General features: G+C 56.2%; 71 protein-coding genes and 2 pseudogenes. 35 read left to right on the top strand and 38 right to left on the bottom strand.

Annotation, left to right across the window (positions count from 1 at the left end; all coding sequences use genetic code 11):
• Nucleotides 1-730 (top strand): annotated as a pseudogene (locus tag ACRBB0_RS15370) (glutamate dehydrogenase); the annotation flags it as partial.
• A 12-nt stretch (nucleotides 731-742) separates the two neighbouring features.
• Nucleotides 743-1,645, top strand: coding sequence for a LysR family transcriptional regulator (locus tag ACRBB0_RS15375; RefSeq protein ID WP_431375329.1), 903 nt, complete (start codon nucleotides 743-745; stop codon nucleotides 1,643-1,645).
• Here ACRBB0_RS15375 and ACRBB0_RS15380 read toward each other — a convergent pair.
• Both ACRBB0_RS15380 and ACRBB0_RS15385 read right to left on the bottom strand, forming a co-directional pair.
• The gene (locus ACRBB0_RS15380; protein ID WP_431375330.1) at nucleotides 1,642-2,655 is read right to left on the bottom strand and encodes an aldo/keto reductase; all 1,014 of its coding nucleotides are present in this window, start codon (nucleotides 2,653-2,655) and stop codon (nucleotides 1,642-1,644) included. The two genes, ACRBB0_RS15375 and ACRBB0_RS15380, sit on opposite strands and share 4 nt — an antisense overlap.
• Nucleotides 2,652-3,431: an IclR family transcriptional regulator gene (locus ACRBB0_RS15385; protein ID WP_431375331.1), complete on the bottom strand. Its 780-nt coding sequence runs from the start codon at nucleotides 3,429-3,431 to the stop codon at nucleotides 2,652-2,654. Before ACRBB0_RS15385 ends, ACRBB0_RS15380 begins: the two co-directional genes overlap by 4 nt.
• A gap of 151 nt (nucleotides 3,432-3,582) precedes the next feature.
• Here ACRBB0_RS15385 and ACRBB0_RS15390 point away from each other — a divergent pair, with 151 nt between their 5' ends.
• The 13 genes from ACRBB0_RS15390 to ACRBB0_RS15450 all read left to right on the top strand — a co-directional run bounded on the left by ACRBB0_RS15390 (nucleotide 3,583) and on the right by ACRBB0_RS15450 (nucleotide 17,746).
• Nucleotides 3,583-4,905 (top strand): extracellular solute-binding protein, encoded by a 1,323-nt coding sequence (locus ACRBB0_RS15390; RefSeq protein WP_431375332.1) that lies wholly within the window; start codon nucleotides 3,583-3,585, stop codon nucleotides 4,903-4,905.
• Between the two features lie 96 nt (nucleotides 4,906-5,001).
• Nucleotides 5,002-5,895: a carbohydrate ABC transporter permease gene (locus ACRBB0_RS15395; protein WP_431375333.1), complete on the top strand. Its 894-nt coding sequence runs from the start codon at nucleotides 5,002-5,004 to the stop codon at nucleotides 5,893-5,895.
• A gap of 3 nt (nucleotides 5,896-5,898) precedes the next feature.
• Nucleotides 5,899-6,762, top strand: coding sequence for a carbohydrate ABC transporter permease (locus ACRBB0_RS15400; RefSeq protein WP_431375334.1), 864 nt, complete (start codon nucleotides 5,899-5,901; stop codon nucleotides 6,760-6,762).
• A gap of 4 nt (nucleotides 6,763-6,766) precedes the next feature.
• Entirely contained in the window at nucleotides 6,767-7,858 is a 1,092-nt protein-coding gene (locus ACRBB0_RS15405) for an ABC transporter ATP-binding protein (protein WP_431375335.1), read from the top strand.
• Between the two features lie 3 nt (nucleotides 7,859-7,861).
• A complete protein-coding gene (locus ACRBB0_RS15410) occupies nucleotides 7,862-8,971 on the top strand; it encodes a mandelate racemase/muconate lactonizing enzyme family protein (protein ID WP_431375336.1) in 1,110 nt (369 codons plus the stop codon).
• Entirely contained in the window at nucleotides 8,971-9,300 is a 330-nt protein-coding gene (locus tag ACRBB0_RS15415) for an L-rhamnose mutarotase (RefSeq protein ID WP_431375337.1), read from the top strand. Before ACRBB0_RS15410 ends, ACRBB0_RS15415 begins: the two co-directional genes overlap by 1 nt.
• 3 nt (nucleotides 9,301-9,303) lie before the next feature.
• Nucleotides 9,304-10,053: an SDR family oxidoreductase gene (locus ACRBB0_RS15420; protein ID WP_431375338.1), complete on the top strand. Its 750-nt coding sequence runs from the start codon at nucleotides 9,304-9,306 to the stop codon at nucleotides 10,051-10,053.
• A 25-nt stretch (nucleotides 10,054-10,078) separates the two neighbouring features.
• The gene (locus tag ACRBB0_RS15425; protein ID WP_431375339.1) at nucleotides 10,079-10,921 is read left to right on the top strand and encodes a fumarylacetoacetate hydrolase family protein; all 843 of its coding nucleotides are present in this window, start codon (nucleotides 10,079-10,081) and stop codon (nucleotides 10,919-10,921) included.
• On the top strand, nucleotides 10,921-12,207 hold the full coding sequence (locus ACRBB0_RS15430) for an L-fuconate dehydratase (protein WP_431375340.1): 1,287 nt from the start codon (nucleotides 10,921-10,923) through the stop codon (nucleotides 12,205-12,207). Before ACRBB0_RS15425 ends, ACRBB0_RS15430 begins: the two co-directional genes overlap by 1 nt.
• Before the next feature lie 274 nt (nucleotides 12,208-12,481).
• Nucleotides 12,482-14,062 carry an ABC transporter substrate-binding protein gene (locus ACRBB0_RS15435; RefSeq protein WP_431375341.1) on the top strand — a complete coding sequence of 527 codons (1,581 nt, stop codon included), beginning with the start codon at nucleotides 12,482-12,484 and terminating at the stop codon, nucleotides 14,060-14,062.
• A 122-nt stretch (nucleotides 14,063-14,184) separates the two neighbouring features.
• Nucleotides 14,185-15,159, top strand: coding sequence for an ABC transporter permease (locus tag ACRBB0_RS15440; protein ID WP_431375342.1), 975 nt, complete (start codon nucleotides 14,185-14,187; stop codon nucleotides 15,157-15,159).
• Nucleotides 15,156-16,061, top strand: coding sequence for an ABC transporter permease (locus tag ACRBB0_RS15445; RefSeq protein ID WP_431375343.1), 906 nt, complete (start codon nucleotides 15,156-15,158; stop codon nucleotides 16,059-16,061). The genes ACRBB0_RS15440 and ACRBB0_RS15445 overlap by 4 nt, the downstream gene beginning before the upstream one ends.
• A complete protein-coding gene (locus ACRBB0_RS15450) occupies nucleotides 16,061-17,746 on the top strand; it encodes a dipeptide ABC transporter ATP-binding protein (RefSeq protein ID WP_431375344.1) in 1,686 nt (561 codons plus the stop codon). The genes ACRBB0_RS15445 and ACRBB0_RS15450 overlap by 1 nt, the downstream gene beginning before the upstream one ends.
• A gap of 25 nt (nucleotides 17,747-17,771) precedes the next feature.
• On the opposite strand, the gene ACRBB0_RS15455 is transcribed toward ACRBB0_RS15450, so the two are convergent.
• Genes ACRBB0_RS15455 through ACRBB0_RS15465 form a run of 3 tightly spaced genes read right to left on the bottom strand, consistent with a single transcriptional unit; the run spans nucleotide 17,772 to nucleotide 20,899 of the window.
• Nucleotides 17,772-18,527 (bottom strand): maleate cis-trans isomerase family protein, encoded by a 756-nt coding sequence (locus ACRBB0_RS15455; RefSeq protein ID WP_431375345.1) that lies wholly within the window; start codon nucleotides 18,525-18,527, stop codon nucleotides 17,772-17,774.
• 7 nt (nucleotides 18,528-18,534) lie between these two features.
• A complete protein-coding gene (locus ACRBB0_RS15460) occupies nucleotides 18,535-19,701 on the bottom strand; it encodes a M24 family metallopeptidase (RefSeq protein WP_431375346.1) in 1,167 nt (388 codons plus the stop codon).
• Nucleotides 19,694-20,899, bottom strand: a complete 1,206-nt coding sequence (locus tag ACRBB0_RS15465) for a diaminopropionate ammonia-lyase (protein ID WP_431375347.1) — start codon at nucleotides 20,897-20,899, stop codon at nucleotides 19,694-19,696. Before ACRBB0_RS15465 ends, ACRBB0_RS15460 begins: the two co-directional genes overlap by 8 nt.
• Before the next feature lie 123 nt (nucleotides 20,900-21,022).
• On the opposite strand from ACRBB0_RS15465, the gene ACRBB0_RS15470 reads away from it, so the two are divergent.
• Nucleotides 21,023-21,472, top strand: coding sequence for an Lrp/AsnC family transcriptional regulator (locus tag ACRBB0_RS15470; protein WP_431375348.1), 450 nt, complete (start codon nucleotides 21,023-21,025; stop codon nucleotides 21,470-21,472).
• Entirely contained in the window at nucleotides 21,469-22,188 is a 720-nt protein-coding gene (locus ACRBB0_RS15475) for a 4'-phosphopantetheinyl transferase family protein (RefSeq protein WP_431375349.1), read from the top strand. The genes ACRBB0_RS15470 and ACRBB0_RS15475 overlap by 4 nt, the downstream gene beginning before the upstream one ends.
• A gap of 7 nt (nucleotides 22,189-22,195) precedes the next feature.
• Here the strand turns inward: ACRBB0_RS15475 and ACRBB0_RS15480 are convergent, their stop codons facing one another.
• The 3 genes from ACRBB0_RS15480 to ACRBB0_RS15490 form a co-directional block, all read right to left on the bottom strand.
• Nucleotides 22,196-23,596 carry a TRAP transporter large permease gene (locus ACRBB0_RS15480; RefSeq protein ID WP_431375350.1) on the bottom strand — a complete coding sequence of 467 codons (1,401 nt, stop codon included), beginning with the start codon at nucleotides 23,594-23,596 and terminating at the stop codon, nucleotides 22,196-22,198.
• An 11-nt stretch (nucleotides 23,597-23,607) separates the two neighbouring features.
• Nucleotides 23,608-24,240 carry a TRAP transporter small permease subunit gene (locus ACRBB0_RS15485; RefSeq protein WP_431375351.1) on the bottom strand — a complete coding sequence of 211 codons (633 nt, stop codon included), beginning with the start codon at nucleotides 24,238-24,240 and terminating at the stop codon, nucleotides 23,608-23,610.
• Between the two features lie 79 nt (nucleotides 24,241-24,319).
• The gene (locus ACRBB0_RS15490; protein ID WP_431375352.1) at nucleotides 24,320-25,330 is read right to left on the bottom strand and encodes a C4-dicarboxylate ABC transporter substrate-binding protein; all 1,011 of its coding nucleotides are present in this window, start codon (nucleotides 25,328-25,330) and stop codon (nucleotides 24,320-24,322) included.
• Nucleotides 25,331-25,599: 269 nt separating this feature from the next.
• On the opposite strand from ACRBB0_RS15490, the gene ACRBB0_RS15495 reads away from it, so the two are divergent.
• A complete protein-coding gene (locus ACRBB0_RS15495; protein ID WP_431375353.1) occupies nucleotides 25,600-27,189 on the top strand; it encodes an ATP-binding protein in 1,590 nt (529 codons plus the stop codon).
• A gap of 85 nt (nucleotides 27,190-27,274) precedes the next feature.
• Here the strand turns inward: ACRBB0_RS15495 and ACRBB0_RS15500 are convergent, their stop codons facing one another.
• Entirely contained in the window at nucleotides 27,275-28,615 is a 1,341-nt protein-coding gene (locus ACRBB0_RS15500) for a sigma-54-dependent transcriptional regulator (RefSeq protein ID WP_431375354.1), read from the bottom strand.
• A complete protein-coding gene (locus ACRBB0_RS15505) occupies nucleotides 28,612-30,336 on the bottom strand; it encodes a sensor histidine kinase (RefSeq protein ID WP_431375355.1) in 1,725 nt (574 codons plus the stop codon). The genes ACRBB0_RS15500 and ACRBB0_RS15505 overlap by 4 nt, the downstream gene beginning before the upstream one ends.
• Nucleotides 30,337-30,568: 232 nt before the next feature.
• Here ACRBB0_RS15505 and ACRBB0_RS15510 point away from each other — a divergent pair, with 232 nt between their 5' ends.
• Nucleotides 30,569-32,407, top strand: a complete 1,839-nt coding sequence (locus ACRBB0_RS15510; protein ID WP_431375356.1) for a diguanylate cyclase domain-containing protein — start codon at nucleotides 30,569-30,571, stop codon at nucleotides 32,405-32,407.
• Nucleotides 32,408-32,490: 83 nt separating this feature from the next.
• On the opposite strand, the gene ACRBB0_RS15515 is transcribed toward ACRBB0_RS15510, so the two are convergent.
• Complete coding sequence (locus tag ACRBB0_RS15515) at nucleotides 32,491-33,915, bottom strand: aminotransferase class V-fold PLP-dependent enzyme (RefSeq protein WP_431375357.1); 1,425 nt, start codon at nucleotides 33,913-33,915, stop codon at nucleotides 32,491-32,493.
• Nucleotides 33,916-34,013: 98 nt separating this feature from the next.
• Here ACRBB0_RS15515 and ACRBB0_RS15520 point away from each other — a divergent pair, with 98 nt between their 5' ends.
• The gene (locus tag ACRBB0_RS15520) at nucleotides 34,014-34,475 is read left to right on the top strand and encodes an Lrp/AsnC family transcriptional regulator (protein WP_431375396.1); all 462 of its coding nucleotides are present in this window, start codon (nucleotides 34,014-34,016) and stop codon (nucleotides 34,473-34,475) included.
• Here ACRBB0_RS15520 and ACRBB0_RS15525 read toward each other — a convergent pair.
• Both ACRBB0_RS15525 and ACRBB0_RS15530 read right to left on the bottom strand, forming a co-directional pair.
• Nucleotides 34,472-34,819, bottom strand: a complete 348-nt coding sequence (locus tag ACRBB0_RS15525) for a type II toxin-antitoxin system RelE/ParE family toxin (protein WP_431375358.1) — start codon at nucleotides 34,817-34,819, stop codon at nucleotides 34,472-34,474. The genes ACRBB0_RS15520 and ACRBB0_RS15525 overlap by 4 nt on opposite strands.
• Nucleotides 34,820-34,826: 7 nt before the next feature.
• Entirely contained in the window at nucleotides 34,827-35,090 is a 264-nt protein-coding gene (locus tag ACRBB0_RS15530) for a type II toxin-antitoxin system ParD family antitoxin (RefSeq protein ID WP_431375359.1), read from the bottom strand.
• Between the two features lie 127 nt (nucleotides 35,091-35,217).
• Between ACRBB0_RS15530 and uxuA the strand changes: the two genes are divergently transcribed.
• Nucleotides 35,218-36,417, top strand: a complete 1,200-nt coding sequence (uxuA, locus tag ACRBB0_RS15535) for a mannonate dehydratase (RefSeq protein ID WP_431375360.1) — start codon at nucleotides 35,218-35,220, stop codon at nucleotides 36,415-36,417.
• Here uxuA and ACRBB0_RS15540 read toward each other — a convergent pair.
• The 8 genes from ACRBB0_RS15540 to ACRBB0_RS15575 form a co-directional block, all read right to left on the bottom strand.
• Nucleotides 36,414-37,298, bottom strand: coding sequence for an FAD:protein FMN transferase (locus ACRBB0_RS15540; protein ID WP_431375361.1), 885 nt, complete (start codon nucleotides 37,296-37,298; stop codon nucleotides 36,414-36,416). The genes uxuA and ACRBB0_RS15540 overlap by 4 nt on opposite strands.
• A complete protein-coding gene (locus ACRBB0_RS15545) occupies nucleotides 37,295-37,816 on the bottom strand; it encodes a nitrous oxide reductase accessory protein NosL (protein ID WP_431375362.1) in 522 nt (173 codons plus the stop codon). The genes ACRBB0_RS15540 and ACRBB0_RS15545 overlap by 4 nt, the downstream gene beginning before the upstream one ends.
• Nucleotides 37,813-38,634 (bottom strand): ABC transporter permease, encoded by an 822-nt coding sequence (locus ACRBB0_RS15550; protein ID WP_431375363.1) that lies wholly within the window; start codon nucleotides 38,632-38,634, stop codon nucleotides 37,813-37,815. Before ACRBB0_RS15550 ends, ACRBB0_RS15545 begins: the two co-directional genes overlap by 4 nt.
• On the bottom strand, nucleotides 38,631-39,536 hold the full coding sequence (locus ACRBB0_RS15555; RefSeq protein ID WP_431375364.1) for an ABC transporter ATP-binding protein: 906 nt from the start codon (nucleotides 39,534-39,536) through the stop codon (nucleotides 38,631-38,633). The genes ACRBB0_RS15550 and ACRBB0_RS15555 overlap by 4 nt, the downstream gene beginning before the upstream one ends.
• On the bottom strand, nucleotides 39,526-40,791 hold the full coding sequence (locus ACRBB0_RS15560; RefSeq protein ID WP_431375365.1) for a nitrous oxide reductase family maturation protein NosD: 1,266 nt from the start codon (nucleotides 40,789-40,791) through the stop codon (nucleotides 39,526-39,528). The genes ACRBB0_RS15555 and ACRBB0_RS15560 overlap by 11 nt, the downstream gene beginning before the upstream one ends.
• A gap of 3 nt (nucleotides 40,792-40,794) precedes the next feature.
• Nucleotides 40,795-42,735 carry a TAT-dependent nitrous-oxide reductase gene (gene nosZ / locus ACRBB0_RS15565; protein WP_431375366.1) on the bottom strand — a complete coding sequence of 647 codons (1,941 nt, stop codon included), beginning with the start codon at nucleotides 42,733-42,735 and terminating at the stop codon, nucleotides 40,795-40,797.
• 13 nt (nucleotides 42,736-42,748) lie between these two features.
• The gene (locus ACRBB0_RS15570) at nucleotides 42,749-44,896 is read right to left on the bottom strand and encodes a 4Fe-4S binding protein (RefSeq protein WP_431375397.1); all 2,148 of its coding nucleotides are present in this window, start codon (nucleotides 44,894-44,896) and stop codon (nucleotides 42,749-42,751) included.
• A gap of 62 nt (nucleotides 44,897-44,958) precedes the next feature.
• On the bottom strand, nucleotides 44,959-45,438 hold the full coding sequence (locus ACRBB0_RS15575; RefSeq protein WP_431375367.1) for a DUF2946 family protein: 480 nt from the start codon (nucleotides 45,436-45,438) through the stop codon (nucleotides 44,959-44,961).
• A 404-nt stretch (nucleotides 45,439-45,842) separates the two neighbouring features.
• Between ACRBB0_RS15575 and repA the strand changes: the two genes are divergently transcribed.
• The 3 genes from repA (at nucleotide 45,843) to repC (ending at nucleotide 49,216) form a co-directional block, all read left to right on the top strand.
• Nucleotides 45,843-47,018, top strand: coding sequence for a plasmid partitioning protein RepA (repA, locus tag ACRBB0_RS15580; protein WP_431375368.1), 1,176 nt, complete (start codon nucleotides 45,843-45,845; stop codon nucleotides 47,016-47,018).
• Complete coding sequence (gene repB / locus ACRBB0_RS15585; protein WP_431375369.1) at nucleotides 47,018-47,983, top strand: plasmid partitioning protein RepB; 966 nt, start codon at nucleotides 47,018-47,020, stop codon at nucleotides 47,981-47,983. Before repA ends, repB begins: the two co-directional genes overlap by 1 nt.
• A 162-nt stretch (nucleotides 47,984-48,145) precedes the next feature.
• Nucleotides 48,146-49,216 (top strand): plasmid replication protein RepC, encoded by a 1,071-nt coding sequence (gene repC, locus ACRBB0_RS15590; protein ID WP_431375370.1) that lies wholly within the window; start codon nucleotides 48,146-48,148, stop codon nucleotides 49,214-49,216.
• Between the two features lie 483 nt (nucleotides 49,217-49,699).
• Here the strand turns inward: repC and ACRBB0_RS15595 are convergent, their stop codons facing one another.
• From ACRBB0_RS15595 to ACRBB0_RS15620, 6 genes are all read right to left on the bottom strand, one after another.
• Complete coding sequence (locus ACRBB0_RS15595; RefSeq protein WP_431375371.1) at nucleotides 49,700-51,055, bottom strand: hypothetical protein; 1,356 nt, start codon at nucleotides 51,053-51,055, stop codon at nucleotides 49,700-49,702.
• Nucleotides 51,056-51,099: 44 nt separating this feature from the next.
• Nucleotides 51,100-52,107 (bottom strand): ABC transporter ATP-binding protein, encoded by a 1,008-nt coding sequence (locus ACRBB0_RS15600; protein ID WP_431375372.1) that lies wholly within the window; start codon nucleotides 52,105-52,107, stop codon nucleotides 51,100-51,102.
• 6 nt (nucleotides 52,108-52,113) lie between these two features.
• Nucleotides 52,114-52,941: a carbohydrate ABC transporter permease gene (locus ACRBB0_RS15605; protein ID WP_431375373.1), complete on the bottom strand. Its 828-nt coding sequence runs from the start codon at nucleotides 52,939-52,941 to the stop codon at nucleotides 52,114-52,116.
• The gene (locus ACRBB0_RS15610; protein WP_431375374.1) at nucleotides 52,938-53,909 is read right to left on the bottom strand and encodes a carbohydrate ABC transporter permease; all 972 of its coding nucleotides are present in this window, start codon (nucleotides 53,907-53,909) and stop codon (nucleotides 52,938-52,940) included. The genes ACRBB0_RS15605 and ACRBB0_RS15610 overlap by 4 nt, the downstream gene beginning before the upstream one ends.
• A gap of 73 nt (nucleotides 53,910-53,982) precedes the next feature.
• Nucleotides 53,983-55,251, bottom strand: a complete 1,269-nt coding sequence (locus ACRBB0_RS15615; RefSeq protein ID WP_431375375.1) for an ABC transporter substrate-binding protein — start codon at nucleotides 55,249-55,251, stop codon at nucleotides 53,983-53,985.
• Between the two features lie 134 nt (nucleotides 55,252-55,385).
• Entirely contained in the window at nucleotides 55,386-56,429 is a 1,044-nt protein-coding gene (locus ACRBB0_RS15620; RefSeq protein ID WP_431375376.1) for a substrate-binding domain-containing protein, read from the bottom strand.
• A 155-nt stretch (nucleotides 56,430-56,584) separates the two neighbouring features.
• Here ACRBB0_RS15620 and ACRBB0_RS15625 point away from each other — a divergent pair, with 155 nt between their 5' ends.
• Both ACRBB0_RS15625 and ACRBB0_RS15630 read left to right on the top strand, forming a co-directional pair.
• Nucleotides 56,585-58,459 (top strand): cation:proton antiporter, encoded by a 1,875-nt coding sequence (locus ACRBB0_RS15625; RefSeq protein ID WP_431375377.1) that lies wholly within the window; start codon nucleotides 56,585-56,587, stop codon nucleotides 58,457-58,459.
• A complete protein-coding gene (locus tag ACRBB0_RS15630; RefSeq protein WP_431375378.1) occupies nucleotides 58,456-59,859 on the top strand; it encodes an MATE family efflux transporter in 1,404 nt (467 codons plus the stop codon). Before ACRBB0_RS15625 ends, ACRBB0_RS15630 begins: the two co-directional genes overlap by 4 nt.
• Before the next feature lie 22 nt (nucleotides 59,860-59,881).
• Here the strand turns inward: ACRBB0_RS15630 and ACRBB0_RS15635 are convergent, their stop codons facing one another.
• The 9 genes and pseudogenes from ACRBB0_RS15635 to ACRBB0_RS15675 form a co-directional block, all read right to left on the bottom strand.
• A complete protein-coding gene (locus ACRBB0_RS15635; protein ID WP_431375379.1) occupies nucleotides 59,882-60,331 on the bottom strand; it encodes a CoxG family protein in 450 nt (149 codons plus the stop codon).
• 137 nt (nucleotides 60,332-60,468) lie between these two features.
• Complete coding sequence (locus ACRBB0_RS15640) at nucleotides 60,469-61,284, bottom strand: XdhC family protein (protein WP_431375380.1); 816 nt, start codon at nucleotides 61,282-61,284, stop codon at nucleotides 60,469-60,471.
• Nucleotides 61,281-62,462 (bottom strand): vWA domain-containing protein, encoded by a 1,182-nt coding sequence (locus ACRBB0_RS15645; protein ID WP_431375381.1) that lies wholly within the window; start codon nucleotides 62,460-62,462, stop codon nucleotides 61,281-61,283. Before ACRBB0_RS15645 ends, ACRBB0_RS15640 begins: the two co-directional genes overlap by 4 nt.
• Entirely contained in the window at nucleotides 62,459-63,334 is an 876-nt protein-coding gene (locus tag ACRBB0_RS15650; RefSeq protein WP_431375382.1) for an AAA family ATPase, read from the bottom strand. Before ACRBB0_RS15650 ends, ACRBB0_RS15645 begins: the two co-directional genes overlap by 4 nt.
• Before the next feature lie 51 nt (nucleotides 63,335-63,385).
• Nucleotides 63,386-65,801: pseudogene (locus ACRBB0_RS15655) on the bottom strand (aerobic carbon-monoxide dehydrogenase large subunit).
• Nucleotides 65,798-66,325, bottom strand: a complete 528-nt coding sequence (locus ACRBB0_RS15660) for a (2Fe-2S)-binding protein (protein ID WP_431375383.1) — start codon at nucleotides 66,323-66,325, stop codon at nucleotides 65,798-65,800. The pseudogene ACRBB0_RS15655 and the gene ACRBB0_RS15660 overlap by 4 nt, the downstream one beginning before the upstream one ends.
• A 10-nt stretch (nucleotides 66,326-66,335) precedes the next feature.
• Nucleotides 66,336-67,190, bottom strand: coding sequence for an FAD binding domain-containing protein (locus ACRBB0_RS15665; RefSeq protein WP_431375384.1), 855 nt, complete (start codon nucleotides 67,188-67,190; stop codon nucleotides 66,336-66,338).
• Between the two features lie 143 nt (nucleotides 67,191-67,333).
• A complete protein-coding gene (locus tag ACRBB0_RS15670) occupies nucleotides 67,334-68,461 on the bottom strand; it encodes an MHYT domain-containing protein (RefSeq protein WP_431375385.1) in 1,128 nt (375 codons plus the stop codon).
• Nucleotides 68,462-68,545: 84 nt separating this feature from the next.
• Nucleotides 68,546-70,981, bottom strand: coding sequence for an FAD-dependent oxidoreductase (locus ACRBB0_RS15675; RefSeq protein ID WP_431375386.1), 2,436 nt, complete (start codon nucleotides 70,979-70,981; stop codon nucleotides 68,546-68,548).
• A 175-nt stretch (nucleotides 70,982-71,156) separates the two neighbouring features.
• On the opposite strand from ACRBB0_RS15675, the gene ACRBB0_RS15680 reads away from it, so the two are divergent.
• On the top strand, nucleotides 71,157-72,683 hold the full coding sequence (locus ACRBB0_RS15680; protein ID WP_431375387.1) for a trimethylamine methyltransferase family protein: 1,527 nt from the start codon (nucleotides 71,157-71,159) through the stop codon (nucleotides 72,681-72,683).
• A 3-nt stretch (nucleotides 72,684-72,686) separates the two neighbouring features.
• Here ACRBB0_RS15680 and ACRBB0_RS15685 read toward each other — a convergent pair whose 3' ends face one another.
• On the bottom strand, nucleotides 72,687-73,652 hold the full coding sequence (locus tag ACRBB0_RS15685) for a LysR family transcriptional regulator (protein WP_431375388.1): 966 nt from the start codon (nucleotides 73,650-73,652) through the stop codon (nucleotides 72,687-72,689).
• Between the two features lie 209 nt (nucleotides 73,653-73,861).
• Between ACRBB0_RS15685 and ACRBB0_RS15690 the strand changes: the two genes are divergently transcribed.
• Complete coding sequence (locus tag ACRBB0_RS15690) at nucleotides 73,862-75,310, top strand: FadR/GntR family transcriptional regulator (RefSeq protein ID WP_431375389.1); 1,449 nt, start codon at nucleotides 73,862-73,864, stop codon at nucleotides 75,308-75,310.
• Here the strand turns inward: ACRBB0_RS15690 and ACRBB0_RS15695 are convergent.
• Nucleotides 75,293-76,465, bottom strand: a complete 1,173-nt coding sequence (locus ACRBB0_RS15695; RefSeq protein WP_431375390.1) for a DUF4147 domain-containing protein — start codon at nucleotides 76,463-76,465, stop codon at nucleotides 75,293-75,295. The two genes, ACRBB0_RS15690 and ACRBB0_RS15695, sit on opposite strands and share 18 nt — an antisense overlap.
• 168 nt (nucleotides 76,466-76,633) lie before the next feature.
• Between ACRBB0_RS15695 and ACRBB0_RS15700 the strand changes: the two genes are divergently transcribed.
• From ACRBB0_RS15700 to ACRBB0_RS15730, 7 genes are all read left to right on the top strand, one after another.
• Nucleotides 76,634-77,446 carry a DeoR/GlpR family DNA-binding transcription regulator gene (locus ACRBB0_RS15700; protein ID WP_431375391.1) on the top strand — a complete coding sequence of 271 codons (813 nt, stop codon included), beginning with the start codon at nucleotides 76,634-76,636 and terminating at the stop codon, nucleotides 77,444-77,446.
• On the top strand, nucleotides 77,439-78,521 hold the full coding sequence (locus tag ACRBB0_RS15705; RefSeq protein WP_431375392.1) for an ABC transporter ATP-binding protein: 1,083 nt from the start codon (nucleotides 77,439-77,441) through the stop codon (nucleotides 78,519-78,521). Before ACRBB0_RS15700 ends, ACRBB0_RS15705 begins: the two co-directional genes overlap by 8 nt.
• A 16-nt stretch (nucleotides 78,522-78,537) precedes the next feature.
• A complete protein-coding gene (locus tag ACRBB0_RS15710) occupies nucleotides 78,538-79,821 on the top strand; it encodes an ABC transporter substrate-binding protein (RefSeq protein ID WP_431375393.1) in 1,284 nt (427 codons plus the stop codon).
• A gap of 61 nt (nucleotides 79,822-79,882) precedes the next feature.
• Nucleotides 79,883-80,752, top strand: coding sequence for a carbohydrate ABC transporter permease (locus ACRBB0_RS15715; RefSeq protein WP_431375394.1), 870 nt, complete (start codon nucleotides 79,883-79,885; stop codon nucleotides 80,750-80,752).
• 8 nt (nucleotides 80,753-80,760) lie between these two features.
• Nucleotides 80,761-81,570, top strand: a complete 810-nt coding sequence (locus ACRBB0_RS15720; protein WP_431375398.1) for a carbohydrate ABC transporter permease — start codon at nucleotides 80,761-80,763, stop codon at nucleotides 81,568-81,570.
• A gap of 9 nt (nucleotides 81,571-81,579) precedes the next feature.
• The gene (locus ACRBB0_RS15725) at nucleotides 81,580-82,401 is read left to right on the top strand and encodes a sugar phosphate isomerase/epimerase family protein (RefSeq protein WP_431375395.1); all 822 of its coding nucleotides are present in this window, start codon (nucleotides 81,580-81,582) and stop codon (nucleotides 82,399-82,401) included.
• Between the two features lie 147 nt (nucleotides 82,402-82,548).
• Nucleotides 82,549-83,757: a lytic murein transglycosylase gene (locus ACRBB0_RS15730; protein WP_431375399.1), complete on the top strand. Its 1,209-nt coding sequence runs from the start codon at nucleotides 82,549-82,551 to the stop codon at nucleotides 83,755-83,757.
• The last annotated feature ends 144 nt before the right edge of the window (nucleotides 83,758-83,901 follow it).

Consider the following 83,901-nt stretch of genomic DNA (forward strand, 5'->3'; position numbering starts at 1 on the left):
CCCCAGCCGGAGCAGACCCCATGTTGGCTATCACGCCGCCAAATTCCTGCAACAGGATGGCGCGATAATTGTCGGCATCGTCGAACATGACGGTGCCATCTTTGATCCGCTTGGCCTTGATGTCGAGGCCGTGGTCAAACACCGCAATCAGACCGGTTCGATCACTCATCTGCCCGGCGCCGAAACCACCAACAGCGAAGATGGCCTGACATATATGGCCGCTGACATTCTGATCCCGGCGGCCAAGGAAAACGCGATCACTGCGGACAATTGCGAACAGGTGAACTACCAGTTGATCGTTGAAGCCGCCAATGGCCCGATCACTGCCGATGCCGAAGATTGCCTGAACCGGCGCGGTATCACCGTCTTGCCTGATCTCTATGTCAACGCTGGCGGCGTGGTGGTGAGCTATTTTGAATGGGTCAAAAACATCACGCATCTGCCCTTTGGCCTGATGGACAAACGCCAAACGGCCAATTCCGGTCAGGCTGTTGTGGCCGCGCTGGAAGAGGTCGCGGGCCGCCGGCTTGATGACAAACAGCGCAACCAAATTGCCCGTGAAACCAGCGAAATTGACGTTGTGCGCTCAGGTCTTGAAGAAATCATGACCCGCGCCTTCGACGATATCATGGAGCGCAAGTCCCTGTTGCCCGACGCCACCTTGCGCACCGCCGCATATGTTGTCACCATCACGCGTATTGCCGATTATTACCGGGCAATTGGCTTGTAAGGAAAAAACGCGATGGACGTTCGGTGGCTCGAAGACTTCTTGGCTCTGGTTGAGCTGAGAAATTTCACCCGAGCCGCCGAATTTCGCAATGTTTCACAGGCGGCCTTTTCGCGCCGCATTCAATCGCTCGAACAATGGCTCGGCACGGCGTTGGTGGTCAAAGGCGCTTCGCCGGTGCGCTTGACCGATGCCGGGGATCAGTTCCGCGACAGTGCCAAAATTGCGGTCGAGCGCTTGTTTGAAGCCCGCTCGTCGATCCGCTCTAGCCAGTTTGATGTCATGTCCCAGGTCCGTCTCGCGATGCCTAGCGTGCTGGCCCGGTCGGAATTCAAACATATCCTCAAGGCCTTTGGGGAAAAGAACCGCAGCTCATTTTCCGTAATTGTCGGCACAACAAGCGACGTGGTCGCCCGGTATCTCGCCGGGGATGCCGACATCCTCTTTGCCCATGATTGCCCCGCCAGTCCGACCCATGAAAACCTTGACCAACATCAGCGTTTGGTGATCCGCGAAGACGTGTTTCAACCCTATGCGCCTAATGATCCGGCACGCCGCCAAGCCATTGGGTTTCCCGGTTCGGCGACGGCTCCGGTGCCTTTGGTCGCCTATTCGCAACGGGTGTATTTTGCCCGCCTGTTTGAACATGTGCTCGAACGCTCGGACCAGCCCTTGCCCTATAAGGTGCGGGTTCAATGCGATATGTCCGATGTCCTCAAAGAGGTAATTGCCTCGGGCTATGGTGTCGGATGGCTCCCGCAAAGCACCGTTGATCCGCGCGCGGACACCGGCATTTCACCGATTGGCGGGGCTGAATGGCAATTATCGGTGCCGATCTGCGCCTTTCGGCCCAATCAGAAACTTAGCCCGAATATCGAAGCAATTTGGCAGGCCTTGGTTAATCGACAGCTTGCCTAATCCGCCCGGTACGGGTTGGACAGCGGCACTGGCGCATCCGCAGCCATCAATCCCTTGTCCTTCAATTCGGCCCAAAGTTCTTGGGGAATATCGTGGGAAATCCAAGTCTGTGTTGCGGCCAATTCGTCCCGCGTGCGCAGGCCCGGAATAACAGATGCCACCGCATCATGCCCCAATGGAAATTGCAAAGCCGCCGCCGCAAGCGGTACGTCGTAAGTCCGGCAAACCTCTGTTAACGCGCGGGTTTTGGCGATCACATCGCCCGGTGCCTCGTCATAATTCCAAGTGGTCCCACCAACAAGGATGCCAGAGTTAAATGGCCCTCCCAGCACAATGGACATCCCGCGATCCAAACAAATTTTCATCAACCCGTTCAAAGGCGCCTGTTCCAACAACGTGTACCGCCCAGCCAATAAGAAAACGTCCCAATCGCCGATCTCCAGCGCATCCAAACAGGCTTGTTCTTCGTTAACGCCAAGTCCAATGGCCTTGATCACTCCGGCGCGGCGCAGCTCCTCCAAGGCCCGATAACCTCCGGCTTGCAGGTCGTCGAAATGCCGTGTGTTTTCTGCGCCATGGGTCACCTCTCCGATGTCATGCACATATAGAATGTCGATGCGATCAAGCCCAAGCCGTTGAAACGACCCTTCGACACTCCGCATCACCCCCTCATAACTGTAGTCATAGATCGGGTGAAAAGGCAGCGGATCGGGCCAGCCCATTGCTGCCGGATCCGCCGCATGTCCGGGTTTTAACAGCCTGCCGACCTTGGTCGATACAGTGTAATCGCGCCCGCGCACCCCATCCCCGACCAAACGTTCTGAGCGTCCAAACCCATAAAACGGTGCCGTGTCGACATAGGTCATGCCAAAATCAAAACCGGCACGCAGCGTTTCCGCCGCCTCCTGTGGATCAATGGCATTCATCAAGCCACCCAACGGCGCCCCGCCAAATCCAAGCGTCGGCACTTTGAGATCTGTCGACCCAATCTGGCGGGTTGTCAGTTTCATCGCGCGGGCCCTCCGTAAAGCGCCGTCAAATCAGCGGCCAAAGCGCCATACATCTCAAGGATTTCATCCTCTGATGGCACAACATGATCATCCACGCGTTCCAAAAATGGACAGCTCAACGCCGCCACAATTTCCCCAGACGGGCCAAATACCGGAAAGGAAATGTTGGTCACCCCGACCGTCGTCGCCGATGGCATTTTCTCATAGCCAAGCTTGCGAATCCGGTCGAGATGCCCGTCAAATTCGGACCGATCCAGCGCGGGCTCACCAATCGCGTGGCGGTGCAGTGCTATCAGATCGTCAACCTCGTCGCGGGACCGATACGCCGCCAAAACCCGCCCGGTTCCGGTGTTCCAAAGGCCAACGACGCTGCCGGGTTTTAGGGCCAGCCCCCAATTTCCCGGCGATTCCGCCGAAGCCACAATGACAATATCGCCATTGCTTTCCATGCCCAAATGGCAAGATTGCCAAGCCTTGCGCGTTATCGCGCGCATCATCGGCAAGGCCAGCTCAATCACCCGCCCAATCGGTGAATGCCGTTGGCTGATCGAAAACATTTTGAGGCTGAGCGTATACCGATCTCCGGCGGCAGAGCGGCTCACATAGCCCCTGCGCACCAGTGTCGACAGCATCCGGTAGATCTCGCTCTGGGACCGGTTGAGCGCTTTGGCGACCTCGCCTTGGGTCATTCCTTCCCCATGCTCAGCCAGTAACTCGATGATATCCAACCCTTTTTCTAATGCCGGGGCACGATATTTTTCACCGGTATCGTCCATGTGTCTCACTTTGTCCGTGTGTGGGTGCCGCCAAAACTCTCCAAAACAAAGCGCGCTGTCAAGGTTGATTTATTTTTGAATAATTGATTTATATTCAAATATCGCGCTAGCGAGAACACGTGGAAACCAGCCACGGATTTGGGAGGAAGTGATGAAAAATTCTAATATTATGAGGGGCTTGATGGCCGCCACGGCGATTGTAACCGTCGCCGAATCGGCCCACGCTGCGGATTACGGAAGCTTTGATGGCGTCACCATCGAAGCCAAATTGATCGGCGGTCAGCAATATGAAGGCCTCTATGCCCGCATCGCCGATTGGGAGGCGGCGACCGGTGCCAAGGTCAATATCATTTCAAAGAAGAGCCACTTTGAAATCGACAAGGAAATCAAATCTGACATGGCCGCCGGCACCACAGATTGGTGTGTTGGCTCCAACCATTCGTCCTTCGCCCCGCAATATGAAGGGCTCTACGCTGATCTGACCGGCAAAGTCGCGGCTGACACAATCGCCGAATTTGTCCCCGGCAATATCAAGGCGTCTACCGTAGGTGGCGAATTGCTGATGTTGCCGCGCGCGCAATTTGACGTCTCAGTCCTGTACTATTTGAAGTCCAACTACACGGATGAGGCCAAAGCCAAGGCCTTCAAAGCCGAATATGGCTACGATCTCGCGGTGCCCGATACATGGGACCAAGTCAAAGATCAGGCGATTTTCTTCTCTGACGCTCCGACATTCTATGGCACCCAATACGCCGGCAAGGACGAAGCCATCGTCGGCCGTTTCTATGAAATGGTGGTTGCTGAGGGCGGCAACTATCTGGACGAAAACAAAAAACCGATTTTCAATTCAGATGCGGGCCAACGGGCTTTGCAGTGGTTTGTTGATCTCTATGCCGCCAAAGCGGTTCCGGCTGGCACCACCAGCTATGTTTGGGATGATCTCGGTCAGGGCTTTGCGTCGGGCACCGTTGCGCTCAACCTTGATTGGCCGGGCTGGGCCGGGTTCTTTAACGATCCAGAATCGTCCAAAGCGGCGGGTAATGTCGGTGTTGCCGTTCAACCCAAAGGCTCGGTCACCCGCACCGGTTGGTCGGGTCATCACGGCTTTTCGGTCACCAATGACTGCGCCAACCAAGACGCGGCCGTCTCGCTTGTCACCTTCCTGACCAGCGAAGAGAGCCAGTTGGCGGAATCTGCCGGTGGCTCACTCCCCACCCGCAGCGCCGTATGGGATGCCAATGTTGCCGCAGCCCAAGCCGGTGATGATGCGTTCCGCGCCGAATCCCTTGCCGCCTTTGCCAAGGGGGCGGAATTCGCCTTTGCCGTGCCGCCGATCCCCGAATGGGGCGAAAGCACCAACATCGTTTTCCCTGAGCTTCAGGCGGCGATCGTCGGCGATAAAACCGTCAAGGAGGCGCTTGATGACGCCGCCGAAGCGGTGGACGAGCTGATGCGCGAATCCGGCTACTACTAAGTCCGGATAGCACTGGCCGGAGGGGATTTTGTCTCCCGATTGCCCCTCCGGTCCCGGCCTTTTGGCCATGAAGTCAACGACCCCGATAGGTGACATATGCCCCGCCGCCGCGTGCCCGAGTGGTTTCTCTTGCTATTGCCTGCGATCATCGTCATCGCAGCCGTGGTTTTGATCCCGCTCATTTTCTCGCTCTATTCAAGCTTTACGCCCTACAAGCTGACCCGGCCCTCGACGCTGTGGAAATGGATCGGAACCTATAACTACGAAAAAATCCTGACGGATGCGAAATTTTGGGCCGCTTTTGGGCGCACGGTTTTGTTCCTGACCATCGCGCTCAACCTCGAAATGTTGCTCGGGCTTGGCATCGCCTTGATGGTGAACAAGGTCACATGGGGCCAACGCACCCTGCGCACCATTCTCATGTTCCCGATGATGTTTTCGCCCATTCTCGTGGGGTTTCAGTTCAAGTTCATCTTTAACGACAACATCGGACTGGTGAACAACGCCTTGCAATCTATGGGCTTTAACGTAGCCCTGCCGTGGCTTGTCGACGGAAAACTTGCGATGTTCTCCATCGCTTTCGCCGAAATCTGGATGAGCACATCGGTCTTTGCGATCCTCATCCTCGCCGGTCTTTTCGCGATGCCGCGCGATCCGCTTGAGGCCGCCAAGGTCGATGGTTGCACCCCATGGCAAAGCTTTCGCCACATCACCTTGCCCTTCCTGATGCCCTTCATCTACATCGCTATGACGATCCGAAGCCTCGACGTTGCCCGCGCCTATGACATCGTGCAAATCATGACCGGCGGCGGCCCCGCACGGCGCACCGAACTGCTTTGGACCCTGATGAGCCGCACCGGATATGTCGATGCGCGCATGGGGCTGGCCAATGCCATGGGCTATGTCTCGATCCTCCTGTCGATCTTCTTCACCGTGTATTTCTTTCGCAAACTCAGCGCCGCGCGCGCCGAAATCGGGATGGGATCATAAGCCATGGATCGCAATCAAACCCACCGCAATCGTCGCCGCGCGCTCAAGGTGCTGCACTTTTCGGCGCTGTTCGTAACCATGGCGATTATCTGCATCCCAGGTCTGTGGATCGTGCTGAACTCGTTCCGCCCCACCGTTGAGATCATGGCCAAACCACCGGTTTGGACACCCAGTTTCACCCTGGACCACTACCGCGCCATGTTCGGTGGCGCAGGCCAAGGCGGCGTGCCGGTCTTTAGCTATTTCCGCAACTCGCTTATCGTTTCCGTGGTCTCAACCTTCATCGCCATCCTGATCGGCATGTCGGGCGGCTATGCCTTTGCTCGCTATCGCTTCAAAGGCAAATCTGGCTATTTCGTTGGGCTGATGCTGTTTCGCGCCGTCCCGGGCGTTGCCCTGTCGCTGCCGCTGTTCATCGTCTTTGCCAAGGTCGGCATCATCGACACCCATTTGGGGTTGATCCTCGTCTACGTCGCGATGAACGTGCCCTTTACCATCTGGCTCACCGATGGGTTCTTTCGCCAAATCCCCAAGGAATTACACGAAGCCGCCGAAATCGACGGTTGCACCCGATGGCAAGCCTTTTGGAAGGTTGAATTCCCGGTCGCCAAATCCGGCGTCGCCTCGGCCGCGATCTTTGCCTTTCTCACCTCGTGGAACGAATTTGCACTGGCGTCCCAACTCACCCGCTCGGTCGGCTCCAAGACCATGCCGGTTGGCCTGCTCGATTTCACCGCCGAATTCACCATCAACTGGGGCGGCATGTGCGCGCTTGCGGTGCTGATGATCATCCCGGCGCTGATCCTGACCTTCCTCGTGCAAAAACACCTGATTGCCGGCCTGACCTTCGGCGGCGTCAAAGGATAAGACAATGACAGAAGTAACCCTTTCCAATGTCGTCAAGAAATACGGGGCGCATCAGGCGGTCCACGGCATTGATCTCAACATTGCAGACGGAGAATTTGTGGTTTTGGTCGGCCCGTCCGGTTGTGGCAAGTCCACAACCCTGCGGATGATTGCCGGGCTTGAGGATATCTCTGGCGGTGAGGTGTCTATTGGCGGGCGTGTGGTTAACGACCTGCCCCCGCGCGAACGCAACATCTCGATGGTGTTCCAAAACTACGCGCTTTATCCGCATATGACCGTGCGCGAAAATCTCGGGTTTTCACTGCATATCGCCAAACAAGACCCTGATCAGATCAAAACAGCCGTGGATGACGCCGCCGCCATTCTTGGCCTTGATGAATTGATGGATCGCAAGCCCGCCGAGCTTTCGGGGGGGCAACGCCAACGCGTCGCCATGGGCCGCGCCATTGTGCGTCATCCAGATGTGTTCCTCTTTGACGAACCTCTGTCGAACCTTGACGCCAAGCTGCGCACCCAGATGCGCGCCGAGATCAAAAAACTGCACCAACGCATTGGCAACACGATTATTTACGTGACCCATGATCAGGTCGAAGCCATGACCCTTGCTGACCGGATTGTCTTGATGCGCGACGGCCATATCGTTCAGGTCGGCACCCCGCTTGAGCTTTTCAACGCGCCCGTTGATACATTTGTTGCAACCTTTATCGGTTCGCCGCCGATGAACCTCGTTGAGGGGGTGATCACCGGGGGCAACATCCAACTGACGGATGGTCACATCCTGCCCATTCCAACCAGTGCGCGCGGCTTGGTGCGCGACGGTCAGCCCATTCACTTTGGCTTTCGTGCCGATAACCTGATGCCTGTGGGCCACGCGGTGGACGAAGCGAGCGAAACTGTTCCGCTTGATCTCACCATTACCTTGACCGAACCGCTTGGCACTGAAACCTTGCTGTTTACCCATTTTGGTGGTGCCGAAGTCCAGGCAAAAATGTTCAACCCCCGCCCCGTCGCGCCGGGCGAACAGATGACGTTCCAGCTCGTGCTCGACAAATGCCATGTCTTTGACGCCAACAGCGGCCTCGCGCTCAGGAGTTAACACATGGCCTCAATCACCCACATCGAATTACGCATGGTTGATCTCGCGCCCAAGGTGAAACGCGTCGATGCGATCCAAAGTTTCGTCAGCCAGGAAACCCCGATTGTCACCATCTATGACAGTGATGGCGCCTCTGGCACCGGCTATTCCTACACCATCGGCACCGGCGGGCCGTCGGTAATGGCGCTGCTTGAACACACTCTTGCGCCCCAGCTCATCGGGCGCGATCCGTCTCGTATTGATGGCATCTGGCGCGACCTGATGTTCTCAACCCATGCCACCGCTGTGGGCGCAATAACTTCGCTGGCATTGGCTGCCATTGATACCGCGCTTTGGGATTTGCATTGTAAGAAAACCAACCTGCCTTTGTGGAAGGCCGCAGGGGGCAATCGTGATCGCATCCCGCTTTATTCCACCGAAGGCGGTTGGCTTCATCTAGACCAACAGGCCTTGGTCGATGACGCTTTGGCGATGCAGGAACAGGGCTTTCGGGGCTCGAAAATCAAGATCGGCTCTGATCATCTGTCCCAAGACGCGGCCCGGCTTTCGGCGGTGCGCGCTGCGGTCGGCGACAGCTATGAGATCATGACAGACGCCAATCAAGGCTTCACCCTGTCCGAAGCAATCCGCCGCGCCCGCGTGCTGGAAGACAACGGCATTGGATGGTTCGAAGAACCGCTGCCCGCCGATGATGTGGCCGCCCATGTGGAGCTAGCCAAACGCACCAGCGTACCCATCGCCGTGGGTGAAAGCATGTATTCCCTCAGCCAGTTCAAAGACTATTTGCAACTGGGCGCGGCCAGCATCATTCAGGTCGATGTGGCCCGCATAGGCGGCATCACCCCTTGGCTCAAAACCGCGCATCTGGCCGAAGCATTTAATGTCATGGTCTGCCCCCATTTCCTGATGGAGTTGCACTTGCCATTGGTCTGTGCCATCCCAAACGCCAAGTGGTTGGAATATATCCCACAACTCGACACGATTACCTGCGAAACCATGCATATCGACAAGGGCTATGGCGTGCCCTCCGACGTGCCAGGCCTTGGCATCGCGTGGGATTGGGAGGCGATCAATCGCCTTGGTCCGACCCAAACGATCAAAGGGGAAAACTAATGCAACGTATGGGAATGATGATCGGCCTAAGACCCGATAAAATCGACGATTACAAACGCTTGCACGCGGCTGTTTGGCCCGAGGTTCTGGCGCAAATCGCCGCCAGTAATATCCGCAATTACAGCATCTTTTTGCGCGAACCGGAAAACCTGCTCTTTGGGTACTGGGAATATCACGGCAATGACATCGCGGCCGATCTGGCCCGCATGGCCGAGGATCCAAAAACCATTGAATGGTGGACCTTGACCGATCCTTGCCAAGAACCGCTAAGCACCCGTGCTCCGGGTGAACAATGGTCTATGATGACCGAAGTTTTTCATGTGGATTAAGTAATGACACAAACATCAGGCCGATTGGCCGGAAAACAGATTCTAATCACCGCCGCAGGCCAAGGGATAGGCCGCACCACAGCCGAGCTTTTCGCCCGCGAAGGCGCGCAGGTCATCGCCAGCGACATCAACACAACCGCGCTTGATGAATTGGCGCAAATTCCGGGTATCACGGCCCTCAAACTGGACGTCACCGATGCCGATGCCGTCGCCAAAGCCGTGGCAGACATGCCGACTTTGGATGTGCTGTTCAACTGCGCCGGGTTCGTGGCCCATGGCACGATTTTGGATTGTTCTGACCGCGATTGGGACTTTAGCTTCGAGCTCAACGTCACCGCCATGTACCGGTTGATCAAACTGACCCTACCGGCGATGATCGAGAACGGTGGCGGATCCATCATCAATGTGTCCTCTGTCGCGTCCTCAATGATCGGCGTGCCCAACCGATTTGCCTATGGCGCCTCCAAGGCTGCGGTGATTGGCCTGACCAAAGCCGTTGCCGCAGATTTCATTTCTAAAGGCATTCGCTGCAACGCAATCTGCCCGGGCACTGTCGACAGCCCATCCATGCATGACCGGCTTCGCGCCACAGGCGATTACGATACCGCCCTCGCTGATTTCATTGCCCGCCAACCCATGGGGCGCATTGGACGACCCGAAGAAATTGCCGCCCTCGCGCTTTATCTAGCCAGCGACGACAGCACTTTTACCACTGGTCAAGCCCACGCCATTGATGGCGGGTGGACCATTTAAACGATCAAAGAAACAGGATAACCTCATGAAACTTTTGCGTTATGGCGCGCTTGGCGCTGAAAAACCCGGCCTGATGGACGACGAAGGCACAATCCGCGACCTTTCCGATGTGATTGACGATGTGACCGGTGACACGCTGGGCGATGCGGTTCTGGATAAACTGCGCGGCGTTGACCCGAAAACCCTTCCCGCCGTCGAGGGCACGCCGCGTATTGGTGCCTGTGTTGGCAATGTGGGCAAGTTCATCTGCATTGGTCTCAACTATGCTGATCACGCCGCCGAAAGCGGCCTTGATCTGCCCGAAGAGCCGGTGATTTTCTTCAAAGCGACGTCGGCCATTTGCGGCCCCAATGATGACATCGAAATCCCGCGCACCTCCGTCAAAACCGATTGGGAGGTCGAGCTGGGCGTGGTGATCGGCAAACACACCAAATATGTCTCAAAAGAAGAGGCTTTGGGACATATTGCTGGTTACTGTGTGGTTAATGACCTGAGCGAGCGGGATTTTCAGCTGCACCGGTCCGGCCAATGGGTCAAAGGCAAATCCTGCGATACATTCGGCCCCATTGGCCCCTGGCTTGTCACCCGTGATGACATTCCAGATCCGCAAAACCTCGGCATGACCTTGGACGTTAATGGCCATCGCTTTCAAAACGGCTCGACCGCCACGATGCATTTTGATGTGGCCACTGTCATCTCTCATCTGTCGCAATTTATGTCCTTGCAGCCAGGTGACGTGATCTCAACCGGGACCCCGCCCGGCGTTGGACTGGGGCAAAAGCCAGAAGTCTACTTGAAGCCCGGCGACAAAATGGAACTTGAAATTCAAGGGCTTGGCACCCAACGGCAGACCGTGGTCGCGGGCTGATGGTGACGATTACGGGGCTGAGCACCCATGATTTGCGTTTTCCGACCTCGGCGTCTTTGGCGGGGTCGGATGCGATGAATCCTGACCCTGATTACTCGGCCGCCTATGTGATCTTGCACACCGACGGAGGGCATCAGGGGCACGGGTTGACCTTCACAATCGGGCGCGGGAATGAGATTTGCATCGCGGCAATCAATGCCGTGCGCCACCTTGTGGTCGGGCTCGATCTTGATTGGATTCGCGAAGATATGGGCCGGTTTTGGCGCCACATCACCGGCGACAGTCAACTGCGCTGGATCGGCCCCGACAAGGGCGCGATCCATCTCGCCACTGGCGCTGTCGTCAATGCAGTTTGGGATTTACTGGCCAAGGACGCAGGCAAACCCGTCTGGCGGTTGGTCGGCGAAATGACACCCGAAGAGATCGTGAAGCTGGTTGATTTTCGCTATATCACAGATGTGCTAACCCCCCAAGAAGCCTTGGAAATTTTGCATCGCGCCGTGCCCGGAAAAGCCGAGCGTATGGCGAAATTGCAGGCCGAAGGATACCCCTGTTACACCACATCCGCCGGGTGGCTGGGCTACTCTGACGACAAACTGCGCCGCCTGTGTCGTGAGGCCCGAGACGCCGGGTTTACCCACACGAAATTCAAGGTCGGCCAGAACCTGGAAGACGATATTCGCCGCCTGAAAATCGCGCGCCAAGAACTTGGCCCAGACATGAACCTCATGATCGACGCCAATCAGGTTTGGGAGGTCGATCAAGCCATTGATTGGGTCAAGGAACTCAGCTTTGCCAAGCCTCTCTTCATCGAAGAACCCACCAGCCCGGACGATGTGATCGGCCATGCAAAAATCCGCAAAGCTATCGCTCCGATCAAGGTTGCGACGGGTGAGATGTGTCAAAATCGCATTCTTTTCAAACAGTTCATCGCCAATGACGCCATCGACATGGTCCAGATCGATTCCTGTCGATTGGGTGGCTTGAACGAGGTGCTTGCGGTGCAATTGATGGCGGCCAAGTACAATTTGCCTGTTTGGCCACATGCAGGAGGCGTGGGTCTTTGCGAGTATGTGCAACACCTGTCGATGATTGATTACCTGGCAATTTCGGCGGAAAAAGACAGCAAACGGATCGAATTTGTCGACCATCTACACGAACATTTTGTCGATCCCTGTATTGTTCGCGATGGCGCTTATATGGCCCCTACCGCGGCTGGGTTTTCGATCGAAATCAAACCAACGACCCTGCAGGACTTTGAATTTCGGATGGAGATCGCGTCCTAGGGTTCGCAACGTTGCCGTGGCCCATTGAACTGGCAATTTGTACAATTCTTGCCGAGTCTGGTACAGATTGCCCATCATGGCCCGCGCGGGCTCTGGTGGAACATGCCTTGCAATCGGGATGCAGGTTTCCTTGGTTTCCATTGGGTGATCACGCTGATGTGACCCCGCAATTGACCGTTTAGTCAGAAAACAGGCATTTCTCAGGTAGGTTAACCTTGACCTGTGGGGAATTTCCGCCACGCTGTTCGCCTGAACTTGGTCAAGGGGAGACGTCATGAAACACCGTATCTTTAGAAACTCTGTCTTTGTTGGCAGTGCGTTGATGTTCACCGCAGTCGCGGCATCGGCGGAAAGTCTTCGGTGGGCCTCAACCACTGACCCACAAACAATGGACCCACATGCGGTGAACTCCGCACCGGTTTTATCCTTTCTAAACAACATCTACGAAGGATTGGTCCGTCGCGGCCAAGACATGTCGATAGAGCCATCCCTAGCTGCATCTTGGGAACCTTTGGACACAGAAAACGGGTGGCGCTTTCACCTGCGTCAGGGTGTAAAGTTTCAGGACGGATCGGATTTCACCGCCGAAGACGTGATGTTTTCGTATCAGCGCGCCTCTGACGAAGCGGCGGATGTGCGCAGTTGGTTTGCTCCGGTCTCCGAAGTGCGGGTTGTCGATGACCACACGATTGATTTCGTGACCAAAGCACCGAACCCATTGTTCCCTGATTCCATTGCCAATTTCATGATTTTGGACAAAGGCTGGGCCGAGGGCAATGACGCCGCCCTGCCCGCCCGTGACGCCGAAAACTTTGCGACAATGAACGTCAACGGCACCGGCCCCTTCACCCTGGTAAGCCGCGACCCCGGTGTCAAAACCGTGTTGGCCCCGCACGCGGGATGGTGGGACGAGGTCGGGCACAACTTGACCGAAGCGACATTCACTCCGATTGGAAATTCCGCCACCGGATTGGCGGCGTTGCTATCTGGTGAAATTGACTTCATCCAACCGATCCCCCTTCAGGATGTCGCCCAAGTCGAAAGCCGCGATGGTTTCAAAGTGCTTGAGGGCGAAGAGACGCGGGTGATCATGTTTGGCTTTGGGCATGAGCATGAAAAGCTGCTGTATTCCAGCGACGTGGACGGCAAAAACCCCTTTGCGGACCCCAAGGTTCGCCTCGCGGCGGCCCATGCAATCGACATCGCCTCAATTGATCGGGTGTTGTTCCGGGGCAAGATCGAAGCCGCGTCGCAATTGGTGCCGGCTGATATTTCCGGCTATTCCGATGCCAATTCAAGCCGCCCCGAATACAATCAGGAACGAGCCAAGGAATTGTTGGCCGAAGCGGGCTATCCCGATGGATTTTCCTTTGGGTTAAAATGTCCAAACGACCGCTATATTAATGACGAAGCCGTCTGCCGCGCGGCCTCTTCGATGTTCGCAGCCGTTGGTTTGAAAGCAGACCTCAGCACAGGGCCGGTGCGCGATTACTGGCCACAGCTTCGGGAAGACGACTTTGATATGTACCTGCTGGGCTGGTCACCGGGCACGTTTGATATGGAGCATCCGATCCGGTTCTTGATGCACAGCCAAGACAACGACAAGAAGTTGGGATCATGGAATTTTGGCGGCTATTCAAACGCCCGTGTTGATGAGCTCTTGCCGATGATCCAGCAGGAAATAGATGCGGATAAACGCCAAATGTTGGTCGATGAAGTGGTGAAAATCACCCAATCCGAGGTCGCGTATATCCCGCTTTATACCCAACCTCTTATTTGGGCTGCCAAGGACAATGTTGAGCTGACACAGCGCGCGGACAACTTCTTTATGCTGCGTTGGGTGACGGTCAACTAAGGGGCGGATCATCCTCCCCTGACACGCTTTTGGCCCATTGGACCGGCACGCGATCAAACGCTCGCGTGGGCACCCGATGGGCCAATTTTTCTTTTCTAAAATGATCTGAGATTCCAAAGCCGATGGTCTATTTCATTCTCAAACGGCTGGTGCAGTCGCTTTTTGTGATGCTGGCTGTCGCCTTTTTGGCGTTTTCACTGTTTCGCTTTGTCGGCGATCCGGTGAGCCAAATGACCGGTGTCGAAACCTCTATCGAAGATCGCGAACGGCTGCGCGAGGATCTGGGGTTGAATGACCCGTTTGTGCTCCAGTTTACCCGGTTTACCGGTGACTTGTTGCGCGGCGACTTTGGTTTTTCCTATCGGACCCGCCAACCCGTGGCGGACATGATTGCCAACCGCATTCCGGCGACGCTGGAGCTTGGGATTGTGGCTTTGCTCATTTCGCTGATCGTAGGCATTCCTGCGGGGGTTTATACGGCTCTAAAACCCCGTGGATTGGTAACACAAACGATCCTCATGACCACATTGGTTGGCGTTTCCATACCGACCTTTGTCATTGGAATCGTTTTGATATTCCTGTTTGGCGTGCAATTGGGCTGGCTTCCGACCTTTGGCCGTGGAGGAACCGTGCAACTGGGCGGCTGGGAGAGCTCATTTTTCACTCTGGATGGGTGGCGGGCGCTTATCCTCCCGGCCATAACGCTGGGAGTTTATCAACTTACCCTGACCATGCGATTGGTCCGGGCTGAAATGATGGAGGTTATGCGATCGGATTATATTCGGTTCGCCACGGCGCGCGGTGTCCCGATGGGGCGGCTCTATTTTCGCCATGCGCTGGCCAATACGATGGTCCCGGTGATCACCATCATCGGGCTGCAATTTGGCGGCGTTATCGCCTTTTCCATCGTCACCGAAAGCGTGTTTCAATGGCCGGGCATGGGCCTGTTGTTCCTTGAATCGATCCGGTTTGTCGACATCCCGGTGATGGGGGTTTACCTCGTGGTGATCGCGTTTTTCTTTGTGCTGGTGAACCTGATTGTTGACCTGCTTTATGTCGCGATTGACCCGCGTCTGCGCATCAAGGACGTGTCGTGATTGAGTTTCTGAAACGCTCCGAAGGGCTTTGGCTCTTCTCTCGCTCCCCTGCGGCGATCCTTGCGGCATTGGTGGCGATCGTCATCTTTCTGGGCGCAGGGTTTGCGCCGTGGATTGCTCTGGTAAACCCCTATGACCTTGGATCTTTTAGCCTTTTTGACGGGTTGCTGCCGCCGGTTTGGCAAGACGGGGCCAATCCAAAGTTTGTTTTGGGCACCGACGATCAGGGCCGTGATATGGTCTCTTCGATCCTCTACGGGGCGCGGCTGTCGCTGATCATCGGGTTGTCGGCGATGGCGATCGCGACAGTGTTAGGGGTCGGTCTTGGGCTGGCAGCCGGGTTTTATGGTGGGCGGCTTGATGCTATTGTGATGCGCATTGCTGACATACAGTTGGCCCTGCCGGCCATTCTGACCGCGTTGCTGATTGACGGAATAGCGCGCGGAATTTTACCCAGCGACATGCAACAAGACTTGCGGATTGTGGTGCTGACATTGGCAATTGCCTTGTCGCTTTGGGTCAACTTTGCCCGGACCGCGCGGGCATCGACCTTTGTGCAGATGCAAAAGGAATATGTCCAAGCGGCGATGATCATGGGCCAACGCCCGACGCGGGTGATGTTTGTGCATATCCTGCCCAACATTCTTGGGCCGCTACTGGTGATCATGACGGTCGATCTTGCCTCGGCGATTTTGCTTGAGGCAACCCTGTCTTTCCTGGGCATCGGATTGCCCGCCGACAGCCCGTCGCTTGGCACACTGATCCGGATCGGTATGCAGTTTATGCTGTCAGGGGAATGGTGGATTTTGTGGATTCCGACTCTGTTTCTGGTGGCGCTGGTGGTGTCGATTAACATTCTTGGCGACTTTTTGCGCGATGTCTTTAACCCGAGGTTGCGCTGATGCTGAACGTTCAGAATTTGACCGTCAAATTCCCGTCTCGCTTTGGCGATGTCACCGCCATTTCAGAGGTCTCACTGCGCATTGCACCGGGTGAAATTCATGGTTTGGTCGGCGAAAGCGGCGCAGGGAAAAGCACCGTTGGTGCCGCGATTATCGGGCTTTTGCAAACGCCGGGATATATCGCGGACGGGACGATCACCTTGGGCGACACCGATTTGCGGGCCTTGGACCCAATCGAGGCCCATCGGCTGCGCGGCAAGCGCATCTCGATGATCTTTCAAGATCCACAAACCAGCCTGAACCCGCTGATGACCATCGAAGATCAACTGATCGAAACCATTCAGGCCCATGAAGACATCGGACGCACAGCCGCCCGGCACCGCGCTGTTGATTTGCTCGAAGAGATCGGCATCACCGGCGCGTCTGAACGGATCAAATCCTATCCGCATCAGTTTTCCGGCGGCATGCGTCAGCGCGTTGTTATTGCGCTGGCGCTGTGTACAAACCCCGAGCTGATCATCGCCGATGAGCCGACGACGGCGCTTGATGTTGCGGTGCAAAGTCAGGTGCTTGATCTGATCCGCGATCTGGCCAACACCCGGAAAATTGGTTTTCTTCTGATCACCCATGACATTGGCGTCATTGCACAAATCGCCGATAGTGTCACAGTGATGCGGCGTGGTCGGGTGGTGGAAACCGGGGCCACCGAACAGATTTTGGGGCACCCGAGCCAAGCCTATACGGTGGGTTTGATGGATGCTGTGCCGCCGCTCGACCAAAAGGTGCATCGCTTTCGGGTGCCCGAGGCCGAGCAGGCCGATAGCATGGCGGCAAAACGGGCGGAAGACTGGCTTTTGGCAGGCAAGGCGCAGGACCCCATCGGGTTGCGGGTCGAAAACCTAGAGGTGCAATTCCCCGGCACGCGAACCTCGCTTTTTAAGCGTCCGCTGGCTTTTACCGCGCTTCATGCCGCAAGTTTCACCGTCGAACCCGGGCGTATTCTTGGCCTTGTTGGTGAAAGCGGGTCAGGCAAATCGACCCTGGCCAAAGCGATCACCGGGCTGGTTGCGCCAAGCGCCGGACAGGTGGTTTTGGGCGATGAGGCTTTGCCAATTGGCAAGGCCCGCGGACGTCACCATCCGTCGCGCCAGCTGATCCAAATGGTGTTTCAAGACCCCTATTCCAGCCTCAACTCCCGTCACCGTATTGGCGACATTCTGTCGGAACCCTTGTGGCTTTATGATCTGGTCAAAACACGAGAAAAGCGGCGCGAGTTGGCGGCTGATATGCTTGATCTGGTTGGCATGAACGCCGATGCGATCGACAAATACCCCCACCAGTTTTCTGGCGGACAGCGCCAACGCATCGCGGTGGCCCGCGCCTTGTTGGCCCGGCCCCGGTTTTTGATTTGCGATGAGCCGACGTCAGCGCTTGATGTTTCGATTCAGGCGGAAATATTAAACCTTTTGAAAGACCTACAAGAAAAATTCGGCCTCACCATTTTGTTTATCAGTCACAATTTGGCCGTGGTCCGACAGATGGCAGACGACATGGTTGTGCTGCGCAACGGCCATATCGAGGAGGCGGGCACAACCGAAGCTGTGTTTGAAAACCCGCAGGCCGATTATACACGCAAGTTGCTGGACCTAACGCCCGTCATGCCAAAGGAGTGGCGCGCGGGGTAGGCCCTTGGAGGAAAGGCACCACATCCTAAATGGCGAGTTTCGTTTCAAAAAGCCGCCCGAACTGTGGCTGAACCTCGTCAACGCCAGCCAAACGTAACATGTGCCAGGCCAGGGCTTGGTTGCTGGAAATCACAGGCAGGCCCAGCTGATGTTCGATTGCCGGTATCACCGACAAACAGCGTAGATTGGTGCATGAAATGACAATTGCATCGCAAGGCGATTGCGCGGCGATGTGCAAGGCGGCAGCGCTGATCGAGGCGGGGGTGATACGGGCGACAACGCGGTCATCGCCTTCTTCGAACGATCCCAAACCCGTTATGTCAAACCCCGCATCGGACAGTTTGTTGCGCAATCTGTCAGAAACCGACGGGATATAGGGCGTGATAAAACCCAATCTCTTGGCCCCGAGGCTCTGACAGGCAGCGATGATTGCGGCCATGGGATCTGTCACTTGTGCTGTTGGGAACACCGATTGGATGGCGGCGGCAACCCGGTCTGATCCGATCACAGTTGACGCCGAGGTACAGCCGTAACCGATCACATCGAATTGCAGCGACGACGGCAAAAGACGGGCCGAGGCGGGCAGATCGGCTTCCATTTCTGCCAAGGTTTCGGGCTGAATACTGGGCACCATGGGAATGCGGCTGTGATAGAGCGCGAGGCCCTCCCCCGCCATCATCCTGGCGAATTCCGGCTCTAGCGTTTCATCGGTTGCCAGAACGATTGCGCCTAGGGTGGCGCGGGTTCCAATGCCTTTGTCAGTGTCAAAATCCAGTTTCATGTCGCCCTCATATCACCGGTAACTCGGGGGCCGCCCGTGTCGATAACAGCTCCGGGCCATCGGCTCGGATCACGATGTTTTCCTCGTGAACCATAATGCGCCCGTCGCCATAGCTTAGCGATGGCTCCAGCGTGAGCACCATGTTTTCCAACAGGATCGTGTCGTCAAACGCGGCATGCGACGGCCATTCGGTTAGCTGCATCCCGAGCCCATGACCAAGGCGCCCTACGTCTCCGCCACTGTCATCCATTTCGCTGATAACCTTGGACATCGCATGGAACAGGTCGCGACATGTGGCGCCGGGGCGGGCGGTTTCGAGGCCAGCCTGCGTCGCCCGCCAAAGCACATCATAGGCCCGGCGCGACGGATCATCCGCCCGGCCAATGGCATAGTTCCGATCAAAATCGCAAAAATACCCATCCCATGTGGCCCCGGTGTCGAGCATGACAATATCACCGTCCTGCAAAGGCGTCGGCGTCGGTGGTGAAATCACATCAACATACCCGCCCTGCGCCGCACCGCCGACCAGATAAGGCACATCATCCGCACCTTGGGACAAGGCTTCGCGGCGAAAGGCCCGGAACAGATCGTCAAAGGGCAGACCGGCATGAGCGAGGCGCGGCAAAGCATCAAAACTGCGCGATCCGATTGCGCAGATATGGGCGAGCTTGTCGATTTCGGCCGGCGATTTGACCATGCGCAAGCGACGGATCAGCCCGGTGGCATCGGCAATCTGAAGTCCGGGAAGGGCCGCACGCAACCTTTCGTAATCTCCCAGCGGCATGCGCAGGGTGGTCTCGGGGCCCTTGAGCATACCTATTGTGCCACCGATTTGGGACAGCGGCGTCAGAAGATCGCGCAACAGGCTGATGCCATCATCCTCAGGGGCCGGGGCGCTCCAGGTGCGGATGTCTTCAATCCAGGTGCTGCGCATCAAGGCGGCCCCGATTTCCGGGATCACTGCAATCGGTTTGCCACTGACCGGAACAAAGAGAAACCACGGACGGGTTGGGCTTTGCCAAAACAGGGTGTGAAAGCCGGTGAAATAGCGGATTTCGGCCTCGGTCATAAGCAGGAGACCGCTGAGACCCTGATCAGCCATTTGGGTTTGGGCGGCCCCCAGCCGCGTGACGAATTCGATCTCAGGAAAACCGCGCGGCGGGGTTTCAGACATGATCCGCCCCTGTCATGATGGCCGCGAAAATATCGGGATCGGTGACGCCTTCGGAGCCAATGACTAAAACACGGGATGTGTCGCTCAGGCCCAGCTTTTCGGATAGATCGGCATCTTGGCGGGCCACGATGAGCGCTGCGAGACCGGCCACCGCGCTTTCCCCGGCTTCGACAACCGGGTCGCCAAAGGGGGGCGTGGCCAAGAGGCGGACGGTTGGGGCGACGGTGCCGTCAGGGATGGTGACAAAATCGGTGGCCTCTTGCGAGAGGATCGACCAAGCCATTTCAGACGGTTCACCACAAGACAGGCCGGCCATGATGGTTTCCTCGGCGATGTTGACCGTGGTCGCGGTGCCAGCGCGCGCGCTTTCAAACAGACAAGCGGCGCGGTCGGGTTCGACAATGACGACACGCGGGGAGGTGGCACCATAAAACTGGCGCAACCCCGCAGCCACGGCAGCGGCAAGTCCCCCGACCCCGCCTTGCAAAAACACATGGGTCGGCGGCTGATCCAAGCTGTCGCAAATCTCGGACGTCATGGTGCCATAGCCAGCCATCACATCGCGCGGAGGATCGCTATAGCCGGGCCAAGACGTGTCGGACACCACAAACCAGCCATTTGCATCGGCTTCCTGTTTGGCGAGATGAACCGATGCGTCATAATCGCCTTCAATGCGGATCACATCGGCGCCAAGGGCCTGCATGGCTTGGGCGCGGCCTTCGCTGACTTCGGCGTGAATGTAAATCCGGCACGGCGCGCCAACCCGCTGACATCCCCACGCCAAGGAGCGACCATGATTTCCATCGGTCGCCGATACCAAGGTGATTTTGGCACAGGCATCCCGATAACGCCCTTCGCGAATGTCAGACAGAGTGACAGCTTGACCGGTTTGGGCGGCAACCTGGCGCTGCAACACCCGCATCGCCGCATAGGATCCGCCAAGCGCCTTGAAGCTGCCAAGACCAAAACGCGGACCTTCGTGTTTATAGGCGATTTGATCGACATTCAGTTGCGCGGCAAGGCCGGACAGCATCACCAAAGGGGTCGGGGCATAGCCGTCCCAAGCCGTGATCTCGGCCCGAGCGGTCGCAAAATCATCAGCAGACAGCACCTCATACGCCGCTTTGGCCAGATTTTTCGTCTGGTTTTCAGCGTGGGTTGCATGCTGGGTCGTGGCAGTGGCAAAGGCAGTGAACATCGGGAATCCTTGGCATTGGTTTTGACCACGGTAACGCAAGATTTGCGGCGGGTTTCGCCAAAATTGCCGCAAACCGGGTGGAAAAAGATTGCCAAGCCTTCAAATTGCGATGATTTTCCGCTCATGGATGACAAAGACCTCGAAATTCTCAAACAGGTGCAGGGCGATGCCCGATTGACGGCGGATGCGATGAGCCAAGATCTCGGCCTGTCGCCCCCGGCCGTGCAAAAACGGCTGAAGAAGCTGCGCGACACCGGCGTGATTGAACGTGACATTGCGGTGCTATCGCCGGGCAAACTCGGTCGGGATATGACCATCATTGTTGAGGTCATTCTGGAACGTGAAAGCCGTGCGCACCTAGAAGAATTCAAACGCAAAATGCGCAACGCGCCCTGTGTGCAACAGTGCTATTACACCACCGGAGAAGCGGATTTTTTGATGATCCTGACGGTGACCGATATTAAGGAGTATGAAGCATTTACAGAGCGGTACTTCTTTGATGAATCCAATATCAGCCGGTTTAATACATCGGTTGTCATGGACCGGGTCAAAGTATCTTTGGACGTTTTATGACTGATCTCTCCGACTTTCTGGCCCCGCCGGTCATCCGTCGCATCGAAACCGGCATCATGGTCACAAGCACCTATACTGCGGCTGCGTTTTCCACTGAGATGTTTGAGCAGTTTGGCATTGAGCGCCCGGACCGGCTTTGCCGCGCGGTGGACAAGCGTCTGGCTGAGTTCCTAGCCGGACGGCTTGTCGCGCAGATCGCGCAAAAGGCTTTGGGGCGAGAACCGCAAGAGATCGGGATTGCTCAAAGCCGGGCGCCGGTCTGGCCTTCCGGATTGGCCGGATCAATCAGCCATGCCCGAAGTTTTTGTGCCTGCTATGTGGTGCCGAAGTCCGCAGGGCATCCGGGCATTGATATTGAGGCCATTGCCTCAGGAAATGCACTGAAATCTATCCAGCAAATGGTGCTTGGGGCGGCGGACCACACGCAACTGGAGAAGAGCGATCTGTTCCCGGACATTGCTGGAACTCTTGGCTTTTCGGCCAAGGAAACGCTGTTCAAGGCGCTGTTTCCAACTGTGCAGCATCATTTTGGGTTTGCCTGTGCAGAGCTACGTGAGCCGCCCAAAAATGGGGTGATCCGGCTCTATCTGACGCAAGACTTGCATCGGGATCTCCCTGCAGGGGCCGGGTTTGATATTCACTATGAGATTGGCCCCAAAGCCGTGCTGACATGGATGTTGCACACATCAAGCAGCACGGCTTTGGGCGCGATTTAGGCACCGATTACGCGAGGGACGGCAACCAAAGCACGATGGATGGGAAGGCAATCAGCAAAGCGATTGTCGCCGCATCCGCGAGGAAAAAGGGTGTCACACCTTTGAAAACATCCTGCACGCTCAGATCATCGCGCACCCCAGCAACCACAAAACAGTTGAGACCGATGGGGGGGGTGATCAGGCAGAACTCGGCCATTTTGACCACCAAAATCCCGAACCAGATCGCACACATGGGCCCCGACATGCCGAATGCGCTGTCGGCTGCGGCCACGGCTTCGCCGCCGTTCAGGGCCATGACCGCCGGGTAGACAACCGGGAGCGTCAGGAGCAGCATTCCGATGGCGTCCATGAACATGCCGAGCACCGCATAGGCGAGCAGGATACAGATCAGGATCAGCATGGGCGAGTATTCAAGGCCAGTGATCCAGTCAGAAAACGCCGCTGGCAGTTGGGCAAAACCAAGGAAGCGCACATAGATCAACACGCCCCAGATGATGGTAAAGATCATCACGCTAAGCTTGGCGGTTTCGAGCAGCGCGTCTTTGAATTCTGACCAACGCATGCCCTGGTACAGCGCCATGAGGAACACAACAAAGGCCCCGATTGCGCCACCTTCGGTCGGCGTCCCCCATGCGTCGCCGCCAAACGGGTTGTAGACGAACAGGATGATGGTGAAGACGACGATGACGATGGGCAGCGCCGGGGGGAGTGCCTCAAAACGTTGTTTCCAAGTGAAGCCTTTGACGGGGGGGCCAAAGTCTTTGATGACCAATGCCATGCCGACGATCAACCCGCCGTAGATCACCGCAGAGAAGGCACCGGGGATGAAGCCCGCCAGAAGGAGCTTGCCGACGTCTTGTTCAACGATGATCGCATAGATCACGAGGATCGCCGAAGGTGGAATAAGCGAGGCCAAAGTACCGCCCGCCGCAACAACACCGGCGGCAAAGCGCTTGTCATAGCCGATTTTGAGCATTTCCGGAATTGCGATGCGGGCAAAGACCGCCGAAGTGGCAACCGACGCGCCGGACACCGCCGCAAACCCCGCCGTTGCAAAGACGGTTGAGACAGCAAGGCCGCCCGGCACCCAAGCCAGCCAGCGTTTTGCGGCCTCAAACAGGGCTTTGGTGAGACCGGCGTAGTAGGCGAGATAGCCGATCAGGATGAAGGTCGGGATAAGGCTCAGCGCTTGGGATGAAATTTTGGAATGAGGCACCTGCCCTGCGGTTTTCACCGCGATGGTCACGGCTTTGGTAAAACGGTCAGGGTCATAGCCGAATTTGGCCCAGAAGATCCAAACAAGACCAATCAATCCGGCGGCGGCGGCAGCAAAAGCCACGCGCATACCCAAGACCACCAAGAGCAGCATGCCGCCTGACACAATCAAGCCAATATCAATAGGTTCCATGTCAGCAGTCCTTAATTATCATGGCCCGAGACATGCTCGGCTTCCATGGCGGCTTGGGTTGCGGCATCGGCAACCAATGGCACGGCGACGGGTTTGACGGCGTTGCTGAGAATAGCGCGGCCATAGGCCCAGAGTTGCAGGCAAAGGCGCAGACACAGCACGCTAAACGCCACGGGCGCAAGCAATTTGGCAGGCCACAGCGGCAGGGAAATATCCATGGAGCTGTCGCGGCTCCACATCGGGGCAGAGAAATCAAAGCTGCGATCAAAATGCGCCCACGACCCCCAAACGAGCAGAACCATGACCAGCAGGATCACCGCCGTGGTGATGAACTCGACGATATAGAGGCTTCGGCCGCGCAGGGCACCGACCAGCATATCCATGCGAATATGACCGCCATCTCGTTGGGCGAAAGCGATACCCATAAAGGCAATCAGCGGCATGGCTTGTTCGATCCAGTCAACATAACCGGGAAGCGGTTGGTTGATGAGATTACGCCCACCGACGGAAAACACCGCCATCACCATAAGCGAAAACACCGCAAGGCCACTGACAAGGGCAAGCACGCTTTCAAGGCGATACAGAGACTGATCGAGCTTGCTCAACCGGCTGTCATCGGACAGCACAAGGGAAGACCCGGCCATGGCTGGTTCTCCTGCATTTGAAATTTCGGGAAGAGGGAAATCTGCGCCCCCGGATGATCCAAGGGCGCAGGGGTCAGGCTTATTTTGCCTCGGCAATCATGCCGGTGACCAGATCATAGAGTTCTTGCGCAGGCAGACCGCGTGCGGTGTTGTCTTCGATCCAAGCCGCGGCGGCAGGTGCAGCAGCAGCGTCCTTGAAGGCTGCCAGTTCATCGTCGGTGAAGGTGACCGACGTGATGCCGCGCTCTTCCAGAGCGGGGCCCCAGGCATCCATGGTTTTGGTCTCATAAGACGTGATGTAGTGCTCAAGCGCCTCGTCGACCGAGCCAAGCAACGCATCGCGGTGTTCATCCGACAGATCGGCCAGCGCGTCATTGTTCACAACAACCGGGCAGTTCACGGTGCCGGGGTTGAGGTTGGTGGTCCACCATGTACCATTTTCGACGGTGCCAAAGGACATGTGGGCATGGGGGGCAAAGCTCACCGCTTTGACAATACCGCTATCCATGGCCTGACGCACTTCCGAGGCCGACATAGATGTTGGCACGGCGCCGATGGTTTCCATGGCTTTGCCGATGCCGCCGGTGGCGCGCACGCTCAGGCCTGCGAAATCCGCCAATGTTGACGGCGCATCGCCCACACCAACCAAGTTGTACTGAGGCAGCGGCGATGGCATCAAAAGGGTGGCTTCCCAACGGCCCAGGTCTTCGATGACGGCGGGGTGCTGATACACGGCCATCGACAGCTCGACCTCTTGGCGCAGCGATGTCACGCCCAGGAAAGGCAATTCGAGAACGGTGATCGATGGGTTTTTGTCGCGGTGATACCCAGCGCAGAACTGAGCCATTTCGAACGCACCAATTGAGATGCCATCAAGGTTCTCTTTGTTTTTGGACAAACCGCCATAAGAGATGTTCAGCGTGAATTCACCGTTGGTCTTTTCGTTGACCAGCTCGGCCAGCTTTTCGACATGCTCGGTGAAAGCGCGGCGTTTGCCCCACAGGGAAACGTTCCATTCTGTGGCCATCGCTTCGGTGGCAAAGGCAAGGGTCAGGGCGGCGACGGCCGTCCGGGTCATAAGGGTGCGCATGTGTGGCTCCTCCCAGATACATACGTTGATGATGCGCCAGAGCATCGTGGATGTTGCGAGCCTTGCCTATGAAGGAAAATGCGCATCGTTTACCCCCTGCCCTGCGGATTTCCGCAGAGCTGCGCGGGCCCCCAAAGCCCGGCCAGTCTGAGCCTCAGGGGCGGTGGTCTTCAGGATTGGTTAGGAGTGATCCGGTATTACACTTGGACAGGAACATGTTTTGAGCTTCGCCAGTCAGGCAACCTTCCTGTGGGCAAAGGAAGCAGAGAGTGAAACAACTAGGGCCGCACGACCTATATGCCATTTTGGATGCTGTGGGCATGGCGGTTATCGTCCTAGAGGTCGGCGACGATGGGATTCCCCGGTATATCGCCATGAACAAACGGTCGCGTGAGGTCACCAAACTGCCGCGCGACAGCTGGTTTGGCAAAACAGCCCTGGAAATATTTGGCGGCACGACGGGTGAAACCGGGTTTGCATTGCACATGGAGGCGGTGAAGGCCAAACAGGCAACGACTTATGAGGTTGATTTGCCGTCAATTCACAAGACACGGCATCTTCGCACAACGCTGACTCCGATCTTTGATGCAGATGGCACATTGACCCATTTGGTGGGGTCGTCAAAGGACGAGACGTCGGAACGCGAACGCGATGCGGCCTTGGAGCTGACCAGAATTGCCAAGGAACAAGCCGAGGAAGCGGGGCAAGCCAAGGAGAAATTTCTTGCCAATATGAGCCATGAAATTCGGACTCCGATGAATGGCATTCTTGGGATTTGCGAGCTGTTGCGCGAGACAGAGTTGACCGAAGAACAGACCTTGTTTGCGAATACAATTTTCAATTCAACCAACGCTTTGCTTGAGGTGGTCAACGAAGTTTTGGACTTTTCGAAGATTACCGCCGACAAGGTGTCAGTGAGTTACAAGCCGTTTTCACTGCGTGATCTGGTGGAGGAAATCGCGGTCCTCTTGTCGTGTAAGACATCTTACAAGGGGGTGGGTTTTCTGGTCGATTACCCGGCAAGCGCCCCATCTGAGTTTATCGGCGACGCCAGCAAAATCCGTCAGGTCTTGTTGAATTTGCTGGGCAACGCGATCAAGTTCACGGAGCAGGGGCATGTTTCGATCTCGGTCGCTTTTGAGGAGAGTGTCTCTGGCGGGCAGGTGCAGTTTGAAATCTCAGATACGGGCTGTGGCATCGCGCCGGATCAGATTGACCTCATTTTCGCAGCCTTTGAACAGGCCGACGGCCCGCTATCGGCCCGTGCTGAGGGCACGGGTCTTGGCTTGGCAATCTCACAGGCATTTGTTGAGCGGATGGGCGGGGAAATTTCTGTTCGCTCGGAGCCGGATAAAGGCACAACATTTACCGTTCGCCTGGACCTTGCGCCGCAAACGGCCATGGTCGGACAACCCAAATCAACCGTTCAGAACAACACAAAGATCGGGGTTCCGCCCGTTCTAAGTGACCCCCAATTGGCGCGCACCCAAGGGCTGAAAATTCTTGTGGCCGAGGACAACAAGACCAACCAGTTGGTGATCGAGAAAATGCTGCAAAAGACCGGAGCGAAGTTGTGTTTTGCTGAGAATGGGTGCCGTGCCGTTGAGGCCTACCAGAACGCAGAATACGACTTGGTCTTAATGGACCTGTCCATGCCGATCATGGGCGGCATTGAAGCAGCGCAACTGATCAGGCGCTTTGAGCAAGACACCGGGCGGCGAAAATGCCGGATTTTGGCGGTGACGGCAAACACACAGAAAAGCGACGAAAAGGCGTGCAAAGCGGTAGGCATGGACGGGTTTCTCACAAAACCGTTTCGAAAAAGCGCGCTTTGGGCCGAGCTCGAACATTTTATGTGAGTGCGTCGTTTCATTTGACCCTGCCTGCGAACCAAGTTGGCTTGGCTCTACGAACGTCGTTTTCACGCGGTTGACATGGCCCCCGTCACATCAAAGCATCTTTATCCAGCCCCAGCTTGACGATCTTTTCGTTCAAGGTGCGCCGCCCGATGCCAAGCGCTTCGGCGGCGGCATCCATACGACCTTGGTGGGCGCGGATGGCTTTGGCTATCAGCTCACGTTCGAAACTGGCGACGGCTTCGCGCAGGGTGTCGGGTACGTCGTCAAAGAGGCTGTCATTTTGCAAGGCCTGTACCATCGACCCACCGCCGCGCCGGGCCGCCAAGATGCGTCGTTCACAGACGTTGCGCAGCTCACGGACATTTCCGGGCCAGTCATGCGCGAGCAAAGCGGCCAGATCGTCCTGGCTCAATTCCGGCATGGCGATTTCGTAGATGCGGGCGTATTCGGCCAAAAAATGCGTACTGAGCAGGGTCAGGTCATCGCGGCGTTGCCGAAGCGGCGGCAAGGTGAGCACAATCGTGTTGATGCGAAACAAAAGATCTTGGCGCAATCTGCCATCCGACACCGCCAGCGCGACCTCTTCGTTGGTGGCCGACACCACCCGCAACGTGACCGGAACCGGCTGGGTTGCGCCAACGGGCAACACGGTTTTGTCCTCAAGTACCCGCAGCAATTTGGCCTGCACCGGCAAGGGACAGGAACAGATTTCGTCCAAAAACAAGGTTCCACCGGATGCCGCGACCAAGCGGCCTTGGGTCTGGCCCGAGACGCCAAACATCTCGGCTTCAAAGGTATCAGGCGACAACACCGCACAGTTCAGCGCGAGAAAAGGCGCGTCAGGGTCGGAACCCAGATCATGCAAGGCGCGGGCGACCAGCTCTTTGCCGGTGCCGGTTTCGCCCGAGATCAGAACCGGCACGCCGGTCTCAGCAAGGTCAAGGATGTCCCGGCGTAGATCGGCAACGATGTCAGTTTGCCCCAACAGAACCCGATCAAGCCCAGAGAGCTGATAGAGCCGTTGCCGCAAGCGGACATTGCTCACACGCATCCGCGATTGCTGGGCGGCATGGGTCAAAACCGTCAACAGGCGGCGCGGTTCATAGGGCTTTTCGATAAAACTATATGCGCCATCCTGAATGGCCTGCACTGCCATCGGAATATCGCCATGCGCTGAGATAAGCACAACGGGGGGGGCTTGGGATGTGTCGAGGCTGGCCAAAAGCTCAAGACCGGACATGCCCGGCATGCGCACGTCAGAGAGGATGACATCAGCGTGGAAATGCCCAAGGGTTTCGGCGACAAGGGCAGCGCGCGGCAAGGCTTGGACGTGCCAGCCCGAGGCCTCCAGCAGGTCGACCAATGACAGGCGCATAGATTTGTCATCGTCGACAACCAAGACCTTGAAGGCAGTTTGGGGGCTCATGATGTTTCGCTTTCGTCGGGCGGCTTGGGAAAGGTGACACGGAAAATGGCCCCGCCGTCGGGATGATTTTGAGCGGTCATGGTGCCGCCGTGATCTTTGACAATGCTGGCGGAAATAGCGAGGCCAAGCCCCATACCGCGCCCGCTTTCGCGTGTGGTCACAAAGGGTTCCTGCAGCTCTTCCAAGGTTGATTTACCAAGGCCGTGGCCATTGTCGCGCAGATCAAACCAAACATCCGATTGGCCTGTTCCAATTTGGATCGTGAGTGTCGGGGGGGCGGCATCTTCGGCCGCGTCCAGCGCATTGCGCAGCAGGTTTGTCAGCACCTGTTCGATCCTCAAACGGCTGCCGCGTGTCAAAACCGGTTCGTCGGGCTCAGTGACGTGAACCTGCGCGCCCATTGCAACGACATTCGGATCAACCAGCGCCAAGGCGGCCCGACAGGCATCGCGCAGATCAAGGTCTTTGAACGCATCGCTATCAGATCTGGAGAAGAACTTTAACTGGCGGGTGATGCCTTCCATCCGATCCACCAAACCGGTGATCTTGCCCAATAGTTTCGGCGAACCCTGCCCACCGATTTCGGCGGCAACCAAATGGTTGCGCATGGCCGCGATCGGCTGACCAAGCTCATGGGTGACGGAGGCCGACAATTGCCCCAGAGCCGCCAACCGGCTCGCGCGTTCAAGCTCTCCTTGGGTCCGTTTCAAACGACGTTCCGCCGTAGTCCGGTCTTGGATTTCAACCGCCAAGCGTTCATTGGCACGCCGCAGTTCGGCTTCCTCTTGCTCAGAGCGCTTCAACGCAGCCCCGACCCGGCGTGCCCGTTGAATTTGCGTCACGATCAACGCCAGACCCGCCGCGAAAATCACAATCGCGGTGACAAGCCAGCTGCGTGTGAGCGCCCGATCATCACTTGCAAAATAATGCAATTGCCAGCCGTGCTGTAACGCATGTGTAGACAGGTGAATCCGACGATCGGCCCCTATACGCGCTCTGGAATTCGCCTCGGCTGACCAATCCAAAACATCCAAGGTTTGCCCTGGAAATTGACGGGCCTCGGTGATCCGATCCCGCTGCGCCGCGCTCAGCGGGGCCAACACCCGATAGCGCCAAGCGGGATCAGATGCCAGCAAAACAACCCCGTCTTCGTTGGCCAAAAACACCTGTTCCCCAGAGTTGCGCCAACTGTCCTCCAAATCCGAAAAGTCAATCTTGATCGCAATAACACCGACAGGGTCGAGCCCGCTTTGAACAAGATCAGCGATGAAGTATCCGGGCAGGCCCGTGGTTGTGCCAATGGCATAAAACCGCCCCTGTTGCCCGTCTAACGCGTCGCGGAAATAGGGCCGGAACGCATAGCTTTGACCGATAAAACTTGACGGGCTTTGAAAGTTTGACGCGGCAATCGCCACACCATCGGTCGCCATCAAATAGATTGCCCCAAGCCCCGCCTGGCGTGAGAAATCATGGAAACGTTGATTGAGTTCCCCCGTTGATCCCCCTTGGGCCGTTGCGCGCACATGGCTGTCGCGGGCCAACACATAGGTCAGGTGAGAAAACCGATCAATTTCTGCCGAAACCGAGCTTTGATACAGCGATAATCGCCCTTGCGCCTTGGACAGCTCTTCGGATTGAAAATACCCGTACGAGACCCGAAACACCAAGGTCGCCACAACGAGTGTCGCTAAGATTGGTAAGAGGTAAGACAGCGGGCGCATGGCTTGGAATTGACCCGAATTCGCATAAAAGGCAAGCAAATCTCTGTTGTTCGGAGCTTCCGTTAAAGGTTCAGTAATTTGTTTACCAATTTCACTTAGACGTGAACGCTAAGCTGACATTTGCCAGTTTGGTTGTGTTAGATTATGTTTTGTTACTCGAGGTTGAGGAACTATGCACCGTCAAACGCCAAGGACCGATATTGATAGTAGTGTGTGTAAAAGGCAGACCGGTATGATTGCCCCTCCGACCGATAACGAGTCTGAACGGCTCGAATATCTAGAATGGCTACAGCTTGTCCGCTCGCCTCGGACACCGGAATTCGATGCCATTGTCGCCTTGGCAGCTGACATTCTGGACTGCCCGATTGCGCTGGTTTCTATTGTCGGAGAGACGGAACAATGGTTCAAGGCCAAACACGGGCTTGAGGCCGATGCCACGTCACGCGATGTCTCCTTTTGTGCCCATACAATTCACGGCGACGATGTTTTCATTGTCGAGGATGCGCATTTAGACGACCGGTTTCGGGATAACCCGCTGGTGACAGGCGATCCGAATATTCGCTTTTATGCAGGCTATCCATTGTCCACCGATGGCTCGACAAAGCTTGGGTCTTTTTGCGTTATTGATCGCAAACCGCGGGTTTTGACGGAAAAACAAAAAGAGCGTGTCAAACTTCTGGGCATCGCAGTAGAAGGGCTTTTGCGGACGTTCGAAAGCGAACGCATGGCCATCGATACGGCCAAATCTGTGAATGACAAGGCCAAGATCGCCCAACGAACAGCGACGTTGCTCGACCGTATAACAGCAGTATCGGGTGTTGGTGGCTGGCAACTGCGGCTCGACACTCAAGAGCTTTTCTGGACCGATCAAACCAAACGCATTCACGACGTCCCTCCAGATTATGTACCCGACCTCGAAACGGCATTGAGTTTTTACACCCCTGAAGCCGGAGACATCGTTTCCGCCGTCGTCGGTGATGCTATCGAGAACCAGACGAACTGGGATATCGAAGCCGAAATGATCACCGCCAAAGGGCGGCAGATCTGGGTGCATACAGTTGGGGAACCGATTTTCGAAGACAATAACATGGTCGGCTTAATCGGAACATTTCGAGACATCACCGAGCAAAAAGAGTTTGAGCTCAAGCTCAAGGAGTCTGAGGCTTTCTCTAAGAAAACAAGCGCCGAATTGCGCACCATTCTAGATCGGATGGAGCAAGGGGTTTCTGTTTTTGACAGCGATGCGCGGCTGACGACTTGGAATCAGAACTACATCGACATTTTCGACAAACCTGAGGGTGAGATCCGCGCTGGTGTGACGTTGCAAGAGCTTCTTGAAGCCGAAGAGTCGCGCGGTGATTTCAAACCCGACGTGCATGAGCACCTTGAGCGCTTGTATTCCCAACTCGCCAAAGGGGAGCCAGTTTCAGTAGAATTTACTCTGAGCTCGGGCCGAATTGTTGCAACCACACATGCGCCAATGCCGGACGGGGGATGGGTTGGGACGCATACGGATATCACTGAGAAGGCAACCGCCGTGGAAAAAGTGCGCCATGCCTCGTTGCATGATGCCCTGACCGGCCTGCCCAACCGGATGAAGCTTGAGGAAGAGTTCGAGGCCTGGGCCAAAAACGCTCGGGGCGAAGAGATCGCCTTGGTGATGTTGGACCTCAATGAATTCAAATCGGTCAACGACACCTTTGGGCATCATGTTGGTGACAAACTGCTGCAACAGGTCTCTCGGCGCCTCAAGGCATCGGTGCGATCTGGCGATTTGGTGGCCCGTTTAGGCGGGGATGAATTTGCTATTCTGCTGAAATGCTCCGAAGATAATGCGGTTGTCGTGCTCGAACGGCTGGGGACAGTTGTGGTTGAGACATTGACCACACCCTTTGCGGTAGAAGGGCGGAGTTTGAAGATCGGATGCAGTGTTGGCATTTCATTGGCCAATGGTCCAACCCCTGACTATGAAACGCAGATGCAACAGTCAGACGCTGCGATGTATCGCATCAAGCGATCTGGTCAGAGCGGATATGGCTTTTACCTCCACGAGCAGTGCGTCCCAAACTAGGCCATTGCGCGCCGCGGCGTTTTACAGGAACCAACAACTGCAGGCACTTCCAGATCAGTGGTAAGCGGCTAGGCTCGAACAGGTTAAGCCGCCTTTGGACTAAACCGCGCGGTTTGAGGATCCATTTGGTACACCCCGCTAAAGGCATGCGGATCGCGGGCCAATTGATCGACCGCAGCAATGAGCGTATCGGCTTTGATATCCGTCATCAGCGGTGAGAAGCCAAGCCGGGTCCAACCCGGTTTTTCAACTTCATGCCCCGCCAAAATCTCTGCGCGCAATTGCTCTGATTGCACCGCTTGAATACCAAGCAACCGGTGCGCATATGGTCCGGCGCAGGCACAGCCGCCGCGGGCCTGAATGCCAAAGACATCTGAAAGCATCCGCGTCACCAATTGCTGATGCACCATCGCGCCATCACGATCCTGCACCTGAAACGAAAAAATCGGCAGAGACGGCGCGTTCGGATGACCGATGAGGCGTAAACCGGGGGTTTTCTGCCAAACCTTCAAAGCACGCGCGCGCAGAGTGTCTAGCCGCTCGGTGATGAACTCTTGGCCAATGGCGTCTTTGACCAGAAACGCCAAGGCGGCGCGAATATCGCCAATCACATTTGGTGTGCCAGCCTCTTCGCGCGTGGCAAGATCGCCGGAATAATCATGCGCCCAAGGCGATACAAAGGCGACGGTGCCGCCCCCTGGCAGGCTCGGCCTTTGTGTGCGCACCGCGTCTTTGCGCAGGATCATCACACCCGACGCGCCCGGACCACCGATAAATTTGTGAGGCGACGTGACAATCGCATCAGCATGACGCATGCGCATTGGCATATATGGGCCGCCGCCCGCGTAATCCCAAACCGCCAGCGCCCCAAAGGCTTTGAGTTTGCTCGTCACCGCCTCCACATCGGTCATGACGCCGGTCACGTTGGACGCCGCAGAGAAACTACCAATGATGTGCTGGCCTTGGTGCTGTTCAAGCGTGGCCTGCAAACACACCAAATCCGGGCCGCCGTTCTCGGCTTCGGGAATTTCGATCACTTTCGCGCCGCTTTCACGCCAGGGCAGAATGTTGGAGTGATGTTCATAGGGGCCGATAATGACCACTGTTTCGGGGCCCGCCGCCAACAGATGCACCAACCGATTGAGACCCGCCGTGGCCCCTGACCCCGCAAAAACCACCGCGTGCCGGTCATCCGCGCCGCACAGCTGGCCAATAATCTGACGCGCCTTTTCGCGCATCCGGGTCATTTGCTGCCCGCAAAAAGACGCTTCTGTATGGCTGTTGGCGTAAAAGGGAAGGACGTGGCGGGTCACAAAATCCTCAACTTGCACAAGAGCCCGCCCCGAGGCGACATAATCCGCATAGACAAGTGGTTTGGGCCCAAACGGGCCGGGTATTTCCATGCCTTCACCAATCAGACCAGCCCGCAAACGACCATGGCTGTCGCTGCCAGTCAGTTGACGTTGAAATGCGCCAAAGGGCTGTTTTGGGTCAAGTGATAGGGGCATGTCGGGTCTCCTGCGTTGCGCTAGGAGAGTTATGACCCTATTGTGAGGGTAATACTTCACCAATATCTGCGCGATTAAGGGGCAAGTCCTATCAAATGATCGACCATACCCTAGATTCTGTGGACAAAGCCATCTTGCGCGCCCTGCAGGGGGATGCCTCCCTGTCTCAGCGTGATTTGGCCGAGAAAGTTGGGCTTTCGCAAAATTCCTGTTGGCGACGCTTGACCAAACTGCGCCAAAGCGGGGTGATCACCGGCCAGACCATTCGGCTTGATCCCATGTCCGTGGGGCTGGGTCTGACGGTGTTTGTCATGCTGCGCACACGGCATCATTCCGCAGATTGGCTCAATGGATTTCGCAAATCGGTTTTGGCGATTGAAAACGTCATCGACTTCTTTCGTATCGCCGGGGATTACGACTATATGCTCAAAATCGTCGCTCAGGACATGAATGATTTTGACCGCATTTATCAGAGGCTTATTCGTGATTTTGAGCTAGAGGCCGTGACATCCTATATCACCATGGAAGCCATCGCGGATGGGCGCGACTTGCCAACTTAACGGGCGGATGTGAGCGCAGCAATGCGCGCGGGCAAATCACAACGTGCATGTAAGAAATCAATGATGATGATTTGCTCGGACGCTTCAAGGTAGACAATAAAATGCCGCCCGGCACGCACAAACCGAAGCCCATTGCTTTGGCCGCGTTCCGGTTTTGCCCTTGGTCCAACCAAAACGGAACAATCTTGGCCCAGAACCTCCCCTGACGCGATGCGGTCGCACCGCTCAATCAAGTCAATTTCATAGGCTTTCGCCTGTCGCGGACCAAAGGTGTCTAAGGTCCAGACCGCGATCTCAACCAAACTGTCCTGAGCCTGTTTCGTCAGCCGCCAGGCCCGTGTCATTGCGGTGTCATTGCGGTTTGCGTGCCTTGGCCTGGGCAAAGGCCGCCCGGACCGCATCCGCACCTGATCCTTTGACCAAATCACCGCGCTCGGCTTGGGCCAACCCCTCCATCAGGCGGGTGCGGATATCGAGTGCGGCCTGTTCTTCACGTTCAAGCAAGCGCAACCCGGCCCGCAACGCTTCACTCGCGTTTTGATAGCGCCCACTGGCCACCAATTGATGCACCAGCTCTTCTTGTTGATCGGTCAATACGATGTTGCGCGTTGCCATCTGGGCCTCCGTTCTCTTGGCAATATATGCCAATTACTCCTCTGGTGCAAATTTTCAGGCTGGACAACAGGCGAAAGGCACGGCACCCCTGTGATAGCGATAACGGATGCATTTGAGGGAGAGAGAAATGCGGCAGACTTGGCGATGGTTCGGACCGGCGGACATCATTGAAATGTCCGCGCTGCCGCAAGTCGGCGTCGAAGGCGTCGTGTCTGCCCTTCATCATATTGCGCCCGGTCAGGTTTGGAGCGGTGAGGAAATCAAACTCCGCCAACAGCAAATTGCCCACCCCACAAGCGGTGCAACCGGGATCAATTGGGAGGTGGTCGAGAGCCTGCCTGTCTCTGAGACGATCAAAATCAAGGGGCCTGATTACCGCGCCCATATCAACGCTTATCGGCAAAGCATGCGCAATTTGGCCGCCTGCGGGCTTGAGGTAATATGCTATAATTTCATGCCGGTGCTCGATTGGACCCGCACCGATTTATCGGCGAAAATGCCCCACGGTGGCACCGCGATGTATTTTGATGTCGTGGATTTTGCTGCGTTTGATTTGTTCATTCTACAGCGCCCGGCAGCCATGGCCGAATTTGGCGCAGACACCATTGAGGCCGCGCGCACGCGGTTTGACGTCATGAATGATGCGCAGAAAAAGACACTTCAGAACAACATTGTAGCAGGGCTTCCCGGTGCCAATGACAATTGGAGTCTGGAAGATGTGCGCGGCCATTTGGCGAGCTATGATGCGATCTCAGCACAGCAGCTTCGCGCCAACTTGGTGGATTTCTTGTCCGAAGTCACACCACTTGCCGAGGAGCTTGGTCTGCGGCTGTGTTGCCACCCCGATGATCCCCCCTTCCCGCTCTTGGGATTGCCACGCATCATGTCAAACGAAGCGGACTACACCGCGATCTGTGATGCGGTTGACAGTCAGGCCTCGGGCATCACGTTTTGCACCGGGTCGCTGGGCGTTGATCCGGCATTTGATCCGGTTGGCTTTGTCGAACGGCTTGGCGACCGCATCCATTTTGCCCATTTGCGCAATACCTCCCGACGTGCCCCTTTCGACAACGATAAATCCAGCTTCTTTGAAGATCTGCACCTGAATGGCGACACCGATATGGTGGCGACAATCCAGGCTTTGACGGCTGAAGAAAACAAACGCAAAACCCAAGGGCGGGGTGATTGGCAAATCCCGATGCGGCCCGACCATGGGCAGGATTTGCTCTTTGATCTGCAGCAAGGCGGGCAACCCGGTTATCCGCTTTTGGGGCGTATGCGAGGGCTGGCTGAATTGCGCGGTGTGATGGCGGCTTGCGGATCTTAGGCGCGCAGGATCAGCTCGGCCTTGGGGAATTGTGAGAGCACGCGCTGCGTCTCATCCGTCAGGCACAAAGCGGTTGAGAGGCCATCGGCCAACGCCGCGCTTGGCGCCGAGACAGAGACCAAGACCGGCTGACCGCCGTCTCCCTTTGGGTCCAGAATATGCGGTCCACCGGCCAGAACGGTGCCATGGGTCGCAGATGTTGCCAAGGCCCGATCACTGAGCTGAACGCGATGCAGAATTTGGCCATCAGGCGCGGCCACACCCAATTTCCAAGGCGTGCCATCGGGCCGGTTGCCCAGACCCATCACTTCGCCCATATCAACCAGCACATCGCTCAAACCATGCCCCCGCAATAGCGCGGCGATTTTATCGGTGATGTAGCCTTGGGCGATGCCATTAAACGTAAGCGACTGACCGCGCCCCACCGTGATGCGGCTGCTCTCAAAATGAACGTTGTGCCACCCAACCAATGCCATCGCGGCCTCAAGATCACCACCTGTCGCCTTGGCATGCCAGAGGGACTGGATGCTCGGATCAAAACGGCCTTTTGTGGCGACATTCAAGCGGTTTGACAGGCTGAGAACCTGCAAGAAATCGAAGGACGGCCCCGCCAAGGTCCCGTCTTGGTTCAAGCGAGACAGCTCACTTTGCGGGTCGTAGAGGCTAAACACAGCCTCAAGTCGCAGAATTTCGGCCTCAACCTGTGCAAATATCTCGGCGGCGGCATCCCCGCCCAGTCCGACCAATTGCATGGACGCCCCAGCTCCAAGCGCACGCCCCGTCCATCGCGCCACGGGTGTGCGGGCCGAAACCGGACAAGCCGCGACAGCACCACCAGCGGCGGCAATGGTCAAGAAACGACGACGCGTTAAAACGGTCATGATGGGGTCTCCAACACTTGGGCCAAATTGACGGCACCAAGGGCGGCATCGTCGGGAATTTCGGACATTGGCAGGACCTGCCCACCATATTTTGTAGAGAATGCATCGGCACCTTCATAGTTGCCAAAAGGTACGATTTCAGGCGCGCCCATGCCGCCCCGCACCGGTGCTCCGACAACATATTGCGCCCCATCAGCGGCGATCCAATTGGCGGTGCCGGGGTGTTCCCAACTGGGGGCCGCGTTCATGTCGCTGACATAAACTGCCAAAATTTTGGCGTCTCGTTCGGGGCTTTTGAGATAGGCAACCATATCGCGAACCTGCGCAAAAAAGATCGGGGTCGGATAGCCTTCGAGATGAATTTGCGCCTTGGGGCCACCGTGATCCGAGATGTTCATCTGGCAAAAGTAACTGAGCGCCTCCGCCGTCATATCAACAGGCGGTGGGGGGGCCTTGGCCTCGTCCTCTTGGCAGGCGCTCAGGGTGAGGGCGATCAGCGCAAGTGTGATCAGTCTCATGGTTCGATCCTCCGAAAAGCCAGTCGGGCCGCACTAAAACCCAGAAATGGCCATGCCAATAAAGAGGCAGGCGCGGCCCAGATAGGAAGCGCTGCGGCGGCGCCGGTCATGCCGCTTGTCAGCGCAACGCCGTCAGAACCGGCAATATTCCAGACCCGAAACGCGTCAGCGGGATTCGCGACCATCAACCAAGGAAAGATCGTTTGGGTGAAACGGCCACCATCATCCATCACCACCGCGCCCAACAAGCCAAGATCAAAGAGAACGACAAAAATGAGCCAGAGCCCCGCGCTCATCCCCGCTGCAGCGGTTGAAGAACTGGCGAGGGAAGACACCAGATACCCAAGGGTGACAAAGACCGCGCCCAAGACAATTGAGGTGGCGATGAGACGGGCAAGCGCCAAGAGGCTTTCGGCCCCTGCCCCGCCAGACCATGCCGCAACCGCTCCCGCAGACCCAAAGCCAATGATCATCGCGATGGCCAGCGCGCCAAGGTGGGCGATGAATTTGCCCAGCAACACCTCGCCCCGGCTGGCGGGATACGAGAGCAGCAAAGCCAGCGAGCCACGATCGGCATCCCCAGCGATGGCATCAAACGAGATCATCAGCGCCAAAAGCGGAGCGAGATAAACGCTTAGCGTGGTCATGGATGCCACCGAGACCGTCAGCATATCTACGCCCAGCGATCCTGTTGGGGCAGACCCTGCAAACGTCAGGGCAAGCGCAAAGAGCACCATGATCACCGTGGCAACCACGAGCCATAAGTTGCGCTGAAGAATTCGCATTTCACAGGCGGCGATAGCGAGAGAGCGGGTCATTGCACATCCTCCGAAATCGGATTTTTGGCAAAATGCCGGTAAAGGTCTTCAAGTTTGGGCGGGGTGATTTCAAGATCAGCCACCGCCTCGCCCAGATCGGTGATGCGACGGAGTTGCGCCATTTTGTCGTCCGGCGTGCAATGCAATTCGACCGAGGCCCCATTGATCCGCCGCCCGCCGATTTGCGCCGCAATGGCATCGGCATTGTCCGTTGCACGAACGCGCAGGCGGATCGGCAATCCGGCCCGGCGCGACAATCCTGTCAGGGTGTCGTCCGCGACCAGCACGCCTTGATTCATGATCGCAATCCGGTCAGTGCGGGCCTCGACCTCGGTCAGCGCGTGCGACGCAATCAATACGGCCGTCCCCTGCCCCGCCAACTGGTCGATGATGGCATAGAGATCTTGGCGCGAAATTGGGTCAAGGCCGCTGGTTGGTTCATCCAACAGGGCAACGGCCGGCTTTCCAAGCAAGACCTGCGCCAAGCCCAACCGTTGCCGCATCCCTTTGGAATAGGTGCCAATGCGGCGGTCCAAAGCGTCGGACAGGCCGACCCGGTCCAACAAGCCCACAACGTCGGCCTTGGCCCCGTCTAATTTGGCAAACAGGGTGAGTTGTTCGCGCCCCGTCAACGCCGGATGGAACGAAACGGCCTCGGGCAAATAGGCGGTGGCGCGGCGGGCTTGGGCGCTGCCGGGGGTGGCCCCGTTAATGAAAACCGTACCGCCGTCGATGGGAGTTAGACCCAAAACAGCCTTGATCAGGGTCGATTTTCCAGCGCCGTTATGGCCGAGCAGCGCCACGCGCTCTCCCGGTTGCACAAGCAGCGACACGTCTGACAAAACGCGGGTCTTGCCGCGGGCTTTGCAGGCATTGGAAATCTTCAAAACGTCAGCCGTCATGGGGCACCTTTCGGTAAGCGTCGGGTTTGACGGGTTTCATAACCGGGAAGCTGTCGACCACCCCGCCGGGCAAAAGCGCGGGAAAGGCAGATTGCGACCAGCGGACAAGTTGAACCGCAGGCGACCCGAGAAGCAATTTGGCACCCGGCTGTGTCCAAAGCACGTGATCCATGCTGTCGTTGGGGCGGTAGGGTTGATCGCCGATACCGTCACCATCAACGTCAAAGCTGGCATTGTCCGACCAGTAGTTGCCGCGCCCATCCTCGGACCATTCATGCCAATCGGTTGAGACCAGTTTGACCTGTGTCCGGTTTCCGACAAAAGCGTTGCCGAGGATCCGATTGTCCTGTGATCCGGCGGTAAAATGGATGCCAATCCCGCAGCCTTCGAACCAGTTATCGGCAAAGGTATTGCGGTTGGAATTATACAGGAACGAACATTTTTCCTTGGCGCCGCGCACATAGTTGCCGCGAATTTCGGATTTATTCGCGTAGTTCATCATCACCCCATGTTCCCGGTCGTCAATCGAGACATTGCCAATGACCTTGACGTTGGTGGTGAACATCACCGCATAGCCCAGATCGTTGCCGATCGAGACATTGTTGGCGACGATGGAGTTGTCGGCATACATATAGTGAACTGCAAAGCGCAGATCGCGGAACAGGTTGTTGGTAAAGGTGTTTTTCTTGGAGGAGTTCACAAAAATCCCGTCTCGCCCCCATCGAATATCATTGTTGTCGACAATGGCACCGGGGGAGTTCCAGACGTAAACGCCATTGCCGCGACTGTTCATATGACGGTCTTGGCGCCCTTCAATACGGTTGCCCTGCACCAGCGCGTCTTTGGCGCCGTGAATGTCAATTCCGTAGAGATTACCCAACACCACGTTATTCAGGATTTGCGGGGCATAGGCGGTTTTCTTGAGCTGAATGCCGCTGTCGATGGTGTCATGGCTGCTGCCTGACCCTTGCACAGTAACGTTTTGCACGGTCACGCCATCACCGGTCACGGTGATCACGCTGCCGGTGCCGCCCGCGTCGATCACCGCATGGCCCATGCCATCCAAAATCATTGGCCGATCCAACACCACATTTTCAAAATAGGTGCCGGGGCTCAGGCGAAGAGTGTCTCCATCCGCCGCCTGCGCCAATACTGTTGCAATGGCCCCTGCCCCATTTGGGACATCCCAAACCTTAGCCGCACCAGGGGCCGCGACCAAAATCAGGCTTATACAAAGAGTCAGGAGCCAGCGCATCTCTTAGGCCTCGCGGGGTTTCACGAACATACGGCCGCGCATTTCCATGTGCAGCGCATGGCAGAACCACTGGCAATAGAACCAGTGAACACCGGGACGTTCGGCCACAAAGGTGACCGATGCGGTTGCCTGAGGTCCGACTTCCATGGCGACACCAAAGTTGGCCATACAGAACCCGTGGGTTACGTCGTCAACGTCATCGAGGTTGGTGACATAGACGGTGACTTCGTCGCCTTGGTTGACCTCAAATTTCTCCCACGAAAAGACCGGCGCAACCGATGTCATATAGACACGCACTTTGGTTGGATCTTCCTTGTCGCGGATGATTTCTTCGGCCCCATCTTCCAGATCAATACCGTCGGCGGCGGCCTGAACACGGGCGTCTTCCCACATTGGATCGTTGCGATCCCAAACATCAACCGGGGTCACCTTGGAGCGATGAACAACGATGCTGTCATGGGGTTCGGCAAAGGTTGGGCCGTCATGAACCACCTTCATCTTGTCACCGGAAATGTCGATCAACTGTTCGTTTTCCGGCTTGAGCGGACCCACATTCAAGAAGCGATCTTTCGAGAACTTGTTCATCGAAATCAGCCACTTGCCATCTGCTTCGGCGGTTTCACCCATCGAGGTCGAGTTGTGGCCGGGCTGGTAATGCACATCGACCTTGTCTTTGATCGGGTCAACATCGGAACCGCCATAAGAGGCAATCGCGTCTTGGATGTTCCACTTCACAACCTGGCTGTCGAGGAAGAGCGTGGTGTAGGCATTGCCACGGCCATCAAAGGCGGTGTGGAGCGGGCCGAGACCCAGCTGAGGCTCTGCAACAACAGCGCTGCGTGGATCGGCGTCCGCATCAAACAAAGCGTCGAGCTTTTCCACGTCAATGACCGACACGGTTGGCGACAGTTTCCCGTTAATACAGATGTGACGCTTGTCTGGTGCGGCGTTCACACCATGAGGCGAGTTGGGGATCGGGATGTAGCGGGTCAGTTTGCCCGGCGCACCTTTGCGGCCGTCAACAACTTTGACGCCCTTAAGCTCTTGGTAATCGCCCGCTTGAATCGCGGCTTCGATCGCCTTGATGTTGAAAACAACAACGTGGTCAAGCTCAGCTTCGGTCATCTCGGCGAGGGTCATGCCCATTTCCGAGTTATACGAGGTCGAGAAAGCGTATTTGCCCTGATAATCACAATCGGTGTTGTCGAGGTTCCCCGACACGATCACCTGCCATGCAACTTCCATCTCGTCACCGTCGATGGCGGTGAAGATGTTCACATACTGCTCTGGCTCATCCAGAATGGTGCCATCATTGACCAGCGGCGCTTCGTGCTCACCATTTGCAAAGACATACCCGGTGCGTGGGAATTTCTGAGGGCGAAGGCCGTGGATGTCATGCGCGTTGGGGATCTCGATGATCTTGTCGCATTTCATCACGTCACAGCGCACACGCGCCACGCGGGTGTTGGCTTTGTCGTTCATGAACAGAAAACGGCCATCATAGGTGCCATCGGTGAACGACATATGCGGGTGGTGCAAATCGCCGTTGTCATAGGTGACCTTGCCATTGGCGGCGAGGAATTCCTTGGTTTCAGGCAGCAAGCCTTCGGTCAAAACCTTGAGCGATTCATTGGTCTGGCCCCAACCCGTGGCTGAGCAGCGGTTGAACACTGGAACACGCATCAATTCGCGCATGGACGGCATGCCCAGGATGCGCAATTCGCCGGTCTGACCCGAGGACCAGAAGCCGTAGTATTCATCCAGATCGCCGGGGGCAAGGTGCCAGCTTTGACCCGTTGCGGCCTGCGCTTCGCCAGCGCCCATCAGCGCGCCGCCGATGCCGGTTGCAGCGACAGCCGCGCCAGTTGCGGTTGCGCCCAAAAGGCCGCGACGTGTGACAGATAGTTTTTGCTCTGGCATTTTTTCAGTGGTTTCTTCGGACATTAGAGTTCCTCCTTCACGAAACAGGGGTGGGTTTGGCATTTGGGTGATTTGTCGGGGCATCTTTTGGGGAAACGGGGGCCTTGGGCCTTTCCAGATCCGCCGATCCGACCTTGGCCCGCCGTTTGACTTGGCGGATGACGACCGGGCATTTGGCGTCGGACTGATAGAGAACCTGACAATGCAGACAGTCGACGCATTCATTCGGATTGATTTCACCCGTCGGGTGAATCGCCTGCACCGGGCATTCATTGGCGCAGGTTTGACAGGGAGAGCCGCATTCTTTGTACCGGCGCAGCCAGTCAAACATGCGAATCCGGGCCGGGATCGCCAGCGCCGCACCAAGCGGGCACAGATAGCGGCAATAGAGCCGTTCGATAAACAGACCGGCCACCACCAGTGACAAGGCAAAGATGACAAACGGCCAGTCGCGGACAAATTTCAGGATGATCGCAGTTTTGAACGGCTCAATCTCGGCATAGGTTTCCGCCAGCGGGATCGACACCATCGACAGGCCAAACAGCCCAAGGAAGATCATGTACTTCACCGCCCAAAGCCGTTCATGCAGCCCCCATGGCAGGGTGATCTGAGGAACCTTGAAGGCGCGCGCGATCTTGTTGGTCAGTTCTTGAAGCGCACCGAATGGGCACAGCCAGCCACAATAGGCCCCCCTGCCCCAAAACAGCAGCGCCGCTGCGATGGAGAACCATTGGATAAACACCAGCGGGTCCATGAGAAATGCATCCCATGTGAAGCCGCCCTTGAGGCTTCCGGCCAGCGCCATCAGATTGACAACGGAGAGCTGCGCATTGGCATACCAGCCAATAAAGAACAGCGACATGGTCAGATACCCGATGCGGAACCAATAAAAGTTCCGCGCGTTCATAGTCGCTTGGAATTGGAAGAAAAACGTCGCCGTCAGCACGATCAGCATCACGCCCAACACGCCGATTTCGACAGTGCGGTCTTTCCAAATCCGCTGCCACAGGGCAGTTTTTGCAGCGGCTTCGGCCGTGGCGTCATCGACCACTTTGGCAGCCGCGGCTTTGGGCAACAAGAAGCGTTCCGGTAATTTATAGCCAAGGTCGAATGTCAAAAACACCCGTTCCAAGGCCCCAACAGAACGCTGTGCCAGCAATTGCATACGGAAGGGTTCGGTTGGATCAAACTCTGCATCCGCGGCGATTTTAAAGATGTCGAGTTCAACAAAAGAGGGGCTATCATCGGTCGCCAATTCGCCCAAACGACGCTGTTGTTTGTCAAAGAAGCGGACGGAATTATCGCCTTGGATCAGCTGAATCCGATCAAAGATGCCCCCACGGACATAGCCCGACCCTTTGAAACTGTAGAGACCGCGCCCCAACACCAGCAGCGCTTGTTCGCCCGGCTCTAGCCAATCGACCAGATTGGCATATTCCGCCTCGCCCAATAGGGTTTTCCCGATACTGGGAACCGAGACCAGCGCCATATGCATGTCGATATAGGTGTCGCCCGGCTCCCCCGCTTCGGGGCGTTTGGCGGCGCGCGGGTCATCCATCGCCTCAAAGGCTTGGTTGACTTGGCCGATGTCCAGCGTCATGCGCCGCACCGATCCATCGCCAGACAGGGTTGTCCAATCGGTCACATCTTCTTTGGCCATGTCGACGGCGCGGCGCGGCCCGTCGCGGGTAACAGGCGCAAGACCACCCAAACCAAGCGCGCGCGACACCTTGATACCACCGCGCACCAGACTGTCATCAATGACCATAATCGTCACTGTTGCGCCTGAAATGATGTCGAGATCGTGGGACTCACCGCCCGAGGCAGCCTCGGCCTTGAGGTCCAGCCCGGTATAGCCTTCGGTGAGTTTGACCATCTTGGAGTTGGGAATACCGATCAGGACAATGGGTTCGGAATGTTTGACCAATTTGACACCAGTCAAGACCGCGTCATTGTTGATCGCCGCGACCACATGGATCGGTTTGCCCGAATACCCGGTGGTGCCAACGAAATCTGAGGTCAGGAAAGCCCATGCGATGGTCTTGCCCGCTTTGAGGATTGGGGCGACCTTCACATCTTCACGGACCGGGCCAAAGGCGTCAGCACCAGGGGCCATGTCCGCCGGGTTCAGATCAGGCAAGAAGCTGTCTAAACTGTCTGCATGGGCCGGGGCGATCATCGCCATCAGGCAGATGAGGCTAACGATCAAGCCACGAACCAGACGTGAGAAGAATGCGCTTGTTACGGTCACAGCGCCTCTCCCTTTTTTAAAGGTGACACTGGGAACGCGCGGAATACGCAGTCCGATTTTGTTTTGTTCTCTGACGGGGGGGCCCGTGTGACGGGCCACAGAAACCGGTTTTCGGGTTTAGAACCCGGCCGCGTTTGATACCCCAAGTCAAGAACAGCATTAATAGGCGTGAGACCGCCCACAGCATCTTGGGATACCACCAGCAAGGAGGTGGCACACACAGTGCACGCGTCACAGTCCGGGCAGGGAAGCCCCGGATGATCTGGGCCATCAGACAGGTCAACCTCGACCATTGTGACGCCAAACTCTGAGCAAATTTCGATCCATTCCAAATTCGCGGCCTTGGCGAGATTGGGGGCAAAGAGCTGAAGAAACAGCGCAAAAACCGCAACAAGCGCCATACACCGGCGTAGCAACACCGACCGCACGGCTGTGCGGCGGATTGTCGGTGCAGTTGTGGGAATCGCGGCGGTCATTTGCGGGCCTAATGCTAAATCTTGACCCAATCGCTAACAGTCGGTGACGTTGAACTAATTGATAATCGTCAAGCCCTGCGTGAAAGTTTTATCGGCCCAAACCGCGCCACGACGTATGCAAGAGACGCATTAAGAAACTGATTCAAACCCATGGCCGAAAACGGGAATCACCGATCTGCCCCGCCCCGTTCTGAAACACCTGCCACGAGAACTTTGTAAGCTCGAAAATCGCGAATTTTTCATTTAAGCATTTATTTTCAGTGACTTATGCGGAATTTTGTGATTTGTGACTTTCCAACGCGCCTTGCAAATGCAGGAATCTGTTGCAAAACACGCCGCTTCTTGCTTAAAGAAACGATAAATAAGGCGCTGACGGAAAACAGCGTTACCCTAAAAGGGCAGACATGGCGGATCAAATCCATATAAACACCCGCATTCGCGAGAATGCGGAGAACCTGAGTGCGGCTCTCGAAGACCACATGCTCAAGGTCTTTGCCCCCGACGCGCGCAAGGAATTGCGCCTGTTCTCTGCGGGCGAAGCGGCCGAGCTGTTGGGTATTTCAGCGAGCTTTCTGCGCAAGTTACATTTTGACGGTAAAATCGGCGATGTCCACACGACTCCGGGCGGACGGCGACACTATTCGGCCTCAGACCTGCTGAAAATCCGCGAGACGCTTGAAGGGACCACCAAGACCAAAGGCTCCTACCAACGAGGCCGAAAAGATGGGGACAAGGTTCAGGTCTTATCCTTTTTGAATTTCAAAGGGGGATCCGGCAAAACAACGTCGTCGATCCACAATGCCCAGCGGTTTGCGCTCAAAGGCTACAGGGTACTGTGCGTCGATATTGATCCGCAGGCGTCTTTGACGACACTGTTTGGCTATCGTCCCGAATATGACTTTTTGCAGTCGGGCACGATTTACGATGCCATCCGCTATGACGACCCCCTCCCCCTCTCTTCGGTGATCCAAGAGACGTTCTTCACCGGCATTGATCTCGCCCCTGGCGGGTTGATGTTGCAAGAGTTTGAACATGAGACGCCTCAGGCGCTTTTGGGCAACGTCCAACCACCGTTTTTCGCCCGTATGGCTGCGGTTTTGCAGGAGGTTGAGGACCAATACGACGTCATTATCTTCGATTGCCCGCCGCAATTGGGGTATCTGACCATGTCGGCCCTATGTGCCTCGACCGGGATTGTGATCACGGTTGTGCCAAACATGCTCGATATCGCCTCGATGTCGCAGTTTTTGCAGATGAGCGCCGACCTGTTGGATGTTGTCTCTGAAGCGGGAGCGCGCATGGAGTTCGACTTTTTGCGCTTTCTGATCAACCGCTATGAACCCAATGATGGCCCACAACAACAGGTGGTTGCCTTCTTGCGGCAAATGTTCGGCGATGAGGTAATGGTTGCCCCGGTTCTAAAGTCTACAGCGATCTCGGATGCGGGTCTAACACACCAGACTTTGTACGAAGTTGACCGATCCCAGTTCAATCGCAACACCTATGATCGCGCGGTGGATTCACTCAACACCGTCAATGATGAAGTTGAGGCCCTCGTTCAACAGGCATGGGGACGCTAATGGCACGCAAAGGCATCTTAACACCCGGTTTGACCACCAAACCCGACCGCCCCAAGACGCAGATGATGCCACGGGGCGCGGTTGGCGCATTGCAAAGCTCGCTCAGTAAACTGCAGGAAAATGCCGTGCAGGAAATCGATGCCAGTTTGATTGACGACGCGGGTGTCGAAGACCGCCTTGGAATCGATGATTTGGCGCAAGATCAGCTGAAACAGAGTCTAAATACCTACGGTCAACAGGTTCCGGTTTTGTTGCGTCCACACCCAACGACACATGGCCGGTTTGAAATCGTTTATGGCCGCCGCAGGTTGATGGCGCTGCGTGCGCTTGGCCTGCCGGTCAAAGCCATGGTGCGGCAACTTGATGATCATGCGCTGGTGATGGCGCAGGGGCAAGAAAACACCGCGCGACAGGATCTGAGCTTTGTTGAGAAGGCCAGTTTTGCGGCCCAACTGCAGGACGCAGGATATGACCGGCAGACAATTTGCGATGCGCTGTCGATCGACCTCCCGATGGTGAGCCGAATGCTCAAGGTCGGGTCAGCCTTTGACATGGATTTCCTGCGCTCCATCGGGTCGGCCCCTGGAATTGGGCGCGAGCGGTGGTTGGCGCTCGTGAAGCTGTTTGAAGACACATCGGCCCAGGCGCGGGCCAAGGCCTATACAAACGACCCGGATTTTACGACGTTAACATCTGATCAACGTTTTGAGGCCGTGTATACGCATGCCCAAGGCCTACAGGAGCGCGCCAAGCCCCCTGCCCCGTCCTCCCAGACGCTTGCCGGCGCTGATGGCACCGAGTTGGCAGAAATGAAACGCACAGGCAAAGGGCTTTCGCTGGTTATCTCTTCGAAGGCCACAGATGGATTTGATCAGTGGATGGAGCAAAATGCCCAGACGTTGATCAGCGAACTTCACGACCGCTGGCAAAAAGACCGGTCGGAAGACAACGAGAGCAGAAATTAACAATGGAGGCACGAGCAGCCGGATAAAAGAAAAGCCCCCCAGAACTACGTCTAGAAGGCCCTTCTCGATCTTTGCACTTTTGAGATAGCCGCTCGACCTGACTCCTGTCAACTCTATGTGTGAGCATAGGGCCGGGTTTTCTTTGTCCTTCGTGAAATTTACATGAAAATGACGACCCAAACCGAATTTGGGCGGCAGGATAGCTGTGTCCAGATCCCTAACGGTCCGGACAAATGGGCGCTTCTTAAAGATCTCAGTGAAGGTGCCGACAGCTTTGGCCTGTCGCATCGCAGCCTGGGTGTCTTGAAGGCCCTCTTGACGTTTTTGCCTGATCGCGCCCTCCCCTTGCAGCCCAACGCCGCAATCGTCTTCCCGTCGAACCGGACCCTTTCGGACCGGCTTAATGGGATGCCCGAAAGCACCCTGCGTCGTCATTTGGGCCATCTGGTTGCCGCAGGTGTGATCACCCGCCATGCGAGCCCCAATGGCAAACGCTATGCCCGTCAGGTCCGTGGCCACGTTGACATCGCGTTTGGGTTTGATCTCTCGCCGCTTGCCTGGCGTGCCGATGAAGTTGCCGACGCCGCACTCCTTGCGCGTGAAACCCGCGAGCGTTGCAAAAGCCTTCGGGATCGTCTGATGGCCCTTCGGCATACGTTATTGTCTCACGCGATTGAGCCTGACCAAGACCTCAACAAACTCTTGCGCCGGAAATTGTCACCCGAACAACTTGAAGCTCTGATCGAGACACTGGTTGCCCAATTACCAGACGTGGAAAACCCTGTGGAACCTGTTGTGGACACAGCCAAAATGAACACCGCTGCCAACCAAAATGAGCGGCACATACAAGATACAATTAAATCTGATTTTGACTCTGAAGGTGACCGATCTCTTGAGATGTCGCCTGAGGAGATCATGGAACAATGCAAAGAAACCCAAGCGCTCTTTCCTGATAGGGTGCGAACATGGCAGGACTTGCACACAATTGCCAATCAGCTTGCGCCGATGCTGGGTATAAATCAGCCCGTGTGGCATGAAGCTTTGCAACGCCTTGGCCAAGTTCCAGCCGCCATTGCGGTTTTGAGCATCCATGAACGGCTGTCTACGATCCGCTCGCCGGGGGCGTACTTGCGTTGTTTGGGTCAAAAAGCGGCCATGGGGCGGTTTAGTGTTTTGCCCATGCTAAAGGCTCTCCAACACACCAAGGCGCAAAATTGTCAGCTGACAATTTGAGTGAACCTAAGAGACCAAGACAAAGGCAAGGCTTTGGGATGCGGAGCGTAGTAGGTGATGATTGGGCAATTTGGAGGCGCAATTGTCAGCTGACAATTTTCGCGATGATTGGATTAGGGCAGGCGGGCACGCTGAATATTGGTGACCCGTGTCCTTGATTATCTCAATCCAGCGTAGCCATATCCACAATGGCATCATTGGCCTATAGGGGCGCGACCAAACATCTAGACGTCAGGTTTGGATCATCAAGCGGTTTCAGAACACAAAACATACCGTCTCACTCTTGGTTTGACGAAACGCAAATAAAATTGCCTTGGTTTTCCTGTAGGCGCTTGGACACCGCGAGGGCAATGTCTTCGCAAACAGCGTATTCAACACTCTTTGGGGCACCTGAGACCAAGAGGAATTCGGCTTGCCTCAAAAAACGGCCGCCCATCAAAGGCGGCCGTTGAACGATTTCGGAATTGTCAGACGGCTAGAAATTCACTTTAGATAGTCGAGCCATGGCGACTGTTCCGCGATCATGTGATCCACCAAAGTATCCATCCCTTTTGACTTAGTGACCACGGGATCAACCAGCAAAGCTTGGACCGCAAGGTCACGACTTTCATTCAGGATGGCTTCCGCTGTCATGTCATGAATGCCGATCTGATTGGACAACAGTCCCCGGATGCCCGCCGGGATGTCGACGCTGATACCATGCACCCCGTTTTCGTCGACAATTGCAGGAACCTCGACGCAAATCCAATCGGGAAGATTGGGGATGTAACCCTTGTTCGGGATATTCACGGCGGCTTCCTCGTAAGAGGGGGCCCCGGTGAGGGCCTCCATAATCGGAACCACACGTTCTTTTAAGGTGTCTTCAATCACCGGATCGGTCTTGCCAAGGAAGTTGCGATAATAGGTGTAGAAATCCAAAATGCCCTGATGGTCAGAGCAATCATGTGCCCATTGGATATATTCCCCAAAGTGGCTGTCATATGTAATTGGCAAGGCCCCAAACGTCTCGAGCACATGTTTAAACAACCATCGGTCGGACCATGGACGGACGGTTTCAATCTGGCTGAGATCCACGTCCATCCAGCCTTCGGTTTCAATCGACGCTCCGGTTTTACGCGAAGCTTGCAAGATTTCGGAATACCCCGGTTTGCTGCCGAAATAGGCGGCTGCCTTGGCCCGAACATCGTCATAAGCGCTGGAACCATCCCTGAGATAGGTGACATCCGTCATGACGGAAAAGTGGTTGAGGCCACCGGCGCGGTAGCTGATCTCAGAGCGATCAACGCCCAACAGCGGGGCAAGATGGCGCTCAAGAGAGACGATCTCGTGGCACATGCCCACAAATTCCAGATCGGGGAATTTGCGATGCACCGTGGTACATATCCGGCTCATTGGGTTGGAATAGTTGAACACGGTCGCATCAGGGCAGGTGTCCATGACCTGCTGACAAATGTCCAAAATGGGCGGGATGATCCGCAAGCTATGGAACAGCCCCCCAGGGCCACCATTTTCGCCATAGACCTGGGCGATGCCATATTGCTGTGGCACTTTCCAATCCAGATCCCAAAGGGCAAAACGATCTCCGACTTCGATGGAGATCACCACAAAGCGCGCGCCCTGCAAGGCGGATTTGAGATCTGTTGTGGCGCTGATTGTGTGGTCAAGATCATGGGCTGAAATATGGTTTTGGGCCACGTGCAGCGTGCGTTCAGCCGCCGCAAGGTTGATATCATGCAGCACAATTTCCGCGCCGCTGAGGTGTGTGCTCTGGAAAATATCTCCGAGCATACCCGTGCCGAATTGGAGGCTTCCCGCCCCGACAAGAACAATCTTGGTCATAGTCTCTGTCCTGTTTTGTGCGCTATGCACGTCTTGTTGAAAGGTTATCGAATGGCCCGATCAAGGGCGTCAAAACGGTGGGCATGGCCGGGCTGCGGATGCAGGCCAAGCGCCGTGCCGATGGGGGTGGTCTGTTTGCCGGATCGTCGAACAATCAGGGGGTCACTCGCTCCGATGTCTACAAACAGGTAGTGGTCTGATCCGAGGTTCTCGGCATGCACCACGTTGCCGTTCCAAAGCCCGTCGGACGGCTTGCAAATCTCAATATGTTCGGGCCGAATGCCGTAAGTGGAACAGTTATGCGCGGCGGCCAATCCATCAGTGAGAAGGTTCATTTTGGGCGAGCCTATGAACCCTGCAACAAAGACGCTGTCGGGTGCGTCGTATAGCTCTTCTGGGGTGCCCACCTGTTCGACCAAACCATCACGCAGCACACAAATCCGGTCTGCGAGGGTCATGGCCTCGACTTGGTCATGGGTCACATAGATCATTGTCACCCCGTCCATGTCGTGGTGCAGCTTGGCAATTTCCAACCGGGTTTGAACGCGCAGCGCCGCGTCGAGGTTGGACAAGGGTTCGTCGAACAAAAACACCTGCGGGTCGCGCACAATGGCGCGGCCAATGGCAACACGCTGACGCTGCCCGCCTGACAATGCCTTGGGCTTGCGATCAAGCAGGTGGTCGATTTGCAGCATCTCGGCCGCAGTGGTCACCCGAGCGTGCATGTCCTCTTTCGAAGACTTGGCCAGCTTCATCCCGAATGCCATGTTTTCAAACACGGTCATATGCGGGTAAAGCGCGTAGCTTTGGAACACCATGGCGATACCGCGTTTGGACGGGATATGGTCGTTGACCCGGATGTGGTCAAACTCGAGATCACCATCGGTGATCTCTTCCAGACCGGAAATCAGGCGCAATAGGGTGGATTTTCCGCACCCGGACGGGCCGACAAAAACCATGAATTCGCCTTTGCGGATTTTCAAATCGACGCCCTTGATCACGTCAAGCGCACCATAGCTTTTGCGCAGGTTTTTCAGCTCTATCTCAGCCATGTCAGGTTATCCTTTGACGCCGCCGGCGGTGAGGCCAGCCACGATTTTGCGTTGAAAGATCAAAACGAGAATGATGAGCGGCACAGTCACAATGACCGACGCGGCCATGAGCGTGCCCCAAGGGGTTTCAAACTCGCTACTGCCTGAGAGCAGCGCGATGGCCACCGGAACGGTGCGCTGGGTCTCGGAGGCGGTGAAGGTGAGGGCAAAGAGGAACTCGTTCCACGCACCGATAAAGGCAAGCAACCCGGTGGTGACGAGGGCAGGCCACATCAGAGGCAAGAACACTTGGGTGATGATGTTCCACGGGGTGGCCCCGTCGATGATCGCTGCTTCTTCGATCTCAATCGGCAGGTCGCGCATAAATGTGGTCAACACCCAGACCGTAAAGGGCAGCGTGAAGATCGTGTAAGACAGGATCATCGCCCACGGGGTGTTGTAGATGCCCAAGGCCCGCACCAATTCGAACAACCCGGCCAGCACGGCGATTTGGGGAAACATTGAAACAGCGAGGATCGACATAAGCAACAAGCCGCGGCCGCGAAATCGAACACGGGCCAGCGCATAAGACGCCGTGACCGCAAGGAACATCGCAAAGCCAACCGTTAGCCCGGCGATCAGAACCGAGTTCCAAATGCTGCGGGCGAAATTTGGATTGGACAGCACGTCGATGTAGTTGCTGAGGTCCAGAGAGGTGGGGAGGTAATCAACCTCAAACAGGGCGGTGCCGGTTTTCAAGCTGGTGATGATGGCATAGTAAAACGGAAAGACTGCGAGGATTACAATCACACAGACAATGGCATAAAAACCTATATTTTTCAGACGCTTATTCATTGAGACTGATCCCCGGAGAGGTCAACTTTGCCCAGCCAGATATAGGCGCTGACAAATACAGCGATCAGCGCAAACAACAGCGTTGATTGTGCCGATCCATAGGCAAATTTGTCGAAATCGATTAGGTTTTCACGGGCGATGACGGACATGGTCTTGGTCGCTTTGGAATTTGGGGTCAGGACATAGATCAGGTCGAACACCCGGAGCGCGTCGAGCATCCGAAAGATCACGGCCACCATCAGCGCCGGGCGGATCAAGGGCAGGGTGACGCGTAAAAACACGCGAATAGGGTGGATGCCATCGACACGGGCGGCTGCGTAGATGTCTTTGGGCACCATCTGCAATCCGGCAAGGCATAACAGCGCCATAAAGGGCGTGGTCTTCCAAACATCGACAATCAGGACTGCGGTCATGGCGGTGTCGACATTGGCGGTCCAGGCGATTTTTGCGTCGATCAAACCAAGTTTGAGCAGCAGATCGTTGATGATGCCAAACTGGTCGTTCAGCATCCAACCCCACATGCGGGCCGACACGATGGTCGGAATCGCCCAAGGGATCAAAATCGCGGCGCGAACCCAGCCCCGGCCGGTGAAATTTTGGTGCAGCACAAGGGCAACGCCCAGGCCCAGAACGGTTTCCAGCCCAACCGAGACAAAGGCAAACCGCAACGTGTTCCAAAAGGCGTTCCACCAGGCGGGATCGGCCAATGTCCCGCGCCAGATCACCCGCCCAGAGGACAGTTTGCGATAGCTCAGATAGTTGTCAAACCCGATCCATTCGCCGCCATAAAGGTTGGTCAATGTTGTGTCGGTAAATGAAAAATAGATGGTGCGCAGCAGGGGCCAAGCGGCGACGAAAAACAGCGCGGCCAGCATCGGGGCCAAAAACCAGAGCGCTGCGCGGCGACGTTGCGCCGTGAGGCTTAGGCCCGCCGATGGTTTTGATGGGGAAGGGGAGGGGGTGCTCATGGCGCGTCCGGAGTTAAGAGGGCAGGGGAGGGTGGCCGGGGATGAGGCCCGACCACCCCACAGGAGTAGGCTTTTACCAGCCGGACCCTTTGAGATCGCTCAGCTCTAGCTCAAGCAGCTCAAGGTTTTCTGCGGCCGTGCCATCCCCGGACAGGGTGTTGTGAACGGCGGACCAAAACTTGGACGACACTTCGTTGTAAGCCCCTTTGGTTGGCGCGGATGGGCGCGGCACAGCCTCCAGGAAAACCTGTTTCCACTGCGGAATAATCGGAACTTCTTTGGCAATGTCGGCGTCCTCGTAGAGCGACATAATCGTAGGTAGGCGGCTGCCAGTCAGAGAGCGAATTTTCTGAGCCTCGGGGCCAGCGAGATACATGGCCAGCGAAATGGCGATGTCCTGATTTTCCGAATATTTTGATACGGCGATGTTCCAACCGCCCAGTGTCGCGGCACTGGTGTCATGATCGCCGCCGGTGGGCAGGGTCGTCACCGCGAACTTGCCCTTAACCGCGCTGTCCTCACTGTTGCCAAGCCCATAAGCATAGGGCCAGTTCCGCATGAAAACAGCGTTGCCTGTCTGCCAAACACCGCGCGCTTCTTCTTCCTTATAGGCCAGCACACCTTCGGGAGAGATTGTGCCCGGCCAGGTGGCGACAAAATCAAGAGCGGCGATGGCCTTGTCGTTGTTAATCGAGATATCGCCGTTTGGCTCTACGATTTGACCGCCACCAAAGCTCTTGACCCATTCCAGCGCATTGCATGTCAGGCCTTCATAGGCGTTGCCTTGCCAAACGAACCCCCACAGATCATCGTTGCCTGCTGCCCGCTCGGCGTCTTGGATTTTTTGCGCGGTCTGGGTGAGCTCCTCCCAGGTTTCTGGGACGCTGGCACCGTGCTTTTCCAGAAGATCAGAGCGGTAATACAAGGCCGGCGCATCGGTATAGAGCGGTAGAGCAACCAGTTTGTCGCCAACGGTTTGGCTTTGAACGATGGATGGGAAGTGGCTTTGCATCAGCTCACCAGCGACCTCGGACAGATCGACCAGTTGCTCGGCCAATTGCGGGGCCCAAATCACATCGGTCTGATACAGGTCGATGTCGCTGTTTCCAGCAGCAAGCCAGAGACGATATTGACCAAATTGGTCGGTTGATGACGCGGGCATCGGCACCAGAGTGACTGTGTGGCCGGTGGAGGCTTCCCAGGGTTTGACGATCGCTTTGAAATCTTCGATGCGGCTGCCGGTGATCCCGGATGCCAGGGTCACCTCGTCGGCTAGGGATGTCGTGGCAATGGCCGTCACTGCGGCAGCACCGAGCAAATGGCGCGTGATGGATGTGGTCATGTTTTCCTCCTGTTAAGGTCAGGCCCTCCTGCCTGACCGAAACGTTTCGGAATCACGGATAGAAGAATCCGAAACGTTTCGGATTTATGGTTGGCACAGAGTTAAACTGTCAAGATGCTTTGTGAAAAACTGGGTTAGCTTGGGGCCGCTGAGGAGGCTCGAACGATAAACTCAAACTCGGCAACATGTTGACGTGCAACACTTTCATCGCCTCGAATTTCGGCGCATAAAATATCTGCCAGAACGGACCAGCTTTCGGAAAACGCGGATTTGGTCACGGTCAAAGACGGGTAAAAAGCCGATCCGCGAATGTCGTGCAATACGTCATCATGGGCGACAACCGAAACGTCTTCGGGAATGCGTAATCCCATAGCCTGAAGGGCAGTATAGGCGCCCTTGGCCAGCAAGATGCTCCCGCATATCAAGGCCGTGGGGCGATTTTGCTCATCTTCAAACAGGCGGGCGGTCGAAATCATACCGTTGCCTTCGGTCATCTGGGTGTTGACCACCAAAGACGGATCAAATGGCAGGCCAGCAGCAGACAACCCTGCCTGATACCCTTGGGTTCGGTATTCGGTATAGGCCTGACCCGGAATAGCATTCAACATGGCAATCCGTTTGTGTCCAAGCTCGGTCAGATGGGTGACATGCCTGCGCGCCACCTCAAAATTGTCGATGTCGAAATAGGGATGCGTGGCGTCGGGCTGAGCGCGCCCATGCATGACGAAAGGCGACCCCAGCGTTTCCAGCAAGGTGACACGCGGATCGTTCAGCTTGGCATCAATCAAAATGAACCCGTCAAATGCGCCGCTGGCCGAGGCTTGCCGGTAAACTGGCAAAGCGTCGCTTCCGGGGGGCATCATTTGCAGGACAAATTGCATACCGCGCTCGAAAAACTCATTCGACAGTCCCGAAATGGTTTCCAAAACCGACAAGTCAGCGGGGCCAGACAGCCCACCCGGTCGGATCAAGGACACCAAACCGCTGCGGCCGGTCACAAGGGAACGGGCGGATTGATTAACAACATAGCCGAGTTCACGCGCCGCCATATGGACCCGTTCAGTGGTGGCTTCGCTTACATCGGAATGGTTGTTCATCGCCCGGCTGACCTGAGTGACGGACAGTCCGAGATGTTTGCTGATATCCTTGAGCGTGGCCATGGTTGAAAGCAATGGCATACCGTTTTGCAAAAGAAAACCATTAGGTGCAGGGCGGAGCCAGCAGGGATTTATTCGCATCGCACTGAGTTTGAAGAACCGGCACGCTAGCTATTCTGTTATTTCTCTTGCATGTTTGCGACAACAGCCCCCATCCCACTAGGATCGCCTTTACCATGACCGACATTCTTCTTGCTGCCTTTGTGTTTCTTGTCGCGGGTGTGATCGCTGTGCCGATTGCGTCTCGTCTTGGCCTTGGCTCTGTTTTGGGTTTTTTGATTGCGGGGATCGCGATCAGCCCGATCTTGGCGTGGCTACATGTGGATGTGGTCTCGATCCAACATTTCGCCGAATTTGGTGTGGTTATGATGCTGTTTTTGGTCGGGCTTGAGCTTGAACCCAAAATGCTTTGGGAGATGCGCGCCAAACTTTTGGGGCTTGGTGGCGGGCAGGTGGGGCTGACCACGCTCTTGGTTATGGGCGTTGCGATGGCCTTTGGCCAACCTTGGACGGTTGCATTGGCGATTGGGCTTGTCATGGCGCTTTCGTCGACGGCTATTGTCTTGCAAACATTGGGTGAAAAAGGGCTGATGCGCAGCGACGGCGGCCAATCCAGCTTTTCGGTTTTGCTGTTTCAAGACATCGCTGTGATCCCAATGTTGGCTTTGATTCCGCTGCTTGCTATGCCTGAACTGGTCGACGCGTTGGCGCATGGTTCCCATGGCGACGATGGTCATGGTAGCTCACTTAGTCTGGTGGACGGACTACCGGGGTGGGGTGTTGCGCTGGTCACCCTTGCGGCGATTGCGGGGGTGATTGTCATCGGATCGCATCTCACGGGCCCGATCTTTCGATTCATTGCAGCCGCTCAACTTCGCGAGCTGTTTATTGCGGCAGCTTTGATGATTGTTATCGGCATTGCGCTCTTGATGTCGCTGGTCGGGCTTTCGCCCGCCTTGGGCACGTTTTTAGCGGGTGTTGTTTTGGCCAACAGCGAATACCGGCACGAGCTCGAAAGTGACATTGACCCGTTCAAAGGCCTCTTGCTTGGTTTGTTTTTTATGACCGTCGGGGCGGGCATCAATTTTGGCCTGTTGTTTGACAACTTCGCTATGATCCTAGGGCTGACGATTGGATTGATGGTGGCGAAATCAGCCGTTCTCTATGCGCTGGCTGTGATGTTCAAGCTGCGCGGTGCCGATCGCTGGCTTTTCAGTCTTGGCTTGGCCCAAGCGGGTGAATTTGGCTTTGTCCTGCTTGCGTTTACCGTTTCGAGCGCAGTCATTCCCGGTGATCTCGCCCAGATTTTGCTTTTGATTGTCGCCTTGTCGATGTTGCTCACGCCAGCACTGTTTATTCTGTTTGACCGTGTCGTTGCTCCGCGTTTTGTTCAATCGGAAGCGCGGGAAATGGACGCCATCGAAGAGCGATCAAACATCATCATCGCAGGGCATGGTCGCGTCGGAGGTTTGGTGGCGCGGGTGCTACGCGGATGTGGGATGGCACCGACAGTGATTGATTTTTCTGCGCACCAGCTTGAAATGATCAAAGCTTTTGATTTGAAAGCCTACTATGGCGACGCGACCCGCCCGGATTTGCTTCATTCCGCCGGGGTGGCCGACGCCAAGCTGTTTGTGATTGCCATTGATGACAAAGAGCGGACGACCGAATTGGTCAAATATCTGCGTCACCATTACCCAGATTTGCATATCGTAGCCCGTGCGATGGACCGCAATCATGTGTACGACCTGTGGGTCGCCGGGTGCCGCGATATCATTCGCGAAACCTATGACAGTTCCATGCGCATGGGGCGCTCATCAATTGAAGCATTGGGATATTCCCGCACGCAGGCGGACCAGATGGTCGAAGCTTTTAACGAGCTTGACCGTCGCTTGATGCTTGATGCGGCGGCACATTATGACCCGGACATTCCGCCAATGGAAAACGAGAAATATGTGGCGTCAATCCGTGACCAACGCGAGGATTGGGAGGCAGAGTTGAGCGCAAGGATGCAGGCCATAATGACCGGTTCAACTGAGTCCAAATCATGAGCACCGCACAGGCAAAGTTCCTTAGTGGAAACCTGACCGGCCACATCGTCACCATGTCGCTTACAGCGGCTGTCGGGTTTATCGCGCTGTTTGTGGTCGACCTCGTCGATATGTTGTTCATCGCAATGCTTGGCATCGAGGAACTGGCGGCTGCGGTCGGTTTCGCCGGAACGATTTTGTTCGTGACAACGTCGCTGTCCATCGGGCTTGGGATTGCGGGCGGGGCCTTGGTTGCCAAGGCGTTGGGCGAAGGGAACCCAGAGCGCGCCCGAGAATTGTTGACGCATGTCCTGGTGGTCGGTTTTGCCTTTGCGGTGGTTGTGGCCATTTTGATCTACCAAAATCTGGCTGCGTTGACCGGCCTTGTTGGGGCAACCGGAGAAACGCAAAACCTTGCCGTTTCCTTTCTACAGATTCTGGTTCCCACCATGCCCATTGTATTGATTGCGATTGTGGCGTCTGCAGCCCTGCGCAGCCATGGCGCGGCAAAACTTTCGATGATGGCGACCCTTAGCGCGGGGATCATCAATGCTGTGCTTGATCCGATCTTTATATTTGGGCTCGATATGGGGCTCGAAGGCGCGGCCTGGGCTTCGGTGGCCTCGCGGTTTACGATGGCAGGGGTGTCGTTTTGGTATCTGGTTCGGCGCTATGGCGGGATGACTCTTTTGTCACCGGCGGCGTTGATAAAGGATCTCAAGCCGATAGCAGCCATCGCATTGCCGGCCATGCTGGCCAATGTCGCCACCCCTATTGGCGGCGCATATGTTACAAGAATTGCAGCAGAATTTGGCGAAGCAGCCGTCGCGGGAATGGCGATCATCGGGCGCGTGACCCCGGTGGCTTTTGCCCTGATCTTTGCCATGTCCGGTGCCATTGGTCCGATTATAGGCCAAAACTTCGGAGCCAAACAGCACCGTCGGGTGCGCAGCGCTTTTAACCGCTCCGTCGTGCTGATCATCGTATATGTGTTCCCGGTTGTTGGGGTCCTATACCTCACCCGTGACGTTGTGGCGGACGTGTTCAACGCGACCGGCGTGGCGCGCGATTTGATCTTTCTGTTTTGCGGGCCGTTGTCATTGTTATGGATATTCAACGGCATCATATTTGTTGCCAATGCGTCGTTTAACAACCTGGGCCATCCGTTCTATTCCACCTGGGTGAATTGGGGGCGCAACACGCTTGGGGTGATCCCGTTTGTCTATGTGGGGGCCCAATATTGGGGCGCCGCTGGTGTGCTGATCGGGCAAATGGCGGGAGGGGTCTTTGTTGCGATTGTCGCGATTGTCATGGCCGAACATGTCATGCGCAAATCAGAGCGTGATCAAGATTGCCCCACAGATCGTCCAGATTTTTCCGGCCACCGCCGCCTCTTTACCATACTGAATCATCGCAGATAAATGGGCAGGCGGGCCGTTGGAGTCAGGCGTCGACGGTGCCTAGAAGCTCAGCAAAGCTGTTAAAGAACTTCGCGGCCAGCTTTTTGGCCGTGCTCTGGACAAGACGCGAGCCAAGTTGAGCAAGTTTACCACCGATCTCGGCCTTGGCTGTATAGGTTAAAACCGTTTGGCCATTCTCTTCGCGAAGAGTGACATCGGCCCCGCCTTTGGCATGCCCTGCCGCGCCGCCATTGCCTTGACCGCTCAGAGAGAACGCGTTTGGCGCACCGGATATGTCAAGCTCAACCGTGCCGCTAAAACGGGCTTTGACAGGTCCAACTTTGAGGACGACTTTGGCCTCAAGATTCGTGTCTGAATGCTTGATCAACTCTTCGCAGCCGGGGATACATTGGCGCAGGATGTTGGGGTCGTTCAGCGCGTCATAGACGCGGGCCATCGGTGCGTTGATGGTTATTTCGTCATGAAGGTCCAAGTGGAATGTCCTTTTTTGGGCGTTGGGCGCGATTGGCGACTAGCAGCAGGGAAATTTGACCGAAGCCAAAATGTCGGCCTGTTCCTTGCTGAGCGGTTTGTAGGCAAAGCGTTTCAATGTGCGGATGAGCAGGCGTTTCATGAAAAATTCCCTTTTGATTCAGAGTGTGGGCCACGTTGGTCGCGGCGGCGCTCTTGGGTCAGTTGCGCCAAAATGGATAGGGCGATTTCGTCAGGTGTGACCGCGCCGATTGCCAGACCTGCGGGGGCCTGAACCCGGTCCAAAACCGACTGCGCCAGACCGTCGGCCAGCAGCTTTTCAGAGAGCGCTGCGAATTTGCGACGACTGCCGACAAAGGCGACAAACGCACTCGGTAAGGCCAATGCGGCTTTGAGGCTGGCGAGATCGTTCTTGCCTTGGGTGGCCACAACGATCATGCGCCCGGCGCTGGCTGTTCGTTGGGGGCTGGGGGCGGTGGCTGGTCCGCTCAGAACAGCCCATTGAAACTGCGAAGACAGCCGCGCCAGCGATTGGGCAACCGGGGCGTCGCCGTAGATGACCAGTTCGGGCAAAGGCAGTACCAATTCGACGAAAATATCCATCGACCCTTTGGACGGGCAGCCGTTGCGGGCAAATTGCACCCCTTCGACGTCATCGCCCGGCGCTATGCCCTTTTCATCCAGTAAATCCTGTGGGTGCAGTGAAATGAGCTGTGGTGTGCCGTCTGCCAAGGCGCGTTTGGTGGCTTTCGCGATGGCACCGCGCACACAGCCCCCGCCGATCCAGCCTTGCAAAATCTCGCCTTGCGCATCGATCAACGCCTTGGCGCCCGGTTTTGCCGCCGTCGCCCCCAAGGTTCGGATCACGGTTGCAATTGCAAAGGGTTCGCCCTTGGCGCGCAGTTTTTCTGCGAGCTCTGCGATTTCGGGGTTGGTCATGTCGGCGGGCATCATAGGTGGGTCAGCTCCTGTTCGAGCGCGGCAAAATCAGCCAAACGGTTGGCCGGAAAAAAGAGATCAAGATGGGGCAGGGCGGCAGCCATTCCTTGGGCCACGGGTGCGTAGCCGGCCCACCCCTTGAGCGGGTTGAGCCAGATGATCTTGCAGCCGCGCTTTTTGAGGCGCTCAAGGGCGGTGCCAATCAGCTCAGGCGTGTCCGTGTCATAGCCATCGGACAATATCAAAACGACCGTGCGACCATCCACAAACCGGCGCGCATACGTCCGGGTAAATTGGTCAAGCGACGCCCCGATTTTGGACCCGCCTCCAAAGCCATCGGCCAGAACCGACAGCCGCCCAAGTGCCCGCAGCGCGTCTTTGTCACGCAAAGCTTCGGCAATGCGCACGAGGCGGGTGTGAAACAGATAGGCATCGGCGGTTTTATCGGCGCGCATAAGCCCTGCGATAAAAGCCAGAAACACCTGTGCGTAGCTGGTCATCGACCCCGACACATCACACAGGGTGACGATTTTCAAAGGCCGATCCGGGCGTTGTTTGCGTGGCAGGTGCATAGGTTCGCCCCCGGTGGCAAGGCTCTGGCGGATCACTTTGCGAAAATGAATGTGATCGCCTTTGCGCGCCTGCTTGCGACGGCGTGATCTTTGGTGTCGCAGCGCTGTGCCGAGCCGCTCCGCGATCTTTTGCGCTTCGGCTATGTCCTCAGGTTGAACCAGATCGCGCAGGTCCTTTTTCAGAGTGGCCTGATGCAAACTGGCCTGCAAACGACCCTCACCATCGGCCTGCGCGTCTCCCTCGCCTGCATCTGGCGTGCTTGGCGTTCCCGTCCCTGTGTCGGCGTCCTGCCCCTTGGCCTTGCGTGAACTGTGAACATGGTCGGAGGCGGGAGTTGGTACGGGAATTGTCTTCTCTGCGACCCGCCCACCATTAAGCCAAAAGGCGTTGAACAGATCGTCGAACCGTTCGGTATCCTCGGGGCCGCTACAACAAATCGACCGCAAGGCGTGGCGGGTTTGATCTGGATCGACGGCCTGAATGTGGGTGAGGGCGGACAATCCGACACCGGTTTCAGCAACACCAAGACGGAGCCCATTGGCGCGCAGATGGTTCATAAACCCGGCCATGCGTGCGGCGGGGCCAGGGTCTTGGGCCGCGAATTTGGTGACCCGGCTCATGCTGCTTTGCCAGCAAGGCGTTGTGCTACTTCCGTCGTAATATTGGCGCGATCCCCTTGGGTTTTGAGCAAAGTCGCAAGGCTGGCCTGCAAGATCGTCGGATCCTGGGTCAGGTCGTTGATGCCCAGGCCCGACAAAGCGGCGGCGAAATCCAGCATCTCGGCAATGCCGGGCTTTTTCTCAAGGTCTTCTTTGCGCAAAGACTGGACGAAACCGATGATTTGCTCGGCCAAATGCGTTTCGAGGTCTCGGCAGCGTGTCTTGAGAATTGCCAATTCAGTGGCGCGATCAGGATAGGCGACATGGGCATATAAGCACCGGCGGCGCAACGCGTCTGAAAGATCGCGGGTGCCGTTTGCCGTTAGTATGACAATGGGTCGGGTCGTGGCAGTGATGGTCCCGAGTTCGGGGACCGTAATTTGGAAATCTGACAGTATTTCAAGCAAGTAGGCTTCAAATTCCTCATCGGACCGGTCGATCTCATCAATCAATAAAACCGGTGGTTCTGGCTGTCGAATGGCCTTGAGCAAAGGTCGTTCAAGCAAAAACTCTTCGGAAAAAATCCGCGTCTCAACATCCCGACCGGTTTCCCCATCTTCGGCGGCGGCCCGGATCGACAGCAATTGCCGCTGGTAGTTCCATTCGTAAATGGATTGCGCGGCGTCCAAGCCCTCGTAGCATTGTAAGCGGATCAGCTCCGTGTCCCGCACCTGTGATAACACGCGCGCAACGTCCGTTTTGCCGACGCCAGCGGCCCCTTCGAGCAACAAAGGCCGACCAAGCGACAGCGCCAGATGAACGGCCATCGCCAGATCATCATCGGCAATATATCCTTGATCCGCCATGGCGGTTTGCAAGTCTTGAAAGGTCATGGTGTCGTCCGAAAGTGGAAGAGGGGCGGCGCCTGTACCGCCCCGTTTCAGTTAATCATGTAGGCCAAGCTGGTTGGCGGTTTGCCAAATGCGCCAATGATCGTGGGGCATGTTGGTGTGCCGGTTGCCAAAGGCCCGGAACGCATCCTGAACCGCATTCGAGAAACATGGCACACCGCCGACATGGGGGCTTTCGCCCACGCCTTTTGCGCCGATCGGATGATGCGGGCTTGGCGTCACGGTGAAATCGGTTTCGTAATTGGGCACTTCCCATGCGGTGGGCAAGAAGAAGTCCATCAACGTCCCGGTTTTCACATTGCCGATGTCGTCATAGGCAATTTCCTGGCCCAAAGCGACGGCAAGGGCTTCGGTCAAACCACCATGGATTTGCCCTTCGATGATCATCGGGTTGATCCGCGTGCCGCAATCATCCAGCGCATAAAACCGACGGATTTCGGGAACACCTGTATCGACGTCAATGTCCATCACACAAACATAGGCCCCAAAGGGATAGGTCATGTTTGGCGGATCATAGTAGCTCACCGCCTCAAGCCCTGGTTCGATCCCCGGAATGGCTTGGTTATAGGCGGCGTAGGCGATTTCCTTCATCGTCTTGAACTTTTCAGGCGCACCTTTGACCACAAAACGGTCAATGTCGAATTCAACGTCGTCGTCATGCACCTCAAGCAGATAGGCGGCAATCATCTGCGCCTTGGCGCGGATTTTTCGCCCGGCCATCGCCGTTGCCGCCCCCGCAACCGGGGTTGAGCGCGACCCGTAGGTGCCAAGCCCATAAGGCGCGGTGTCGGTGTCGCCTTCCTCGATCGTGATGCTATCGGCGGAAATCCCGATCTCGCTCGCTAGGATTTGCGCAAAGGTCGTCGCGTGACCCTGACCTTGGGAAATCGTGCCCAAACGCGCAATCGCAGACCCGGTCGGGTGGATACGGATTTCGCAGCTATCAAACATGCCCATGCCAAGGATGTCACAGTTCTTGACCGGCCCGGCCCCGACAATCTCGGTAAAGAAGGTCAGACCAATGCCCATCAGCTTGCGGGTTTCACCGCGCTTGAACGCCTCGACCCGTTCGGCCTGTTCCTTGCAGACCGTCATAATCAACGGTCTTCAACGCCTTGTCCCATGCCGTGTGATAATCGCCTGAGTCATATTCCCAACCCAAGGCGGCGGTATATGGGAACTGTTCTTTCTTGATAAAGTTGATGCGGCGCAGCTCGGCGGCATCCATGTCCAACTCAATCGCAAGGACTTCGATCATTCGTTCGATGAAATAAACCGCCTCGGTCACGCGGAAGGAACAGCGATAGGAAACACCGCCCGGTGCTTTGTTGGTGTAAACCCCATCCACGGCCAGATAAGCGACCGGAATGTCATATGACCCGGTGCAGATGTTCATGAAACCCGCCGGGAATTTGGTCGGATCGGCGCAAGCGTCAAACCCGCCATGATCCGCTGTCACATGGCAATGTAAACCGGTGATCTTACCTTCTTTGGTCGCGGAAATTTTGCCGGTCATGTGATAGTCGCGGGCAAAGGCGGTGGACATCAGATTTTCCATCCGATCCTCGACCCATTTCACCGGGACCCCGGTCACAATTGAGGCAACGATGGAGCAAACATAGCCGGGATAGACCCCAACCTTGTTGCCAAAACCGCCGCCGATGTCGGGCGACACAACGCGAATGTTATGCTCTTCGATACCAGACAAAAGCGACGCGACAGTACGCACCACATGCGGCGCTTGGAACGTGCCCCAAAGGGTCAACTTGCCATTGACCTTGTCCATCGACGCCACACTGCCACAGGTTTCAAGCGGGCAGGGGTGAGTGCGATGATAATACATGGATTCCGTGGCAACCACATCGGCATTGTCGATCACCTGATTGGTGCCGCTTTCGTCGCCTTGTTCCCATGTGAAAATATGGTTGTGATGTTTGCGCGGACCGTGCGCGCTTTCGGTTTGACCATCCAGATCAGGGCGCAAAACCACATCGGATTTCAACGATTCAAACGGATCGGTGATCACCGGCAGTTCTTCGTATTCCACCTCAACAAGCTCAACCGCATCGGCGGCCACATAGCGATCGGAGGCGACGACAAAGGCAACTTCTTGGCCTTGGAAAAGCACCTTGCCATCGGCCAGAACCATCTGTTTGTCACCCGCAAGGGTCGGCATCCAATGCAGGTTGAGCGGCGCGAGGTCTTCGGCGGTCAAAACCGCCACAACACCGGGCAGGGCCAGAGCGGCCTCTTTGTTGACAGAGACAACTTTGGCGTGGGCATAGGGCGAGCGCACGAAATCGCCGTGCAACATGCCGGGCAGCTTGATGTCATCGACATAGTTGCCCTTGCCTTGGGTGAAACGGGCATCTTCAACGCGTTTGCGGGAACAGCCCATCCCTTTGAGGTTGGCAGAGCGTTCTTCGCGATCTGGGGTCATATCGTTCATTCCGCTGCCTCCACTTTGGTTTGGCCTACCGCTTCGCTACTTGAGGCCTGCGCGTTAATCTCGCTTGCCGCAGCAAGGATGGATTTGACGATGTTCTGATACCCGGTACAGCGGCAGATATTGCCCGCCATGCCGAACCGAACGTCTTCTTCGCTTGGGTTTGGGTTTTCCTCCAAAAGCTTGGTGGCGCGGGTGATCATGCCGGGTGTGCAGAACCCGCACTGAAGCCCGTGATGTTCGCGAAAACTCTCCTGCAGGACGTGAAGCGCATCAGGGGTGCCGATCCCTTCAATGGTGGTGATCTCGGCCCCGTCGGCCTGGGCAACAAATACGGTGCAAGACTTGACCGATTTGCCGTTCATCGTGACCGTACAGGCCCCGCAATGTGATGTGTCACATCCTACATGCGGGCCAGTGATGTCGAGCTTTTCGCGCAGCGCGTAGATCAGTAATTCGCGTGGCTCAGCAAGGAATTCTTTGTCCTCACCGTTCACGTTCAGTTTGATATGCATTTTGTCAGACATGGTGTTCCCCTTATGCCCGGTCAAAGGCGCGTGCGATGGCGCGGGCCAGTGTGACGGCAGCCACATGGCGTTTGAACGCAACCGGGCCACGGTTGTCCTCGGAAGGATCAATGTCGCCCAGCATGGCGGCGGCCGAGGCATTGATCGCGTCAACGTCGCAAGCGGTTCCGATCAAAGCGGCGGCGGCGGCATCGGACCAAACCGGGACGTCGCTTAGGTTGGTCATAGCGATGGAGGCTGTCGCGACTTTGCCGTCGGATTTTGAGATTTGAACCGCGGCGGCGGCGGTTGCATAGTCACCGATTTTGCGCTTCTGCTTTTCGTAAGCAAAGCCGCCAATGGGCGCGTTAAATTCAACCGAAACCAAAACTTCGTCATCTTCGCGGGCGGTCATATAGGCGGCTTCGTAATAGTCTCGCGCCGCGACCGAGCGTTCGCCTTCGGGCCCGATGAGGTTGATCTGAGCATCAAGGCATTGCATCAAGCCCGGCATATCGTTCCCCGGATCGCCGTTGGCGACATTCCCGCCAACGGTGCCCATATAACGCACCTGGGGGTCGGCGATTTGAAGCGCGGCTTCGCGCAGGATTGGCGCAGCGTTGGAAAGGCCATCGTTGTTGATCAGATCATGTTGGGTGACCATCGCCCCCAACGTGATGCGCCCGCCGGCGATGGTAATGCCGTTCAATCCGTCGACCGCTTGCAGGTCGATCAAATGTGGCACGTCGGCCATGCGCAATTTCATCATTGGAATGAGGCTGTGCCCGCCTGCCATGACACGGGCATCATCGCCATGTTCTTGTAGAATGGCGATCACATCCCCCATGGTTTTGGGCCGATAATAATCGAACGCCGCTGGTATCATTGCTTGTCCTCCCCGACATGCAGTTCATCTGGCTTTGTGATGGGGAGGTGAGGCGAAGGCGCGGCGACCTGCATCAAATATTAACTGAAAAGAGTGGATTTGTGCACGAAGTGCGACATGCATTGCACGAACTGCGAAAGAGGTTAAACGCCCAAAGCGGCGCGCACAGCCTTGAGTCGTGATCGGCTCACCGGAACTTTGGCAAGGTTGGCTGTTTCGAAATGGCACACGCCGTTGTCTTTAAATCTCTCAAACCCAGAGACATGCGCGGGGTTGATCAGATAGCTGCGATGCGTGCGGATAAACGGGCCGGTTTCGAGCCGTTTGGCCGCTTCGGAGATCGACCAGACGCAAAACAGTTTATCGTCGGCGGTATAGAGATACGTGTAATGCCCCTCAGCTCGAATGGCGGCGACAGAGCTGGTGTCTTGGAACAGGGTTCGCCCTTCATGCTCGTAAGGAATTTGTTGGGTCGATAGGGCGGGCTGAGTTTGCTTTGGTGGCTCTGCTTCAGGCGCAGAATGTTTGGGGGCGATGGTGTCGGAAACAGGCGTTTCATCGGGGGTCAGGAATGTCACCCCGGTGAGCAAAAATGCCCCACACAAAACAAAGCTCGAAAGCACGACGCCGATGGCCATAACTTCGTTGCTGATCAACGGGCCGACTTCGGAGAGCACATCAATGGCGACAAAATCTGTGCCGCTCATGGCGACGAAGTGGACGGCAAAAACCGCGAAGCCAAAGAAGAGGGTGCCAAGGACGATATTGCGTTGGGTTCGCTTGCCGTAGGCAATGGCAAAGGCCGCGATGTTCAGAACACATGACGACACAACGGCCAAGGCAATTCCAGTTGGCGAATAGATCGCCTGACACAGCTCCATCGCGGACATGCCAAGGTAGTGCATTGCCAAAACGCCAAGGCCAACAATCACCCCGGCCAGAACCAAAGTGCCACGGGTGCGTTTCCAGAAATGTAGGATCAGCAGCGCAAAACCTACGACTAAGATCGCCACAAGCGCCGAGGTGAGCGTGATCGCTGCGTCATAGAAAAACAAAATCGGCAATTGCAGACCGAGCATGGCCACGAAATGCATCGACCAAATCCCGCCGCCCAAAGCGATGGCGGCCAGAACGATCAGGATTTTGCGATGCGCGACGCTGCGATCTGATAGGCCCTTGGTCAACGACAGCCCGGTAAACCCGGCCATGAGCGCGACCAAAAGCGAGGCAAAAACCAGCACGGGGCTATGAGAGACGTCGAGAATTTGCATAGGCGACCTCTACCTTAACTCGTAACGTCCCCGCAAGTTTTCTACTGATGGTGTACTCCGCTTTGGGAGAGTCGCAGGTTTTCTCTAGCTTCTGACATGCGTTAGATGCGGATCATATTGGCCTTTGGGGACGATTTCGGCCGTTTCCATGTGGCCCAGCATGTCAATTTGCACCGCCGTTCCGGCATTGGCCAAATCTGGATCGACAAACGCATAGGCAAGGTTTTTGCCGGTGCGATGGCCATAGGCACCCGACGTCACCGTGCCGACAACCTTGCCCTGGAGCATCACCGATGCCCCGGCCTGCGCCGCGGATGTGTTGCAGGTGACGTTCAACGTCACAAGGCGTTTTTGAGGGCCAATGGCCAGACGTTCGGCCAGTGCCTTTTTGCCGATAAAGTCGGGTTTGGACATGTCTACAAAACGTCCCAAGTCCGTTTCATACGGGTCGAATTCGGTCAGGATATCAGCTTTCCAATGCAGGTATCCTTTTTCCAACCGCATCGAGTCGACAGCCAACCCGCCAAATAGTTTCAAACCATGTTCCTCCCCGGCCTCGCGGAGCGCCAGATAGGCAGCATAAAGCGAGGCATTCGGGATGTGAATTTCATAGGCCAGTTCGCCTGAGAAGCTCACCGCCATCACAGTGGCCGGAGCGATTCCGATGAAGCATTCACGCACCGACAGCCATGGGAACCCGGTTTTTGACCAATCATTGCGGCTCACCTTGTTCATCACATCGCGGGATCTGGGCCCGGCGAGTACCAGAATGGTTTGATCATTGGTTAGCGCGCGCATTTGAACATCGTCATCCGCGCCAACATGAGATTGCAGCCAATCCATATCATGGCATTCGGCCGCAGCCGCAGATCCAAGCCAAATCCGCTCACTGCCGCGATCCGTCGCCGGGAGATTGGCAATAGTCACTTCGCTTTTAAGCATGCCGTGGTGGTTGAGCATATATCCCAACCCAACCCGGCCAGATTTACGTGGCAGGCGCCCACAGATCATCCGATCGAGGAAGGCCCAAGCGTCGGAGCCCGTCACTTCAATCCGGTTGAATCCATCAACTTCGCAAAGGCCGACCGCTGTTTGCACCGCATTCACTTCGGCCCCGACCAGATCATGGCTTTCGTCAAACCGAAAGCTGTGAGTGATGTGAAAATCGGCATTCGGTTTGTAAAACTCAGCGCGCTCCCACCCGTTGACCGTTGTAAACACAGCACCTTCAGCGGCCAAAACCGGCGTCAAAGGCGTGGTTTTCGCCATGCGGCCTGCGGGGCGATGTTCATTGGGGAAATGAAAGCGAAACTCGTTTTGGTAATCTTCGATGGCCTTAAGCGCAGTCAGCTCAACATTGGTATGGGCGGCAAAGCGGCGGGGATCGATGCACCATGTGTCATAACAGGCCTCACCATGCACGATCTGCTGGGCCAGCAGCCAGCCATGTCCACCACCTTCGCCAAGACCCGCGCGCAGACCGATAATACAAAACGCATTTCGTTTGCCGGGGATTGGACCAACCAGGGGCGCGCCATCAATGGTATATGTGATCGGGCCGTTTACGATCGTCTTGATGCCCACATCGGCCAGGGCGGGCATACGTTCAAACGCCCCCTCGAGCACGTCCGTGATCCGGTCGAGATCATCTGGGCAGAGCGCGTTGACGAAATGCGGGTCAATGCCATCCATACCCCATGTTTTACAGTTTTGTTCATAGAACCCGACCAGCAAACCGTTCTTTTCCTGACGGCAATAATAGTCACTGATCGGGCACCGCAAGAGCGGCATGCGATGGCCTGCATCGCGGATTGCGGGGATGTCATCGGTGACGAAATACTGGTGTTCCATTGACATGACCGGGTGGTGCACACCCATCATCGCGCCCACTTCGTTCACGCGATACCCACAGGCATTCACAACGATTTCGCAGGTGATGTCGCCGTGCTCGGTATGCACCGTCCAACTGTCGTCTTTGTGTTGGGTCAGGCCCGTGACGGGGGTGTTGCGATACACTTGTGCCCCTGCTTTGCGGGCTCGGCGGGCCAAGGCTTGGCACAGGCTGGCCGGGTCGATGTCACCGTCATTGCCATCCCAAAGCCCGCCAACCAAATTGTCTGTGGAAATCAGCGGATGACGACGGGCGCATTCGGCGGCATCAATGACGTCGAAATCAACATTCATGCCACGTGCCATCGAGGCAAAATGCCGGTAGCCATCCATCTGCGCCTCGGTATTGGCAAGCCGAATGCCACCATCTCCGTGGTTGTAGCTCACCGGATAATCGGGATCATCACGCAGCTCTTTGTAGAGATTGATAGAGTGGGTTTTCAGACCCACCATGGTTTGGTTCATGCCAAAATTTGTGACCTGCGCCGCCGAATGCCACGTGGTGCCGGACGTCAGTTCGTTGCGTTCGAGCAAGACAACATCACTCCATCCCTCTTGGGTCAGGTGATACAGCGTGGAACATCCGGCGATCCCGCCACCGATGACGACAACTTTGGCATGCGATTTCATGATGACCCCTTTGTTGATCTGGTGCCACCAGAGCGAGGCAAAGGGGGGCACGTCAATGCCAACCCATATTTCCTAAAAATCAGGAATAAGAATTTAGATTTTCAGGAAATTGTGTGCGCCAATTGATTGGCAGCTTCGCAAGGGGTCCTGTGGGATCAAGCCAGACCGAGGGTTCATGGAACAGAGACCAAACAAACCGCGCCGATCCGGGCGCAAAGCACGGCTGACTGCTCGCGCGGCCCCGCCCAAAGTCAATCCGGCTCCGGCCGGTCAAATCGGGGGGGCTTATACACCGCTGGACGGCCCTCAAATGCAGGCGATTTTAGACACGGCGCTGCGATTATTGGCTGAGCTGGGGATGGGCGAGGTTCCCGACAGGTTGCAAGCTGACCTATTGGCGGCAGGCGCGGTTGAACTGGGCAACGGAAGGATTGGATTTCCCGAATTCATGGTGCAACAGGCAATCAGTGACGCGGCCAAAGAGTTCACCCTTTATGGCCGTGATCCAGATCGCGATATTCATGTGGGCGGCGCGCGGGTCTATTTCGGCACTGGTGGCGCGGCGGTCAATACGCTTGACTTGGACAGCGGGCTTTACCGCCCATCGACCCTGCAGGATTTGCACAATTTCACCCGGCTTCAAGACACTCTGGACAACGTTGCGTGGTTCACGCGCTGCTGCATCGCCACCGATGTGCCCGATATGTTTGATCTGGACGTCAACACCGCCTACGCGCTGCTGCGCAACACCACAAAACCCGTTGCCACCGCCTTTACAATCGCAGCGCATGTCGACCCGATCATCAAGATGTTTGACATTGCTGCCGGTGGCGCAGGGGCCTTTGCCAAGCGTCCGTTTTGCAAAGCCCATATAAGCCCGGTCATCTCACCCATGCGGTTTGGCGAAGACGCGGTGGATGTGGTTTACAAATGCATGGAACACAACATTCCCATGTCGTGCATCACTGCGGCACAGGCGGGTGCCACTGCGCCGGCCACGCTCGCAGGTTTTTTGGCGCAATCCTTGGCCGAGACATTGGCGAGTTTGGTGATGGTTAATGTGATCTCGCCGGGTTTTCCGATGGTGTTTTCGAATTGGCCGCTAGTGATTGACCTGCGCAGCGGGGCCTTTGCGGGGGGTGGCGGGGAAACGACAGTGCTCAATGCCGCGTCTGCGCAGCTGTCGAATTGGCTGGGATTGCCATCTGGGGTGGCCTGTTCGATGACCGACGCCAAGGCGATTGATGCGCAATATGGGGTTGAAAAGGGGATGACCAGTTTGGCAGCCGCTCTGGCCGGTGGCAATCTCATCTATGAAAGCTCAGGCATGACCGCAGCCCTTCTTGGGGCCAGTTTTGAGGCCTTCATTCTTGACGATGAGATGCATGCCATGACCTATCGCGCATTGCGCGGGGTCGAGGTGAGCGAGGAAAATTTGGCGTTTGAAACCATATGCAATTCGGTATTGGGCGCGGGGCACTTCCTTGGGGCAGATGCGACCTATCAGGCAATGGAGCGTGATTATCACTATCCGAAACTGGCGGACCGAGAACAGCCCAAAACTTGGCAGGATCGCGGTGCCAAAGATGCATGGAACCGTGCCAACAGCCGTGCGCGCGACGTGCTGAACACGCACCATCCCACCTATCTGAGCCCCAAACAGGACCAAGACATTCGCGCCATGTTCAATATCTTGGACTGACCGTTAGTCGGGCAGAAGTCGATACCCATCTCGCAGCCAAGGATAGGCCGTTATGATCGGGCCAATAGTGTGTGTCGCGAGCTGACTGCGCATCGCCGTCAAAACCGTTTGGGCAAGACTGTCCAAATGCGGCTCGGCTACAAACATCGAAATTGTGCGCGCAAATGTTTTGCGCGGAAAGGGCAGGAGCGTGACCTGTCCTTGAAACCGTTTGGACCGGCCGTAATTGCTTGGCGTGGTTATGGTCCAACCGCCGTTTTGCGCGACGAGTGCCATGATCGAAGATGTGCTGTCGAGCTCATGGGTGTTGTCAAGTTTGATCCGCAGACGGGCCAATTGCGCTTCGATCATCATACCCATGATCTGGCTACCCATGTATCGTAAGAATGGCAGTTCGCTACGGCCTTGAACAAAATCTTCGGCCGTCGTCTCCGATCCTGCTGGCACCGCCAAAACAAAGGGATCGCGCAACATCGGCATTTCCGTCACATTCGCCAACGGAGTTTGCGGCTGTGTGGCTATGCCAATATCCACGTCGCGATTGCGCAGCAGGTCGAGGATATCGTGGCTCATCCTTGTGTAATGGGTCAATCGACAATTCGGCAGGGCGGTGGCCAGAAGTCGGGTGATTTCGGGGCCGATATCGCTTTCAAAATCCTCAATCATTGCAAACCGCAAACGGCGCAGAGTTTGTGGTGCCAGAGTTGTCACGTCGGATCGTGCTTGGTCCAAAAGGGCCAAAACCTCTTCTACATAGCGCAGATATGTCGCCCCTTGCGCCGTGAGCCGCATCGGTCGGCACGAATGGTCGAACAGCGCGGTCCCCAAGTGCCTTTCCAAATTTTGCAAATGATACGACACGGTGCTGTCAGATTGCTGCGTCTGAGCCGCGGTCATTTGCACCGAACCCGATTGCGCAAGGCTTTGAAAGGTTGTGAACCATTTGAGAGAGGGAATTGAATCGGCCATGTGCCCATCTAAATGCGCAAGCGTAGCAAAATGACAGCGCAAAATGCGCGGACTACCGGTTTCCCATTTGACCCAACTGGTTCTACAAATCGGCTTGGCAGATGGGGTGCTCTCGTTCATGTGGCAGGGGGGATGTCCCGCAGGTGAGGCTTGATGATAGCTGAAACGAGATGTCAGGTGAAACGCGCAACCAATCTCCTAGAGGTTTCATGAAGTTTCCAGAACTAAAAATCCCGAACGCCGTTGATGTGCTTGAGCACAGTATTGAAGGGCTGATTTTTTCTGGTGCAATCCGGCCAGAGACCAATCTGCCGTCTGAGCGTCAGCTTTCCAAGGATATCGGGGTGTCCAGAACAACCCTGCGCCAAGCGTTGTCGCGGTTGCAGGCCAAAGGGCTTTTGCGCTCGGCGGCCAATGGCCACCAGATTTCAGACGTTATCGATGAGGTTTTGACCCAATCGTTTCATCAGCTTGGGGCTGACAGCGCAGCGCATCTCTTTGATGTTTTGTCTCAGACATGTGCGGGCATGACGCAGTCCGCAACCCGTCGTGCCAACCCGTCGGATCGCAACAGAACCCAAGCCGCAGTGGACCAGATGGTTCTTGAAATGAGCGACACAGCGAGCGAGGCGGCCACTGAGGCCTTTTACGATTTGGTTATGAAACTGGTTGAGGCCAATTATAACTTCTTTGGCATTCAAGTCGTGCATAATCTGCTGTGCGGGTTTCGCGCGTCGATAGGCGCCGGGCTGGCTCAGATTGCATCTCAGGCCGATGCGGTTGAGCGGTTTTGCCATACTGTGAGCCGTATCGCGGATGGGGACGGAGACGTGGTGAGGTCTCTGATGGAACAGATTAGGATTGCCGCTCTGGAAAGCAATTTTGGTCTGAGGTTTGAGCTGCCATCAAAGGTCTCAGAGATTTCGCCCCAGGAACGCGCGTATCATGATTTGGCGGCACGAATTTGTGACGGAACATACCAGGTTGGTCTGAAATTCCCGAACCTAAAGGACCTGTCCCGAGAGATTGGACATGCGGAAAACGCGGTCAAGCTGGCGTTTCATCAGCTTGCTGCAAATGGGCTTGTCCAATTTGAAAAGCGAGGCGTGGTCAGTGTCGTTTCGAACATTCGCAAGGATCCCATTGCGGCTTTGACAAACGCTATTTTGAGACATCCCGCAGCGGTCGAAGCCATGTTTGAATTTCGGCTTTTGCTTGAGGAGTGGACGGTAAGTGTTGCCGCTCAGAAAATGAATGTGGAACAGAAAGACGCCTTACGTGGTCTGCTGGGGCGCATGGAACACGCGGTGCAGGCCGAGCCTCAGGCATATCCGTCTGTCGACATTGAGTTTCACAAGCTGCTTGCAGAGAGCTGTGGGAACCCGGCGCTTAGCGCCCTTTTGGAATCCTTTTGGGCCATCATTGAAAGGGTGACATCCGACTGGCTCGTGCGGCACGCCGAGTATGCGGGCGATAACCGGCCTATTCACAACCAACATGTCGCTATTTTTCGGGCCGTTGTCGCGTGTGATGGGCCCGCTGCGTCGGATGCGATGCGCGATCATCTTTCCTATGTCGTGGATGGTCTCAGGGATTTAGAACGGCGCAAGGGTTTTGAAAATATTTCTGATATCCGGGCGCTATTGGCTGGCGGGTGAGGCTTTCACCGCAACAATCAGATCCATGACATTCGTGCCCGTCGGCCCGGTGACGAGCAGAGCGTCACTATCGGCCAATGCATCGCCTGCATTGGCGCGGGTGATCGCGTCATCGTGGCCCAGCGATTGCTTGTATGTTGATCCATCAATAATGCCGCCGGCCGCATTTGTGGGGCCATCGGTCCCGTCGGTTCCTCCAACGACGACTGTTATGCCATCAACGCCTTGAAGCTCGCGCGCTAACAGCAAAGCCAGCGCTTGGTTTCGGCCCCCATTTCCGGGGTTTTCAGGCAAGTTCACAACGGGTTCTCCGCCCCAAATGTAAACGCCCTCTGCCCCAACGCGCAACGCGTCGGCCAACGTTTTCGACAGGTCGGAAATTTCACCGCTTAGGGTTTCGCTGTTTTCAACACAGGCCTCCCCACGTCGCGTGACCTCACCCGCGACAGCTGCGCGCGCCGACGCGTTGTTAGCCGCAACATAGCTGTTCATCGTGAAAGCACGGCTGCCCTTGGCGGCGATATGCCCGATACCAGAACCGATAACATTGGGATCGTCCTTGGCGACGTCCGAAATGAAAACAACATCGACATGTGCGCCTTTGAAATGCGACAGGAGCCCGCCTGACTTGATCATGGAGAGCTCGCGGCGCGCTGCGTTGATTTCTTCAATCGTGCGATCTTGGCTGATCATGTCTTGGTTCAACTCACGCAGATCGTCCAAGGTGATACCGGGCGTGAGAACCTCAACCAATGACGACGCGCCGCCCGAAATCAAAAGCAACAAGCGATCATCGCTCGTAAGACCCTGGACAAATTCCAGCACCCTTTTGCCTGCGCGCAGCGAATTTTGATCCGGGATCGGATGCGCGGATTCAATGATCTCGACTGCGCTGTTCGCGGTCAGCGCGCTCTCAGCGTGCCCGTATTTGGTGACAACAAGAGCCTTGGTGCCCTGTCGGGCGATTGTCATGGCGCCCAGCGTCATGGCGGCGGCTGCCTTGCCAATGGCTACAATGCCCGTTGGGCTGGTTAGCTTATTGGCTTTAATGACCTGTGTCACAGCGTTTGACCCAGATGCGCTGGACACCCCCGTTTTCCAAAGGTCCAACGCAAGCTGCCGCCGCGTGGCTGTATCCGATGTGAGATTGGTCATGTCATCCTCCGATTAGACTTGGTCTAATAAATATACCAGACGCGTTCAAGATGAAACAACTGCGGATCGTGATCATGTGCCTCCGCGGCACGCCGTTACAAATCTGAAACGCAATGTTCATTTGAGCGTCACGACGCTTTCAAATGAACGTCACGAAATTCGCTGTAAATGCGGCAAACGCTGTTCACGTGGATTTGTCCCATTTCGTATTCAGATCGCCAAAATCACATCCTGCTAGAAGTTCAGAAGCTTGGCTTTTTGGGTATTGAGGAGATGGCTGACCGCTATTGCGTGTCACCTCAAACCATTCGCCGCGATGTCAATATCCTGAGCGAAGCGGGAGAATTGCGGCGCGTTCGCGGCGGTGTGGATATGCCGGTTCCGAGGGGCAATCTGGTCAATGCACATCGCAGCGCCTTGAACGCGCCCGGCAAAAAGGCCTTGGCCGACCTGGTCGCGGCTGAGGTGGAAGATGGCTCTTCCTTGGCGGTTTCGATTGGGACAACACCGCAAGTGGTGGTCGAAGCGCTGATCGGCAAATCTGACCTGAACATTTTCACCAACAACCTCAACGTTGCAATGTTGGCAAGCGCGCAAAGCAATTGGTCGGTGACCATACCCGGAGGAACGTTGCGGGCGGGCGACCGCGATGTTCTTGGGCCTGCCGTCGAAAACTTCTTCGGTCGCTACTGTGTCGATTTCGGAATTTTCGGGGTCGGAGGGGTGGGCGCAACCGGCGATCTGTTGGACTTTACAGAAGAGGAAGTCGCTTGCCGCGCCGCCATTCAGGCCAGTTGCAATGCGGCATTTCTGGTGTTGGACCGAAGCAAATTTGGCCGCCGCGCCCATGTTCGTGGTGGCGACATTTCATCCGTTCATACGGTGTTTTGTGATGCCGTGCCGCCCCCACACATTGTTGACATGCTGTGCGCCTCGGGCACCGGCCTTGTCACGCCCCAAGCCGGAGATGGACATGAGTGATTTTGCCCTAAATGGCCGGTCCATCCGGCTTCAGTCCCTTCGGAAATCCTGGGGGGATGCCGTTGCGCTGCATGATGTGTCTTTGTCTATTCCTGCCGGATCCTTTACCGCGCTGCTTGGCCCTTCGGGCTGTGGGAAATCGACTTTGTTGCGGTTGATTTCGGGCTTGGAAACACCAACACAGGGTGACGTTTTTGTCGATGAGGTTGCCGTAACCTCAGACCCGCCAAGTGCGCGCGACTTGGCCATGGTGTTTCAATCCTACGCACTGTTTCCGCATTTGTCGGTGGCAGAAAACATCATTTTTGGCCTGCGCACCCGCCGCACCCCAAAGGCTGAGCGCACCAGAAAGCTGGACCGTGTCGCAGCGTTGCTCGAACTGTCGCATTTGCTTGGCCGCAAACCCAGCGAACTTTCGGGGGGACAGCAACAGCGGGTTGCGCTTGGCCGTGCGATTATTGCCGAACGCCGCATATGCCTGATGGATGAGCCTTTGTCCAATTTGGACGCAAAGCTGCGTCAGGACATGCGGGCCGAATTGCGCGATCTGCAACAAAAACTTGGGTTTACAATGGTCTACGTGACCCATGATCAGGCCGAAGCCATGACAATGGCCGATCAAGTTGTCTTGATGAAGAATGGCCATATCGAACAGGTCGACACGCCGCGCGCCCTATATGCACGCCCTGCAACGCCCTTTGCAGGGCAGTTTATTGGCACCCCGCCCATGAACTTATTTGACCCAAATGATATGCCCGATGCTCAAGTGTTTGCGACGCATCGCGCCCGGTCTTGTCAGTTGGGGCTGCGTCCCGAAGACATTTATATTGCCCAAGACGGCCCGCTCAACGGACATGTCGAAGTGGTCGAATTCTTCGGGGCTGATGTGCTGATGACCTGTCGGATTGGGACGGCTTTGGTGCGCGTGCGCGGCGCAGGTCATACCGATTTTCCACTCAACTCTCCGATTTCATTGGGGTTCGACGCCGAAAACCTATCGGTGTTCGATACCCAAAGCGGGGCCCGTATCTCCAACGATCACGCGCAAGGTTTGGTCCTTGCGTCTTCAACTTAGCAAAGGTTTTAAATCCATGCTTGTGAACTTTCTCAAAACTTCCGCTGCCGGTGCCGTTTTGGCCTTGGCAACCAGCGCTCCGGCATATGCTGTTGAACTGGAATTTTACTTTCCTGTGGCTGTTGGCGGTGCCGCGGCTGATACGATTGAAGCCCTGACGGCCGAATATACGGCCGCGCATCCCGATGTTTCGATCAACGCCATATATGCGGGGTCGTACAACGACGCCTCGACCAAAGCGGTCACAGCGGCGCGCGGTGGGAACGCCCCGCAATTGTCGGTTCTTTTGTCGACCGAAATGTTCACCCTGATGGATGAAGACCTGATCGAGCCCTTTGACGCCTATCTGACAGACGCGGAACAAGCCGATTGGATCGGTGGATTTTACCCGGCCTTTATGCAAAACTCGCAGACGGGCGGCAAAACATGGGGCATCCCATTCCAGCGCTCGACCCCTGTTATGTATTGGAACAAAGAGGCCTTTGCCGAAGCCGGTCTGAACCCTGATGTCGCCCCGGCCAACTGGGACGAGCTATTGACCGCCTCCAAGGCGCTGACCAAAAAAGATGGTGCTGGCAATGTGACCCAGTGGGGGTTGCGCATTCCATCGGCTGGCTTCCCTTACTGGCTGTTCCAAGGGCTTTCGACGCCTGCTGGAGCGATCCTGGCCAATGCCGAGGGCAACAAGACCAACTTTGACGACCCCAAAGTGGCACGGGCTTTGGAGTTTTTGGTTGATCTGTCCAAAGAGCACGCTGTTATGGCCGAAGGATCGATTGATTGGGGCGCGACCCCCAAGGCGTTCTTCGAAGGCGAATCTGCCATCATCTGGACCTCGACCGGCAACTTGACCAACATCCGTACCAACGCGCCGTTTGATTTCGGAGTTGGCTTCCTGCCGGCGGATGAGCGTTACGGTGCCCCAACTGGCGGCGGCAACTTCTATTTGTTCAAGGATTCAACCGAAGAGCAGAAAGACGCTGCGGTTGATTTTGTTCAGTGGATCACCGCCCCTGAGCAAGCGGCGACATGGTCGATTGCAACCGGGTATGTGGCACCGCGCGCCGATGCTTGGGAAACCGATGCGATGAAAGCCTATGTCGCCGAAGTGCCCGCCGCTTTGGTCACCCGCGATCATCTTGAACACGCGGTGGCAGAGCTGTCGACATATGAAAATGCCCGTGTGACCAGCTTCCTAAATGATGCATTGGCCGCAGCAATTGCTGGCGAAAAATCGCCCCAAGATGCCTTGGCTGATGCTCAGGCCCAAGCCGAAGCTGTTCTGAAAAGCTACCGCTGAACCAACTTAGGAAAGGGGGCACTCATCGCCCCCTTTTACCCTCAACTCACCGGATTTCTTCATGCGCCGTGACTGGATATATGCTTGGCTGCTTTTGCTGCCCGCGATGATCATTCTGATCGGGTTCACGCATATCCCGGCGATTGAAACACTCATCAACAGTTTCTTTTCCACCGGTCGGGGCCGACGCCCATCTGTGTTTGTCGGGTCTGAAAACTACGCCACGCTTTTGGCCGATCCGGTGTTTTTCAAAGCCTTGATGAACAACCTGATTTATGCCGCTGTAACGATCCCGGTGTCGATCATTCTGGCCCTTCTGATGGCGGTGTTTGTGAATGAAAAGCTCTCGGGACGCGCCTTTTTGCGCATGGCGTTTTTCACTCCGACCGTGCTGCCGTTGATCGCTGTCGCCAATATCTGGATGTTTTTCTACACGCCGGGTTTTGGTTTGATTGACCAAATTCGCGGGGTGTTTGAATACCCGGCGCAAAACTGGGTCGGGCAAACCGATACGGTTTTGTACACGATGATTGCCGTGGCCGTTTGGAAAGAGGCCGGTTTCTTCATGATCTTTTATCTGGCAGCCTTGCAAACCATTCCAACGCCCTTGCGCGAAGCCGCTGCTCTGGAAGGAGCAAATCGTTGGTATTTCTTTCGCCGGGTGACGTTGCCATTGATCATGCCCACCACGCTGTTTGTGTCGATCAATGCGGTGATCAATTCCGTGCGCCTCATCGACCACATTTTTGTCATGACCGAAGGCGGGCCGAACAACGCGTCGAAACTGTTGTTGTTTTATGTCTACGAGGTGGCGTTCCAGTATTGGGACACGGCCTATGCCGCGACGCTGACGGTTGTGATTTTGGGTATCTTGGCCGCCGTCGCCATTGCGCAATTCTACTTTCTTGATCGCCGGGTGCATTACAAATGAACCATTTGATGTTTTCATGGGAGCGCGCATTGACCACTTTGGCGGCATGGGCTTTGGCGCTTTTGTGGGTTTTGCCGCTGGCGTATGCTGTTTGGACGGCATTTCACCCGTCTGAATATGAAACCCGGTTTGATATTTTGGCGCCCCTGACCTTGTCCAATTTCGCAGATGCATGGGCACAGGCTCCCTTTGCGCGGTACTTTTTGAACACCACTATCCTTGTCACCATGATTTTGGTTGGGCAGATCGCTTTGGGCACTTTGGCGGCCTATGCCTTTGCTCGGCTCGATTTTCGGGGCAAGGGCATCTTGTTTTCACTGGTGCTGGTCCAGCTGATGGTGATGCCCGACATCTTGCTGGTTGAGAATTACAAAACCATGCGTGATCTCGGTCTTGTCGATACAATCTTGGCCATTGGGCTTCCCTACATGGCTTCGGGCTTTGGCATCTTCCTTCTGCGTCAGACCTTTATGACGATTCCCCAGGAATTAGACGATGCGGCTCGTATCGAAGGCACGTCAATCATGGGGCGGATTTGGCGGGTTTACATGCCACTGGCCAAGCCGACCTACCTTGCCTTTGGGTTGGTCTCTGTGTCGGCGCATTGGAACAATTTCCTATGGCCACTGATCATCACCAATTCGGTTGAAACCCGTCCGCTGACCGTTGGTCTGTCAATCTTTGCCGCCACCGATTCAGGCATCCAATGGTCGATTATCAACGCGGCAACCCTGCTGACATCCGGGCCGCTGTTGCTGGCCTTTCTGCTCTTCCAACGCCAATTCGTGCAAAGCTTCATGCGCGCTGGCATCAAATAGGATCCCTTCATGACCACGCTCCCCCGCCTTGGCGCAGCTTTGAAACATGACGCTTTTGCGCTTTTGCAAACCTGGATGCGTGATCATGATCGCGCGCTGGAAATCCAAGATTTTGTAACGTTTCAAGCCATTGTGCATGATCGTGAGGCACTTCTGTCTGCCTACAAACCTCTGCTGGACGGGTATCATGGCCCGGTCGGCATTCACGGGCCTTTCCTTGGGCTTGATATCTCGAACCCAGATCCAGAATTGCGCGCTATCATCACTCAGCGTTTGCTACAGGGCCTTGAGGTCGCAGAATCCCTGTCGGGCACTCATATGGTCGTCCACAGCCCGTTTACCTTTTGGCACCGGCTGAATGACCAAAACTATGAATGGCTGCGTCAATCTTTGTTTGAAGCCAGCCTTGAATGCCTCGCTCCCGTGGTCAATCGGGCGCGCGACATCGGATGTGTCTTGATGTTGGAAAACATTGATGACGCCGATCCGTTCATGCGCGTTGATCTGGTGCGTGAGGTTGGCTCGGACCACCTCAAAACCTCCATCGACACCGGCCATGCGCAATTGGCAAACGGTCAATACAAAGCGCCGCCCGTCACCGACTTCATTGCCGCTGCTGGCGACACGCTGGGTCATGTGCATTTGCAGGACGCCGATGGGTATGCCGACCGTCATTGGCACCCAGGAGAAGGCACCTTGCCTTGGCCTGCCATTTTTGACGCCATTGCACGAACCGGTGCCAATCCGCGTCTGTTGATTGAGCCGCGCGACCGCGAACATCTTTTGCCGCAAACGGTGGCTCTCTTGGAGGCACGCCAAATCGCCTGTTGATCGCGGGCTGTCGGCAAGAACTGGCCGTGTGTGATGGACCGACGGGCGGGCTTGGACTAGCTTTCCAGCAGGGGCGTTCAATACCCCTGCTTTGGAAACCAGTTTCGGGATGTTTTTGTGATCATTCGTTCTTGCCTAATCCTCTTTATGCTCGCACTGGCACCTCTGCCGGCGACGGCCCAAAACCGCACCGCAGTCGAGCGCCAGTTTCAAACATGGTTAAAGCAAACAGTCTGGCCTGCTGCGCGCAAACAAGGTGTTTCACGAGCGGTGTTTGATCGGTCTTTTGCCGGGGTGTCCTTGAATTGGAAATTGCCGGGATTGGTGCCGCCGGGCGGTACCTCGGTACCAAAGAAACAAGGACAGGCGGAGTTCGGTGCCCCCTCAAAGTACTTTCGACCCGCATCGGTGGACGGCACAGCAAGCATGGGGCGACGCATGGCCAAGGCCCATCGCAGCACCCTTGCGCGGATTGAGAAAAAGACCGGTGTTCCGGGGCGGATCGTTTTGGGTATCTGGGGCCGTGAAAGCGGGTTTGGCAAAGTGCCCATCAAGCATAACGCAATCGAAGTTCTCGCGACCAAGGCATTTATGAGCACCCGCAAACCATACTTCTATGGTGAGCTGGTCGCCGCGTTGCAAATCGCCCAGGCGGGGCATGTCGGTTCACAAACGATGAAAAGCAGTTGGGCCGGGGCATTGGGTCAACCGCAGTTTATGCCCAGCAGTTTCTTGAAATACGCCGCTGATGGGAACGGCGACGGACGCGCCGACATTTGGCAATCCGAGGCCGATACAATTGCCTCAATCGCCAACTACCTCAAAAAGCACGGTTGGAAGACAGGCCGCGATTGGGGGTTCGAAGTCACTGTGCCTGCCTCTGTGTCTTGCTCATTGGAAGGCCCGGATCAGGGGCGCAAAATCCGTGATTGGGCAAAGATGGGGGTGCGCCGCGTGTCTGGCAAAGCCTTTCCTGATCATGAATTGCGTGCCGAAGGGTTTTTGCTCATGCCTGCGGGTCGTTCCGGCCCGGCCTTTATCGTGACGCCGAATTTTTACGTTCTGAAAGATTACAATACCAGCGATCTCTATGCGCTGTTTGTCGGCCATGTCGGCGACAAAATTCAATATGGAATGGGCGATTTCACTGCGAGTTGGGGCAAGACCGACAAGATGCTGCGCTCTGACATTGCCGCCATGCAGCGCGGATTGGAAAAGCTGGGGCATGATGTAGGCGGTGCAGACGGTTTGCCGGGATACAAAACACGTCGGTCGATTGGCCGGTGGCAAAAAGCGACTGGCCAAACCGAAACCTGTTTTCCTGCGGCGTCTATGAGCAGAGCATTGGCCCGTTAGGTCCATCAGTACATATATGTGTGTTGAGGTGCGATCGGGGCCTTCGGCGTTCCAGAGATGCGAAGGTCATAGGACTGTCCAACTACTCGTGATTCCATTGAGACTGTGATGCCGCGCCATCCGTCCCCAGCGATTCCTGAATTT

The sequence above is a fragment of the Pelagimonas sp. genome (assembly GCF_050633425.1).
Taxonomy (GTDB): domain Bacteria; phylum Pseudomonadota; class Alphaproteobacteria; order Rhodobacterales; family Rhodobacteraceae; genus Pelagimonas.

Bases quoted from the DNA above. Each gene is read 5' to 3' on its own strand.
- ACRBB0_RS15375 (WP_431375329.1), top strand. From the start codon at position 743: ATGGACGTTCGGTGGCTCGAAGACTTCTTGGCTCTGGTTGAGCTGAGA.
- ACRBB0_RS15380 (WP_431375330.1), bottom strand. From the start codon at position 2,655: ATGAAACTGACAACCCGCCAGATTGGGTCGACAGATCTCAAAGTGCCG.
- ACRBB0_RS15385 (WP_431375331.1), bottom strand. From the start codon at position 3,431: ATGGACGATACCGGTGAAAAATATCGTGCCCCGGCATTAGAAAAAGGG.
- ACRBB0_RS15390 (WP_431375332.1), top strand. From the start codon at position 3,583: ATGAAAAATTCTAATATTATGAGGGGCTTGATGGCCGCCACGGCGATT.
- ACRBB0_RS15395 (WP_431375333.1), top strand. From the start codon at position 5,002: ATGCCCCGCCGCCGCGTGCCCGAGTGGTTTCTCTTGCTATTGCCTGCG.
- ACRBB0_RS15400 (WP_431375334.1), top strand. From the start codon at position 5,899: ATGGATCGCAATCAAACCCACCGCAATCGTCGCCGCGCGCTCAAGGTG.
- ACRBB0_RS15405 (WP_431375335.1), top strand. From the start codon at position 6,767: ATGACAGAAGTAACCCTTTCCAATGTCGTCAAGAAATACGGGGCGCAT.
- ACRBB0_RS15410 (WP_431375336.1), top strand. From the start codon at position 7,862: ATGGCCTCAATCACCCACATCGAATTACGCATGGTTGATCTCGCGCCC.
- ACRBB0_RS15415 (WP_431375337.1), top strand. From the start codon at position 8,971: ATGCAACGTATGGGAATGATGATCGGCCTAAGACCCGATAAAATCGAC.
- ACRBB0_RS15420 (WP_431375338.1), top strand. From the start codon at position 9,304: ATGACACAAACATCAGGCCGATTGGCCGGAAAACAGATTCTAATCACC.
- ACRBB0_RS15425 (WP_431375339.1), top strand. From the start codon at position 10,079: ATGAAACTTTTGCGTTATGGCGCGCTTGGCGCTGAAAAACCCGGCCTG.
- ACRBB0_RS15430 (WP_431375340.1), top strand. From the start codon at position 10,921: ATGGTGACGATTACGGGGCTGAGCACCCATGATTTGCGTTTTCCGACC.
- ACRBB0_RS15435 (WP_431375341.1), top strand. From the start codon at position 12,482: ATGAAACACCGTATCTTTAGAAACTCTGTCTTTGTTGGCAGTGCGTTG.
- ACRBB0_RS15440 (WP_431375342.1), top strand. From the start codon at position 14,185: ATGGTCTATTTCATTCTCAAACGGCTGGTGCAGTCGCTTTTTGTGATG.
- ACRBB0_RS15450 (WP_431375344.1), top strand. From the start codon at position 16,061: ATGCTGAACGTTCAGAATTTGACCGTCAAATTCCCGTCTCGCTTTGGC.
- ACRBB0_RS15455 (WP_431375345.1), bottom strand. From the start codon at position 18,527: ATGAAACTGGATTTTGACACTGACAAAGGCATTGGAACCCGCGCCACC.
- ACRBB0_RS15460 (WP_431375346.1), bottom strand. From the start codon at position 19,701: ATGTCTGAAACCCCGCCGCGCGGTTTTCCTGAGATCGAATTCGTCACG.
- ACRBB0_RS15465 (WP_431375347.1), bottom strand. From the start codon at position 20,899: ATGTTCACTGCCTTTGCCACTGCCACGACCCAGCATGCAACCCACGCT.
- ACRBB0_RS15470 (WP_431375348.1), top strand. From the start codon at position 21,023: ATGGATGACAAAGACCTCGAAATTCTCAAACAGGTGCAGGGCGATGCC.
- ACRBB0_RS15475 (WP_431375349.1), top strand. From the start codon at position 21,469: ATGACTGATCTCTCCGACTTTCTGGCCCCGCCGGTCATCCGTCGCATC.
- ACRBB0_RS15480 (WP_431375350.1), bottom strand. From the start codon at position 23,596: ATGGAACCTATTGATATTGGCTTGATTGTGTCAGGCGGCATGCTGCTC.
- ACRBB0_RS15485 (WP_431375351.1), bottom strand. From the start codon at position 24,240: ATGGCCGGGTCTTCCCTTGTGCTGTCCGATGACAGCCGGTTGAGCAAG.
- ACRBB0_RS15490 (WP_431375352.1), bottom strand. From the start codon at position 25,330: ATGCGCACCCTTATGACCCGGACGGCCGTCGCCGCCCTGACCCTTGCC.
- ACRBB0_RS15500 (WP_431375354.1), bottom strand. From the start codon at position 28,615: ATGAGCCCCCAAACTGCCTTCAAGGTCTTGGTTGTCGACGATGACAAA.
- ACRBB0_RS15505 (WP_431375355.1), bottom strand. From the start codon at position 30,336: ATGCGCCCGCTGTCTTACCTCTTACCAATCTTAGCGACACTCGTTGTG.
- ACRBB0_RS15510 (WP_431375356.1), top strand. From the start codon at position 30,569: ATGATTGCCCCTCCGACCGATAACGAGTCTGAACGGCTCGAATATCTA.
- ACRBB0_RS15515 (WP_431375357.1), bottom strand. From the start codon at position 33,915: ATGCCCCTATCACTTGACCCAAAACAGCCCTTTGGCGCATTTCAACGT.
- ACRBB0_RS15525 (WP_431375358.1), bottom strand. From the start codon at position 34,819: ATGACACGGGCCTGGCGGCTGACGAAACAGGCTCAGGACAGTTTGGTT.
- ACRBB0_RS15530 (WP_431375359.1), bottom strand. From the start codon at position 35,090: ATGGCAACGCGCAACATCGTATTGACCGATCAACAAGAAGAGCTGGTG.
- uxuA (WP_431375360.1), top strand. From the start codon at position 35,218: ATGCGGCAGACTTGGCGATGGTTCGGACCGGCGGACATCATTGAAATG.
- ACRBB0_RS15540 (WP_431375361.1), bottom strand. From the start codon at position 37,298: ATGACCGTTTTAACGCGTCGTCGTTTCTTGACCATTGCCGCCGCTGGT.
- ACRBB0_RS15545 (WP_431375362.1), bottom strand. From the start codon at position 37,816: ATGAGACTGATCACACTTGCGCTGATCGCCCTCACCCTGAGCGCCTGC.
- ACRBB0_RS15550 (WP_431375363.1), bottom strand. From the start codon at position 38,634: ATGACCCGCTCTCTCGCTATCGCCGCCTGTGAAATGCGAATTCTTCAG.
- ACRBB0_RS15555 (WP_431375364.1), bottom strand. From the start codon at position 39,536: ATGACGGCTGACGTTTTGAAGATTTCCAATGCCTGCAAAGCCCGCGGC.
- ACRBB0_RS15560 (WP_431375365.1), bottom strand. From the start codon at position 40,791: ATGCGCTGGCTCCTGACTCTTTGTATAAGCCTGATTTTGGTCGCGGCC.
- nosZ (WP_431375366.1), bottom strand. From the start codon at position 42,735: ATGTCCGAAGAAACCACTGAAAAAATGCCAGAGCAAAAACTATCTGTC.
- ACRBB0_RS15570 (WP_431375397.1), bottom strand. From the start codon at position 44,896: ATGGCGATGATCGCCCCGGCCCATGCAGACAGTTTAGACAGCTTCTTG.
- ACRBB0_RS15575 (WP_431375367.1), bottom strand. From the start codon at position 45,438: ATGACCGCCGCGATTCCCACAACTGCACCGACAATCCGCCGCACAGCC.
- repA (WP_431375368.1), top strand. From the start codon at position 45,843: ATGGCGGATCAAATCCATATAAACACCCGCATTCGCGAGAATGCGGAG.
- repB (WP_431375369.1), top strand. From the start codon at position 47,018: ATGGCACGCAAAGGCATCTTAACACCCGGTTTGACCACCAAACCCGAC.
- repC (WP_431375370.1), top strand. From the start codon at position 48,146: ATGAAAATGACGACCCAAACCGAATTTGGGCGGCAGGATAGCTGTGTC.
- ACRBB0_RS15595 (WP_431375371.1), bottom strand. From the start codon at position 51,055: ATGACCAAGATTGTTCTTGTCGGGGCGGGAAGCCTCCAATTCGGCACG.
- ACRBB0_RS15600 (WP_431375372.1), bottom strand. From the start codon at position 52,107: ATGGCTGAGATAGAGCTGAAAAACCTGCGCAAAAGCTATGGTGCGCTT.
- ACRBB0_RS15605 (WP_431375373.1), bottom strand. From the start codon at position 52,941: ATGAATAAGCGTCTGAAAAATATAGGTTTTTATGCCATTGTCTGTGTG.
- ACRBB0_RS15610 (WP_431375374.1), bottom strand. From the start codon at position 53,909: ATGAGCACCCCCTCCCCTTCCCCATCAAAACCATCGGCGGGCCTAAGC.
- ACRBB0_RS15615 (WP_431375375.1), bottom strand. From the start codon at position 55,251: ATGACCACATCCATCACGCGCCATTTGCTCGGTGCTGCCGCAGTGACG.
- ACRBB0_RS15620 (WP_431375376.1), bottom strand. From the start codon at position 56,429: ATGCCATTGCTTTCAACCATGGCCACGCTCAAGGATATCAGCAAACAT.
- ACRBB0_RS15625 (WP_431375377.1), top strand. From the start codon at position 56,585: ATGACCGACATTCTTCTTGCTGCCTTTGTGTTTCTTGTCGCGGGTGTG.
- ACRBB0_RS15630 (WP_431375378.1), top strand. From the start codon at position 58,456: ATGAGCACCGCACAGGCAAAGTTCCTTAGTGGAAACCTGACCGGCCAC.
- ACRBB0_RS15640 (WP_431375380.1), bottom strand. From the start codon at position 61,284: ATGATGCCCGCCGACATGACCAACCCCGAAATCGCAGAGCTCGCAGAA.
- ACRBB0_RS15645 (WP_431375381.1), bottom strand. From the start codon at position 62,462: ATGAGCCGGGTCACCAAATTCGCGGCCCAAGACCCTGGCCCCGCCGCA.
- ACRBB0_RS15650 (WP_431375382.1), bottom strand. From the start codon at position 63,334: ATGACCTTTCAAGACTTGCAAACCGCCATGGCGGATCAAGGATATATT.
- ACRBB0_RS15660 (WP_431375383.1), bottom strand. From the start codon at position 66,325: ATGTCTGACAAAATGCATATCAAACTGAACGTGAACGGTGAGGACAAA.
- ACRBB0_RS15665 (WP_431375384.1), bottom strand. From the start codon at position 67,190: ATGATACCAGCGGCGTTCGATTATTATCGGCCCAAAACCATGGGGGAT.
- ACRBB0_RS15670 (WP_431375385.1), bottom strand. From the start codon at position 68,461: ATGCAAATTCTCGACGTCTCTCATAGCCCCGTGCTGGTTTTTGCCTCG.
- ACRBB0_RS15675 (WP_431375386.1), bottom strand. From the start codon at position 70,981: ATGAAATCGCATGCCAAAGTTGTCGTCATCGGTGGCGGGATCGCCGGA.
- ACRBB0_RS15680 (WP_431375387.1), top strand. From the start codon at position 71,157: ATGGAACAGAGACCAAACAAACCGCGCCGATCCGGGCGCAAAGCACGG.
- ACRBB0_RS15685 (WP_431375388.1), bottom strand. From the start codon at position 73,652: ATGGCCGATTCAATTCCCTCTCTCAAATGGTTCACAACCTTTCAAAGC.
- ACRBB0_RS15690 (WP_431375389.1), top strand. From the start codon at position 73,862: ATGAAGTTTCCAGAACTAAAAATCCCGAACGCCGTTGATGTGCTTGAG.
- ACRBB0_RS15695 (WP_431375390.1), bottom strand. From the start codon at position 76,465: ATGACCAATCTCACATCGGATACAGCCACGCGGCGGCAGCTTGCGTTG.
- ACRBB0_RS15700 (WP_431375391.1), top strand. From the start codon at position 76,634: ATGCGGCAAACGCTGTTCACGTGGATTTGTCCCATTTCGTATTCAGAT.
- ACRBB0_RS15705 (WP_431375392.1), top strand. From the start codon at position 77,439: ATGAGTGATTTTGCCCTAAATGGCCGGTCCATCCGGCTTCAGTCCCTT.
- ACRBB0_RS15710 (WP_431375393.1), top strand. From the start codon at position 78,538: ATGCTTGTGAACTTTCTCAAAACTTCCGCTGCCGGTGCCGTTTTGGCC.
- ACRBB0_RS15715 (WP_431375394.1), top strand. From the start codon at position 79,883: ATGCGCCGTGACTGGATATATGCTTGGCTGCTTTTGCTGCCCGCGATG.
- ACRBB0_RS15720 (WP_431375398.1), top strand. From the start codon at position 80,761: ATGTTTTCATGGGAGCGCGCATTGACCACTTTGGCGGCATGGGCTTTG.
- ACRBB0_RS15725 (WP_431375395.1), top strand. From the start codon at position 81,580: ATGACCACGCTCCCCCGCCTTGGCGCAGCTTTGAAACATGACGCTTTT.
- ACRBB0_RS15730 (WP_431375399.1), top strand. From the start codon at position 82,549: ATGCTCGCACTGGCACCTCTGCCGGCGACGGCCCAAAACCGCACCGCA.